This window comes from Cysteiniphilum marinum (assembly GCF_014857925.1).
GTDB lineage: Bacteria > Pseudomonadota > Gammaproteobacteria > Francisellales > Francisellaceae > Caedibacter > Caedibacter marinus.
This window is the reverse complement of record NZ_JACYVZ010000001.1, coordinates 115,343-230,685: the sequence shown is the minus strand read 5'-3', so window position 1 is coordinate 230,685 and position 115,343 is coordinate 115,343. Positions and strand designations below refer to the sequence as shown.

Annotated in this window: 103 protein-coding genes and 1 CRISPR repeat array (2 of these 104 running past the window's edge); of the genes, 28 read left to right on the top strand and 75 right to left on the bottom strand. The window is 38.7% G+C overall.

Features of this window, described 5'->3' with window-relative positions; genetic code table 11:
• From IE867_RS14865 to IE867_RS01010, 3 genes are all read right to left on the bottom strand, one after another.
• A protein-coding gene (locus tag IE867_RS14865) for a sugar ABC transporter ATP-binding protein (RefSeq protein ID WP_192482911.1) crosses the window boundary here: on the bottom strand, positions 1-1,255 show its 5' portion. The gene continues 254 nt to the left of window position 1, outside the view; the window shows 1,255 of its 1,509 coding nt (coding positions 1-1,255); its start codon is at positions 1,253-1,255; the stop codon falls past the left edge of the window.
• A 27-nt stretch (positions 1,256-1,282) separates the two neighbouring features.
• Entirely contained in the window at positions 1,283-1,903 is a 621-nt protein-coding gene (gene yihA, locus IE867_RS01015; protein ID WP_192482972.1) for a ribosome biogenesis GTP-binding protein YihA/YsxC, read from the bottom strand.
• A gap of 187 nt (positions 1,904-2,090) precedes the next feature.
• Positions 2,091-2,576, bottom strand: a complete 486-nt coding sequence (locus IE867_RS01010; protein ID WP_192482910.1) for a low molecular weight protein-tyrosine-phosphatase — start codon at positions 2,574-2,576, stop codon at positions 2,091-2,093.
• Positions 2,577-2,808: 232 nt separating this feature from the next.
• On the opposite strand from IE867_RS01010, the gene IE867_RS01005 reads away from it, so the two are divergent.
• Positions 2,809-2,964, top strand: coding sequence for a hypothetical protein (locus tag IE867_RS01005; protein WP_192482909.1), 156 nt, complete (start codon positions 2,809-2,811; stop codon positions 2,962-2,964).
• Between the two features lie 50 nt (positions 2,965-3,014).
• A CRISPR array of direct repeats spans positions 3,015-3,283; the repeat unit is 29 nt; unit sequence ATTTCTAAGCTGCCTATGCGGCAGTGAAC.
• Between the two features lie 145 nt (positions 3,284-3,428).
• Here IE867_RS01005 and cas6f read toward each other — a convergent pair.
• The 10 genes from cas6f to IE867_RS00955 form a co-directional block, all read right to left on the bottom strand.
• Positions 3,429-3,986, bottom strand: coding sequence for a type I-F CRISPR-associated endoribonuclease Cas6/Csy4 (gene cas6f / locus IE867_RS01000; protein ID WP_192482908.1), 558 nt, complete (start codon positions 3,984-3,986; stop codon positions 3,429-3,431).
• A gap of 9 nt (positions 3,987-3,995) precedes the next feature.
• A complete protein-coding gene (csy3, locus tag IE867_RS00995) occupies positions 3,996-5,021 on the bottom strand; it encodes a type I-F CRISPR-associated protein Csy3 (protein ID WP_192482907.1) in 1,026 nt (341 codons plus the stop codon).
• Between the two features lie 164 nt (positions 5,022-5,185).
• Positions 5,186-6,109 (bottom strand): type I-F CRISPR-associated protein Csy2, encoded by a 924-nt coding sequence (gene csy2, locus IE867_RS00990; protein WP_192482906.1) that lies wholly within the window; start codon positions 6,107-6,109, stop codon positions 5,186-5,188.
• Positions 6,106-7,371, bottom strand: coding sequence for a type I-F CRISPR-associated protein Csy1 (csy1, locus tag IE867_RS00985; protein WP_192482905.1), 1,266 nt, complete (start codon positions 7,369-7,371; stop codon positions 6,106-6,108). Before csy1 ends, csy2 begins: the two co-directional genes overlap by 4 nt.
• 4 nt (positions 7,372-7,375) lie before the next feature.
• The gene (gene cas3f / locus IE867_RS00980; protein WP_192482904.1) at positions 7,376-10,810 is read right to left on the bottom strand and encodes a type I-F CRISPR-associated helicase Cas3f; all 3,435 of its coding nucleotides are present in this window, start codon (positions 10,808-10,810) and stop codon (positions 7,376-7,378) included.
• Between the two features lie 131 nt (positions 10,811-10,941).
• The gene (gene cas1f / locus IE867_RS00975) at positions 10,942-11,892 is read right to left on the bottom strand and encodes a type I-F CRISPR-associated endonuclease Cas1f (RefSeq protein WP_192482903.1); all 951 of its coding nucleotides are present in this window, start codon (positions 11,890-11,892) and stop codon (positions 10,942-10,944) included.
• A gap of 146 nt (positions 11,893-12,038) precedes the next feature.
• Positions 12,039-13,460, bottom strand: coding sequence for a cryptochrome/photolyase family protein (locus IE867_RS00970; RefSeq protein ID WP_203249597.1), 1,422 nt, complete (start codon positions 13,458-13,460; stop codon positions 12,039-12,041).
• A 5-nt stretch (positions 13,461-13,465) separates the two neighbouring features.
• Complete coding sequence (gene hemH / locus IE867_RS00965; protein ID WP_404826245.1) at positions 13,466-14,464, bottom strand: ferrochelatase; 999 nt, start codon at positions 14,462-14,464, stop codon at positions 13,466-13,468.
• A gap of 91 nt (positions 14,465-14,555) precedes the next feature.
• Positions 14,556-16,016 carry a metalloprotease TldD gene (gene tldD, locus IE867_RS00960; RefSeq protein ID WP_192482902.1) on the bottom strand — a complete coding sequence of 487 codons (1,461 nt, stop codon included), beginning with the start codon at positions 16,014-16,016 and terminating at the stop codon, positions 14,556-14,558.
• 12 nt (positions 16,017-16,028) lie between these two features.
• Positions 16,029-16,652 carry an L-threonylcarbamoyladenylate synthase gene (locus IE867_RS00955; protein WP_192482901.1) on the bottom strand — a complete coding sequence of 208 codons (624 nt, stop codon included), beginning with the start codon at positions 16,650-16,652 and terminating at the stop codon, positions 16,029-16,031.
• 71 nt (positions 16,653-16,723) lie between these two features.
• Here IE867_RS00955 and IE867_RS00950 point away from each other — a divergent pair, with 71 nt between their 5' ends.
• A complete protein-coding gene (locus IE867_RS00950) occupies positions 16,724-17,260 on the top strand; it encodes a septation protein A (RefSeq protein ID WP_192482900.1) in 537 nt (178 codons plus the stop codon).
• An 11-nt stretch (positions 17,261-17,271) separates the two neighbouring features.
• Here the strand turns inward: IE867_RS00950 and IE867_RS00945 are convergent, their stop codons facing one another.
• The 3 genes from IE867_RS00945 to IE867_RS00935 are packed head-to-tail and all read right to left on the bottom strand — an operon-like array spanning position 17,272 to position 19,830.
• On the bottom strand, positions 17,272-18,192 hold the full coding sequence (locus IE867_RS00945; protein ID WP_192482899.1) for a DNA polymerase III subunit delta' C-terminal domain-containing protein: 921 nt from the start codon (positions 18,190-18,192) through the stop codon (positions 17,272-17,274).
• A gap of 10 nt (positions 18,193-18,202) precedes the next feature.
• Positions 18,203-19,207, bottom strand: coding sequence for a protease SohB (gene sohB / locus IE867_RS00940; RefSeq protein WP_192482898.1), 1,005 nt, complete (start codon positions 19,205-19,207; stop codon positions 18,203-18,205).
• 11 nt (positions 19,208-19,218) lie between these two features.
• The gene (locus tag IE867_RS00935; protein WP_192482897.1) at positions 19,219-19,830 is read right to left on the bottom strand and encodes a glutathione S-transferase N-terminal domain-containing protein; all 612 of its coding nucleotides are present in this window, start codon (positions 19,828-19,830) and stop codon (positions 19,219-19,221) included.
• A gap of 186 nt (positions 19,831-20,016) precedes the next feature.
• Here IE867_RS00935 and IE867_RS00930 point away from each other — a divergent pair, with 186 nt between their 5' ends.
• Positions 20,017-21,204 (top strand): NupC/NupG family nucleoside CNT transporter, encoded by a 1,188-nt coding sequence (locus IE867_RS00930; RefSeq protein ID WP_192482896.1) that lies wholly within the window; start codon positions 20,017-20,019, stop codon positions 21,202-21,204.
• A gap of 123 nt (positions 21,205-21,327) precedes the next feature.
• Complete coding sequence (locus IE867_RS00925) at positions 21,328-21,873, top strand: NAD(P)H-dependent oxidoreductase (RefSeq protein WP_192482895.1); 546 nt, start codon at positions 21,328-21,330, stop codon at positions 21,871-21,873.
• A gap of 46 nt (positions 21,874-21,919) precedes the next feature.
• On the opposite strand, the gene IE867_RS00920 is transcribed toward IE867_RS00925, so the two are convergent.
• The 7 genes from IE867_RS00920 to cgtA form a co-directional block, all read right to left on the bottom strand.
• Positions 21,920-22,657, bottom strand: a complete 738-nt coding sequence (locus IE867_RS00920) for an MIP/aquaporin family protein (protein ID WP_192482894.1) — start codon at positions 22,655-22,657, stop codon at positions 21,920-21,922.
• Between the two features lie 163 nt (positions 22,658-22,820).
• Positions 22,821-23,699: an ABC transporter substrate-binding protein gene (locus IE867_RS00915; protein ID WP_192482893.1), complete on the bottom strand. Its 879-nt coding sequence runs from the start codon at positions 23,697-23,699 to the stop codon at positions 22,821-22,823.
• 10 nt (positions 23,700-23,709) lie between these two features.
• Positions 23,710-24,042, bottom strand: coding sequence for an endoribonuclease MazF (mazF, locus tag IE867_RS00910; protein ID WP_192482892.1), 333 nt, complete (start codon positions 24,040-24,042; stop codon positions 23,710-23,712).
• Positions 24,036-24,278: an AbrB/MazE/SpoVT family DNA-binding domain-containing protein gene (locus IE867_RS00905; protein WP_192482891.1), complete on the bottom strand. Its 243-nt coding sequence runs from the start codon at positions 24,276-24,278 to the stop codon at positions 24,036-24,038. The genes mazF and IE867_RS00905 overlap by 7 nt, the downstream gene beginning before the upstream one ends.
• Before the next feature lie 64 nt (positions 24,279-24,342).
• The gene (gene fumC, locus IE867_RS00900) at positions 24,343-25,722 is read right to left on the bottom strand and encodes a class II fumarate hydratase (protein ID WP_192482890.1); all 1,380 of its coding nucleotides are present in this window, start codon (positions 25,720-25,722) and stop codon (positions 24,343-24,345) included.
• Between the two features lie 157 nt (positions 25,723-25,879).
• A complete protein-coding gene (locus IE867_RS00895; protein ID WP_192482889.1) occupies positions 25,880-27,253 on the bottom strand; it encodes a LysM peptidoglycan-binding domain-containing protein in 1,374 nt (457 codons plus the stop codon).
• 20 nt (positions 27,254-27,273) lie between these two features.
• Entirely contained in the window at positions 27,274-28,299 is a 1,026-nt protein-coding gene (gene cgtA / locus IE867_RS00890) for an Obg family GTPase CgtA (RefSeq protein WP_192482888.1), read from the bottom strand.
• A 149-nt stretch (positions 28,300-28,448) separates the two neighbouring features.
• Between cgtA and dnaX the strand changes: the two genes are divergently transcribed.
• The gene (dnaX, locus tag IE867_RS00885; protein ID WP_192482887.1) at positions 28,449-30,461 is read left to right on the top strand and encodes a DNA polymerase III subunit gamma/tau; all 2,013 of its coding nucleotides are present in this window, start codon (positions 28,449-28,451) and stop codon (positions 30,459-30,461) included.
• 50 nt (positions 30,462-30,511) lie between these two features.
• On the opposite strand, the gene tsaB is transcribed toward dnaX, so the two are convergent.
• From tsaB to lipA, 6 genes are all read right to left on the bottom strand, one after another.
• On the bottom strand, positions 30,512-31,177 hold the full coding sequence (tsaB, locus tag IE867_RS00880) for a tRNA (adenosine(37)-N6)-threonylcarbamoyltransferase complex dimerization subunit type 1 TsaB (RefSeq protein ID WP_192482886.1): 666 nt from the start codon (positions 31,175-31,177) through the stop codon (positions 30,512-30,514).
• A complete protein-coding gene (glmS, locus tag IE867_RS00875) occupies positions 31,177-33,024 on the bottom strand; it encodes a glutamine--fructose-6-phosphate transaminase (isomerizing) (RefSeq protein WP_192482885.1) in 1,848 nt (615 codons plus the stop codon). Before glmS ends, tsaB begins: the two co-directional genes overlap by 1 nt.
• A gap of 170 nt (positions 33,025-33,194) precedes the next feature.
• A complete protein-coding gene (glmU, locus tag IE867_RS00870) occupies positions 33,195-34,559 on the bottom strand; it encodes a bifunctional UDP-N-acetylglucosamine diphosphorylase/glucosamine-1-phosphate N-acetyltransferase GlmU (protein ID WP_192482884.1) in 1,365 nt (454 codons plus the stop codon).
• Positions 34,560-34,679: 120 nt separating this feature from the next.
• Entirely contained in the window at positions 34,680-35,069 is a 390-nt protein-coding gene (locus IE867_RS00865) for a type II toxin-antitoxin system VapC family toxin (protein ID WP_192482883.1), read from the bottom strand.
• Positions 35,066-35,311 carry a type II toxin-antitoxin system Phd/YefM family antitoxin gene (locus IE867_RS00860; RefSeq protein WP_192482882.1) on the bottom strand — a complete coding sequence of 82 codons (246 nt, stop codon included), beginning with the start codon at positions 35,309-35,311 and terminating at the stop codon, positions 35,066-35,068. Before IE867_RS00860 ends, IE867_RS00865 begins: the two co-directional genes overlap by 4 nt.
• A 250-nt stretch (positions 35,312-35,561) precedes the next feature.
• Positions 35,562-36,548: a lipoyl synthase gene (lipA, locus tag IE867_RS00855; RefSeq protein ID WP_192482881.1), complete on the bottom strand. Its 987-nt coding sequence runs from the start codon at positions 36,546-36,548 to the stop codon at positions 35,562-35,564.
• A gap of 144 nt (positions 36,549-36,692) precedes the next feature.
• Between lipA and recN the strand changes: the two genes are divergently transcribed.
• Positions 36,693-38,351 (top strand): DNA repair protein RecN, encoded by a 1,659-nt coding sequence (gene recN, locus IE867_RS00850; RefSeq protein ID WP_192482880.1) that lies wholly within the window; start codon positions 36,693-36,695, stop codon positions 38,349-38,351.
• A gap of 97 nt (positions 38,352-38,448) precedes the next feature.
• On the opposite strand, the gene nudE is transcribed toward recN, so the two are convergent.
• The 3 genes from nudE to trhA form a co-directional block, all read right to left on the bottom strand.
• Positions 38,449-39,000, bottom strand: a complete 552-nt coding sequence (nudE, locus tag IE867_RS00845) for an ADP compounds hydrolase NudE (RefSeq protein WP_192482879.1) — start codon at positions 38,998-39,000, stop codon at positions 38,449-38,451.
• Positions 38,990-39,694 carry a nucleotidyltransferase family protein gene (locus tag IE867_RS00840; RefSeq protein ID WP_192482878.1) on the bottom strand — a complete coding sequence of 235 codons (705 nt, stop codon included), beginning with the start codon at positions 39,692-39,694 and terminating at the stop codon, positions 38,990-38,992. Before IE867_RS00840 ends, nudE begins: the two co-directional genes overlap by 11 nt.
• A gap of 80 nt (positions 39,695-39,774) precedes the next feature.
• A complete protein-coding gene (gene trhA / locus IE867_RS00835; RefSeq protein WP_192482877.1) occupies positions 39,775-40,470 on the bottom strand; it encodes a PAQR family membrane homeostasis protein TrhA in 696 nt (231 codons plus the stop codon).
• A gap of 115 nt (positions 40,471-40,585) precedes the next feature.
• On the opposite strand from trhA, the gene IE867_RS00830 reads away from it, so the two are divergent.
• The 7 genes from IE867_RS00830 (at position 40,586) to IE867_RS00800 (ending at position 47,526) form a co-directional block, all read left to right on the top strand.
• Positions 40,586-41,185 (top strand): Maf family protein, encoded by a 600-nt coding sequence (locus IE867_RS00830; protein WP_192482876.1) that lies wholly within the window; start codon positions 40,586-40,588, stop codon positions 41,183-41,185.
• Positions 41,186-41,250: 65 nt separating this feature from the next.
• A complete protein-coding gene (locus IE867_RS00825; RefSeq protein WP_192482875.1) occupies positions 41,251-42,381 on the top strand; it encodes an MlaE family ABC transporter permease in 1,131 nt (376 codons plus the stop codon).
• 3 nt (positions 42,382-42,384) lie between these two features.
• Positions 42,385-43,188, top strand: a complete 804-nt coding sequence (locus IE867_RS00820) for an ABC transporter ATP-binding protein (protein ID WP_225629904.1) — start codon at positions 42,385-42,387, stop codon at positions 43,186-43,188.
• 2 nt (positions 43,189-43,190) lie between these two features.
• A complete protein-coding gene (locus IE867_RS00815) occupies positions 43,191-44,099 on the top strand; it encodes an MlaD family protein (RefSeq protein ID WP_192482874.1) in 909 nt (302 codons plus the stop codon).
• Positions 44,099-44,767 carry an ABC-type transport auxiliary lipoprotein family protein gene (locus IE867_RS00810; RefSeq protein WP_192482873.1) on the top strand — a complete coding sequence of 223 codons (669 nt, stop codon included), beginning with the start codon at positions 44,099-44,101 and terminating at the stop codon, positions 44,765-44,767. Before IE867_RS00815 ends, IE867_RS00810 begins: the two co-directional genes overlap by 1 nt.
• A 601-nt stretch (positions 44,768-45,368) precedes the next feature.
• Entirely contained in the window at positions 45,369-46,433 is a 1,065-nt protein-coding gene (locus IE867_RS00805; protein WP_192482872.1) for a YcaO-like family protein, read from the top strand.
• Entirely contained in the window at positions 46,426-47,526 is a 1,101-nt protein-coding gene (locus tag IE867_RS00800) for a TfuA-like protein (protein WP_192482871.1), read from the top strand. Before IE867_RS00805 ends, IE867_RS00800 begins: the two co-directional genes overlap by 8 nt.
• Positions 47,527-47,541: 15 nt before the next feature.
• On the opposite strand, the gene IE867_RS00795 is transcribed toward IE867_RS00800, so the two are convergent.
• The 8 genes from IE867_RS00795 to IE867_RS00760 form a co-directional block, all read right to left on the bottom strand.
• Positions 47,542-48,849: a Glu/Leu/Phe/Val dehydrogenase dimerization domain-containing protein gene (locus IE867_RS00795; RefSeq protein ID WP_192482870.1), complete on the bottom strand. Its 1,308-nt coding sequence runs from the start codon at positions 48,847-48,849 to the stop codon at positions 47,542-47,544.
• Positions 48,850-49,103: 254 nt separating this feature from the next.
• A complete protein-coding gene (locus tag IE867_RS00790) occupies positions 49,104-49,442 on the bottom strand; it encodes a 4a-hydroxytetrahydrobiopterin dehydratase (protein WP_225629903.1) in 339 nt (112 codons plus the stop codon).
• A gap of 83 nt (positions 49,443-49,525) precedes the next feature.
• A complete protein-coding gene (gene phhA, locus IE867_RS00785) occupies positions 49,526-50,350 on the bottom strand; it encodes a phenylalanine 4-monooxygenase (protein ID WP_192482869.1) in 825 nt (274 codons plus the stop codon).
• A complete protein-coding gene (gene fahA, locus IE867_RS00780; RefSeq protein ID WP_192482868.1) occupies positions 50,322-51,671 on the bottom strand; it encodes a fumarylacetoacetase in 1,350 nt (449 codons plus the stop codon). Before fahA ends, phhA begins: the two co-directional genes overlap by 29 nt.
• On the bottom strand, positions 51,671-52,954 hold the full coding sequence (gene hmgA, locus IE867_RS00775; RefSeq protein ID WP_225629902.1) for a homogentisate 1,2-dioxygenase: 1,284 nt from the start codon (positions 52,952-52,954) through the stop codon (positions 51,671-51,673). The genes fahA and hmgA overlap by 1 nt, the downstream gene beginning before the upstream one ends.
• Position 52,955: 1 nt before the next feature.
• The gene (gene maiA, locus IE867_RS00770; RefSeq protein ID WP_192482866.1) at positions 52,956-53,600 is read right to left on the bottom strand and encodes a maleylacetoacetate isomerase; all 645 of its coding nucleotides are present in this window, start codon (positions 53,598-53,600) and stop codon (positions 52,956-52,958) included.
• A gap of 13 nt (positions 53,601-53,613) precedes the next feature.
• Entirely contained in the window at positions 53,614-54,696 is a 1,083-nt protein-coding gene (gene hppD / locus IE867_RS00765) for a 4-hydroxyphenylpyruvate dioxygenase (protein ID WP_192482865.1), read from the bottom strand.
• 419 nt (positions 54,697-55,115) lie between these two features.
• Positions 55,116-56,843 (bottom strand): DEAD/DEAH box helicase, encoded by a 1,728-nt coding sequence (locus IE867_RS00760; RefSeq protein WP_192482864.1) that lies wholly within the window; start codon positions 56,841-56,843, stop codon positions 55,116-55,118.
• Positions 56,844-57,123: 280 nt separating this feature from the next.
• Here IE867_RS00760 and IE867_RS00755 point away from each other — a divergent pair, with 280 nt between their 5' ends.
• From IE867_RS00755 to IE867_RS00745, 3 genes are all read left to right on the top strand, one after another.
• Positions 57,124-57,648: a chorismate--pyruvate lyase family protein gene (locus tag IE867_RS00755; RefSeq protein ID WP_192482863.1), complete on the top strand. Its 525-nt coding sequence runs from the start codon at positions 57,124-57,126 to the stop codon at positions 57,646-57,648.
• A 228-nt stretch (positions 57,649-57,876) separates the two neighbouring features.
• Positions 57,877-58,710, top strand: coding sequence for a 4-hydroxybenzoate octaprenyltransferase (gene ubiA / locus IE867_RS00750; protein WP_192482862.1), 834 nt, complete (start codon positions 57,877-57,879; stop codon positions 58,708-58,710).
• Between the two features lie 38 nt (positions 58,711-58,748).
• Positions 58,749-60,002, top strand: coding sequence for a linear amide C-N hydrolase (locus IE867_RS00745; protein ID WP_192482861.1), 1,254 nt, complete (start codon positions 58,749-58,751; stop codon positions 60,000-60,002).
• Here the strand turns inward: IE867_RS00745 and IE867_RS00740 are convergent.
• The 6 genes from IE867_RS00740 to ppk2 form a co-directional block, all read right to left on the bottom strand.
• Positions 59,999-62,035, bottom strand: coding sequence for an NADPH-dependent 2,4-dienoyl-CoA reductase (locus IE867_RS00740; protein ID WP_192482860.1), 2,037 nt, complete (start codon positions 62,033-62,035; stop codon positions 59,999-60,001). The two genes, IE867_RS00745 and IE867_RS00740, sit on opposite strands and share 4 nt — an antisense overlap.
• A gap of 300 nt (positions 62,036-62,335) precedes the next feature.
• Positions 62,336-62,878 (bottom strand): transposase, encoded by a 543-nt coding sequence (locus IE867_RS00735; RefSeq protein ID WP_192482859.1) that lies wholly within the window; start codon positions 62,876-62,878, stop codon positions 62,336-62,338.
• A 23-nt stretch (positions 62,879-62,901) separates the two neighbouring features.
• Complete coding sequence (ispG, locus tag IE867_RS00730) at positions 62,902-64,104, bottom strand: flavodoxin-dependent (E)-4-hydroxy-3-methylbut-2-enyl-diphosphate synthase (protein WP_192482858.1); 1,203 nt, start codon at positions 64,102-64,104, stop codon at positions 62,902-62,904.
• Positions 64,105-64,111: 7 nt separating this feature from the next.
• Positions 64,112-65,065 carry a transaldolase gene (tal, locus tag IE867_RS00725; RefSeq protein WP_192482857.1) on the bottom strand — a complete coding sequence of 318 codons (954 nt, stop codon included), beginning with the start codon at positions 65,063-65,065 and terminating at the stop codon, positions 64,112-64,114.
• 246 nt (positions 65,066-65,311) lie between these two features.
• Positions 65,312-66,235 carry an EF-P lysine aminoacylase EpmA gene (gene epmA / locus IE867_RS00720; protein ID WP_192482856.1) on the bottom strand — a complete coding sequence of 308 codons (924 nt, stop codon included), beginning with the start codon at positions 66,233-66,235 and terminating at the stop codon, positions 65,312-65,314.
• An 83-nt stretch (positions 66,236-66,318) separates the two neighbouring features.
• A complete protein-coding gene (gene ppk2, locus IE867_RS00715) occupies positions 66,319-67,137 on the bottom strand; it encodes a polyphosphate kinase 2 (RefSeq protein WP_192482855.1) in 819 nt (272 codons plus the stop codon).
• 217 nt (positions 67,138-67,354) lie between these two features.
• Here ppk2 and IE867_RS00710 point away from each other — a divergent pair, with 217 nt between their 5' ends.
• The 3 genes from IE867_RS00710 to IE867_RS00700 all read left to right on the top strand — a co-directional run bounded on the left by IE867_RS00710 (position 67,355) and on the right by IE867_RS00700 (position 70,882).
• The gene (locus tag IE867_RS00710) at positions 67,355-68,899 is read left to right on the top strand and encodes a thaumatin family protein (protein WP_192482854.1); all 1,545 of its coding nucleotides are present in this window, start codon (positions 67,355-67,357) and stop codon (positions 68,897-68,899) included.
• Between the two features lie 37 nt (positions 68,900-68,936).
• Complete coding sequence (locus IE867_RS00705) at positions 68,937-69,473, top strand: DUF6622 family protein (RefSeq protein WP_192482853.1); 537 nt, start codon at positions 68,937-68,939, stop codon at positions 69,471-69,473.
• 137 nt (positions 69,474-69,610) lie between these two features.
• Complete coding sequence (locus IE867_RS00700; protein ID WP_192482852.1) at positions 69,611-70,882, top strand: cation:dicarboxylate symporter family transporter; 1,272 nt, start codon at positions 69,611-69,613, stop codon at positions 70,880-70,882.
• Between the two features lie 41 nt (positions 70,883-70,923).
• On the opposite strand, the gene IE867_RS00695 is transcribed toward IE867_RS00700, so the two are convergent.
• The 8 genes from IE867_RS00695 to IE867_RS00660 form a co-directional block, all read right to left on the bottom strand.
• Positions 70,924-72,621: a peptide ABC transporter substrate-binding protein gene (locus IE867_RS00695; protein WP_192482851.1), complete on the bottom strand. Its 1,698-nt coding sequence runs from the start codon at positions 72,619-72,621 to the stop codon at positions 70,924-70,926.
• Between the two features lie 96 nt (positions 72,622-72,717).
• Positions 72,718-74,376 (bottom strand): peptide ABC transporter substrate-binding protein, encoded by a 1,659-nt coding sequence (locus tag IE867_RS00690; RefSeq protein ID WP_192482850.1) that lies wholly within the window; start codon positions 74,374-74,376, stop codon positions 72,718-72,720.
• A 42-nt stretch (positions 74,377-74,418) separates the two neighbouring features.
• Positions 74,419-75,414, bottom strand: coding sequence for an ABC transporter ATP-binding protein (locus IE867_RS00685; RefSeq protein WP_192482849.1), 996 nt, complete (start codon positions 75,412-75,414; stop codon positions 74,419-74,421).
• Complete coding sequence (locus IE867_RS00680; RefSeq protein ID WP_192482848.1) at positions 75,407-76,405, bottom strand: ABC transporter ATP-binding protein; 999 nt, start codon at positions 76,403-76,405, stop codon at positions 75,407-75,409. The genes IE867_RS00685 and IE867_RS00680 overlap by 8 nt, the downstream gene beginning before the upstream one ends.
• Before the next feature lie 8 nt (positions 76,406-76,413).
• Positions 76,414-77,349, bottom strand: coding sequence for an ABC transporter permease (locus IE867_RS00675; protein WP_203249595.1), 936 nt, complete (start codon positions 77,347-77,349; stop codon positions 76,414-76,416).
• A 13-nt stretch (positions 77,350-77,362) separates the two neighbouring features.
• Positions 77,363-78,304 (bottom strand): ABC transporter permease, encoded by a 942-nt coding sequence (locus IE867_RS00670; protein ID WP_225629900.1) that lies wholly within the window; start codon positions 78,302-78,304, stop codon positions 77,363-77,365.
• Between the two features lie 113 nt (positions 78,305-78,417).
• A complete protein-coding gene (locus IE867_RS00665; protein ID WP_192482847.1) occupies positions 78,418-80,067 on the bottom strand; it encodes a peptide ABC transporter substrate-binding protein in 1,650 nt (549 codons plus the stop codon).
• A gap of 153 nt (positions 80,068-80,220) precedes the next feature.
• Positions 80,221-81,492 carry an MFS transporter gene (locus IE867_RS00660; RefSeq protein ID WP_192482846.1) on the bottom strand — a complete coding sequence of 424 codons (1,272 nt, stop codon included), beginning with the start codon at positions 81,490-81,492 and terminating at the stop codon, positions 80,221-80,223.
• 230 nt (positions 81,493-81,722) lie between these two features.
• Between IE867_RS00660 and trmB the strand changes: the two genes are divergently transcribed.
• Positions 81,723-82,409: a tRNA (guanosine(46)-N7)-methyltransferase TrmB gene (gene trmB, locus IE867_RS00655; protein WP_192482845.1), complete on the top strand. Its 687-nt coding sequence runs from the start codon at positions 81,723-81,725 to the stop codon at positions 82,407-82,409.
• 107 nt (positions 82,410-82,516) lie between these two features.
• Entirely contained in the window at positions 82,517-82,756 is a 240-nt protein-coding gene (locus IE867_RS00650) for a hypothetical protein (protein ID WP_192482844.1), read from the top strand.
• 5 nt (positions 82,757-82,761) lie between these two features.
• Here the strand turns inward: IE867_RS00650 and IE867_RS00645 are convergent, their stop codons facing one another.
• Positions 82,762-83,073, bottom strand: coding sequence for a helix-turn-helix domain-containing protein (locus IE867_RS00645; RefSeq protein ID WP_192482843.1), 312 nt, complete (start codon positions 83,071-83,073; stop codon positions 82,762-82,764).
• Between the two features lie 396 nt (positions 83,074-83,469).
• Positions 83,470-86,184 (bottom strand): preprotein translocase subunit SecA, encoded by a 2,715-nt coding sequence (gene secA / locus IE867_RS00640; RefSeq protein WP_225629899.1) that lies wholly within the window; start codon positions 86,182-86,184, stop codon positions 83,470-83,472.
• Between the two features lie 84 nt (positions 86,185-86,268).
• On the opposite strand from secA, the gene IE867_RS00635 reads away from it, so the two are divergent.
• The gene (locus IE867_RS00635; RefSeq protein ID WP_192482842.1) at positions 86,269-86,724 is read left to right on the top strand and encodes a hypothetical protein; all 456 of its coding nucleotides are present in this window, start codon (positions 86,269-86,271) and stop codon (positions 86,722-86,724) included.
• Entirely contained in the window at positions 86,717-87,391 is a 675-nt protein-coding gene (locus tag IE867_RS00630; protein ID WP_192482841.1) for an HAD-IA family hydrolase, read from the top strand. Before IE867_RS00635 ends, IE867_RS00630 begins: the two co-directional genes overlap by 8 nt.
• Before the next feature lie 229 nt (positions 87,392-87,620).
• Here the strand turns inward: IE867_RS00630 and IE867_RS00625 are convergent, their stop codons facing one another.
• The gene (locus IE867_RS00625; RefSeq protein ID WP_117003692.1) at positions 87,621-87,908 is read right to left on the bottom strand and encodes a helix-turn-helix domain-containing protein; all 288 of its coding nucleotides are present in this window, start codon (positions 87,906-87,908) and stop codon (positions 87,621-87,623) included.
• A gap of 217 nt (positions 87,909-88,125) precedes the next feature.
• On the opposite strand from IE867_RS00625, the gene IE867_RS00620 reads away from it, so the two are divergent.
• Complete coding sequence (locus tag IE867_RS00620) at positions 88,126-88,575, top strand: hypothetical protein (RefSeq protein WP_192482840.1); 450 nt, start codon at positions 88,126-88,128, stop codon at positions 88,573-88,575.
• A gap of 98 nt (positions 88,576-88,673) precedes the next feature.
• Here the strand turns inward: IE867_RS00620 and IE867_RS00615 are convergent, their stop codons facing one another.
• The 6 genes from IE867_RS00615 to IE867_RS00590 all read right to left on the bottom strand — a co-directional run bounded on the left by IE867_RS00615 (position 88,674) and on the right by IE867_RS00590 (position 94,483).
• A complete protein-coding gene (locus IE867_RS00615; protein WP_192482839.1) occupies positions 88,674-89,681 on the bottom strand; it encodes an FUSC family protein in 1,008 nt (335 codons plus the stop codon).
• A complete protein-coding gene (locus IE867_RS00610) occupies positions 89,674-90,693 on the bottom strand; it encodes a hypothetical protein (protein WP_192482838.1) in 1,020 nt (339 codons plus the stop codon). Before IE867_RS00610 ends, IE867_RS00615 begins: the two co-directional genes overlap by 8 nt.
• Positions 90,668-91,540, bottom strand: a complete 873-nt coding sequence (locus IE867_RS00605; RefSeq protein WP_192482837.1) for an HlyD family secretion protein — start codon at positions 91,538-91,540, stop codon at positions 90,668-90,670. The genes IE867_RS00610 and IE867_RS00605 overlap by 26 nt, the downstream gene beginning before the upstream one ends.
• Positions 91,541-91,608: 68 nt before the next feature.
• Complete coding sequence (locus IE867_RS00600; RefSeq protein WP_192482836.1) at positions 91,609-92,553, bottom strand: DMT family transporter; 945 nt, start codon at positions 92,551-92,553, stop codon at positions 91,609-91,611.
• A gap of 219 nt (positions 92,554-92,772) precedes the next feature.
• A complete protein-coding gene (ruvB, locus tag IE867_RS00595; protein WP_192482835.1) occupies positions 92,773-93,819 on the bottom strand; it encodes a Holliday junction branch migration DNA helicase RuvB in 1,047 nt (348 codons plus the stop codon).
• 115 nt (positions 93,820-93,934) lie between these two features.
• Entirely contained in the window at positions 93,935-94,483 is a 549-nt protein-coding gene (locus IE867_RS00590) for a PadR family transcriptional regulator (RefSeq protein WP_192482834.1), read from the bottom strand.
• A 246-nt stretch (positions 94,484-94,729) separates the two neighbouring features.
• Here IE867_RS00590 and IE867_RS00585 point away from each other — a divergent pair, with 246 nt between their 5' ends.
• On the top strand, positions 94,730-95,914 hold the full coding sequence (locus IE867_RS00585) for a multidrug effflux MFS transporter (RefSeq protein ID WP_192482833.1): 1,185 nt from the start codon (positions 94,730-94,732) through the stop codon (positions 95,912-95,914).
• Positions 95,915-95,925: 11 nt separating this feature from the next.
• Here IE867_RS00585 and IE867_RS00580 read toward each other — a convergent pair whose 3' ends face one another.
• Positions 95,926-96,522: a hypothetical protein gene (locus IE867_RS00580; RefSeq protein ID WP_192482832.1), complete on the bottom strand. Its 597-nt coding sequence runs from the start codon at positions 96,520-96,522 to the stop codon at positions 95,926-95,928.
• 358 nt (positions 96,523-96,880) lie between these two features.
• Between IE867_RS00580 and IE867_RS00575 the strand changes: the two genes are divergently transcribed.
• The gene (locus IE867_RS00575) at positions 96,881-97,432 is read left to right on the top strand and encodes a hypothetical protein (RefSeq protein WP_192482831.1); all 552 of its coding nucleotides are present in this window, start codon (positions 96,881-96,883) and stop codon (positions 97,430-97,432) included.
• Positions 97,433-97,498: 66 nt separating this feature from the next.
• Here the strand turns inward: IE867_RS00575 and pdxT are convergent, their stop codons facing one another.
• The 3 genes from pdxT to guaB form a co-directional block, all read right to left on the bottom strand.
• Positions 97,499-98,044 (bottom strand): pyridoxal 5'-phosphate synthase glutaminase subunit PdxT, encoded by a 546-nt coding sequence (pdxT, locus tag IE867_RS00570; RefSeq protein WP_192482830.1) that lies wholly within the window; start codon positions 98,042-98,044, stop codon positions 97,499-97,501.
• A 2-nt stretch (positions 98,045-98,046) separates the two neighbouring features.
• On the bottom strand, positions 98,047-98,922 hold the full coding sequence (pdxS, locus tag IE867_RS00565; protein ID WP_192482829.1) for a pyridoxal 5'-phosphate synthase lyase subunit PdxS: 876 nt from the start codon (positions 98,920-98,922) through the stop codon (positions 98,047-98,049).
• A gap of 328 nt (positions 98,923-99,250) precedes the next feature.
• On the bottom strand, positions 99,251-100,711 hold the full coding sequence (guaB, locus tag IE867_RS00560) for an IMP dehydrogenase (RefSeq protein WP_192482828.1): 1,461 nt from the start codon (positions 100,709-100,711) through the stop codon (positions 99,251-99,253).
• A gap of 405 nt (positions 100,712-101,116) precedes the next feature.
• On the opposite strand from guaB, the gene IE867_RS00555 reads away from it, so the two are divergent.
• A complete protein-coding gene (locus IE867_RS00555) occupies positions 101,117-101,761 on the top strand; it encodes a helix-turn-helix domain-containing protein (RefSeq protein WP_192482827.1) in 645 nt (214 codons plus the stop codon).
• Here IE867_RS00555 and IE867_RS00550 read toward each other — a convergent pair.
• The 6 genes from IE867_RS00550 to IE867_RS00525 form a co-directional block, all read right to left on the bottom strand.
• Positions 101,745-102,737 carry a VUT family protein gene (locus IE867_RS00550; protein WP_192482826.1) on the bottom strand — a complete coding sequence of 331 codons (993 nt, stop codon included), beginning with the start codon at positions 102,735-102,737 and terminating at the stop codon, positions 101,745-101,747. The two genes, IE867_RS00555 and IE867_RS00550, sit on opposite strands and share 17 nt — an antisense overlap.
• 14 nt (positions 102,738-102,751) lie before the next feature.
• The gene (locus IE867_RS00545) at positions 102,752-103,738 is read right to left on the bottom strand and encodes a VUT family protein (protein ID WP_192482825.1); all 987 of its coding nucleotides are present in this window, start codon (positions 103,736-103,738) and stop codon (positions 102,752-102,754) included.
• A gap of 77 nt (positions 103,739-103,815) precedes the next feature.
• Positions 103,816-104,649: an NADPH-dependent 7-cyano-7-deazaguanine reductase QueF gene (gene queF, locus IE867_RS00540; RefSeq protein ID WP_192482824.1), complete on the bottom strand. Its 834-nt coding sequence runs from the start codon at positions 104,647-104,649 to the stop codon at positions 103,816-103,818.
• 59 nt (positions 104,650-104,708) lie between these two features.
• Positions 104,709-105,479, bottom strand: coding sequence for a phosphodiester glycosidase family protein (locus tag IE867_RS00535; RefSeq protein ID WP_192482823.1), 771 nt, complete (start codon positions 105,477-105,479; stop codon positions 104,709-104,711).
• 257 nt (positions 105,480-105,736) lie between these two features.
• The gene (clpB, locus tag IE867_RS00530; protein WP_192482822.1) at positions 105,737-108,337 is read right to left on the bottom strand and encodes an ATP-dependent chaperone ClpB; all 2,601 of its coding nucleotides are present in this window, start codon (positions 108,335-108,337) and stop codon (positions 105,737-105,739) included.
• Positions 108,338-108,768: 431 nt separating this feature from the next.
• Positions 108,769-111,531: a valine--tRNA ligase gene (locus IE867_RS00525; RefSeq protein ID WP_225629911.1), complete on the bottom strand. Its 2,763-nt coding sequence runs from the start codon at positions 111,529-111,531 to the stop codon at positions 108,769-108,771.
• Positions 111,532-111,967: 436 nt separating this feature from the next.
• Between IE867_RS00525 and IE867_RS00520 the strand changes: the two genes are divergently transcribed.
• Positions 111,968-112,963 (top strand): hypothetical protein, encoded by a 996-nt coding sequence (locus tag IE867_RS00520; RefSeq protein ID WP_192482821.1) that lies wholly within the window; start codon positions 111,968-111,970, stop codon positions 112,961-112,963.
• A 156-nt stretch (positions 112,964-113,119) separates the two neighbouring features.
• Here the strand turns inward: IE867_RS00520 and IE867_RS00515 are convergent, their stop codons facing one another.
• Together IE867_RS00515 and IE867_RS00510 are read right to left on the bottom strand one after the other, a co-directional pair.
• Complete coding sequence (locus IE867_RS00515) at positions 113,120-114,592, bottom strand: sodium-dependent transporter (RefSeq protein ID WP_192482820.1); 1,473 nt, start codon at positions 114,590-114,592, stop codon at positions 113,120-113,122.
• Positions 114,593-114,745: 153 nt separating this feature from the next.
• A protein-coding gene (locus tag IE867_RS00510; protein WP_192482819.1) for an efflux RND transporter permease subunit crosses the window boundary here: on the bottom strand, positions 114,746-115,343 show its final stretch. The gene runs 2,483 nt beyond the window's last position; 598 of the gene's 3,081 nt are visible here — the last part of the coding sequence; its start codon lies beyond the right edge, outside the window — the gene reads right to left on this strand; its stop codon occupies positions 114,746-114,748.

Sequence of the window (115,343 nt, the reverse complement as noted above, 5' to 3'; positions counted from 1 at the left end):
AGCCTTTGGCAATCGCAATTTTTTGCTGATTACCACCGCTTAGATTACTGACTAGTTGCTCTTGATTAGGTGTTTTAATTTTCAGTTGATCTATATACTTAGAAACCATCTCTTTTTCTTGTGACCGATCAATATGTCCAAATGCATTTGAAAGTTTTTTAAGTGATGCTAGCGTCATATTCTCTTTAACACTGGCACCCAAAACAAGCCCATCAACCTTACGATCTTCTGAGATATAGACAATACCATGAGCTAAGGCTTGTGTTGGATTGTTTATGCGAATCATCTCACCTGCCAACGTCATTTGCCCCTTTTTAAGCGGGTGACAACCATAGATACTGCGCGCAAGCTCAGTTCTTCCAGCACCAATTAGCCCATACACGCCAAGCACTTCACCTTGATGAATAACGAAACTTGCGGGCTTGATTTTATCATTGCTGATGTTTTCTGCTTTAAATAATTGTTGCATCGACTGCTCTGAGATATGAGTATGCTCTGTAGATGATAATGCCGTCATCTTACGACCAACCATCTTCTCAATAATTTGTTCATGCGTTAATGCATTTGTTTTACTTTCAATAATAAACTGACCATCACGCATAATCGTAATATCATCACAGATCTCAAATATTTCTTCCATGCGATGCGAGATATAAATAATGCACTTGCCTTCAGAACACAGTTTTTTGATGATCTCAAACAAACGTCTGACTTCTTTTTCAGTAAGCGCATCGGTAGGTTCATCCATCACAATAATTTGTGCATCTAATGATAAGGCTTTGGCAAGCTCCAGAAGCTTTTGATCACCAATACTTAAGTTATTCGCCAAGCTTGCTGCTTTTTGCTGCATATGCAATTGATCAAGTATTTTATCGACTTTGTGATAGGTTGCTCTCCAGTCGATACTTAAGCGATTACGCATAACCTCACGACCCAACAGAACATTCTCCGCAATCGTCAAATCCGGCAATATATGCGGCTCTTGATGCACCATAGCAATGCCCGCTGCTTGCGCTTTAGCAATACCATCAAACTCAATTTTTTTACCAAAACAATAAATCTCCCCTTCATCTTTTTGGTAAATACCATTTAACACTTTCATCAACGTTGACTTGCCGGCACCGTTCTCGCCCAAAAGCCCCATCACTTTGCCGCGATACGCTGCTAAGCTCACACCATCTAATGCTTTAGTCCCTGGAAAACTTTTATGAATATTCTCTAAGCGTAATACACATTGATCTTCATGCCTTTGCACAATCTTCCCCCTCTTAAGATTTAGCCGCTAGATATTTTCCAAATCAACAAATGGTGGATTATACCATTGATCTAGCTTATGTTTTAATTTATCTAATCCCATTTTGCTTTGCGCTGAAAACAATTGAAAACTAATATTCTCAGGTGCACGCACTTGCTTTAAATAGTCACGTAATAAGCGCTCAGCTTTTGCTTTTTCTGAATTATTAAGCTTATCTGCCTTGGTTAATAAAACATGTAAGTTTAAATCATTCTGTACTGCCGCTTCGATCATCATGCAATCAAAACTTTTAATCGGATGACGCGAATCCACAAGCAACACTATCCCCTTTAAGCACGCTCTCGTTGTTAGATACATCTCTAGCGTTTTCTGCCAACTTGCTTTGACCTTTTCCGACACTTTAGCATAACCATAACCAGGTAAATCAACCAAGCGCTTATGCTCTTCCAACTCGAATAAATTGATCAGTTGCGTCCGCCCAGGTGTTTTACTGACACGTGCTAATTTCGTCTGTTCAGTTAATGCATTTAAGGCACTGGATTTACCTGCATTAGAGCGTCCCGCAAATGCTACTTCAATCCCGTAGTCGTAAGGCAACTGCTCAACTAATGCGGCCCCCATCACATAGGTTGCCTGCCGGTAATTCATTGGCTTAAACGGTAGTGATTCACCTGTTTCATCAACGATTGCCTGTGGCTCTTTAATGTTTGCCAAACATTTCACTTTATCTATTTTGTCTACTTTTTTTGTTTCTTTTACTTTTTTATCACTCATAAAAACATCTTCTATTTTTTATTCACTATATACCCAATAATTAAGACATATACCATTTACCTTAGCTTTGTTTTAATTCGGTTTTTAATGCTTCCAGTAAATTTCTGCATGCCGTATCAATCATCAAATACACTTGATCAAACCCATCATTATAATACGGATCTGGCACATTATTTATTGCCAAAGTCGGCGCATATTGTAGTAATTTCGTTACCTTTTGCATGTCGCTATTTGGTGCAATCATCTGCATATCTTTAAGGTTTTTATCATCCATGGCAATCAGATAATCATAATACTCAAAATCTTCTGCCATTAATTGACTTGAACGTAAATCACGAATATCACAATCATACTTTAATGCCGTCGCTATTGTTCTTGGATCAGAGGCATCACCTTTGTGCCACTGACTAGAGTGTGTGCCCGATGACTCAATTTCAAAATAAGGTTCTAAATGCGCCTCAGCAACAAGTTTACGCAAGATACCATGCGCCGTTGGTGAGCGACAAATATTGCCCATACAGACAAACATAACTTTAATCTTTTTCATATGCTTGATGACAACCATAAGGAGTAATCATTATTCCTGAGGCTAGTGTATTACATTTGACTAGAGGATTAACAGCACTATTTATCCTCATTATGTCGCATTGGGTATTATTCCAACTACATTTCCGTAGCATTTATATCGCCCACAGAATGATTCACGAGCAATATATGGCAAAAAAATAAATCTTGATCTACTTTAAACAATGACCCAATCAACTTTTAGAGGTGACACCATGATGAAAATAAAGAAACTTGAAAAGGAAATCGCTGAAAGCATCGATAACCCAAAAGATAAAACCATCAATGCCAAGTCAGCTAACTTATTTATCAGTAAATTCAAACCGATTGCTTACGGGTTTGTGCTACCGATGAAAACGCTTAAACAGTAGTTTAATATTCACAATATACTTTCCTCGTAGGAGCGTATTACATACGCCCAAATGGTTAGCTGCCTATGCGGCAGTGAACGGTGCTGTCGTTATTCACTCTGTTAACGATGATTTCTAAGCTGCCTATGCGGCAGTGAACGTAATACTAACTATAAAAGATGCTCAAGGCTATTTCTAAGCTGCCTATGCGGCAGTGAACCTTGGTTCTTATCTTATGAGTAATTTTTTCTATTTCTAAGCTGCCTATGCGGCAGTGAACACTTACTAGAGCAATTCAGCAGTAATCTATGATTTCTAAGCTGCCTATGCGGCAGTGAACTGCAATTTTAACGCGTGAAACGCTGTTAGCAAAAGGATTGTAATTCGATTAATCCATTTTCACCAATATTTTTTGGCTATTATGCAAAGCCTTGATTTTACTAGATTGTTAAAGAGCGATAAAAATTTTGGTTAAAAACCTGCAATTATTCAAACCATGGAATTGTGGCGGTTTTACTTAAACCAAAAAAATCAAACTCACCACTAACAGGATTATCTGTTATCTCACCAAATACAAGATAGCGGCGATGTTTATGCCCATTTGATGTGCTCACCAGTTCAAGATAAGGATTATCTAAACCTTGACTAAACATTTTTGCTTTATACTGTTTTACCTCATCTGTTGAGATTGAGCCACGCTTTTGCAACCGCTTCAACTTTGCGTTACTCATGGTACTTTGCACCCTTGAAATTGTGCGAAAACTAACACCGTTTGCAGGGATATTTTTAACTTGAGATGTCATACAATAAGTATGCATTGCACCTAACCACTCACCTGCCTGCAAGTTTTGTAAATTGGACATATCTCCATGCACACGTAAAAGATTTCCCAATGTTAATTTATAACGCGGGAAGCTAACGCCAATATTATGCGATTTCATCTCAAATAATTTTTTATGCAATTTACTATATATTGCATTCATTAAAATAGATGTTGGAAATTCGGCATCTGGCAGTAAAACAATATCTATGTACTTATCCATTAATATCACCTATTTATCACTTTCACCAAAGACGCCACCTCGAATAAGCATTGCTACGACATAATGCTCATCTTCAGACTTTAATTTAGCTCCACGCGCCCAGCTATCAAAAAAAGTATAAAAATCTTGCTTATCCTTTGGTGTGCGAAACGCTTTTCCTAAATTAGTTACTGCGCCATATGGTTCAATGGCAATGGGACCGGCAGAGGTTAAAGGATCATTGAAATCAGAATACCATGTGTCAATTGTTCTTAAGGCATTGCCAATTTTTTGTGAATGCATTGCAGCGACATCACTTACTGCATATAACACTTTGCTTTTAGCACCCTTCCCCTTGTCCAACACAAGCTCTTCACTTGGATAAACATCCTGAGATTTACCAACCTTAGCATAACAATCTATTTCTAGCATGAGAAAGTCACCTTCACTTGCAAGCGCGCATGCAATCTCGGTTGCCAATTCATTTATCCCAGTATCACTATAAGACATATCGCGTATATTATATTTATGCGCATCGAAACACCAATTTCTTTGCCCCTCTTTGGTTAATGCTTTTACTTGAACTTCTATAGATTCTGCTCCAAACCTATTTCTCCATAAAAATCGCCCATTGGCAATATTCAGCACATATCGCTTTGCCACTTCATTGCACCCTTCACGCTCAATATAAGACCTTATAGCTTGCTCATAGGTTTGTTTAAAATTTGCATTATTACAAGCTGAAGGCTGATGAAGCCCTCCTAACACTTTTAGTGTGAAATGAATTTTCAATGTATCGTGATATGGCGCTAATGCACAAGCATCAACTGTTTGTAAATTAGGCTTTTCCACTTCACTATTAAGCTTAGCCGGATCCTTTTGTATCGCTGGCTTTAACCGGTTTGAAATGGTCCCTCTTACCGACTTCTCTTTTAGTTTAAGAGGTTCTGCTGTAGATTGCTTATTGCTCCAAGTAGCCCCATATAAATACCCATCAGATGGTACTAACTTTTTCTCAAATGCTAAGACTGATACCACATCTTTTTCTTTAGCCATAATTATGCTCCTTTTTGTTTTCTGTACTAATTTATTGTAATGAATCAAAAATAAGTTAAGCATTAATCACCCCTTCACCCATGCAGCTTAAGCCGTACAAGCGATCCCACAAGGACAAAGCTATTAGCTGATGCAACTTATTTATACATCATTACGTTACTTACCTAAAATTCATCTTCATCAAACTCTGAATAACCATCAGCTTGAATACTCAAATTTTGCTGCTGACATAAATATAAAGAGTTATCCTCTTGATAATGATAATGCCAAAACAATTGCTCAGCAGTTTCTATTCGATATGCCATTTTAAACTCACCAAGAGTCACAATAGACTCAGCAAATCGATGTTCTACCATCGTATCGCGTTGATTCTTCGCTTGACCCAAATCACTTAAACCCTGAAAACCTACTGAAATGGGTACAATCCAACCAGAACGCATATCATTGTCCAACGCTTTTCTCTTACTCTGCCATGCTATATTCCCATCTTGATCCTTAACACTCTGGTGATGAATTGCTACATAATCAATAATTGCCTCAATAGCGTCTTGAGAATTTTCCATCGCATGACACATCAAATCACGCCTTTCAATTAAAACATAGCCTGGCATTAAATGACGCTTCAGTTGTGCGAGATTACGATGGATAACCAACTGCTCAAATGCAAGAATGTCGCCAGAAGCACACTTAATACCACTGTTAAGAACATTCTTTACTGTTGTGATGAACTCTTGCTCTTGTAACTTTGACACACCCTCATATTGGATTGCCAAGCTTACTTCTAAATGACAACGCGGCTCTTCAATAAATGCAGGCCTTGAACCGTCCTTATCTAATGGATTAGCCGTGCCTATAACAGAATATTCATAATCTCCTACACCTTTGTGGACTTGCAAATTAAACTCGTGTGAAACAATAGAGATACCTCCCAACACTGGATTAAAATTTTCATGCTGCAACTTACGCTGCAAAGCATGCATAAATCCAAGCCATGCCGTCATTGCAGGAAATCCAATGGTAAAGGGGCTTGAAAATGCGTTAGCATTCTGGATTTTTAATCGTGGAATCAATAATGCAGGCTGATTCATCTAAAGTTCTCCTTATTATAAGATACATATTCCAATAAGTGCTGCCACTCAGCATTCCCTAGAGTTATGGGATTTTTAATTTCTTTTCTATAAGCAGCATAAATCCATCGAGTAATCTCTTGGCATAACTCATCAAGCCATTCTTCCTCAATACGCCTTTCCTTATAGGATTCACATAACCAGATCTTTTGATATAGTGGCAATTGAGTTGATTCTTCTTTGAATTGTGAATTTGATACTCTTCTTAACCCTAAAGAACATTGCAAGATATAATCCAAAATATCACTAATCGCATTATCGCGAGCAACTCTTAAATTTTTAAGGGGGATACTACTGTTTGCATGTGTCGTAAAAATATTATGCAGCTTACGCAATGGTTCACGGATATACCAATGACGAATTACACTGCCGAAACAATCACCTCGAGGAAACTGTAGATTTCTTTTTTCAAGCTTAGGTGGAGCTGATACCAACACACGTGCCTTCCCACCAAATTGATTATTAAGAACACTAATATTTTGAGGTTTCGTTCCACCATATGCGATCGTTGCGACATCATAAATTTCAGTCAAAACCTCAGTAGTATGCTTATTTTGACGCTTCAGCTCTCTTAATTCTTTTTGCTTTTCTGAAAATCGCAATGCATCAATGCGGGCTCTTAGCTCATATACCAATGATGAATTAGTTAGTATGGATAGTAAATGGTAATTATCTCCGACAGGAAAATAAACCTGTTTTATTTTTGAACTAGTAACGACTTCATGTGGGCTATTGATAATGGATAGAAAACCATTACGCAATTCATCATAATCCCCATTACTTTGAGTCAAAAGAAATTTACTGATTGCTGAGTCATCTTGTAAATGTTGCAAAAGCGTATTCCCATCTGACATTTTCAACATCAAAAACTTATAAACATCAAGTGCTGCCGCATTACCAAGGGCATCTTGTGCTAGCTCTTTAACATTCCCTGTTCGCAAATAACCATCTGCTTTAAACGTTGCATTTGCAACAATTGAAGATACATAACCATTTTTATTCTTGCGTGCACTAGGGTGACTAAATGTACATGGATGTGTTGAAACATTTATTTGCCCTGCTCTCTTAGCGGCATCAGGAATCCAATTTTCTAATGCGAATTTTTGGACACACTCCAGTTCCAGCGCTTGTTTTTGATCTTCTGCTAATGACTCCTTAATGTTTTTTTTACGCCAATCATTTTTACGATCCTCAAAAAATGCGATTATTGCTGGGTCTAACATTAAACTATCTCCTTTGATCTTTAAATAAACCGAGTTGGTCGTTATATAAATATTTGCATTTATTACTACTTTCGTTTTGCTCTTTTTGCTCTGGAATAACAATTTCACCATAGCGCAATGCTGCAGTATTTAAACTGATATCATCGTATTGTGCTTGCGCTTTCAGTAATTGACCATAGTCACGGACTAACCATAGTCTTTCTTGCTGTTTATTTGTTAAGGAAAAATTATCGATATTATACAAGCGATCAACTTTACTCAACTTATTAGTGTCTTCCAAATACTTTGCTTTTCCTTTCTCTTTCTCAGTAAAGTAAAACTTATTACCATCAAGGCAACGGTATAATAAAAGATTGGGTGCTCCGGCACGAAATCGATTAAATGCTTGGGGTAATGCCGTTAAATACCATGCCTGAGTCAAATATCCTTGTAGAGTTTCAGCCCCTCTTTGATCATAACGTTTTAGCCAATGTGAAGTTACCGCATGCTCTAATTTAGCCAAACCAAAACCGCTAGGTCCTCTTTCATCAATACGTGGAATGGCATCTAGGTTTGTTGCAACAACATCTTGATTGATCAATTTAAATACATCATGCGTTTTGCAAATGGCTTTTCTTTCCTTATTATTAAACATAATCTCGCCATTAAACTCATACCCTGGATTTATAAAATAACAAGTATCTTTTTTATCCCCATCTTTGATTGCCTTCCAGTTATACTGCAAAATACCAATATTTTCATATTCAACTTTTTCATAGCGATGTCTGCGCACTCTTCCTGCTAGTTGTATAATTGAACGATAGGATGATGGCTCAATCACAGCCCAATCAAAATCATGATCCCTTCCGACTTCCTCTACAGGCGTTGCCACCAAAATAAACAGCACATGCTTAATCAGCTTATTTTTAGCAGATAAATAATCTAAATGATTTCTTATAATTTGATTAGCAAAAGCCTCAGGTATATCACCCTTTTTTTCTTTGCGCTTAAGTACTATATCTAGGTGTTTTTCTTGTTCATTCCTCAACAATAACACTTGTCGACTATGATAGGGCATTACCCTAATTTCAACATCATTCATGAATTCATAATCGAGCAAGAACTTTGCTAAATCAACACAGGGTTCAATATTAGCAACACGTACTACACCAAATGAAACATTTAAACCTGAGCTAATATCTGTCTTATGGTTATATCCATGTTTTTTAAGCATATCTTGTACAATAATATTAAAATATTCTTTTCTTTTATCAATCCCACCATTTTTACTAGGAATTACGTCTGATCTTATTAATAAACTTCTACAATCGACGATATTTGCTTTTCGCTTTGGTATTGCCTGAGCTAATTTCTCACCGCGATTATTAATAAACTTTTGGTGATAAAGCGCATATTGCTCATTTGATTTTTTAGATAATAGATCATCAACTTCATCAACTATTGTTTTATATTCATCAATCCATGCGCAACCTATTGCAGAACTTGCGCTGCGCGTTTTTGCAAATAAATTCCACCCTTCACGATAACAATTAAAATAACTTTCTGCCAATGATGGCGGTATTGTTGCTGAAGATAACATAACTTTTCGCCCTAACATACCTGTCAGATGAATTAAGCGCCCAATGGCAATAGCATCTTGTCCTGTGAAGTCATCAACTTCATCGATAACTAAATCTGATGACATCAATCGTAAACTTGGCAAAATATAACGACCACCTTTTACTACTTCTGTGGCAGAGATAATGTGGTCAATGGTACAAGTTAATATTGGAGCATATAAAAACTTTCGATCCTTCTCTTTCTGTAAAACAGTCTTGAGTTGATCTTCTTCAATCGTTATGTCATAGATAATTTTATCATCTGCAGATAGCAAGCTTTCCTGTGATGATGATCCAGTGTGAGATTTGATGTCATCCATCTTTTGATTGGTATCGTTATTTGCCTGTTGGTACAAGCTCATAATAGCTTTAGAGCCAATTAAAACAGCTAAATCACTATCATCTCCTTTGTGAAAAATACGCTTTTTATATTCATCACCTGTTTGTAAAGTTAACGTTCTTAACCCTAATGCCAAAATATAACGAAGCATGTCATTATTTTTTGACAAGGCCAACATAACCTTAGCATTAGCAAGCGTTTTACCACAACCTGTGCTTGCCATATTAATCGCAAAAAAACCTTTCTTTTTGTCATTATTGCCAACAACCCAATTACGCACACCTACTACTGCTTTATCCTGCCATGCATACCTATCTGGGCTTTTCTTTCTTAGCTCATTAACATTATCAGTGAAGGGCAGTTCACGCTCAAATCTGGGCAATGAGGACACATTTTTTTTCGTTTGCTCATAGACACCCAATAAATGTTGATCTAACGCTTGCTTTGGTGTTCGATCATCTTGAGTATTTGCAATTAACTCTCTGCTACCATGCCAATTTCCTGACTCAGTGAGCGTTAAAGATGAATAATAATGATCACCTAGCATTAAGCACAAGCGTGCATGATATAACACAACCCTTTCACTGCCTTCTTTAAAGACTTGCTCAACAGTATTTAATTGCCCTATTAGTTTTTTAGCCCAACGTTGCAATGCAGCTTGCCATTTTTTTGATGTAAGCATTAGCCCTTTTGGAAAACTTAAACAATCCCCTAAAGTATCAAGTGCACTGAGATTCTCATACCCCCACTCTTTCTCAATATAAGATAAGACGTCATCTATAGTAGTTTCTTGTATTAATGCCCAATCTTGATCAAGCTTTTTTTTGCTTAAAGAAGGCAACGGCAGTTTATGATGCGTTAGTACCAGCCAAAGTATCAGCTTGGCAGTCACAGGCAAGTTACTTAATGGTCTACTGATATCCTTAAGGTCAGTACTTAATATATTTCTCTCATCAAGTTCACCATTAGCAAAAATACTTAGCCACCTCTTATCATTCTTCCCATCAACAGAATTAATCACTGCCCTTAACAATAGACAAGATAACCATTCATGCCGAAGCGCATCACCCGGCTTCCCACTATAATCTTGAGCTATTTTCTTTTGAAATCGCGCATTAGCTTTTCCCCAATCATGCAATAATGCCGCAAAACTAGCTAATGATTGTATTAATGGCAAAAAATGCCAATCCTGCAAATCATCTCTATAATTTAATTTTTTTGCCGTACTATTAACCGCAACCATCCCCTGATGATTAAATTTATCGGTATTGCCCACTGTCCATAACAATTCAACTCTTGAGCGCGAAACAATTCGATGACAACTGATTGAAGTATTTTTAGTTGCTGTTTTACGTAACAGCTTCTTAACCGCCAACAATCCCTCTTCTGTGATTGGCGTCTGCCAAGTTCTTGCGCCAATGCGATTAGCAAAAGCATCAAGCACTCGCGCTGTTCGTGCAATGGCTTTTTTCTGACATTCACTAATAAAGGTGACTATCACAGTTCCTCCAATGATTCATTCATTTAACTTAGTGTATTTTTTACTCAACCACTTACTAGTAATAACACCTTCATCTTTTATGTTTAGATTACATAACCTATGCGACAAATAATGTATCATGCTGTGTTTTTTTATAAAATTTTGCTGTGATCATATAATGCAACCTCTTTAACGCATTCAAACATATAATCAAGCGCCTTATGATCTGTAAATTTATTGATGCAGATTCCCCTAAACTCTTGCTCAGTCATCCCTTCTTTAGCACTGATAAATGCCATTGGCAATACAATTGCGTCTTTAACCAAATCAGCCACATCAAAAACCAAAGCACCTCTTCTTGTCTTACCGTGCATCACTGCAAAACCATGAGGAATACCTAACACCCACAGAGTAGTTGCTGCCAATCCATAAGCTAAATAATTCCCATGATTTAAAAAGCTATTAGCTAAGTCACCGGCGATATTACGATCACGTTTAAAAGACTCAATATCGGCTAAGCCTGCGGCCTGTTTATACAATAGCTTAGTGAAATGTGCTTTGATGCTAAATAAACTTTGAATGTCTTTAGCTGCTTGAATTTGCTCCTCAACTTTGCCAACTTCAGCTAATAGCACCTTTGACGAAAAACCAAATCCAGAGATCTCAACATCATCTTGCCATATTCTTCTTATAAACTCACAGCGCATTTTTTGAAAAGTGATTGCTGCTTGTAAACGCTTTTTATCATCAAACCAAAATCCCAACCAACTTTGTACATATTCTGTGGGGCGATATTCACTTTGTGGCGTTAACCACTCTACTTCATTTGCCATTAATAATGGCGTCCCTCCACCACCACAAAAACCAACTAAAACACCAGCCGAAGCAAGCATACGTATTGCAGCCTGAGTAATTGAAGTCCCTGTCCCTAAAAGAATTACAGTGGTATTAGCAATTGGAATATTCCAATATTGATTCTCTTTTGCCGCTTCCGTCAAATACAAAACTCGACCATCTTTTTGCATCACTCGGCAATGTTCTAAATAATATAAATTAGCACGCTTTGACGTTAATATTGCTTTAAGATCGGTTAATGCTTCCATTATGCTCCTTGGTTTAAATTTCCCTATACCCAAAAGCCTTTATATTTGCCCCAAGCATTTATGTCAATAAACAAATCGACCTTAAATTTAAAAAAATTGATGATGAACTTTTTTACCTTACAAATAGACTTTTAAACACGCTAAAACTACAAATTTTTATAGTAAGCCAACGCTTCCTCTCTTGAGGCTTTAAGATCAACAACCGGATAAGGATAATCTTCACCAAGAGTGATACCCGCTTGTTTTAAAACATCCTCAGGTGCCAACCACGGTGAGAACAAATACTTATTCGGCAGTTGACTTAATTCAGATAAATAGCGACGAATATACTCACCATCGCCATCAAACTTTTGCCCTTGAGTAACTGGATTAAAGATGCGAAAAAAAGGTGCAGCATCAGCACCACTTCCTGCCACCCATTGCCAATTGGCACTGTTATTGGCTAAATCGGCATCAACTAAGCAATCCCAAAACCATTTAGCACCATGGCGCCAGTGAATATGACAGTTTTTTGTTAGAAATGACGCAACAATCATTCTGACACGATTATGCATAAACCCCGTTTGCCATAGCTCACGCATTCCCGCATCGACAATTGGAATACCTGTTTGACCCTGTTGCCATGCGATTAATAATCTCTGATTATCTTGCCATGGGTAATGATCAAACTTTTGCTGCCAATTGTGATCACTTAATTGTGGATAATGATAGAGCAATGCATAATTAAACTCACGCCATATAATCTCTGATAAATAGGTCTGTTTATTATCGTTATCGCATTTTCTCTGACGCACTTTATCCCAGATAACATGTGGCGATATTTGCCCAAAATGTAAAAACGGTGCAAGCTTAGATGTTGCGTTTAAGCTTGGGATATTACGATTATGCTGATAATCATGTAAATGATGCTCAACAAAGGTTGCTAAATAATCATACGCTGCCTTCTCACTGATTTGCCAATGTGATAATACCTTCTCTGACCATTCATGCTGAGGTAATAAACTCAAATCAGCTAAACTGCTATTACTTGCTTGAACTTCAGTTAAGCAGTTTTGTATATCTTTAATCTCATCTAATGGTGCTCTTGGTGGCATGACTTGCAGTGCTTGGCGCTTAAATGCACTAAAGACTTTGTAAGGCTCACCATCACTCTTTAATACCTCCCACGGCTCCCATAATAAACTACCATTAAAACTATGCACATCTATCGCATCTGCTTTCAATTGCGCTTTAATATGTTTATCTCGCGTGACTTGCCATGGTGTATACAAGCGATTCCAAAATACCTGCTTAATATCATAGCGTTTGATAAGCTCGATAATAATCTGACAAGGGTCACCTATAAAAAATTGTAATCTATGATGAAGTGTCTGGTTTAAGGATTGCAATGCATAATGAAGCCATGCTTTAGTCGCTGCACCCATTTGCCAATCTTGTGCAGCATTATCATCAAGAATATAAATCGGCAGAACCACACCACTTTTGAGTGCTGCATTAAGCGCTGGATTGTCGATAATTCTTAAATCTTGGCGAAACCAAAGAAGAACTTCTGGTTTTTGCAGCATCATCGATATTACTCACCAATAATGCTTTTCAACATCTCAATATGCTCATCACAATCATTCAAGCACGGAATAACGGCATAATGCTGACCACCGGCATTTAAGAATGTCTCACATTCCGTCTCTTTTAACTCCTCCAACGTTTCCAAGCAATCAGAGGCAAAACCTGGCGCCATTACTAGCACATTTTTTTTGCCCGCTTTGGCGAGATTTGCCAACACATCTGTTGTATATGGTTTAAGCCATTCTTTCGGTCCAAAGCGAGATTGGAAAGATAGTTGAATATCTAGCTTTGTTTCACTCAGTGCACTTTTAAGGAGCTCAAAGGTTTGTAAGCAATGCGCTTGATACGGATCACCCTTTTGCACACACTCCAGTGGAATACCATGAAATGATAGTAACAGCACATCTGGCGTGAAATCGGTTGTCTCCAGATAACTTAAAACACTGTGTTTTAATGCCTCAACATAAGCAGGATGCTGATAGTAAGGAGCAATACCGACAATATTAGGTTGATAACGCATTGTTTGCAGCACACGAAAAACCTCATCATATACAGACGCCGTTGTTGTGGCTGAGTACTGCGGATAAAGTGGCACAATAGTAATTTCAGTAACACCTTGAATACTCAACGCCTCAATCTTTGCTTTAATCGATGGCTCACCATAGCGCATTGCAAAATCAACGATCACCTCATTATCTAGCTTATCGGCGAGTTTACGTGCTTGAGCTTGTGTGTAATACATCAAAGGTGATAATTGTTTATCTTCAAACCAGATACTTTGATAAAGCTTAGCGGTTTTAGGAGAACGAAATGGCAAAATAAACAAACGCAAAATGGGTTGCCAAATGAATGAAGATGCTTCAATCACACGCCGATCAGACAAAAATTCTTTAAGATATTTACGCACATCTTTGACTTGATATGAGTCAGGCGTTCCTAAATTAACCAATAGTATTGCTTTTTTAGCGTTACTTATTGTCTTTCCTTTATTGCTCATCTTCTTTATCTCATCCATTTTATCTGCATTATGAATTGCTCAACCAACACAAGGCTAATTAGCCATTTACAAGGTGTTTATTTACTAAGGTTATACACTTCTATTCACAGCCACCAACTGTTATTTCATCAATCTTTAAACTGGCTTGCCCAACACCGACAGGTACAGACTGTCCATCCTTGCCGCAAACGCCAATGCCTTTATCCAAAGCAAAGTCACTACCCACCATCGAGATTTTTTGCATCACTTCCGGACCGTGGCCAATCAAAGATGCACCCTTGACTGGATGCATAATTTTACCATTTTTGATCAAATATGCCTGATCCATTACAAATACAAATTGCCCTGAAGTAATATCCACTTGTCCACCATTAAAGTGAGTCGCATAGATACCATAGTCAATACTTTGGATCATATCCTCAAGCGTATCCTCACCTGGCAACATATAGGTATTGGTCATTCTAGGCAATGGTAAATGCGCATAAGATTGTCTTCTGCCATTACCTGTTGCTGATACGCCAAAGGCTTTCGCTGAAATTCGATCATGCATATAACCTTTTAAAATACCGTTTTCAATCAACACCGTTTTCTGAGTTGGAGTGCCTTCATCATCAAAATTAAGTGAGCCTCGACGATTGGCAATACAGCCTTCATCAATTACCGTGCATTTCTCGGAGGCAACTTTCTGCCCAATTTTTCCTGAGAAATGCGAGCTTTTTTTGCGATTGAAATCGCCTTCCAAACCATGCCCTACCGCTTCATGTAAAAGTACTGCCGGCCAACCTGATCCAAGCACCACTGGCATTTTACCACTAGGGGCGGGCTTTGCCTGAAGATTAGTTTTAGCGCCCTTATACGCTTCATCAACATAAGACTTCCATAAGTTATGCTCAGTGAAGTAATGATAGTCATAGCGTCCACCGCCACCGGCTGAAAAGCTTTCACGTTTTTGACTGTTTTGGCTTTTACCATCAACCATAATCAAGCTAACATTCATACGCACCAACGGTCTTACATCCATCACACACAAATCATCGGTATTTAAGATCAATACCATCTCCATGTTTGAGGCAATGGAAACGGTGACTTGCTCGATATTACTATCTAATGATTTAGCATAAGCATCAATTTGATGAAGCAGTGCAATTTTATCTTCCGCAGGCATGCTATCCAATGGGGACAATGCTGGATAATGGCGAATGATGTGTGGTGTGTTAAGTTTTTCAACCTTATAGGGATTAGTACTGTCTTTTAATAAATAAAGTGCGGTTTTAATGAGTTTCTCAATGGTGTTCAGATGCAAATCATCGGCATAAGCAAAGCCTGTCTCGCCATCAAATACGGCTCTCACACCAATGCCTTGCTCAATACCAAAACTGCCATGTTTAACAACGCCATCATCGAGCATCCAGCTCTCAGAAATAATCTTTTGCAAATACAAATCACCAAAATCAATTCGCTTTTGGCTTAATAAGTTCAATAAGCCTTTTAATTTTTCCAAACTTAAATCAAACGGCTGTAATAACTGTTCATTAATAATATTGTAATATTGATCCTGCATTTTCTTCCTAAATTATTCAAATATACTGATATCACCACTGCCAACACGCAATATTTCGACAGGGACTTCGGTCATATCAATAACCGTTGTTGGTTCATAACCACAATAATCCGACTCAAGAATATAATCAATCATCTGCGCACAGGACTCATTGGCAAAGTCTTCACTATACACAAGTGCATTATCCTGATCTGGCAAGATAAAGGTGGTACTTAATAGCGGTTCGCCTAAAGCCTCGCTTAGCATCAAAGGCACTGGATGATCTGGCACACGAATACCAACGGTTTTTTTGCTTTTGTTTAACATTAACCCCGGCACTTTACTCGTTGCCTGCAAGATAAAGGTGTATCCTCCAGGCGTTGCTCTTTTGAGCAAACGATAAGCACTATTATCGACCTTGGCATATTGCGAAATCTCAGATAAATCACGACAAATAATCGTGAAATTATGTTTATCATTCAAATCACGAATCTTTTTTATTTGCTGCAACGGTTTTTTCAAGCCCATCTTGCATCCTAATGCATAGCCTGAGTCTGTCGGATAAGCAATCACCTTGCCATCTTTTAAGGCATTAACAATTTCTGCTAAGACTGCCTTATTCGATGAGTAAGGATTTATTTCAATGTATTGGCTCATAGCAGCTTCTTACTTTATACTGGTCGCGAAAATTTGTGCTAAGTGTACCACTAACCCTCTCTGGAGAGAATATGAAGAAACTGCTTTTTGACTTTTTCCCTATTATCATCTTTTTTGTCGTCTATAAAATGTATAACATCTATACTGCAACGGTGGCACTCATCATCGCCACGGCAATTCAGCTAACCTATGAAATTATCCGCTATCGCAAAGTGTCGATGATGCATGTTGTGACTTTTGTCTTGGTGCTAATCTTGGGAGGTGCTACTGTTTACTTCCATGATGAAGCATTGATCAAATGGAAAGTCACCATTGTCAATTGGCTATTTGGTGTGATTTTTATCTTCTCAACCTATTTAATGAAAAAGCCTATCATTCAACGCCTGATGGAAGAAAGCATTGAATTGCCACAAAAAATCTGGAAACGCCTTAATAATATCTGGGGTATATTTTTCTTGTTTTTAGGCGCGATTAATCTCGTTGTTGTTTATAATTTCTCAACAGATATCTGGGTCGACTTCAAACTCTTTGGTATGCTTGGGATTACTTTTGTCTTTGTTATTGGTCAAGGTATTTTTCTTGCCAAGCATATTGATCATAAAAAATAATCGCTCTTAAATTACGCACATAGCTCTATCAAAAAACTCTCAATAGCTAGCTGCTTGTTGACATTATAATGCTTACCCTCATAGGCTTTAAGCTTTAGTAGCCGCTGATAAAAACCATATAACGCAATATGATCATAGCGTTTAATCAATCCCTCTAATAACGCCTTTTGCTCTTGTGTTGGCATGGTTTGTGATAAACCCAAACGATAATAATAAGCATCGATCAGTAAACTGGTTAACCAATAAATCGCATCTTGATAATAGGCATTGATATCAATGCTTAATGCTAAGGGCGATAACTGTCCTTGAATGACTTGTATTAGCTCTTTGCGTAATTGCCAGAAACTCTTATCTGTCTTAATGCGATCAATCACCCGAAGATCCGCCTTACTAATCGCTAATGCTTTGGCAATATCCTCATCCTTCATTTGATACTTTTGTGTCAGATAAGCTTTCTTTTGTTCCAATGTTAACGCCAGATCAAACACTTGAACACGCGATCGCAATGTAGGCATGATCCACTGCAATTGATTGGTTGTCATCAGAAAATAAGTATTCTCTGGCGGCTCTTCCAAGCTCTTTAATAATGCATTGGCAGCAGATGTATTTAAGGCTTCCAATGGGCATAGGACAATCACCTTAGCTTTAGCACCATGGCTTGTTAGATAGATACCTTCTAATAGATTTTTGATCTGATCAATCTTGATTTGTCCATCATCTGCTTTGAGATAAAAAACATCCGCAGCTGTCGCCAGATCATCTACAATATCATGCCCTAATAAAACCGCCGTGAGTTTAGTCAGTAACGACTCAAGTGGCAAATGATCAATATTATTCAGCAAAATTCCGTGTGCTAAACGATTTTGCGCTAATGATGCTTTGATTTGCTCAATAAAATCAGCATGAAAAACACTTATATCAATATCAGACATCTATTGGCACTCATGGTCCAACGCGTTGAAAGACTTTCAATACACTGTGACACATACTCGAGAGTTTTGATTTTTTTGTTTTGTATTCGATATGGAACAACTTTAATGATCCTGATCGGTATTTATCCAATAGATAAGCATCACTTGTTTTAAGCACATCAACTAGATTAAGTTCCAAAGCAGACTGTCCAAACCAGTACTCACCTGTTGCCACTTTCTCAATATCCAAGTTCGGTCTAAAGTGAGCAATATGCTCTTTAAAAAGCTTATGTACCACCTCAAGCTCTTCTTTAAATTTCTCACGCCCCTCGTCGGTATTCTCACCCAACATTGTCAAAGTACGTTTGTATTTACCCGCAGTATGGAGCTCAACATCAACTCCCTTATCTGTTAGCAACCGATGGATATTTGGCAATTGTGCCACGACACCAATCGAGCCCACAATGGCAAAAGGTGAAGCAATAATCGTATCAGCAACTGATGCCATCATATAGCCACCACTGGCGGCAACCTGGTCAATCACTGCGGTTAGCTTCAGATTAGCCGCTTTGATGCGTGCTAATTGCGCGGCAGCCAAACCGTAACCATTAACTGCCCCTCCTGGACTTTCTAAGCGGATAACCACTTCATCATTTTTATTGGCAATCTGTAAAATAGCATTGACTTCTTCTGCCAAAGCTTCACTTTGCGAGGCTTTGATATCACCCTTAAAATCAATGACAAAAACATTACTCAAATCATCATGCTGCGCTTTGTGTGCAAGCTTTAGCTTTTCTTGATTTGCCTTATGCATTTTTTTAAATGCTGATTTATTCAGCACTTCATGCGCTAACTGCTCTTGGCGTTGTTGATAGGCTTCATTTAATGACTTAACAACGAGCTGCCCTTTTTTGTTACCTGCCTTACCCTTTAGTGACAAAGCCAAGATAAACCCAAAGGCAATCACAATAGCAATAACAATCGTTGCTGCCTCAAGCACGAAAAACAAATAATTAATGGCATGGTCTGCCCACATACGATGAACTCCTAGTGACGACGGTAAACTTTCTTAACCTGTTTTGGCAAGGTGCGTTGAAATGACTCACGCGCGAAAATACGCTCGGCATATTTGGTGATATCCCCTAATGACTCATCCAAAGGAATGCCTTGCGCTGGTAATGCATGCAACAATGCCGCCAATGAGCAATCTGCTAAAGTCATTGAATCTGACATAAAAAATTCATTCTCTGAAAAGATCGGTTCAATAGCTCTAAAGCTATCAACCAATGCTACTTTAGCTTCTTCAACTTTTTTCTGATCCGTGCCACACAAAATAAAGTTAAGCAATGAATACCACTCGCGATCAATTCGTGTCATCGCTAGACGTGTACGTGCACGCTCAACCGGATAGTTTGGCAACAGTGAAGGTGCCGGATAACGCTCATCAATATAAAGCATCACCACCTCAGGATCATAAATGACATAGTCACGCTCTTTTAAAATCGGTAACGTTCCTTCAGGGTTTAATTCTAAAATCATTTCTTTATCAATGACCTCATCTAACTCAACCACCTTGAAACTCATACGTTTTTCTTCCAAGGCAATGCGTGCGCTATGCGAATACGGGCAATCTTTTTTTATAAAAAGTGTGATATACATGAAACAGTTATTATCTATAAAACAAAATGATAGACAATGGTAAATGGTTTGCCCTAGTTGGTCAATTGCTTCAATTTGAAATTCCTAAATTACATGACATTTTAATCCAAAAGTATTAAGATGCGCCCGTTTGTCTAAATTCAACCACAAGAAATTAAAAGAAACTAAAGAGGGAGTCTGCACACGATGCTAAAAATTTTACACTTTTTACTCGCATTGATCATTCTTGCTGTGATCCTATATCTCACAAGCATGAATCGTAAAAACATTAAAGCACGATTTATTATTCAACTGATTATTATTGAAATTATTGTCGCTTATTTCTTATTAAAATCGGCTGTTGGCGCTGACATTATCAGCGTCATTTCAAGTGGGTTTGATCATGTTATGCAATACGCGATGGAAGGAACCAAGTTTGTCTTTGGTTCGGTCGTACCTAAAAATTTCGTCTTTTTCTTTAATGTATTAATGCCAATTGTTTTGGTGTCAGCTTTAATTGGTATCTTGCAATACCTTAAAATCTTACCACTTATTATCCGTGGTGGCGGTTGGCTTTTATCCAAAATCAACGGCATGGGCAAACTTGAATCTTTCAATGCCTTAAGCTCACTGATCTTGGGACAGTCTGAAAACTTTATTGCTTATAAGAATATTCTATCTGAGATTTCAGAGCGCAGAATGTACACGATGGCAGCCACGGCAATGTCAACCGTGTCTCTAGGTATAGTTGGCTCATATATGCAAATCCTAGATTCTAAATACATCATTGCTGCTTTGATTTTAAATATGCTGAGCACCTTTATTGTTTTGCATATCATCAACCCATATGACTATTCAAAAGAGCAGAGCTTTGAAGATATGAGCTTGCATGCTGATAAAAAGCAAGCTTTCTTTGAGATGCTTAGCGAGTATATTCTTGATGGTTTCAAAGTCGCTATTATTGTTGGTGCGATGCTTATCGGCTTTATCGCATTATTGGCAATGTTAAATGGTATCTTTAACGGCATCTTTGGTATTAGTTTCCAAACCCTTTTAGGCTATGTGTTCTCGCCAATTGCATGGCTTCTTGGCATTCCAGGCAATGAGATCGTTCAAGCCGGTGGCATTATGGCAACTAAGCTTGTTTCTAATGAGTTTGTTGCGATGTTGTCATTAAAAGATCAATTGACACACTTCTCAACACATAGCGTTGCAATTATCTCGATCTTCTTAGTGTCCTTTGCGAACTTTGGCTCGATTGGTATTATCGTCGGCTCCGTTGCTGCCTTAAATGGCGAGCGTGCTAAATTTGTCTCACGCCACGGCTGGCGCTTAGTCTTTGGCGCTACTATGGTGAGTTTCTTGTCAGCGTTGATTGCTGGGTTGGTTATCTAAGTTTAGAGTATTTAAAAAATCAAAAGTCTTTATTGTCACATCCAACTCTATGGTTGCTTTCCAAGCCACTGGTTATTATTCTAATCTAGAAATAACAGTACGCAGAGTGGAGAACATGGCGTCATGAAAACTATTTTAATTATATCTGGAAGCAGTAGCAAAAATTCAATAAATAAACAACTAGCACTTATTGCAGAAAAGCATTTATCTAATGTTTGCCATACTGACTTTGTTGACCTCAGAAATTATTGCCTCCCGCTGTATAGCATCGATATAGAAAATGATATTGGTATTCCAAATGATGCAAAACTACTCAAAAGCAAGATAAACACATGTGATGCCATTCTCATAGCCTGTCCAGAACATAATGGCTTACCGCCTACAATCTTTAAAAATGCCATTGATTGGATCTCCAGAATTGAGGGAAAAATACTTAGCGACAAACCCATTACATTATTTAGCACATCTCCAGGTAAAAATGGCGGAAAGACCTCCTTATCAACCTTATTAAGTCTTATTCCTTGGTGGGGTGGCAAATTAGTTAGCTCTTTTAGTTTAGAATCTTTCTATGACAACTTCAGTAAAGATGAAAACAAAATTATGGATAATAAAAAGCATCTTGATTTAATCAACTCCATTAATTTGCTTCATAAAGCAGTAGCCAACTAAAGGTATTAAATAAACATTTTAGATTTCCAAACGCTATTAGCACATCCTAAAACATAAATAAACGAATCAACACAAATCCAAGAACGGCTCCTGCTAGGGGTGCCAATATCGGTACCCATGCATAGCTCCAGTCACTTGAGCCTTTGCCTTTAATGGGTAATAAAGCATGTGCAATTCTGGGACCTAAGTCACGTGCCGGATTAATCGCATAACCTGTAGGACCGCCCAAAGATAAACCAATGCCCCAAATGGCAAAACCAAAGACATAAGGCAAAGAGCCATTGGCAAAGGGTAATTGATTACCATAGCTAATTAAGGCACCGACAAATACAATTAACAAGGTTGTTGCAATCAATTCAGTGACAAAATTGCTGCCCTTATGACGCATTGCCGGATAAGTTGAAAACACCATCAACTTAAAATGCGCATTATCGGTATATTGCCAATGCGGATAATAGGCAAGCCACACAAGGACTGCTCCTAAAAAGCAACCAATCACTTGTGCAATCCATAATAATAAAACTTCACCAAAGGAAGGATAAACGCCTCCTAATAGATACTTGGCTAAAGTGACCGCAGGATTAATATCGGCTTGTGGTGAGCCTGCAGCTTGAGCGACAAACACGCCCATCATAACCGCAAAACCCCAACCTGCAGTAATCACAATCCAACCACTGTTTTCTGCTTTGGATTGTTTTAATAAAACGCCTGCAACAACACCTCCACCTAAGAGTATCAATACAAGGCAGCCAAGCAATTCTCCAAAAAAAGCACTATGTAACATAAATCATCCTCCTGTTATTTTCTTGCAGAATAATAGTAAAGTAACGAATCAAAAATAAGTTGAGTGTCTATTACCCCCTCACCTGTGCAGCTTTAGCCGCACGAGCAATCCCACAAGGGGAGAGGTATTAGCTGTTGCAACTTATTTATACATCACCACAAAACTAATCTGCGGCGCCTAATATATCACAGATATTTTTGACACCCGTTAATATTTGTGGAGAAAACTGTGAGATTCCGTTAGATGACAACTGAAAAACGTGTTTATTTTTTACAGCGAATAAATCTTGCCAACGCTGCCACATCAATGTTTGGTCAATATGCCATTTAGTGATATTCGATAACATGATGATTACATTAGGATTGCGCTCGATAATCGCATTGATATTTGTTTGGAAACTTACGTTATCGATATCTTTAAATACATTCACACCGCCACATTGCGTGACAATATCATTTAAAATCCCGCTACCTCCGGCAACAAAAATCGGTTGTGTTGCTAATTGCAACAACACGCTTGGTTTATGATGATTAATAATTGATGCTGTAGCCTTGTGTTTAATGATTGCCTCAAGTTGTGTTAAAAAACTTTTTTGTAATGCAATCCCTGCTGTTTTTAATTGGATACTTGCACCAATATCGGCAAATGACGTTGCTAATGATTTAAGGTCTTCGGCATTAAAAACAGTCACTTTAATGCCAAAGCGTTTGAGCAAAGCAATCACTTGCGGTTGCGTTTGCCCCGCCCACGTAATCACTAAATCAGGTGATAAGCTAATAATCTTCTCAACATTAAGCGCTTGAAAGGATCCAATATTCTGGTAGTTTTCATAATATTTAGGCTGTCCGGCATAATAAATGCTACCGATAAGTTTGGTATTAACCTGATCCTTGGCACTTTCTTTTGCTGCTAGTTCAATAACATCATGAATAATTGCTGTGGTATTGGGTGACAGTGAGATAACTGTAAAGACTTTAGTTGTATTGGCATATAGTGATTGCAATGGTAATAAAACAAAAATAGCAAATAATAAAAAAAGCAAACAACTATCATTAAAACGGTAAAATTGCTTTAATCTTATCGCAAACATCCTCCAACTCAACAACGGAAATTCTCCCCTTAAATTTTGCATTGCGCTGTTGCCAATCTAAACTTTTGATTTGATCTGACAATATCACACTTTCCTTTTCACTGGCAACAGCGACTTCAAATGGATATCCCTTAATTTTGGTTGTCATTGGGCAGCAGAGCATTAACCTAGTTTTAGCATTGTATACTTTCGGACTAATCACCAATGCAGGTCGATGTCCTTTCTGCTCACGTCCCGCTTGTGGATCAAAGTCAAGCCAAACAATATCACCGGCATCTGGGACATATCTCACCATTTTTCATTACCTATCTCACGCCCAAAGTCAATTTCAGATTGTAGATTTTCTTCTGTAATTTCAGCAAGCAAATCACTTAATATATACTTCTGCTTTTTCACTGGTTCAATGATAATACGCCCTTTATCTTCAGTAATATTGACCTCAGAATCAACATCTATCGAAATTGATTTCATTAAACTAACAGGTAGCCTAATTGCCGCGCTATTACCCCACTTTTTCACATAAACCTGCATTATCTATCCCCAAGTTATTTAAGGTATCTACATTGTAGATCACAAAAGCAAATAACGCAATAAATCAAATCATCTTATACGGATCAACCACCTGATTAAACTCTTGTTGTGACAAAAATTTCAATGCCTTATTTGCTTCACTTAATGACGTGTCATGCTCATCGGCATAATGCGCTAATTGTGATGCCTTATCATAGCCAATGACAGGACTTAATGCGGTTACTAGCATTAAGGAATTGCGCAAATACTCATCAATCTTTTTCTTATTTGGCTTAGTCCTTTCAAGTAAATAACGACTAAAGTTGAGCATGCTATCAGATAAAATATTGATTGATTGCAAAATATTATAAATCATCATTGGTTTATAAACATTCATCTCTAAATAGCCGGCACTACCACCAATGGTCACAGCAACATCTAGTCCAAAAACTTGCGCGCATGCCATCGTCATTGCCTCACACTGTGTTGGATTGACTTTGCCTGGCATAATGGATGATCCTGGTTCGTTGGATGGAATCAATAACTCATGAAATCCGGCGCGTGGTCCACAGCTTAAAAGACGAATATCATTAGCTATTTTAAATAATGAATTTGCCAACACTTTGATCTGCCCCATTAGTGCAACTAATGCATCATGTGAACCTTGTACGGCAAATTTATTAGGTGCTGATACAAAGGGAAGTCCCGTGATTTTAGCAATATATTTACACGCTTTTTCAGCAAAGCCTTTGGGCGCATTTAAGCCCGTACCCACGGCAGTGCCACCAATCGCCAATTGATAAACATCGATAAGCGAATACTCTAAACGAGCAATATTTTGTGCCAACATCTCAGCATAGCCTGAAAATTCTTGACCCAAGGTTAATGGCACGGCATCTTGCATATGGGTGCGTCCAATCTTAACAACCTTATCCCATTTCTTAACTTTTTTGCTAAGCTCTTTATGCATAAGTTTAGCAGCAGGAATCAATGTCTTCTTAACAGCTACTGCTGCTGAGATATACATCGCCGTTGGAAATGTATCATTCGAGGACTGAGACATATTGACATGATCATTAGGATGAATAGGTGTTTTGCTGCCAAGCTTACCACCTGAGATTTCAATCGCACGATTAGAAATTACTTCATTAACATTCATATTTGATTGCGTGCCACTACCTGTCATCCATACATGTAGCGGAAATTGATCCTCATGTTTACCGTCAATAATCTCATCAGCGACTTGGGTAATGAGTGCTTTTTTATCCTCTGGCAAAATACCCAAATCACAATTTGCCATGGCGGCAGACTTCTTTAAAATAGCAATCGCCTTAATGACTTCATGTGGGATACGTTCCTGCCCAATCGAGAAGTGAACTAAAGAACGCTCGGTTTGCGCACCCCAATATTTACTATTATCAACCTCAATCTCGCCTATACTATCGGTTTCTTTACGTGTATTCATTCACTTGGCTCCTTGTGTTTATTAATTGTTGGGCGTATGCAATACGCCCCTACCTAATGTCTATCATTAAATGTATGCAATATGCCCTGCATATTGACTATTACCTCTCCCCTTGTGGGATCGCTCGTGCAGCTTATGCTGCACGGGTGAGGGGTAATTAAAACGCATAAAATTGAGATAGCTTCTCAACATTTCCATTCTGACGAATCTCAAATCCTAATGCACTGACACCATTAAATTTACCAACCGCACCCAAAAGCTCACCTTGTGTCACATCTTGCGACTCTTTCACATTAATGCTACTTAAATTATTATATGCTGAGATATAGCCATCTTTGTGACTGACAATCACCATCTGCCCATAGCCACCCATGCCAACACCGGCATATAGCACACTGCCTGTGGCTGCGGCATAAGCTTTTGTACCTTGCGGGACATCAATCTCTCGCTGTTGATCAATACCATCCTTATCAAATTTACCCACCTCTTTCAATGGCCATTGCCATGAAATACCAGCAACCGTTTTACCACTTGGTAGTGACGCTTTAGAAGTAGTTGGTTTGGCCTTGGTTTTTTCAGCTAGCGCAGGTGTTGCCATAGTGGCTACTGGCGCTTTAGCTGCCTTGGTTTCAGTTGTTTTATTCGTTTTACTTGCATCAACTGTTGCAGCCTTAACTGATTTGGCTTTTGTTACTGACTCATGTGTTACACTTTTGGCTATCTCAGCGTTTGGTTTAGCTGATGAATGTTGCTCAGGTGCAACAACACGCAATTTCTCACCAACATAAATCATACTCGGCTCTTTAATATCATTCCATGCTTGAATATCAGATAAGCTCACATCATTGGCAACCGCAATCTCAAGCAAGGAGTCACCTGATTGCACGATATAAAACCCAGTTTTACTTTTAGCAATATGATGTGTGACAACACGCACATTATCATCGTTTTGCGCTAAATCATGCATATCTAGCTCTTTATCTTGATTAATCACTTTATCTTGCGCTGTTGCTACCACAGCTGCTGATTGTGCACTTTGGCTTTCTGCTACAGGTGCTGCGTTGGGGTCAATAACGGGGATATTACTTGCGTGTTGATTAGGAACATTGGTCGACTCCGATACGGCTGAAACTTTAGAGCCTGTGCTAATTGAACTAGCAGTCACTGCTGGGCTATTGCCTACTGGCACTAACACTCCACCTTGATAAGTATACATTTGCCCATCACGCCGAATCTTCTCACCTGGTAAAGGGCCAACACGAATCGTTGACCCAGGCGTTAATACATAAGGCGATTTAAGCTTATTCCATAAGATAAGTGTTCTTTCAGTAACATTAAAACGACGTGATATATCATATAATGAATCACTAACTTGCACCGTGTAATAGGTTTGCTGTGTTGGAATATTGGTTACTGGCGCGCTTTGCTGTTGACCATTAAAGAATTGATTAATTGCACTGCAGCCTGATAATACGAGAACTGCCGTGCTTAATGCGACTATTTTTTTTATTTTTGTTATTTTTTTTATCACATAAGCTCCTTTGATAGGATCTATTTCCAAGAGTCCTCTGACGTTAGCATTGTCATAATTTTTTGCAACATTTTTTCGGTATTCTGCCCACTCATTCCGGAAATAAAAAAGTAAGGCTCATTTTTATTCCAACCAATGCCTTGCAAAATATGTTCACAAATTTCATCAACTTCATTCTGAGGCAACTGATCAATTTTATTCAGCACTAACCAACGTGGTTTTTGGTACAATGCCTCACTGTATTTTTTAAGCTCATTCTCAACTTTGTGATAATTTTCAATTGGATCTGAGCCATCAACCGGCAACACATCGACCATATGCAACACACACTTGGTACGTGTTAAATGCTTCAAAAACTTCAAACCCAATCCAGCGCCTTCTGCAGCTCCCTCGATAACTCCAGGAATATCTGCAATAACAAAGCTTTCATATTGCCCAACACGAACAACGCCCAAATTAGGATACATTGTGGTAAATGGATAATCCGCCACCTTTGGCGTTGCCGCAGAGACTGCGCGAATTAACGTTGATTTACCCGCATTGGGCAAACCTAATAAACCAACATCAGCTAATAGCTTAAGTTCTAAACGAATCTCAAAAGATTCACCTTCTTCACCATAGGTAAATTGTCTTGGTGCTTGATTGGTACTACTTTTGAAATGAACATTACCAATACCACGTCGTCCACCTTGCGCAAGCTTTAACACATCGCCATCTTTAAGTACTTCACCGACTTTTTGATTGGTGGTTGCCTCATAAGCAATCGTGCCAACGGGAACGATAAGGTATAAATCCTCACCCTTTTTACCGGCACACTTCTTGCCTTCACCAGGTTTGCCACTTTGTGCTTGGTAATTACGCTGATAACGATAGTCAATCAATGTGTTAACATTCTCATCTGCCAACATAAACACACTGCCGCCATGCCCACCATCACCGCCATCAGGCCCACCTTTAGGAACATATTTCTCACGACGAAAACTCACACAACCATTGCCACCCTTACCCGCATGCACGGTAATTACGGCCTCATCTACGAACTTCACAGTAACCCTTTATATTATCTTTACTATTTACGCCGTCTATGATCCAAGAATTTTATAAAAATGTACAGTATAAAAACCAATAAACGCACTGTGCATTAGGCAAGGTTGTCGTTATACTAGTTGGCAATTTGAGTTAGCAAAGTGCATATATGTCTTATCAAGTTTTAGCCCGCAAATATCGCCCTAAAAACTTCTCCGAAGTCGTTGGTCAACAACACGTTTTAAATAGCTTAATCCATGCTTTAGATCAAAATCGCTTACATCACGCCTATCTTTTTACCGGAACGCGTGGTGTTGGTAAAACCTCATTGGCACGCCTTCTGGCAAAATCGGTGAATTGCTTAAATGGTGTATCCTCTCACCCGTGTGGTCAATGTGAGCACTGTGTTGCTATTGAACAAGGCCGCTTTGTTGATTTGATTGAGATTGATGCTGCTTCACGCACTAAGGTTGAAGATACACGCGATATTCTTGATAATGTTCAGTATATGCCAAGCCAAGGTAAATATAAGATTTATCTCATTGATGAAGTGCATATGTTATCGCAACACAGCTTTAATGCACTTCTTAAGACCCTTGAAGAGCCGCCAGAACATGTTAAATTTCTGTTAGCAACCACTGATCCACATAAACTACCCATCACGATTTTATCGCGCTGTTTGCAGTTTAACTTAAAGCACTTAAGTGAAACACAAATTGAGCAAAAACTCGTTGAAATCCTTGGGCTTGAGGCAATTACTTTTGAGCAAAACGCATTAAAAATCATTGCTCACGCTGCTGATGGCAGTATGCGTGATGCACTGAGTTTAACCGATCAATCGATTGCTTATAGCAAAGGCGAGATTCTAACACATGCCGTGCAAACGATGCTTGGCATTGTTGATAAGAAAATGATTGATAAATTGGTGATTGCATTATTAGAAGAAGATACTAACGCCATTATTAACTTTTCAGATGACATTATTCTGGCGGGTAAATCACCACAATCGGTATTAAACGCGCTGGCAGAATGCTTTTATTACGCAAGCCTTATTGGCTTTAATGCTCAACATTTATCAAGCATTCCATGCTCAGATGAAATTCTTAAAACCATATCAGAACATTATACTAAAGATACATTGCAGCTTTATTACCAGCTAACAATAAAAGCCAAAGAAGATCTTCATCTGGCACCAAATGCCCAATGCGGATTAGGCATGGCATTATTACGCTTGTGTGCTTTTTCACTGGATTTGCTGCCTGCATTACAAGCGGCAAACAAAACAGCACCGCAGACAAATACAAAAACAACACCAAGCTTAAGCAAAAAGCCTGATCTAAGTGCACTTAAAAAAGCACTTGCAACGCCAAGTGAATCTCATGCTGTTAGCCAAGCGCATAAACCTGCTATTATTCCACCTGCTGCGGATAAAGCTGTAACACCAAGCCTTGTGACAGAAGACAAAACGCTTAATGAACCAATCAAGCCAATGATTGCCGAAGAGCCTAAATCTGACAGCAAGCATATGACGATCGAAAAAGCCGAAAAAGCTAAAACAATAGCAGAGAATAATATAATCACCGCACCAAAGGCTGATGCGACTGTTAATGATACTAATTCAGCAATCAACAATAGTAAAAATAGTAAAATTGACTGGTACCATCTAAGCCAGAGCCTTGGACTTAAAGGCACAACATTACAAATTGTCTTAAACTCAAGCTTGCTTGATAATAGTGGTAACATCTATACGCTACAAACTTCTGATTCAGTTAAAGCGCTCATTACGACGAATGCGATTAAGAAAATTGAAGATGCCTTGAGTCTTAAACAAGGGTGCAATATTAAGGTTGCTTTTAGCCATTTAAACCAAGAACAAGCATCGGCTAAAAAAAATACTAACGTCACATTAGCACCAGCTGCTAAGCAAATGACCAAGCAATCAACAGTAAATACTACTTCAGCAGCTACCGCTATATCACCAATTAATAATCATACTGGTGAAGCACCAACGCCTCCTGTGGCGACAAAAGTAACACAAGTGACCCCTGCTCAAGTAATTCAACAACAAAAGGCACAAAAAATCGATGAAATTTATACCTCATTAAAGACTGACTCTGAGATTCAAAACCTTGAACAATTAGGTTTTGAACTCAATAAAAGCAATATCAAACTTAAAGGTTAATTATCTAACAAAGCATCTAACTGTGTCTGATTTAATTGCCCTTCCTGAGGTTACAGCTTTTTCCATTGAGAAGTGCCCTGCAAATATATGGGCTGAACAATAATTTGAGATTGGTAATCGACTTTAGACTGTTGATAATTGTATAGAATTACTTCTTGCAACAAACTAACATCTGGACAGTAATCAATGGCATTAAGCTCAATATCCACATCATTAATCACATCACCAATAACAAATCCTAAATTTTGATTTTCAACCTCATCATTAAATGCGGCAACTTTAAGGCATTTTTCTTGAGTGATTTTCATAATCTGCGAATCCTTATCCCAGATATATTGTCCAAAATAAACATCTGACATTCGCGCATCAAGCATGACAGTTATATGCTCTGCCTTATAGCGATGATAAGCACTCATTGCAATTGCTTGCATTGATGAGAAACCAATCACTGGGCAATCTAGTGTTAATGCCATTGCCTGAATAGCCGCTGCAGCTAAACGTACACCAACAAAACTGCCAGGTCCCACGCCATAGGCAAGTAAATTAATCTCTCTTTTGTGTATCCCTGATTGCATGACCAGCTCATCAATCATTGGTAAAAGTTGCTCATTATGCTTACGCGGAATATGACGTGTGATGCTAAAGCACTGTTTATCTTCTGTGAAAAGCGCTATCGAACAATAAGCACTTGAGGTATCAATTGCCAGAATATTCATTACTCAACCGTTACCGATTTTGCTAAATTGCGCGGCTGATCAACATCCGTGCCTTTTTGCACTGCCACGTGATAAGAAAAAAGCTGCAATGGAATGGTGAAAATAATCGGCGAGATAACCTCTGGCACACTCTCAATAATAAAGGTGTGCTTAGAGTCAATATGTAGTGATTGACTAATCGCATGATCAACAAACACATAGAGCTTGCCACCACGTGCTTGAACTTCTTGCAAATTACTCTCAAGTTTCTCAAGCAACGTGTCATTAGGGGCAACCGCGACAATTGGCATATCTTTATCAACCAAAGCTAACGGACCATGCTTAAGCTCACCTGCAGGATAAGCTTCAGCATGAATATAAGAGATCTCCTTGAGTTTAAGTGCGCCTTCTAATGCCACTGGGTATTGCACACCACGACCTAAAAACAATGTATGATGTTTCTCGACAAAGTCATAAGAAAGCTGCTCAATCTCAGCATCTAAAGCCAAGACATTTTTGGCAATTTCAGGTGCTTTTTTGAGTGATGACAATATATTTCTTTCAAGCTCCAAGCTTAATACTTTTCGTGACTTACCCAAGGCAACTGCAAGCAGCAGGAAACCAACTAACTGTGTGGTAAATGCTTTGGTTGAAGCCACCCCCATCTCAAGACCCGCTTGCGTCATAAACACCAAATCAGCTTCACGTACCATTGAACTATTAGGCATATTACAGATACTTAATGTTTTCATAAACCCAAGTACTTTAGCTTGACGCAATGCCGCTAAGGTATCTGCAGTTTCCCCTGATTGCGACACGGTGATAAATAAGCTATTTTTGGGCACGACACTCTGGCGATAACGAAACTCGCTGGCAATCTCAACATCAACAGGAAGTTGTGCATATTCCTCTATCCAGTATTTAGCAACTAATCCGGCGTGGAAGCTCGTGCCACAAGCTACGATTTTAACATGCTCAACATCAGCAAAAAGTGATTTGGCTTCCAAACCAAACTTCTCAATAATAACCTCATTATCAACACTAATACAATTAGCAAATGTATCGGCAATCACTTGCGGCTGCTCAAAGATTTCTTTTTGCATATAGTGCTTATACTTACCTTTAGCAGCAGCGTCTTGGGCTTGATCCAGCTCTTTAATATCTAAGACTTTTTTAATCCCTGCTTGATCGTACGCTTCTACTTTGTCACGTGTGACAAGTGCCATATCACCCTCATCAAGATAAGCAAAACGATTGGTAACAGGCAATAATGACAAGGTATCAGAAGAAATAAAATGCTCACCAATGCCAAAACCTATCACAATGGGGGATCCTGAACGCACAACAACGATATTGTGCGGATGATCTTCATGCATAACCGCCAGACCATACGCACCTTTAAGCTTTTTAATGACTGCTTGCACATTACTAACAAAGTCATGTTTAGTATTCCAATCGTGTTCCAGCAAATGCGCGATCACTTCAGTATCTGTTTGTGATTGAAATGAAACACCCTCTGCAATGAGTTGCTCTTTGAGTGACATATAGTTCTCAATAATACCATTATGCACAATCGCAATTTTTCCTGACTGGCTGACATGGGGATGCGCGTTTTGCTCTGATGGCTCACCATGCGTTGCCCAGCGAGTATGCGCAATACCAGTAGATCCTTTAAAGCCACTGTCTTTAGCTACTTCCTCTGCAAGCATCTGCACCTTACCTAAAGCACGCAAACGCTCAATTTTGCCTTTATCATCTAACAACGCCACACCCGCTGAATCATACCCACGATATTCAAGGCGCTTTAGCCCCTCAAGTAAAATCGCCAATACATTGCGCTCAGAAACCGCACCAACAATACCACACATAATTTTCTCGCTTTTTGTTTATTGGGCGTATGCAATATGCCCCTACTTTCTTAACTTTCTTGGGCGTATGCAATACACCCCTACAGTTCTTTGTTTGTTGGGTGTATGCAATACAACCCTACTCTCTTGATTTTCTTGGGCATATACAATATGCCCCTACGTCATATTTGCTACTTTTTAACAGGGCGCTGCCAACCAGGGACAACTGTCTGCTTATTCGTTCTATTAATCGTAAGTTTCCCTTCTGGCACATCTTTGGTAATCGTTGAACCTGCAGCAATATTGGCACCATCGCCAATACTCACAGGGGCAATCAACTGACAATCAGAGCCAACAAATACATCGTTACCAATCATCGTTTGATGTTTGTTAGCTCCATCATAATTGCAAGTAATCACACCCGCACCAATATTGCAGTTAGAACCTACCGTGCTATCACCAATATATGTTAAATGATTGGCTTTACTGCCCTTGCCAATCGTTGATTTTTTAATCTCAACAAAATTACCAATATGCGCACCCTCATCCAATATACTTCCAGGACGAATACGCGCAAAAGGTCCAACAACAGCATTGCTTTTAATATCAGCACCATCGACAATAGTGTTGGGTTTTATTTTAACGTTATCACCGATCACACAGTCTTTTAAGATACAATTAGCACCGATCACACAGTCTTCACCAATAACAACATTACCTTTGATCAATACATTAATATCCACCCATGTATCCGCCCCAATCTCAACGGAGCCTCTCACATCAAAGCGGCTAGGATCGGCTAAAGAAACACCTTTTGCCATCACACGCTCAGCCACTGCTTTTTGCCACATTCTTTCAAGATCTGCCAATTGCGCACGGGTATTAACGCCTAAAATCTCGAAGTTATGCGCTGGATGTGCAGCACGAATATTAACTTTATCGCGACAAGCAAAGGCAACAATATCGGTTAGATAATACTCTTTCTGTTTATTGTTATTTTCAATGGCAGGCAACCACTGATGTAGGTGATTACCACTAACACAATAAATACCCGTATTAATTTCTTTAATCTGGCGTTGAATATCTGAGGCATCTTTCTCTTCAACAATAGATTCAATTTCACCGAAGCGATTACGTAAAATCCGTCCAAGTCCTTGGGGATTATCAAGCTCGGCGGTCAAAATACCTAAGTCATCGGCACGTGTTACCTCAATTAAATGATTCAAGGTATCAAAAGACACTAAAGGCACATCACCATAAAGGATCAAGACTTTATCTTCTTTATCAATATAAGGTAACGCTTGTAAAACAGCATGTCCTGTACCTAAGCGGTCAGTTTGCTCAATCCATGTGATTGTTTTATCTTCCAAAGAGGATTGCACCTGCTGACCAAGATGTCCTTGTACCACAATAATATTATCTGCTTGCAGTGATTCCACTGTTTCAACAACATGTCGTATTAAGGTTTTTCCCGCTAATGTTTGTAACACTTTGGATTTTTTAGAACACATGCGAGAGCCTTGACCTGCGGCCAAGATCACTACTGATAATGCCATTTTTCCTCCTTATAAATATCTTTTTTGCTTTTTTACTATTTGCAAAACTGCTGCGCATTATATAACAGCATTAACAGGTTTTATAGGCTTCTTACATGATATTCTAAAACTCTTTTCACCTTATACTTTCTTGATCATTGCTCGGTTGTACTGACAAACGGACTCATCGGCAGTCATTAGTATAATTCCTTCTACCATTGATTGAGCAATTAGAATACGATCAAATGGATCTTTATGAATCATTGGCAGCGTATTCACTTCAACGACATGTTCACTCAAAATAGGTAGCTCACTATAACCATTGTCTATTAATGCACGTCTTAACAAACGAGCATCAACTTGGAAATCATCACGCGCCAGACCCTGCTTTATAGCAACCTCCCAGATACTTGCCACACTAAAAAACAGTTGATTATTTGTGTTATTAATAATCTTCTTAGCCGCTAGAGATAGTTTTTTAGAGCCGCTTGCCGCCCATAATAAGATATGCGTATCGAGAATATACTTCATAACGGATCATTAAACAATTTCTGAATCTCATCTGCAGCAATCTGATCGAAGTTATCTGGAACATTTATTTGTCCTTTCAAAAAACCAATACGTTGTTGCTGTGTCTCATTAGGCGCATCAAGTGGAATAACTTTAACCATCGGCTTTCCCGATTTAGCAATAATAAATGACTCACCAGATGACGCCTTATCTACAAGTCTTGATAAATGGGTTTTAGCTTCATGAATATTAACTGTTTGCATAATCACTCCTACCAAACTTAGTTCACATGACTTAGTCTAGTAGAGCAATGCTAAAATTACAAATCCAAATTAGGCTAAGACTAAATATTCACCTACAAGTGCTCACCGTACCCTGAGCATAAGTCGAAGGGTAAACTTAGGAAGATTACACTTTACAGAGGCGTCGAAGGGTAAACTTAGGAAGATTACACTTTACAGAGGCTTCGACTTACGCTCAGCCAACGTACGCAATCAAAATGGGGGAATATGGTCATAGCCCTAAATTATTACGTTTAAAGACACGATCAGCGCGATAACTTGAACGCACCATAGGCCCTGATGCAACTTCAAGAAAGCCTTTTTCCAACCCAATTTGACGATAATCGTCAAACTCTTTGGGTGTAACAAAACGATCAATCGCTAAATGATGTTTTGTTGGCTGCATATATTGCCCTAGAGTCAAAACATCAACCTTGGCAGCACGCAAATCATCCATTGTTTTGAGCACTTCGTCATGCGTCTCCCCCAAGCCTAACATTAAACTTGTTTTGGTTAAAACCTGAGGCTTTTGTGATTTGACATATTCAAGCACGTTAATCGTTTGCCAATAGCCAGCACGCGGATCACGTACCTTAGTTGTTAAGCGCTCAATCGTTTCAACATTTTGAGCAAAGACATCCACCTCTGTCGCGATAAGTTTATCGATTGCCTTTGTATCTCCTTGAAAATCTGGTGTTAAGGCTTCGACTTTAATCTCAGGAATAAGTGCTTTTATTTCATTGATGGTTTGTGCGTAATGCGCCGCCCCCCCATCTGATAGATCATCGCGATCCACCGAGGTTAACACCACATATTGAAGCCCCATCAACTTCACACTTTCAGCGGCATTCTTGGGTTCATTAACATCTAGCCAACCTTTCGGATTCCCCGTATCTACCGAGCAGAACTTACATGCTCTCGTGCAGACACTTCCCATCAACATAATTGTTGCTGTACCATGTGACCAACACTCATTGATGTTAGGACATTTGGCCTCTTCGCACACCGTAGATAGTTTATGCTTTTTAGTTAGTGACTTCACCTGTAAATATGTCTTTGTTGAGTCTTGCTTTGCTACCTTTAGCCAATCAGGCTTTTGAATGCGGATCTCATTAATTTTCTTATCTTTAATACCATCTTTGACTGCTGAAAACCCCTGATCCGTTTGGTATTTTTTACCACTTTCAACTTTTACTGGAATATCGATTAACTTGCTCATATGAGTTATTTTGAATACTTTAAGCGCTTAAAACTTAAGACGCATCATGACAAAAAAAGACGCTTAAGACAATGTTATTTTAAAAGCTTTTTACAGCTAGATATGCTACATTTTCACTATACTTTGTCTTAAGACCATTAAACAATGCTTAACTTTCTTGGAATCAAAAACTTTGCCATTATCAAAAACTCTGAAATCCATTTCAAATCGGGTATGACCACAATCACAGGCGAAACAGGTGCCGGAAAGTCTATTTTATTAGATGCCCTTAATATCGCTCTTGGTGCACGTGTTGATAAGTCAGCATTAACTAATGATCAGCCGTGTGAAATCTCTGCTATTTTTGATATCAGTAAGATTCCTAATGCCAAAACGTTATTAAAAAGCTTCGAGCTAACCGACGACAATGAATGCTTATTACGTCGCGTGATTCAAAAAGATGGCAAAACACGCGCATTTATCAACGGTAGTTTAGTGACCTTGACACAGCTTAAACAATTAAGTGAGCAGTTAATTAGCATCTATGGTCAGAACGCTCATCACAGTTTATTAGATCCTACCAATCAATTAATGCGTCTTGATACTTATGCTGGTTTAAGTGCAGACGTAGATGAAATTAGCACAATTTTTAAAAAGTTATCTGAGGTCAATTCACTCATTAGCGAAGAGCAAGAACGTATTGAAAAAGATAAAACAGCTTTAGCATTAATGCAATATCAATATGATGAGCTGGTTCAATTAAACCTTGGCGCAGATGAACTAAATGATCTAGATCAAGAACACAAGTCACTTGCTAATGCCGAGGCGCAAATTCAGACCATCGCCCAAATTGTTGAATGCATCAATGATAATGAGCAAAGCCTATTAGGCACACTCGATAACCTAATACATCAATTAAGTGCATATAGCGACAACCCCGCATTTAAAAACATTTACAACCTACTAACAGAGTCTACAGTCTACTTAAAAGAAGCTGAACATGAAGCAAGACAGCTTTTAGATCACGTAGAGATTAACCCTGAAAAATTACAACAGATTGATCAGAGACTTAATGAGATTTATCAGCTAGCGCGTAAACACAAGGTTGACCCCAAACAGCTTTATCTGCATATTACTGAGCTTGAGCAAAAGATTAATGCCCATGCGCAAAATGAGCAAAAACTTCTGCAACTAACTAAAGACAAATCACTTTTAGAAGAAACGTATCTAAGCAAAGCCAAGACGTTAAGCAATAAACGTCAAGCGGCAAGCAAAGTATTCGCCAGTGAAATTGAACAATATATTCGTCAACTAAATATTCCAAAGGGTGAGTTTTACGCACGTATTACTCAAGATCAAACAAAGCATGCCAATGGCATTGATCACTGCGACTTTTTAATTAACTTTAACCCAGGACAACAACCCGCCCCCATTGATAAGGTTGCCTCAGGCGGTGAGCTAAGTCGAATTGGACTTGCGATACATGTTGTTTCATCGAAAAAAATCGCCCCGCCAACCATTATCTTTGATGAGGTTGATGTCGGCATTAGTGGCGGCACGGCTGAGATTGTGGGTAAGCTCCTTAAGCAAGTCGCTAAAAACGCGCAAATACTTTGTATTACTCATCAAGCGCAAGTTTCTATTCAAGGTGATCAACAATTACATATCAGCAAAAAGCATCTTGAACATGATACGATTTCAGAGGTGCTAGAGCTTAATAAAGAAGAGCGTATCAATGAAACAGCACGCATCATTGGTGGTGTTGATATTACCAACAAGACACTACAACACGCCAAAGAGATGTATGAACTCTATCACAAGTAGTTAAACTTCAATCACCCACGCAGCTTACGCTACATGACCTCTCCCACGAGCGGCAAGGTAAGCATTAGGTAACTTATTGCTTCATTGTTATTAGCAACTATTTTTCTAGCCACTTTTTCCAGACAAATAACAACGCGGCAAAGCTGCGACATTCGATAAACTGCGGATGCGTGATGAGTTCATCAATATCTGATAATTTCCATGGCACAACTTCTAAATCTTCTGGTTCATCGCCTTGAGCCGTTTTGACTGAAAGGTCTTCAGCGACGACTAATGAGATATGCTGCTTCATATAATTAGGCGACAAATAAACATCTTTAAGATACGTATAATGCTTTGCAGTAAACCCTGCTTCTTCCATCAACTCTCTATCTGCTGCTTGATAGAGATCCTCCCCTTGATCAATCGCACCTTTTGGAAAACCTAAAGTGTAATCCTCAACACCCGATGAATACTCTTTAATAAGCAAAATGGTATCATCATCAAGCATCGGCACAATGAGTACAGCAGTATGTCCATCACTTTTTGGTGCAATACGTTCATAAGTACGTGTATTACCATTACTAAACGTTAAATCAAGTGCTTCAACTTTGAATAAGCGTGATGCAAATAACTCTTTTTTACTATTAATAACCGGTTTAGTAGCCATTACTGACCTCCTGCCAACGCTCAGGCGTGCCAACATCACACCAATTGGCATGAAATACTTCGCCACTTATTGTTTTTTGTTCAATGAAAGACTGCCAAATGTTTGGTAGAGAAACCTTTTCTCCAACATAAACATTGGCAAACAATGACTGCCGACATACACTAATGCCTGTATAGGTATAGCTTTGCCCTATTTTATCAGTTTTATCAATAATATTGCTTTGACCATCCAAACAAAAATCACCCTTTAGATTATGTTTAGGGTTAGGCACTAGGATTAAATGTGCTAATGATTTCATGGTTTGGCTATAGTGAAGAATATGTGAGAAATCATAATCGGTCATTACATCGGCATTAACCACAATAAAGGGGTCGCTAAGCCATGGTAAAGCTCGCACAATGCCGCCACCGGTATCATAGGCATCTAAAGGCTCATATAGATAGCAAATAGTTATCCCCCAAGGCTCGCCAAAACCAACTTCATCGACAATTAACTCGGCTAAATAGGCAACATTAATCACAATATTGGTTATCCCTGCATTAACAAGTCGCTCTATTTGCCATTCAATCAGTGACTTGCCATTGACTTTAATCAGTGGCTTTGGTGTATGATTAGTCATATCACCCATTCTGCGTCCACGTCCTGCTGCCAGTATCATTGCACTAACATCTTGCTTCATCTTGTGTGATCTCATTCCATTTATCATTTTTATCATTGATAACTTTTTCTCATTCTCATTATTAACAAATTATATAATTGAGCATTCGTCTACGTTTATTTCATCCCTGCAATATAAAGATAGATTGCAAAGAAATGCGCAATACTGCCAGCTAGTACGAATAAATGCCATAGAAAATGACAAAACTCAATTTTCTCATCCAGCATATAAAAAACTACACCACTGGTATAAAGTACACCACCTAAGATAATCCACATCAAGCACCCACCAGGCAATGCCTCAACGATTTGTACAATAAAACCAATCGCTGTCCAGCCCATAATGACGTAAAGTGCTGTTGATAACCAACCGTCCCCAAAAAACAGTACTTTATAGACAAATCCGGCAATTGCCGTACCCCATAAAAGCGCAAAAATAATCCAACCATATACACCTGATAACGCAATCAATGCAATCGGTGTATAGGTGCCGGCAATTAAGAAATAAATGTTTAAATGATCCACTTTGCGCAATATTTTTTTAAGTTTTGGCTTAGATACGCCATGGTAAATACTTGAAGCACCATACATTGAGATCAAGCTCACCCCAAATATTGTGACGGCAACCACATTAATGCTATGCCCCGTTGTTACGGCTTTAACAATCATGACGATAAGTGCCACAATACTAAATAATGCACCGATAAAATGCGTCAGGGTATTTAAAAACTCCTCACGCCTTGAATAAAGTACCTTAGGTGCTGCATATACACCAACTTCATTGTTTAAACTGTCAGCTTCTTTCAATAACATATTTTTGATCTTCTTGGTCTTTTTAGTTTTTTTGGTCTTTGGGGTCGATTTTTATTTTAAACGCTGCTATTTTGCGCTATATGTAGCGATTAATCAAAAACTAATACTAAATTTTATGTCTAAAAGATTGATTCTCGCCTCCTCTTCACCTTATCGCTTAAAATTAATCAAACCACTTTTACCCAATATTGAATCCTACGCTCCTGATATTGATGAGTCGAGACTGCAAGGCGAGTCACCGCAAGCGCTTGTTAAACGCTTAGCTCAAGCCAAAGCACAAGCGATTATAGAAAGGATTAAACCAAATAACACGATCATTATTGCCAGCGATCAGGTTGGGATATTCAATGATGAGATCATCACCAAAGCACATACAAAAGATCGTGCCTTTAGCCAACTTCAATCTTTTTCCGGACAATGTGTTAAGTTTATAACTAGCCTTTATCTTGTGGACACAGAAAGCTATCATGAGTTTATTGATCATGTACAGTTTAACGTTCATTTTAGAGACCTCAGTGATCAGGAAATTCTTAATTATTTAGCACAAGAAGATGTTTTAAACTGTGCTGGAAGCTTTAAAGTTGAGGGCTTGGGCATCAGTTTATTTGAACGCCTTGAAGGTGATGATTTCAACAGTCTCATTGGTTTGCCACTTATTATGCTTAATAACGCATTGATTAATCACTTTGATATTAATCCTCTTAATTCCTTTTAATCTTTCCAATATTAGCGATAACCCTCTATACTTTGGAACAGTTGTTCGTTATGTTGGCGCCAAGGATGAAAAAAGAAAGTAAGTCAAAAACTACTCAGATGAGCAAAGACGAAGCAAAGTTCTATGTAAGTGCTGAAACACTGATATTAACCGGACAATGGCACTGGCAATCACTTGATCAAAATATCTTGGCAAAAATTAAAAATCTTAAAGAGCAGATTATGTACATTGATGCACAACAAATTGAAAAGCTAGATATCTCTGGTGCTTACTTTATCTATAAAATTCAACAACTTTTTTTAAAAGCTGCCATTAGGGTCACTCATACGCAAAGAAGTTTAATTGATCTAGTTCATAAGAACTACACTAACTATGACAGTCGTTTACAACCTTTAAACACCTATGAAAAGGTTTATCAAATCGGTGAACAAACAACAAGCTATATTAAAGACAGTAAAAATCTCATCGCTTTTATTGGTGCCACCGTAATGAGCTATTTACAGGTAATTCGCACACCTTTTGCTACCCAATGGCGCCTATTATTAGATATCGTTATCCAAACAGGCGTCAAAGCCATTCCCATTGTGTCATTACTGTGCTTTTTGATCGGAATTGTACTGTGTTATCAAATCGGCTCACAGCTTAAAATTTATGGTGCCAATATTTTTGTCGTCGATCTTCTGGGTATTTCACTATTGCGTGAGTTTGCACCTTTAATTACAGCCATTATTGTCGCCGGCAGATCTGCTTCCTCATATACCGCAGAGCTTGGTTCAATGAAAGTTCAACAAGAAATTGATGCACTAAAAACCTTTGGTATTAGTCCGATTAAGCGCCTGATATTGCCTCGGATTATTGGCATGATGATTTCCCTCCCCTTACTCATCGTTATTGCGGATATTATCAGTTGTATTGGCGGCATGATTATGGCTAAAGTATCACTTGGTATTAGCTTTTATGACTTTTTGCAGCGCTTTTCTACAGCAGTTTCATTTAATAACTATCTGACAGGACTAATCAAAGCACCGTTTTTTGCGATTATCATTGCCACAGTTGGCTGTTATCGCGGCACTGTTGTCAAAAATAATTCATTAAGCATCGGCCAAGAGACTACTAAAAGTGTGGTTTATGCGATCTTTTTGATTATTGTAACCGATGCACTCTTCTCCATTTTATTTAGTGCGATAGGAGTATAGGTGATGCAAGAAATGCAAGAAAAGAAAGAGCAGCCCATTATTGAAATAAAAAGCTTAGGCACTTGCTTTGATGATGTTTGGGTGCACAAAAATTTAGATCTTAAAATTCACCCTCATCGTATTACCTCAATTATTGGAGGCAGTGGCTCAGGTAAAACGACATTGATCCGTGAAATATTGATGCTGCAACCGGTGACTGAAGGTGAAATATTCTTATTAGGGCAAAAAATTTCTGACCTGTGTGATGATGAGATAAAACGTCGCCAGTTCGCAAGTCATATGGGCATGATGTTTCAAGGTGGTGCGCTCTTTAGCGCCCTAACCGCACTTGAAAACGTCATGTTTCCTTTGCAGGAATACACTAACTTTAGCCGTGATATTGTCATTGATCTGGCACGCTTAAAGCTTAAAATGGTTGGTTTATCCGAAGATGCTTATGCTAAATACCCCTCACAATTAAGTGGCGGAATGCTAAAACGCGTAGCACTTGCACGCACTTTAGCACTTGATCCTGAGATTATATTTCTCGATGAGCCTTCAGCAGGACTTGACCCACACTCTACTTATGAACTAGATCAATTGATTTTAAAGTTAAAACAAGATTTGGATCTATCTATTATTATGATTACCCATGATTTAGAAAGTATCTGGCGCATTGTTGATGAAGTCGTCTATATTGATCAAAAACGTATCCTTATTCATGATAGCGTTGAGAATGCTGCTAAAATGACACAATATGAAAACCTTAATAATTTCTTTAATGGCGCTAAAACCACTAAAGAAGAAAAAACAATACTAGGATCGTAACCATGAAAAACAATCGTTACTTTGTTGCAGGTTTGTTTATTATCATTACCACCATTGTAATGATCTTTATTGGATTTTGGCTTGCTTTTGGCTTAAAAGATATCAAATATGATACTTACATCGCACGCTTTAATGAATCCGTGACTGGATTAAATGTCAATGCCGCAATCAACTATAATGGTGTTAATGTCGGCAAGGTTGAAAGCATTAATATCGACAAGCAAAACCCCAGCATTGTGATTGTCGTTATGCAAATTCAACAAGGAATCCCCATTTACAATACAACCTATGCAAGCTTGGTGCCACAAGGGATTACTGGTCAAGTTTTTATTACTTTGTCTATATCAAATGCTTCCAACCAATACATCATTAAACCTAAAGATGCGCCACCGTTTCCAGTGGTTAAAACCAAACCTTCGTTTTTAACAAATATTGTTAACCAAATGAGCACGGTTGCTGAGCAAGTTACTTTAATCTCAACACGTGTCGCTAAAATCATCAGTGATAACAATGTTCAAAAAATTAATCATATCGTTAGCAATGTTGAAGATATTTCTAACTCGCTTGCCACTAGTAGCCAAAATATTCATCAAAGTATTGAGTCATTAAACATCATATTAAAAAATGCAGCCAAAAGCTCTACCGAGCTTGATCAGATTGCTCACAACATTAACCATGGTTCAAAAGCAGTTGCCCGCGCCTCTGAAGATGTCAGTAAAGCAATTACTAGCTTTAACAATCAAACTCTACAAGGAGTTAATAATATTTTATTACCTCAGCTTGCGCAAACGCTTAACAATATGAATGAAACATCAGTCCAGCTATCTGACCTATTAAAGAAAATAAATCAAAATCCATCAATCCTTGTGCGTGGTGAACTGCCAAGGAAGCCTGGTCCAGGAGAACAATAATGTATAGACCTACTCAACTTCTTAAAATATTAAGCATTGCAGCAAGTGTTAGCATCATCACAAGTTGTGGTATTTTATCTCCAGTAAAAAGTCCTGAAGTTAAACAATACCAAATTATTGCACCCAATTTACAAATGACACGTCATACCACCGACAATAGCTCAGCAATTCAAAAAACTGCAAAACGATTTGATTTAACGCTGTTTATCGCGCCTTTAACAGCAGATCAGCCATATAATTCAACCCAAATGTATTATCGTGAAAACAATTATGAATTAGCAAGTTACACACATAACTTGTGGGCAGCGAATCCTGAGCAGATGCTTAGCAAAAACCTACTGCAAAGCCTACAAGGCTATCATAGCTTTAAGAATATCGTTTCAAGTAACTTTATCGGTTATGCTGATTATCGATTAACAGGTAACCTAAACCAACTCACTCAGGTTATCAACGGCAATGAAAGCAATGTCATTCTATCTGTAAGCTTTACATTAACGAATGCCAATAGCGGACAAGCTGTTGCCATTAAGACATTTACTTTAAATAAATCAGCTAGAGCAGATGCTAAGCGCTTTGCTAATGCCACTAACGAGCTTGCTGCAGATTTATCTAAAGCATTGAATAATTGGCTTATCACTCAACCACTGGCAAATAATACGAGTAACTAAAGCATAAGAACACTAAGCAGCCGATTGAATTAAAATTAAATGGAATTTATCAGATAACTTTATTGCCATAAATGGAATTACATGCTACCATCCATCTATCCTTGTTTCTTAACCAAGAAACTTGCTTGCTAGATTTTAAAAAATTAGCGTGGGGGCAATAGCACTGGGGGCAGTGTTCGCGAATGACTATCAACATAGGAATGCTGATAGTCGTTTGTAGTTTTATTTTGCAATGCAGCATAATGCAGATTATAACTCGATCAACTATCAATACGAAAAAGATTAAGTTATGATCATATTCAATTTTTTTACTGAAATTCGGGGTCTTTCTACAACTTTTCACTTGTTTAGGCATTAATGATCGTTATACTCGAGATATGAGTTCAGCGAATGAGGATTGACCCCCAATCAATCCGCCGCGAAACTGCCCCTCCCCCAGTTAGCAAGCAATGGAATATTCGGCAAGGATCAGCGTTGAACTCCAATCATTTTCAAATTCCCAAAGCCTAACACCACTTATAGGGAAACTAACTTTAAGCTTTTGCCAGTTTAGGTATAAAGGTTGTTTATAACTCATGTATAATGATCATTTCTTAACATAGTGAAAGACACGCATAATATGTCGACTTTAGATAGCGCTCTACGCATTAAAACACCTAACGAGACCCTTGAGGTCATTAAAGCTTATTTACCACAAGCTAAGATTACCCGTCTGGCTAATTTAACGGATCTTGACGATAGCAAAATCCCTGTATACACCTCCATTCGCCCCTTAGGCAAATCGTTATCAACCAGTCAAGGCAAGTCATTTTCACATGACGCTGCAAAAGTCAGCGCTTATATGGAAGCACTGGAGCTATACTTTGCTGAAGAAGTTAAGGCTAAGTTATATGACAAGCGATTTGAGCAAAACAATCACTTTATCTCACCCAACCAACTCTCTAGCAATATTGTTTACCAAGACAATAAAGAGCATAACTGGTGCCAAAGTAAAAGCTTTCTAACCAATCAAAGCTATTATGTTCCCTTTCAATTTATATCCATTGACTCAGGTCACCCCGATGTTGTGATCCAAGCCACGGACACCACAGGCATTGCATCAGGGAATAATTATGATGAGGCTCTAGTGCATAGCTTACTCGAGTGTATTGAACGCAAAAGTACTGCTTTAAAGAGTCAACAGTTTAAACTTGATATTGAACATATTTTTTATGACAAAATTGCCTTACTTCATCATGTCGAGTTAAAGTATTATCCGAACCCTTATGGCATCCCCGTTATTGGTTGCTTAATCCAAAGCAAAGATCAAACAGCTAATCAAATGGTTTTCTCAGGCTATGGCGCACATCTTAACAAAGAAATTGCCCTTAATCGCGCTCTAACTGAAGCCATCCAATCCAAAGTCACCACCATTGCCGGATCTCGTGATGATTTATTTAAACATGCTTATGAAAAATCAAATCTTAGACTTAATCCAGAGGCTTATGAAATGAGCTTCAGTGAAATTTCTGAGCACAAAACCGACAGCATAACTGAGGCACTAGCGCTACTTAAGGATGCGCTTTATAAAGCCCAACAAGACGCGCTTATTCATGTTTACCACAGTGATAAACTCACCTTTTTAAAATCTATTTTGGTCAAACAGGAGGTGTTTGATAATGCTTGATCTAACCAAACTTCAGATCGATATTTTTGCCGAGACAAGCATCACGCATGCTGAGATTAAAACACACCTTCCTCATGCACGTCTGCACACTTCGGCAAAAACAGGCGATATATTGCGCGTCATTCCAGAGAGTAATATTATCATTCTTATTGATGGCAATTTTGATTTCACAAATTCGATTTGGCATAAAGAAATCCTTTGTGCACTTGAAAAAGGGATTACCGTTATTGGTGCCTCATCAATGGGTGCTTTGCGTGCTGCTGAGCTTGATGTGTTTGGCATGATTGGCTTTGGCTTTGCCTATGAATGTTATAAAAATAATATCACCGATGATGATAGTGAAGTCGCAATAAACTACTATCGTTTGGGTGATGAGATGATACAAACGATTCCCAGCATTAATATTCGCGCAACCTGCGATACACTTATAGACAACAAGCTATGCACACAACAAGCTGCTCATGAGCTTTTTAATAGTGCACATAATATCTTTTATAAACGTCGCACTTGGCAGGCTCTGCAAAGCACGTTAACCGCTGATGCCTTTAATCTGCTTAAAACGTATTATGTTAATGCAAAATATAACGATGCCTATCAGTGTATTACGCAATTAGCTGACATGATCAATAAGGCAAAAGCACAAGAGATTACATCGTTTACAACGCCATCGACCATTCCACTTAACAAACTAAAACAAGACACCTTTTGCAGTGATGAATTTGCTGCTCTTTTATTTATTTTGCAAAAAATGCAGAAAATGCAGAATAAAGATCATCTTAAAGATTCCAGTTTAAATGTTTCTCATGAAGCACAAGAGCTTAGCAAGCTTACGCAATGGTCAATCAACATCTGTGAGTTTGCGCTATGTCAATTAAAGCATACAGGCATCGCATTAACCGATCTTGGCTTTATGCGTTCACTTAATATCATTCGTTTAAACCTTGAACTGAATGATGGTGAGGTCTTTAAACAATGGTGTATTGATAAAAAGCTCGATATGAGCCTTGTTGAAACCACCTTTAGAAACCTGTTACTCATCAAGCGTCTTGCCAATGCCTATGCTTGTGAGCATCAGCTTAATTATGGGTTTTAGGGATGAATTAGAAAACTAAAGGATTGCAATGCCAGGTGTGTGATTGTCTTGATTTTTCTTAGCTGATTGCTTTAGAAAGTTGGCTGTTTTATCTGGTAAATCAATATTGGTTAACGCAAGATCATATAAACTTGCGGTGAGTAAACGCCCACCGGTCATCGTAAATGCTTTATCTATCGCATTATGCATAATGGCTTTTATATCTTCAAAAATATAATCAACTGATATTTTATCTTCAGGTGTTGACATCATCGTATAAAAAGTTCGCGCCATGCCCATATTGGCAAGGAAATCAGGCACCACCGCAAGCTTACCATCAACATATTGTGAGCACAGGCCATAACAATATGCACTTTCAACAAACGGATGGTTTGCACCACATGCAATAAGCTCAAGCCCAGATTTTTGCATTTGATCAATGAAATTTTTATCAATAATATTAGACCCCGCTGCAGGGATTAATACGTCAATATTCGCTGATATGATTTGTTGGTTAAACTGTTGATGCGTCAGATTATCAGTTAATACATTAAGTACTCTACGGCTTTTAACAACTTGATTGATTTCATACTCACTTAACCCTTTATCACGGATGACGCCTGCATCTCGGTCAGTCATTGCGACAATTACAGCACCTGCCTGATGCAAGTAAAAGGCCGCGGCTGCACCCACATTGCCCGCACCTTGAATATAAATACGTTTATTTTGCATACTTTCATTGCGCGCATGATAATAAGCAACAGCCGTTTGCGCCACACCGAAACCTGTGACCATTTCAGCAAGTTTAATATCCGCCTGCCCCACTTTAACACTGGCATTTAACAAATGCATATTATGGTAAGCTGCTTGCGTTCTAAAGTGATCCCCCTGACAAAAGGCATGAATAATCCCTTGTTGTGAGTTGTCGATCCCCAAACCACGCAATAAATGGTTGATCTTATGAATATCAGTATTTAAATCACTACCTGTGCCATAATACTCCGTTAATAAGGGGCGAATAGCTTCATACCAACGCTCAAGAATCGCATATTTATCAGGATGATCTGGGTCGATACGAATACCTGTTTTAGCCCCGCCAATTGCAGGTCCTGATAGCGCAAATTTAATCTCCATAATTTTAGCTAATGTGGTGACTTCTTCTAAAGTAATATGCTCATGCACACGTGTGCCGCCACCTGCAGCATTGCCACGCAATGAGTTAATCACTAAAAAGCCACGCGCAGTAGATCGCTTGTCTTTCCACTGAAAGGTGATCTCCGGCTCTTGTTGCGAAAAATGCTGTAAACGATCAACCACACTATTTTGAAAATCCGTTAAATTCATTTTTACTCCTTATATTTCTCTTTATCCCTTTCCAATCGTAGGGGCGTATTGCATACGCCCTTGTATATTTACTAATTACTGGAGTTATGCACTTTTTCTATCTCAACACCCCACCTCGCAAGCTCGGCCCCCTCTTGCAAAGAGGGGAATATAAAATCATCGTTGCCTAATTCCCCTCTTTTTAAGAGGGGTGGCAGCCGAAGGCTGACGGGGTGTTTGTACAATCATAGTTTTTATATAATGCACAACTGCAATTAATTTAGCAGAGCATCAACTTTAGCGGCACAAATAAAATCATTTTCCGTCAAGCCATCAACGGCATGTGTTGTAAAATGCACCACACAACGATTGAAGCTTACCTCTAGATCTGGGTGATGCCCTTCACTATTGGCAACCCATGCCACGGCATTGACAAACGCCATGGTTTTATAAAAGCCTTTAAATTCAAATATGCGTGTTATTTTCTTGCCACATACACTTAACTGCCACAATGGCAATTTCTGTAAGTAGCTTTGTGCTTCAACTTTTGTAAATGGTGTAAAGTCACCATACTCACAAACCTGGCATTTCTTATCTAGTAAATTTTCCACCATTTCTCCTTAAATTTCTCAGAAACTGTAGGGGCGTATTGCATACGCCCTCACATCAACTACCTAGCGCCTTTTACGCACTGGAGTTATTCAATCAACTCAAGCCCTTCATTTTCCAAAGGCTTTTCCTTTTTGGGAAACAACGCTCTAAACTCAGGCAAGCCCTGCGATTTTTTAATCAAATCAATAAAGTCGTCTTTTAATACGTTATAAATACTTTCATAAGAATGGACGATATAATAAACCGGTTGATAAATATCAATGCGATATGGCGTTCTTAATATATTTAAAGCATCAAACCGCTCATAACGCACCTTGGGGTCTTCCAACGCATAAACCGTCTCACCCATTGATGATAAAATCCCACCGCCATAACAACGCAATCCCTGAGGGGTATTAATTAAGCCAAACTCAACAGTAAACCAATAAAAGCGCGCTAACAATCTTTGAACATCCGGTGTTTGCCCAACGCCTAGCTCTCCGTAACGCTGCATAAAATCAGCATAAACCGGATGAGACAACATTGGGCAATGACCAAATAGCTCATGAAATATATCCGGCTCCTGTAAATATTTAAGCTCTTCTGGCGCGCGAATAAAGGTTGCACAAGGAAATTTACGCTCAGATAATAATTTAAAAAAGCGATCAAAACCAATCAATGCGGGTACTGGCTCCACCGTCCAACCTGTAACTTTCTGCAGTTTTTCATTAACATCAGGGATCTGTGGAATACGATTAACTGGAAAATCAAGAAATTCCAAGCCCTTTAAATACTCATCACAAGCACGCCCTTGAATAATCTTAAGTTGCGCTTCCATGAGTGTTTGCCAAGTATTGTTCTCTATTTCATCATAGATAACAAACCCACGATAATCTGGCTTTTTAGAAACATACTTGCTGTTTGTTTTCATGCTCATTCTCCCTTTGAGCGTTGTTGTTTGTAAGTGTAGCTGAAAATGGCACAATTTCGCCAGTCAGCTCGCCAAAACCAACTTTATACCCTTGTCCTTGGCAAAATCCCACTATACGTGCAGCATCACCATCTTGTAAAAACACGCGCTTATCACCATTTTTCAAGACAACTGGGTGCTTACCACCTTCGGTAATTTCTAAGAAACAGCCCAAGCTATCTTTTGTTTTGCCACTTATGGTTCCGGATGCCAAGATATCTCCTGTCATCATCGGGCAGCCGTTAACACTATGATGTGCTAGCTGCTGCATCATATCCCAATACATGTGTTTATAATTGGTGGTTGAGATGACTTCATAATCTAACTCTTTAGCGGGTTTAATCGATAATTGCAGCTCAACATCCACCGCCCAATCTTCTTTACGTTTAAGATAATTTAAGACGTCAGTTTCTTGTTTTGGTGATGACACTCGAAATGGCTCTAGCGCATCTAAGGTCACAACCCAAGGTGAGATAGAGGTGGTAAAGTTTTTTGATAAAAAAGGCCCCAATGGCTGATATTCCCATTTTTGAATATCACGCGCACTCCAGTCATTGACCAATACCATACCGATCACATGCTCAGGTGCTTGATCAATTGTAACCGGTTGTCCATGTTGCGAAGGCATACCAATAATCGCGCCCATTTCCACCTCAACATCTAAGGCTTTAGATGGACTAAAGATCGGTGCTTCATCAGGATTTGGTTTAATTTGACCATTTGGGCGCACAACTTTAGTGCCACTGACAACAACGCTTCCTGCTCGTCCATCATAAGCAACGGGGAGGTGCAACCAGTTGGGTAATAACGGATTATCTTTATCACGAAACATCTTACCGACATTCTCAGCATGCTCACGTGAGGAATAAAAATCAGTAAAGCCTTTAACCTCAATCGGTAAGTAAACTGTGCAATCGCTTTGCTTTATTAGCACTTTATCTTTTAATGATTTGTTATCACGTAAAGTTGCTGTCTCACTATTAAGTAAATCGCTAATGATTTGTCTTAATTCACGCACCTTTTCACGCCCATGTTGAAATAGATCATTTAAAGCGTTCATTTGCGCCAAGTCCACATTAAATTCATGTAATAAGCCCTCGCTAAATGCTGCTTTAACATCCAAAATATATTGGCCAATCGCAACGCCAATACGCTTTTTAGTTTTATCTTCGCTAGCTTTAGTGAAAATGCCAAAAGGTAAATTTTGAATGGGGAAATGACAGTCTTTATCGATTGCAATAAATGATTTTAAGTTAGGGTTATTTGCTTTAATTGTTAACATTATTCGATGACCTCTTGTGTAAATTGTGCTTTTAATGATGACCAACAACTCAGATAATTCTGCTGACGCAGCTCACTCATTAGCGCAAACTCGGTTAATTGCCATGGTAGCCGTGATTCAAACATAAATGCCATGGTGTTTTGATAGCGTACAGGATTAAGCGTCATCTCTGATGCATGAGTAAATGTATCATAATCTGGACCATGTGCTGACATCGGATTATGTACACTGATACCTCCTGGCTGAAATCCCTTACCTTTAGCATCATAGACGCCGGTTAATAGTCCCATGCATTCGCTCATGATATTGCGATGATAGTAAGGTGGTCTAAAGGTGTCCTCGCCAACTACCCAGCGCGGTGGGAAAATGACAAAATCAACATTTGCCGTACCTGTATTTAATGATGGCGCAGTAAGTACCGTAAAGATACTTGGATCGGCATGATCTTTGAGCACGGTATTCACAGGACAAAATAAATCAAGATCATATTTATACGGATATAAATTGCCATGCCATGCAACCACATCTAAAGGTGAGTGGTTAATCTGACCTTGCCACAGGCGCCCTTGATATTGGCAATATAATAAAGCGCTTTGTATCTTATCCTCAAATGAGGCAACAGGTGCTAAGAAATGACGCTCTTCTGCTAAGCCATTCGCACCAATGGGCCCTCGCTCTGGTAAATAAAACGTACTTGAATTAGATTCACAAATATAACCACGTGCATGCTCATCAAGTAACTCAACCACATAGCGTACACCGCGTGGAATAACGACCACTTCATGTGGTCTTGCTTCAATCACTCCATATTCTGTTCTAAAACGCAAACGCCCTTGTTGTAATACATACAGCCAATCACCATCCGCACTGTAAAAATAACGATTCTCCATCGATTGATTGATCGCATATAGATGCACTGCTGCTGACTCATTATACATCATGGTCACAAGCCCTTGTATGAGATCTGTCTTCTCATGTGGCGTAGCTAAAGCATGCCAACGCATCTGCTCAGGAGGTGTCAATACATCATCTTGATGGTAGTGATTACGCAATAAGCTCTCTTTAATCAATGTGAATTTCGGACTATGTAACACCGATGGGCGAATGCGATATTGCCATGCTTTAAAATTTTGCGCGCGTGGCGCAGTAAAAGCGCTGTTATTGACTTGCTCCGCATATAAACCGAAAGGGGCTACTTGCGGTGAGTTACGATCTTGAGGCAATGCGCCTTTTAATGCCTCACTTGCAAAATAACTATGAAATCCTAGCTGATAATCCACCATTTTATTCATGCTCCTTTAGCATAACTTGCTCGGGTGATGCATCAAAAAATGCCGGATGTTTCATTGCATGCTCATAAATTTTCTGAATCGTTGGAAAGCTGCTGATATCGACATTAAAGCGCTTAGCATTAAACACTTGTGGAATTAGGCAGATATCTGCCAAGCTAATCTCATCACCAAAACAATACATACCTGCCGTTTGCTGTAAGGTTTGCTCTAAGGCTGAAAAGCCTAATTGCACCCAATGTGCGTACCATTTATTAATATGCGTCTCATTTGCAGCAAACTCAGATTTCAAAAAATTAAGTGTGCCTGAGTTGTTCAAAGGGTGAATATCACAAGCTATCGTCAAAGCAAAGGCTTTAACCTTAGCCTTTAATACGGGATCAATTGGGTAGATTGAATGTTTAGGATACTTATCTTCTAAGTAATCAATCATTGCCAAAGATTGCGTGATAATAACATTACCATCTTGTAACGCAGGCACGCGTGATTGCGGATTAATCATTTTATAGGCACTTGAGAATTGCTCGCCACCATGATTAATTAAATGAATCTCTTTTGATTCATAACTTATTTTTTTAAGTTGCAAGGCAATGCGTACGCGAAAGCTTGCGGATGAACGAAAATAATCATATAAAATCATCTTATGTCCTTAATTATTTATGCTCTTGCGTACTTAACACACCACGCTCGATTTGATCAAGCTCAATTGAGTCAAACAGGGCTTGGAAGTTGCCCTCACCAAAGCCATCATCACCTTTGCGTTGAATGATTTCAAAAAATACCGGACCAATCACAGTATTGGTGAAAATCTGCAATAAATAGCCGCCTTCTTTAGTTGGCGCACCATCGATTAAAATACGATTTTTGTGCATGCGCTCAACGGACTCAGGGTGATATGGTAGACGCTCATGCGTCTTGGTATAATAGCTATCAGGTGTATGCATAAACTCAACACCTGAATCTTTGAGCTTTTCGACCGTTGCAAAGATATCCTGACTTTCCAAGGCAATGTGCTGGATTCCTTCGCCATTAAACTCACGCAAAAACTCTTCAATTTGCGAATGATCATCGGCAGATTCATTAATTGGAATCTTGATTTTTAAGCATGGACTTGTCATCGCCCGACTCAATAATCCTGTGAGTTTACCCTCGATATCAAAGTAACGAATTTGGCGAAAGTTAAATAGATCAATATAGTAATTTGCCCATTTATCCATATTGCCACGAAAAACATTATGCGTCAGATGATCTATATATAACAAACCACACTCATTGTTTTGCATCTGAGCTTTCGCATCAGGAATCATTTCAAATAATCCACTGTCGATAATTGATGAATAATCTGTTAAATAAAGCTTTGTGTCAGCAATGCCATGGATGACTTCAATACTTTGGCCATGCCAGTCATCCGTATTATGCGTTTTCAATTTAGCACCCTTTTTAATGCAGTGTGCTAAGGCATGCTCAACATTTTCAACCACAAAACCCATACCACATGCGCCTGATTGATGCGCCTCTTTAAATGCTTTAGCAAAACCTTGTGATTCATTATTCAACAAAAAGAAAATATCATTTTGTTGCCATAATTCAATGGTTTTAGTTTTATGCTGCCCAACTAAGGTAAAACCCAAAAGGCTAAACAAATTACGCATTTTCTGCGGTGTTGTGCTGACAAATTCCAAGAAACTAAATCCGCGTGTTCCTGCTGGATTTGTCGTCATATCCATTTTATCCATTCCAATCTCCTTGTTGCTGTAACACCCATCATCAAATGATTGAAGGTGGGCATAGACATAATGAAAAATCGATACAAAACGGAATGCTACAGATAATAACCTACTAAATTATGTTAAGTATATACAGGAAGCACCCCGTTTAAGTGGCGTTAACATAGCATAGCTTGGCTGGGTTTGCATCCAGATCACAACGGAAAAGGTGAAAATATATTGAAATTATTTTAAAGAGGAAATTATTCTACAATCTAAAGAGTTACTTTGCGTACTCTGGCTTCGACTTACGCCGAGCCAACGCCAACTATAAACGTACCCTGAGCAGAGTCGAAGGGTGAGTTTAAGATCAATTGCACTGTGGCTTCGACTAATGCTTAACCAACACTCCCGTAGGGGCGTATGGCATACGCCCTATGTCTTAATAATTATCTTTTATCTTCTTTAATTTCAAGCTTCTTACCCGCTACCCACACTTTCTTTAAATGCTCGATAACATTCTTTGGTGTATCACTCGGTAAATCCACTGTGCTGAACTGATCAAATAATTTGATATGCCCGATATTACGACTATTAATACCCGCTTCATTGGCAATGGCACCGACGATATTGCGCGGCTCAACACCATCACTACGGCCTACCTCGATGCGATAGGTTGTCATATTCATATCTGGCGAGCGACGCGCCCCTCTATCACGACCGCCACGATCATCACGACGACTGCTAAAGCGATCATTTCTATCACTTCTACGACCGTCACGTCCGCCACGCTCTGAGCGATCAAAACGATCAGATCTTCTTGACTCTTGGACCTGAATTTCTTTAACGAAAAGCTTCTTGTCGCCTTGCGCTAAAAAGGCAAGTGCTGCCACCATATCATCGGCTTCAGCACCATACTCAGTCGCAAATTCTTGCATTAATTCTTTAAACTTACTTAAGTCTTTATGACGAATAATCTCAGCTATTTCATGTTTAAAGCGTGCAACACGTTTTTCAGTAATTTCTTTAGCACTTGGTAATTGCATCTCCTCCATTGTATGGCGAATAACACGCTCAAGCATACGTAGTTGACGTAAATCTCTGGTATAAATCAATGAAATTGCATCACCTTCACGTCCAGCGCGCCCCGTGCGCCCAATACGATGTACATACGCTTCATTATCTTGTGGTAAATCATAGTTGATTACGTGACTAATACGTTCAACGTCCAAACCACGTGCTACCACATCTGTTGCTACAAGAATATTAATTTTAGACGCTTTTAACTGGTCAATTATATACTCACGTTGGTTTTGTTGCATATCACCATTAATCGCTGCAGCTAAGTGACCGCGCGCTTTTAAGCCATCTGCTACTTCAATGGTTGAGGTTTTGGTTTTGACAAACACCATTACACCATCGGTATCTTCAACTTCTAATACGCGATCAAGTGCATCTAATTTCGACAAACCTTTTACGACCAAAAAGCGTTGTTTAATTGTTTTAGCAGTTGCTGCTTTTGTTTTGATCTGTACTTTACACGGCTCACGCAAATATTCATTGACGATATTTAATACATCACGTGGCATGGTTGCTGAGAATAGCAAACGCTGACATGCTTCAGGCGTGTGCGATAGCACCCATTTGACATCATCAATAAAGCCCATACGTAGCATTTCATCGGCTTCGTCTAATACTAATGCTTTTAATGCATCTAACTTTAATGTGCCTTTACGCATATGATCCATTACACGTCCTGCAGTCCCAACGACAACTTGTACGCCACGACGTAATGCCTGAATTTGACGACCATACTCTTGACCGCCATAAATAGAAGCGACTTCAAGCTTAGCAATATTCTTAGAAAAAGATTCAAACGCTTCAGCAACTTGGATCGCAAGTTCACGTGTTGGTGTTAAGACCAATACTTGTGGCATACGTTCTTTGCCAGATAAATCCATGTTATTTAAAAGTGGTAGTGCAAATGCTGCGGTTTTCCCCGTTCCAGTTTGCGCTTGCCCTAATACGTCACGGCCTTGCAATACAAAAGGAATAGTATTTGCTTGAATTGGAGTTGGTGTTTGGTAACCCATTGCTTCAATGGCTGACATTATTTTTTCATTTAAGCCCAAATTATGAAAGCTTAATTCTTGAGATTCATTGTTCTCGGTACTCATAGTGATTTAAAACCCAAAAGTTATGATACCCATCACTGCCCCTTCTGCGTTTTAAACGACTACAAACGATACGCGACGAGTATGTTGTTGATAAATTCAAGGCGACATTGTACCTGAATAAACAAAAAGGTACAGAACTATTTAAAGTTAATTTGTTCAAAATAACATCAGATCTTTAAAGAAGCTTACGTAACTCAAAAATGTATGCCACAACTATTGGTTACACTCAATATTCTATGATACCCTTAGCCAAATTTTTTTGGCAACTTAATTTTGCTCTATGACAAGTCACTGGAATACGAAAGAAACAATTACATTACCTGCCGAGCTTGAGCACTGGCTATTTGATGTCAAACGCTTAGGTGTCACTTTGGCACAGTCCATACCTAACATCGACTTAAAGTGCATTGATGAATACCATGCGCCCATGGATGATGATGAAGCTGAGCTTTTGAACTTAAATGAGCGCGCAAGTCGTATTCGTCTGATTAAACACCATCATCAGAATAACACTTATGTGTTTGGACGGACAATTATCCCTCAAAGCACGTATAAACGTTATCAAGATTGTTTTGACTCATTAGGTAATAATTCCATCGGCGAGCACTTTTTATTTAAAAACACACATATCACACGCAGTGAGTTCTATGTCAAACTTTGTCCATTTGATCTTTTAAAGCATAAACTTAACTTAAATGACAACTTTTCTACCAGCTCACTATGGGTGCGTGCATCTATTTTCACACTGGATGCTGAGCATCAGTTGTTAATTGAAGAATTTTTTGTGCATATGCCCCCTATTTAAACTTAAGCAATACCCATCGTAAATCATTTTGCGGTGTTTACTTGTAAAGTAGTTTGTGAAGGTTTTGGCAAGTCGGATTGCAGGTAATAGCTAGGACTATTATCAAAATTCAACTTGCCAAAAGCACGCAAAATACAAAGCAAAAAATTCTGTAAAATGGTTTATGATGGGTATAAAACAAGTATACTTAGCCCCTTACTATAAATAATACTAACACCACCATATTATATGAAAGCTTATTTTTACTTGATGCGCCTGCATCGCCCAATTCCTATCTTAATCATTCTTTACCCCACTTTATGGGGACTTTTTGCGGCCACTCCTGCACTACCTAGCTTCAAGATTTTTATTATCTTTGTCCTTGGTGTGATTATTATGCGTACCGCTGGATGTATTTTTAACGACATTGCTGATCGCGATTTTGACGGGCAAGTCAAGCGCACTGCCACGCGCCCCATAGCAACAGGAGAGATCTCTGTTAAACAAGCTGCTTTCGTTGGTGTGTTATTACTTGTTATCGCTTTTATTCTGGTATTACAGCTTAATCTTATGACTATTTTACTGTCACTTATTGCTGTCATATTAGCGCTTAGCTATCCGCTTTTTAAACGCTTCTTTGCCGTCCCACAACTGGCCTTAGGCTTCGCCTTTAATTTTGGCATTATCATGGCTTATGCAGCCCAGATTAATCACATTCCTTTATCTGCTTGGGTGTTATATCTTGCCACTATTTTTTGGACAATTTCTTATGACACGATGTATGCGTTAGCTGATAAAGACTATGACTTAACACTTAACTTACACTCCTCTGCGATTACCTTTGGCAAACATAATCTGTTGATCATGAGCATTTTCCAGATACTAACCATTATTTGTCTCGCAACCTTTGGCATGTTACAACATTATAATACTATCTTTTTCTTATCGTTAGTCATCATTGCCGTGTTATTTTTTTATCAGCATAAGACGTGGCAAAAAGGCGGCATTGCCCAGTGTATTAAGGCATTTTCAGATAATCACTGGGTTGGTCTTGTTATTCTATTGGCAATTTTGATGCAATAGCTATACTTTATACACTCAATGCACAAAAAGGATTTTACATGCGCTATTTAAGCATTCTACTTTTAGGGTATATTCAGTTTGGTTTTAGCTGTACTGATATTTTTATCAACAAATCCCCATTTCATATCACAGCACGCACACTTGATTTTCCATTAAAGCTATATACTCAAAGCTTTGAAACTTATAGTTGGTATCAAAAGATATTTCAAACGGATATTAATATCACCCACATCACTTCTCGTGCTTTTAGCTTTTACACAGGATATCTTGATGTTGAGAATACAACTAATCTCATTGCCAATCGCGATAAAGTCCCTAAAGATAAACTTGCTCATTGGCAAAACAAATATGGTTTTTTCGGACGCTTAGGTTTTATTGGTTATACCTTAACCGACGGCATAAATACACAAGGTCTAAGTATTGCAGCGCTTTATTTACCAGACAGCGTTTATCCCAAATACAACGCTCATGATCCGCGTCCTGCACTTGGCATTTATGATTTATCCAATTTTATCTTAGGCATGGCCAACACAACCGCTAATGCATTAAAGCTTATTATGCAATATCAATTAGTGGAATCAGCAATGTATGCTACCAGTGGCTTGTACATCAAAGATATCCCCTTACACATTGTCATTCGTGATAAAACAGGACATAGTGCAGTCATTGAGTTTATCGATGGCAAAACCATTATTTATAACCATGCCACGAATGTACTCACCAATGCACCTGATTATGAATGGCAGATTAAAAACCTGACACACTATAAAACCTTAAATGATAAAGATGCGAAAGCAAGTCTGCCATTTGCTCCTTTTATCCCGAACTATAAAACGGTCATTAAATATGCACAACCTGAAGACGCTGGCCTTCTTGGTATGCCTGGAGATTATACATCCGTCTCACGCTTTGTACGCGCTAGCATTTTGACACGTGAATCACCAACACCACAAAACACCGAGCAAGCGCTATATCAAGCCAAAACAATTCTCTCGAGTGTCACCGTGCCCTATTATGAGGCAACGGCAACCTTATGGCAGTCTATTAAAGATCTGGATAATAAACGTATCTATTATCGTGATTTACTGTATTACGATCGTGATCGCATTAAACAAAATACCTTAAACAACGGCTTTGTTGAATATGATCTAACGAAGATGGATTTTATTGCACATACACCAGAGCAATTAAATTCAGGACTAAAGATCACCCCAGAGGATCAAATTTCGGGGGTATTATCCATTAATGATATTCCTGGGTTAAATGATGCCAAAAATTTAGGGTTTAACTAAAGCATTAATGCCAACTCAGTTGCTTCTTTAATCGCGCGCTTAGCATCAACCTCTGCAGCCACATGCGCACCACCAATAATATGTACGTTTTTAACACTTTGGTCTATTAAGTCATTGTATAACGATCTATCGGATTCTTGTCCGGCACAAATCACCACTTGATCAACATCAAGTAGCTTCTTCTCACCTTTAAGTGTGATATGCAACCCAGCATCATCAATTTTGTCATAACTCACACCACTTAACATCTTAACCTTTTGATGCTTCAAGGTAGTGCGGTGAATCCAACCAGTTGTTTTACCTAGGCGTTTTCCTAGTCTTTCATCTTTGCGTTGCAATAGATAGACTTCTGCTTTTGGCACGGACTCATGTGGCTTGGTCAAACCACCGCGATGCGCCAAAGTAACATCAACCCCCCATTCGTGATAATAATCTTCAGCATTTTCACCGATTTTTTTACCGGCAAACACCAGAAAAACAGAGACATCAAAACCAATGCCACCGGCACCAATAACTGCGACCTTTTTGCCAGCTGCCACTTCACCATTTAACAGTTGCATATAGTTAATAACCATAGCATGATCAATCCCATCAATCTTAGGAATCCGAGGCATAACACCTGACGCAATCACAATCTCATCATAATTGAGCGATTTTAAATCCCCTATATTAACCTTGGTATTAAGCCTAACATTGATCTTGTTCACATTTAACTGATACTCAAAATAACGCAATGCTTCGGAGAACTCTTCTTTACCCGGTGTTTTTGCACTTAATTTAAATTGACCTCCGACCTTATCAGATGATTCATAAAGATCAATCTGATGCCCACGTTTGGCAAGCTCAATTGCCGCCGTGCATCCAGCGGGTCCCGCGCCAATCACAGCAATACGCTTTTTATCCTTTGCAGGCTTTGATTGCATTAGACTTTCATTACAAGCATAAGGATTAACCAAGCAAGAAGCCTGTTTGCCAACAAAGACGTGATCTAAACAGGCTTGATTACACGCGATACAGGTATTAATTGCTTGGGATTGGCTACTTTGTGCTTTTTTGACAAAATCAGGATCAGCTAATAATGGGCGCGCCATCGAAACTAGATCTGCCTTTTGCTTTTGTAAAATATCTTCAGCTATTTCTGGTGTGTTAATACGGTTAACACAAACTACAGGAATATTAATATGCTTACGGATTTCCTCGGTAATTGGCACAAAAGCCGCACGTGGTACTTGCGTGCTAATCGTTGGGATACGCGCTTCATGCCAGCCAATGCCTGAATTAATAATCGTCACACCCGCTTTTTCTAAGGCTTTAGCTAAAGTAACGACCTCATCAAAACTGCTGCCCTTATCAACCAGATCAAGCATAGATAAACGAAACATAATAATAAAATCATCACCGACTTTTTGGCGTGTTGCTTTGATGATCTCAAGCGGTAGACGCATCCGATTTTCAAAGCTGCCACCCCACTTGTCTTGACGTTTATTAGTATGCTCAACAAGAAACTGATTAATTAAATATCCCTCAGATCCCATGATCTCAACGCCATCATAACCTGCCTCTTTGGCAAGTTTAGCCGCACGTGCGAAGTGTTTAATCGTGCGCTTAATGCCACAATTACTTAATGCTCTGGGTTTGAATTTATTCATCGGTGCTTTAAGCTTTGAAGCACTGACACACAAAGGATGATAACCATAGCGCCCAGCATGTAAAATCTGCATCAAAATCTTGCCATCTGCTTTGTGTACCGCCTCAGTCACTAAACGGTGTTTTTTAACTTCCTTTTGATTGGTCAACTTAATAGCAAAGGGGTAAAGCCATCCTGAGATATTAGGTGCCACACCTCCTGTGACAATCAAACCCACACCTCCTTCAGCGCGCTTTTGATAGAAATAAGCCAAACGCTCAAATCCACCTTTTTGCTCCTCAAGACCCGTGTGCATCGACCCCATTACCACTCGATTTTTTAACGTCGTGAAGCCTAAATCCAAAGGTTCTGATAATAATGGGTAAGGATTTTTTTGATCCGTCATAATAATACTCCTCTTTTACTTTTTTCTAATGGGCGTATGCAATACGCCCCTACGGTACATATTTTGGTTCAATGCCTAATCCTATGTTTTTGGGCGTACGCAATACGCCGCTACAATGCATTTGGGTTTAATGCCTAATCATATGTTATGTGGGCGTATGCAATACACCCCTACGATACATATTTTGGTTCAACGCCCTCTCCTATGTTTTTGGTCGTATGCAATACGCCCCTACAGCACATTGGGATTCAATGAGTCTAATGCCCACTTTTGGGGATTGTTCTCAATATACTCATAAACTCAGCTGTAATCATTCTCATCGCGAATAACATGCTCATAATAATTGCGCTGCCAAATCGTTTCACCACGTGTTTGCTTTAATGCATTTATTTGCTTGGTTACAGCAGCTTTAAATCCACGCACAATGGCACCCACTGTCTGCGAAGGTGATTGAAACTTTGCCTGAAACATGTCACTCGTATGGGCGTATTGCACAAGTTCTTCAGGCTCCACATATACATCTGATTTTACATGACCATCATCCGTAGGGGCGTATTGCATACACCCATGAGATTGCGCACTCTCATTGATAACAATAATTCCATGAATATGATTTGGCATGACAACAAATACATCACAATGAATATTATTTCGTAATACGGATGTATTTAACCATTCGTTATACACAATTTCACCCATTTCATTTAACATCATTTTGTCATCAACAATCTCACCAAATAGACATGCTTTATCATGTGTGCAAACAGTTACAAAATACGCACCCTTTTGCGCATAGTCATACCCTTTAAGCCGAACAGTATGTCGATAATGCTTTTCTGACATAGCATTTCCTATTCAGGTTTCAACTATTGCTGGTACTTAGCTTTAACATACTGATCAACAATCACCATAAACTCTTTAGCAATATGCTCGCCTCTTAATGTATGTTTTTTCTGCCCATCGATAAACACTGGTGCAACAGGTGCCTCACCTGTGCCTGGCAGGCTAATACCGATATTGGCATGTTTACTTTCACCTGGACCATTTACCACACAGCCCATTACCGCAACTTTCATGTTTTCAACACCGATATATTGATGTTTCCACAGCGGCATTTGTTCACTGAGATAGTTTTGAATATCATTGGCAAGCTCACGGAAAAAACTACTGGTTGTCCGTCCGCATCCTGGGCATGAGGAAACTGTTGGCGTGAACGCTCTTAAGCCCATCGTTTGCAAGATCTCACGACAAACTTTTACTTCATTGGTGCGTGGCGCACCTGGCTCTGGTGTTAAGGATACACGAATGGTGTCACCTATACCTTGCTGTAATAAATAGCCAAGGCTCACACTACTGGCAACAATGCCTTTAATCCCCATCCCTGCTTCAGTTAATCCTAAATGCAAAGGATACGGGCATTCACGTGCGAGCTTTTGGTAAACTTCAATTAAATCCTGAACATCACTGACCTTACATGATACGATAATTTTGTCAGCCTTAAGTCCCAAACGCTCAGCATATTCTGCACTTGATAGCGCTGACTCAATCAACGCTTTGTGCATAATTTCACGTGAAGATAACGGCACCGTTAGTTGACTATTCTCATCCATCAACTTTGCTAATAGGGCTTGATCTAAGCTTCCCCAATTGACACCAATACGCACCGGTTTATCGTATTCAACCGCCTTTTGTACAATCTCAGCAAATTGTGTGTCTTTCTTGCGGCCAAAGCCAACATTGCCAGGATTAATACGATACTTGTCCAGTGCTTTGGCACATTCTGGAAAGTCTGCTAATAATCTGTGACCATTGTAGTGAAAATCCCCAATCAATGGCACATCACAGTCCTTTTGTAATAAGCGCTTTTTAATCTCAGGAACGGCTTTAGCTGCCTCTTCATCATTAACCGTAATGCGCACAAGCTCGCTACCCGCGCGATGAAGTGCTAAAATTTGTGACACTGTTTTCTCAATATCGGCAGTTGCTGTATCTGTCATCGATTGCACGACAACTGGAGCACCGCCACCAATTGTAATATTCCCTACTTTTACCGCAATAGACTGATGCATAGTATGGTTATAGTCCTAATTTGTGTTCGATTAATTTCTCAAGTTTCACCGTATCAATGGCAAACTTACGAATACCTTCAGCTAATTTCTCCGTTGCCATTGGGCTTTCATTCATTGCCCATCTAAAATCACCTTCTGTTAATTTGCGATCTGGTTGATTGGTTTTTTCAGTCTCAACTAACTGTCTATTTAACGTATTACCATCCTGCTGTAACTGTTGTAATAAGTTTGGCGCAATCGTCAGTGCATCACATCCTGCTAAGGCTTCTACTTGTCCAACATGGCGAAAACTTGCTCCCATTACAATCGTTTGATAACCATAATGCTTGTAATGCTGATAAATTTCTTTAACCGATAACACGCCATTATCTTCACTGACATCAGGGAAGCTTGTCGCACCTTGCTCTTTCATATACCAGTCAGTAATACGTCCAACAAATGGTGAAATCAAAAAGACTTTAGCCTGCGCGCAGGCTATGGCTTGGGCAATACTAAACATCAAGGTTAAGTTACAATTCACACCCTCTTTTTCAAGCACTTCAGCAGCTTTAATTCCTTCCCAAGTTGATGCAATCTTGATAAGCACACGCGATTTATCAACACCGGCTTCTTGGTATTTATGAATTAAGCGACGCGCATAATCAATCGTCGCCTCTGTATCAAATGATAAACGCGCATCAACTTCAGTGGAAACACGTCCGGGAATCACCTTTAAAATCTCAACACCAAAACTTACTGCCATATCAAGCATTGCCTCATCAACGCGTGATTTACCACCTAAGTGTGCACTTTTTGATAACGCTTGATCAATCACATAATTGTATGCAGGCATTTTAGCTGCATTTAATAACAGACTTGGGTTAGTTGTCGCATCAACGGGTTGATATGCTTCAATTTGCGCAAAGTCGCCGGTATCAGCAACCACTTTGGTCATTTGTTTTAACTGTTCTAATTTATTCATCTTAAATTTTCCATTTTTATTTTATCTATTTAACTGTGCCATAGCATATAGCTGATTAGCTTCACGCTCAAGCTTTTCGCTTAGCAATATAGTGGCTAAGAGTAAATATCCCCCCATAAGCACTCACCGTACCCTGAGCGTAAGTCGAAGGGTAGATCACACACTTCATAGAGGCTTCGACTTACGCTCAGCCAGCGCTTACACAATCAAAGGCGGTCGAAATAAAGCCATATTCAATCTCATAATCTAGCAATATAGTACTTCTTGTATATCTTCATAGCCGTCAAGACACATTACAAGACGATCCAAGCCTAAAGCAACACCTGAGCACTCAGGTATTTGATCAAGACAGGCTAATAAACCTTGATCAATAGGGATATCTGCTTTGCCAAGGCTTTGGCGCAAATGTAAATCATGCTGAAAACGCTTGGCTTGTTCAGTCGCACTGGTTAACTCATAATAGCCATTGGCTAATTCAACGCCTTGATAAAAAAGCTCGAAACGCTTGGCAACCATTTGCCCACTACTATCGGGCATCACGCGCGCCAAGGCAGCTTGCACTTCAGGGTAATCATAGACAAACACAAATTGCTGCGCCTTAAGTTTAGGCTCAATAACATGGGTGAATAATACATCTAAGCACTCGATACTATTTGGACTGGCTAAACCTTGAATATCCCCCACATGCCGAGAAAGCGCTTTTTGCAAAGAGCTTGAGTCTGCCGTATGTGGATTTATGCCAATCAACTGTTGAAATAATGCTTTATAGCTAAAATACTTAATGGATGCTTGCGGCTTAAGCGTAAGCAACATTTGTGCGATTTCCTCACGCAATGCCGTATCATCCAATCCCACACGATACCATTCAAGCATCGTAAATTCATGATGATGATATTGTGCTTTAGGATCATCGCGCAATGCTTTACAAATCTGATAAATACATCCTGAGCCTTGTGCTAATAATCGCTTCATTGCATATTCCGGTGAAGTTTGCAAAAAGCGTGTGCCTGATTGAGTGTTAATGGCAAAGGCATCGATATAGGGATCACTCACTGGGTATGGATAAGATAAAGGGGTATCAACTTCTAATACACCTCTTTGGGTAAAAAAATTGCGAATTTTTGTAATGTATTCAGCACGCCGAATCAGTGCACTATTTGATGGTAGCATAATCTAGATCACCTATATAAAGTACCAACATTCTAACAAACAAGTAAGATGAAAATAACTGTTATTAACGATTACAATTAAACTTATTCCGGATAAATCTCACTCGCCAAACCGACAATGAGTGGATCAGGTTTAATCGCAATATTCATATCTTTATTTTTGTAATCCAGACGTGATAAGACAAAGCGCATGGCATTAATACGTGCACGCTTTTTATCATCTGATTTAATCACCGTCCAAGGAGCCAACTCAGTATCGGTATGCAAAAACATGCTCTCTTTGGCTTCGGTGTAATCATCCCATTTATCCAGACTCGCTTTATCAATCGGGCTTAGTTTCCATTGCTTTAGTGGATGCACAGCACGCGATTGGAAGCGTCTCTTTTGCTCTTTTTGACTAACTGAAAACCAAAATTTAAACAGCTTAATACCACTTTGCACAAGCATCTTCTCAAGATCTGGCGCTTGCGTTAGAAATAGTTGATATTGCTCAGGTGTACAAAATCCCATCACCTTTTCAACACCTGCACGGTTATACCAAGATCTATCAAAAAGAACGATCTCACCAGAGGTTGGTAAGTGACGGATATAACGCTGAAAATACCATTGCCCCTGCTCACGTTCAGATGGTTTCTCTAATGCCACAACGCGTGCGCCCCGCGGGTTAAGATGCTCCATCATCCGCTTAATCGTCCCTCCTTTACCAGCAGCATCACGTCCTTCGAAGATAATCAGTACCTTCTGACCTGTTGATCTTACCCACTGCTGCATTTTCAAAAGCTCAATTTGTAATTGTGTTTTCTGCTGCTCATAAACCTTTCTTGGCATTTTCTCCTGATAAGGGTAAATATTCTCAGTAAAGAGTTTACGACGATTTAATAAATCAAGTGATGTATCGGTCATATCCATGTGCTTTGTTATCTGTGCATAGCTTTATTGTAGCGCTACAAGGAATAACTACAAGTCAACATCTAGCGGATATGCCTACCGTAAATCATTTAGAAATGCTAAATAACTGAATAACTGTGTGCAATGAGTATGTTCTTCTCGTAAATATCGAAAACGATGCTAAGCTTATACCTGCCTATGTAAACAACGTCATCGCACAAGGAGTTTTTTGATGATTAGAAATACACGAATAATTTTCTTATCCGCAATTAGTGTATTTTCACTAACCCTCTTTGGGTGTGGCGGCAGTGGCTCTCCATCAACCACTACACTCTCACTTGCAGGCACGACCAATCAATATTACAACCAAAGCTACACTTATACAGCAACCTTTTCCAATCTTGGGAGCACTCAGGGTACTGGCATCACGAACTGCACATTGAATATTTCAGGAGATGCTAGCGCCTATTTGCAAATTGTTAGTACACAAACCACTGCCAACCAGTGCATCTTTACGGTAAAAGATAGTAATACAACAAACACCAATTTATTAGCCTCACTATCGGCAACCGCCACCTATAATAATCAAAGTTATCAATCTGGTAATAGCCTTCAAGTGGAAGCATATAGCATCCAAGTCAACCCACCACAGCCAGGAACCACCAACTACTGGCGCCTAAACTTTCCTTCGGGCACGCCTTTGCCAAGCTATGTTTATCAAGGTCAGAAGCTAATTGCTTATGCTGAAAGCTTGGCACAACCAGTTTTTTTAATGCCGACAAATACAAATGGTACTTTCCAAATCATCACCCCTAATGGCAATGGAACTTACCGAGGTTGCCAGTTGACGATGTCTCAATCAAATAATGTCTCTGGCAGCTGTCCTGGAATTAGCACACCTCAACTCAGTGGTAATGAACTTAATGTTTCCTATGCCGCAGGCACGTTACCAAGTATCACACCACAAGTAACGCCAACGCCTCCAATATACCCTCCACGACAAATTGTTTTTATGAACAATCTTACTTTAGCCGTTACCATAAAAGTTACCGGTGCAGGTCAAACAAGTTCATTCACAGTAAGTGGGCAATCAAGTTACAACTATGCTATTCCTGATGCTGGCTTAACATCCTATAACTTTCAAATTTCTAGTATTAACACACGCAATGTGAGTGATGGCACTTACGGTGAGTATGCAACCCTTTTAGAGGTCACTTATCCAGCACTTACGGATATTCATAATCAAGCCAACATTGATGTATCAATGGTCAATGGTTATAACACACGTTATAACTTCTACCCTCAAGCGGGGACTTACTTTACCTATGATTTCGCACTAGGTAATACCACACAAGCAGTATCTTATTTTGATGAACAAATTCCCGCATCTACTTTGAATCCATTAAATATTTCACTTGAGCAATTATGCCAAACTATTGATAGTGGCATGAAAGCCCAACAATCACAATTCAACAGTACCAATTTTGTTGCGACATCATCATCAAGCTTTGCAGGTTGCTATAGTCCACGATCTGTTGCTAGTGTCGCCTTTGGCCCAACATCCGATATTTTCAACCAATATGGTTGCGTTGGTGCTTATGGTACACCAGCAACATGTACAACTGGCGCCAACTCCAGTTATGTTAGTAATCTTCATGCCAATGCTTTTCGCGGCTATGCTTACCCCTATGATGATTGGTTTGCTGACTATTCTGCTGATCGCCACACCTCTTTAGTATTCGAAATATTGAGCGCACCCAATGGCTTAGCAAACTAACTAGAATTAAGTGAAATAAGTTAAAGGAGAAATATTAATGAATACAGTAACAATCAGTCTTTGGGACATGCTTATTTATACCCCATGGTGGGTTTATCTGATTTTTATTTACTGTCTTGTGATTGGCATCAAAGCCACTAAGCCGCGCACGGTATCACTGACAAAACTTTTTATTATTCCAATCATTTTCACGCTACTATCACTTGATACCTTGGTTAGCGTATTTCCATTAACGTTGGTTAATATTCTCATCTGGATTATTGCTATATTAATTGGCATTGGCGTTGGGTTCATTATTGCTTTAAACGGTAAATACGATGTGATGGTCAACAACAAATCTATCCATTTTCACGGTGGTTGGTTTACTTTTGTATTATTGATCATCATCTTTATCAGTAAATACGATGTAAATTATAAGCTTGCATTAGAACCAACCCTTGCTTATCAATTTAATTTTAGTCTTATTAGTCTCGGTGTTTCAGGAATATGTAGCGGTCTATTTGTTGGCCGGTTAATTGGTTATATCAAACGCTATCGTCAAGCCAAACAAGCGATCGATACCACATATAACTAACTCATCTCATTAATCAGTTTTTCTTATACAGTTAATAAATAATATATCGACTGTTTGTTTTGCTATCGTCCAGCAACTCGCCTATTATTATCTAATAATTATCTTTATCATTTTACAAAAAATACGGAGCCCACTACGTGATCACAACCATATCCCTGCTGATATTAATCCTATTAGCATTGGCACAATTTTATAAAATCAGTTTTAACATTCGTGCAGTCGCCTCTTTAATCATTGGTGTTGTCTTTGGTATTGTTTTGAGACTATTAAATCAAAGCAGTGGTTATGACACCCTGCATAGCCTGCTAAATCTAATCAGTGATACTTATATTAGCTTACTTAAGATGTTAATTATCCCACTGGTGTTAACGGCAATTATCCATGCAATTGTTAATCTGCGTCATCATCAAGGATCTTATCTGATTAAAATGGTGACAAAAGCGGTTGTTATTATTCTGATTCTTACTGGTGTTAGTGCAGTTATTGGCGGACTGGTTGGCTCATGGATGCATATTGGCTTTGGCATGTCATTCTCTGGTGCTTTAAACACCCCTGAATCGCATAATCTTGTGGATACGATTACCGGCATGTTACCGAGCAATCCAGTGACTGCAATGGCAGATAACAATGTCATTGCCGTGGTTATTTTTGCCGCTTTGATTGGCTTTGCTACATTAAAGCTGCATCAACAGGAAAAAGAAATCGCTGCTCCTTTTATTAGCTTTATTCACTCAGCATTCTTTGTTGCTAAAAAGCTTGCCAATATGATTATCGCTCTGACACCTTATGGTGTGTTTGCATTGATGACACAAATGACACTTGATCATGGATTAACAACTTTGATGCAGATGATCAACTTTATTGCTGCAATGTATATTGCCATGCTTATTGTTATTATTATGCATACTATATTGATTACCTTAAGTGGTGTTAATCCCATTCATTATTATAAAAATGTTTGGCGTGCATTACTGGTTGCCTTTACCACACGTTCAAGCTTTGGCACATTACCGGTAACCATGGATGCCTTAGGCAATCGCTTAAAGCTCTCTGAAAGTGTTTCAAACTTCACACCAAGCATAGGTGCCACAATCGGTATGAATGCTTGCGCGGGTATTTATCCAGCAATGCTTGTTGTCATGACCTTAACGATTATGGGTGAGCCAATTACTTGGCAAATCATTCTATTAGTCGGTGCGATTAATATGATTGCTTCATTGGGTGTCTCTGGCATCCCAGGAACCGCCTTTATTGCAGCAGGTGTTACCTTTGCAACGCTTGGGTTACCATTTAATATTATCGCGCTTGTGCAAGGCGTTGACCCGATTATTGATATGGGACGCACTGCCACTAATGTCAATGGCGTGATGACAACAGCAGTGATTACTGATAGAACAACTAAAATATAATAATGCAGGGCATATGCAATATGCCCCTACGGATGTCTTTATTAACTTTTGTTATCTTCTTTAAAATACAACCACTTTGATTGAATCATATTCATATGATCATTTTTCGCAGTGAACCCAGCGATACGTTTGCTCATTAAGTGATTATACGAGTAATTATAAAGTGGCAGAATAATATAATCATTCATTGCCGCTTTTATCGCTTTGGTCATATAAGGTATCTCAGCTTGCTCATCTTTTTGACTAACTGCCTTTCTGAAGTTTTGTGTTACCTCCTGATTGCACGATTGACCATAGTTGTTACCACTGCCACAGGTAATCAATTCAACCCAGTCGCTAGCATCATTATAGTCAGCCTTCCAATCCAAAAGACCAATATCAAATTGATGCTTATCCATGGTTTGTAAAAAGACTTTCCATTCTTGATTTTCCAATGATATATCGATGAGATTACCAAACGCTTGTTGCCACATGCCAACCACAGCAAGCACAAATGATTTTTTCCACGGCGATGTGTCATATGTCAATGTAAACTTAAGTGGATGCTCTGCTGAGTAACCTGCTTTTTCAAGCAATGCTCTGGCCTCTTTTTGGCGTGTTTGCATATCTTGACTTACCCAGTTATAACTTGGCATGGTTTTATAAAGGTCTTTGTATAAACCACCTTGAACACCGTCTGGTAATACACTATACGATGGTGTTTCACCTTTTTTCGTGACATTCTCAACCAACGCCTTACGATCAACAACAATGGTTAACGCTTTACGTACATCGACTTTAGCAAAATCAGGATTCTTAAAGTTAAACCAGAAGTACTCATTGCCAAGCATTGTATTATGCTGTAATTGATCGCCATATTTCTTGGCATAATATTCAATATTTTGACCATTTGGCACATCCCAGGTCATGTCTAGATTACCGGATTGGAATTGTGCATATTCAGTTGATAAATCAACGATTGGTAAATATTTGACTGTTTTAATAGCCACATCTTTTTTATCCCAATAATGCGGATTTTTAACCGCAAGCAAGTGACCATTTGGAATCCACTCTTTAAGCATATAAGCGCCATTGGTGACCATTTTACCTGGTTGCGCCCAGCCTTTACCATATTTTTTAATTTCTGCTTGATGTAATGGATAACTTGACGTTAACAGCATTAACTGCAAGAAATAAGGCTGTGGATGTGACAAACTAATTTGCAAAGTATAGTTATCTAAAGCTTTTACACCGAGCGTCGTAAAGTCTTTTGACTTGCCATTAATAATAGCTGGTGCACCCACAATTGCCTTAAACATCGTATTAAAGACATTAGGTACTTCTGGGTTTAAGTTTCGTCTAAATGCATAGACAAAATTCTCAGCAGTCACTGGATCACCATTTGACCACTTAGCATCATGACGCAAATGAAATGTATAGGTTTTGCCATCTGCTGAGATATCCCAAGATTTAGCGACACCAGGCACAATTTCATCCTTTTGGTTAAGCATCACCAAGCCTTCATATAAGTCATTCACAACACGCATTGAACTGACATCAGATAAAATCCCTGGATCAAGTGTTGGTACAGCAGCACCGACACCAACCGTTAAGACTTGGTCTTTTTGTGATGCTTGCTGCTGTGTTGTCGTTGCTGCTTGTCCACTGTCGTCTTTTGCTTTCTGTGATTTTGAGCATGCACTCATTGTCACAGCCATAGCACCTAGCGACATGCATAGCAGTAGTTTTTTGATTTTCATATCTTCCTCCCTCATGATTGGTTGTTGTTTACTCTATATAAACCTCTTTTTTATTTATCTTTGCTATTTCACTCATTACAAATCCTAATATAAATTTTACTTTTTAAAATACATCCACTTTGAGTACACATGATCCATATGGTTATTTTCTGGATCATAGCCACCAATATATGGTTTTACCAAACGATAATATGTGTAATTATACAATGGCAAAGAGTAATACCCCGCCATCGCAATCTCAATCGCTTTTTTCATATGCGAATCAAATTGTGCTTGTGTTGGTGCATACATACCCAGCTGATATTCTTTATCTAATGCTTTGTTACAGAATCCTGCATTATTATTCGGGCTATTACATAAAAACATATCAACAAAATTACTTGCTGCATTAAAATCAGCAATCCATGCAAAACGTCCAATTTGGTAGTTTTGTTGTTGTAAGGTTTGCAGATAAACCTTCCACTCTTCATTTTGCACTTTAACACTCACCATACCACCAAAAGCCTGCTTCCACATTTGCGTAATCGCTTCAGCAATTTTCTGATGTGTTGGCAATGTGTTATAGCTAATTGTCAAATTCAATGGATTTGTATCAGAATACCCTGCTTTCTCTAATAAACCTTTGGCAATTTGATCGCGTTCTGCCATCGGTTTATTGACCCAGCTATAGCTTGGCACATCTTTATAGACATTATCATAAATACCACCTTGGATACCTTGCGGCACAATGCTATATAAAGGCGTTTGCCCCATTTTCAAAATCGCATCAATAATTGCCTTGCGATTGACTGTCATTGTTAGTGCTTTGCGCACTTCCAGTTTATCAACGCCCTTGGCATTGGTATTAAACCAATAGTAATATGCACCTAATTGTGTGACATCAACAAATTGTGAGCCAAACTGTTGGCGATACTGATCAGCACTTAATCCATCGGGCAATGTCCAAGTAATATCCATCTGTCCTGCCTTATAACGATTAAGCTCATCCGTTGGGTTATTAATTGGTAGATAGCGAACTTTATCGATTTTAACATTTGACGCATCCCAATAGTTCGGATTTTTGAGTGCTAAAATATGTCCATTTGGAATCCACTCTTTAAGCTCATAAGCGCCATTGCTAATCATCTTACCCGCTTGTGCCCAACCTTTTGGATCCTCTTTAACTAATGGAGGATAGACAGGATAAGCCACTGGATTTGCTAAAATTGCTGGAAAGTATGCCAAAGGGTGCGCTAGGGTAATTTGAAGTGTAGAATCATCTAATGCTTTAACGCCCAAAGTATCGGCTTTTGCCTTATTATCCATAATTGCTTGTGCGCCTTTGATCACATTAAGCATGGTGTTATTAGGTGCAGCTGTTTCAGGTGTTACAGCACGTCTTAATGAGAAAACGAAATCCTCAGCAGTGACTGGTTTACCATTTGACCATTTAGCATTATCGCGTAAGTGAAAGGTATATACGGTACCATCTTTAGATATATCCCACGATTTGGCCACACCTGGAACCGCTTTATTTGACTGATTTTCAGTAGTTAAGCCTTCAAATAAATCATCGACAACACGCCCTGAAGTTGTATCATTAACAAGTTGTGGATCTAAGGTTGGCACGCCAGTACCCACCCCAACAATCAAGGTATCTTTACCTTTTGGCGCCCTATCTGAATCTGTCGTTTGCGTGCTATTCCCTCCACAACCAGACAATGCAGCCAATGCCAATGTTAAACCCAATACTAATATCTTTTTTGATCCCTTCATATTAACTATTGCACTCCTTATTTTGTTTTAGCTTCTTAAGTTTCACTGTTTAACGTGTAATTTTATACATGCTGCTTTGCGCTCATCTGACAACGTATATAACTGCGGTTTGTCTTTGGAACATGTTTCATCCGCCTGTGGGCAACGCGTACGAAACACGCACCCTGACGGTGGATTAATCGGTGAAGGTAAGTCTCCCTCCAAAATCTGAATTTTTTTCTCACGCTCAAGTACTGGATCAGGCAACGGCACCGCTGATAATAACGCTTTGGTGTAAGGGTGTGTCGGATAATCACATAACGCTTTTGATTCACCAACTTCCATTAAATTGCCTAAATACATCACCATAATGCGATCTGAAATATGCTTAACCACACTTAAGTTGTGTGCAATAAATAAAATCGTCAAGCCTAGTGTCTGTTGTAATTCTTTTAATAAATTCACTACTTGCGCTTGAATCGATACATCCAATGCGCTGACAGGTTCGTCACATACCAAAATTGATGGCTTCAAAATTAACGCACGCGCAATACCTACGCGCTGACACTGTCCACCAGAGAATTGATGGGGATAGCGATTGATATGTTTTGGCGATAAGCCAACCATACGCATCATCTCTTCAACACGCTTGCGCCGCTCTTCTTTTGATAGCTTAGGTTCATGCACTTTTAATGGTTCAGCAATGATATTACCAATGGTAATGCGTGGATTAAGGGAAGCAAATGGATCCTGAAATATCATTTGAATCTCTTTTCTAACAGGCTGCCATGATTTTTTATGTTTCAATGCGGTTAAGTCTTTACCTGCCCATACCACTTTACCCTCTGTTGCATTGACTAAGCCAACCACCGCGCGAATCAATGTTGATTTACCACAGCCTGATTCTCCCACGATACCTAAGGTTTCACCTTTCTTAACATCAAATGATACACCATCCACCGCTTTAACAAAGCGCGTTTCTTGCCAAGGCCATGATTTCTTCAGTGGAAAATGAACTTTCAGATTTTCTATATTTAAAACAGTCTCATTACTAAGCATGGTTCATTGCCTCCATTTGTTGTTTGGCATAAAAGCACGCGACTAAATGGCTATTATCTTTTGCATTTTTCACATAATTCTCAAGCTTTGGTTTATGCGTCAAACAATTTTGCAATGCAAAATCACAACGTGGTTGAAAAGCGCAACCCTGTGGCAAATTAGATAAATCAGGTGGCTCTCCAGGAATAGCTTGCAAACGTGCACTTGGGATATCAACGCGTGGTGTAGCTGCCATTAAGCCTTTGGTATACGGATGATGATTGCGCTTAAATAAATCATCAATATTCGCCGACTCCACAGGCGATCCACCATACATCACCATTACACGATCACAAGCTCCAGCAACAACACCAATATCATGCGTAATTAAGATCGTTGCCATATGAAACTCATTTTGCAGCTCTTTTAATAGCTTTAGAATCTGTGCTTGCACCGTTACATCTAATGCCGTTGTCGGCTCATCAGCGATCAAAAGTTTTGGACGGCACATCAGCGCCATCGCAATCATCACCCGTTGACGCATGCCACCTGAAAACTCATGTGGGTAGAGCTTTACACGATTCTTAGCATCTGGAATATGTACTGCGTCAAGCATCTCTATGGCTTTTTTAGCTGCATCAGATTTTGAGCAATTGCGATGAATCATCAATGTCTCTGATAGTTGTTTTTCAACCGTAATATACGGATTCAGTGAGGTCATAGGATCTTGGAAAATCATTGATATTTGATCACCACGAATCTTATTTAATTCATTTGTTGGCATACCTACCAACTCTTTGCCATTAAATTTAGCAGAACCTGAAATCACGGCATTAGATGCCGATAGTCCCATCAATGCCAATACCGTTTGGCTTTTGCCAGAGCCTGATTCACCAACAATTCCTAAAGTTTCGCCTTGATCTAAACTAAAGTTAATTTTATTAACCGCACTAACCAATCCATCATTGGTTTTAAATTTTACTTCTAAGTCTTTTACTTCTAATAGTGACATATTTCCTCCTAGCGATGCTCGCGCGGATCAAGCGCATCTCGTAAACCATTACCGACGAAATTAAAGCATAATAAGGTAACCGTTAAGAAAATTGATGGAATTACCAATACCCACCAATAATTAAAGGCAATCACTTGTACACCATCGCTAATGAGTCCACCCCAGTCAGTCATTGGTGGTTGAACACCCAGACCTAAGAAGCTTAAGAATGCCGCCGTCATAATGACAACTGGTACCGTTAGCGTAATATAAACAGCAATGATACCAATAAGGTTTCTAACAATGTGACGTGTGATAATCACTCTTTCACTGACACCACAAACATAAGCCGCTTCGATAAATTCTTTGCTTTTTAAACCTAACGTCTGTCCACGCACGACACGCGCCATATCCAACCAACTGACCGCACCAATGGCAATAAATACCAATACAAAGTTTCTACCAAATAAAGTCACCAACAAAATGGCAAAAAACATAAAAGGTAAACCATAAAGCACATCGACAATACGCATTAAGATATTATCGATTTTCCCACCAAAAAACCCAGCAGTAGCACCAACTAATGTACCAATAATCACACTAACCAGTGTCGCTACCAAGCCAATCTCAAGGGTCACGCGCCCACCAACCATCACTCGTGTAAAGACATCACGTCCTAAACTATCCGTGCCAAACCAATGAGTGGCACTAGGTGCTTGATAGACTTCAAGCAAGTTTTGATAGGCATAGGTATATGGTGAAACCCACGGTAATATCACTACTGCCAAAACAATCAACAGTAATATGACGAGACTGATCATCGCAATTTTATTTTTCTTAAAACGCATCCACGCATCATAGTATAAACTGCGACCTTTAAAGGCTTGTTCATGCGAGGTATTGGCAACCTCTTCCAGAAAGTTTGCATTCTTCTTTTTTTGTTCAATTGTGAAACTCTTTGCCATTTTTCACCTCTCTCTAATAACGAATTTTTGGATCTAAAAAGGCATAAACAATATCAACGACCAAGTTAAATAAGATCACTAATAAGCTATAGATAATCGTTAATGCTAATACTAGATTGTAATCGCGGTTTGTTGCCCCTTGCACCACTTGCACGCCAATACCAGGAATGGTAAATACCGTTTCAACGACCACTGATCCTGTTAAGATCCCAGCCACTGCAGGACCTAAGAATGATACCACAGGCATTAATGATGGCTTTAAAGCATGCTTCCAAACAATGCGCGGCATTGAAAGCCCTTTGGCTTTTGCCGTACGAATAAATGGCGAGCTTAATATCTCAATCAAACTACTTCTTGTGATTTGCGTGATAATCGCAATATAAGGAATTGCCAAGACAATAACCGGTAAAACCAAGTCATTCCAACTTCCCCAGCCACCTGCTGGAAATAAGCCTAAAATCACTGCAAAAATAAGTACGGCTAAGGGAGCTGTCACCACAATCGGTGTTGAGATGAAAAGCATCGCAATAACACCAATAATATGATCGACAAAGCTCAACTTTGTGTTACGTGTTAGCGCGGAAAAAATGCCAAAAATAATGCCAAAAATACTTGCCAAAATAATACTAAAGATACCCAACTGCACTGACACCCAAAAACCACCTTGCCCACCATCAGGGAAAACCAATTGATTGATAGACTGTCCTTGGTATTTATAGGAATAACCCAAATTACCATGTAGTAAATCATTAATATAGTAAAAAAACTGCTTCCACAAAGGCAAATCTAAATGATATTGATGGTGCAACTGCTTCAAGACTTCAGGTGGCAAAGCACGCTCTGTTGCAAATGGATCACCTGGTGTCATATGCACCATCAAAAAGCTAATAAGCACCACCACAAATAGTGTGGGGATGGCACCACCTAAGCGTCGAATAATATAACCAAACATCATTTCTCCCTTGTTGTTTTAACGCACCTTATAAACAAATAAACGCGTATTTCCTACACGGCTATCGTATGTATTTAGAATAATAAACACAATAGCGTCATAGTCTATTTATATGCTTATGCTCGATATTTAAATGATAACCATTTGTCATACAAATGATCCAAGTGATTATTTTGAATGTTATAGCCAGCTATATAAGGCTTCACAAGGTGAGTTACTGGCTGTACGATGAGTGGTGTACTTGGATAATCATTCTGCATCATCTGCAACGCTTTTGTATAATATGGGACAGCGGCATCTGCTGTTAATTGCTTTTGCCCTTGTGTAATCAACTTGTCATATTCTGTATTGCAGTATCCGGCATTATTTTGTGGGTTAGTACACATCCACATATTGGCAAAGTTATCTATTGCATTAAAATCAGCGACCCAACCATCACGAGCAACACCTTCATAGCTATGCGATTGGCGTAGCTTCAAAAATACTTTGAACTCTGAGTTTGCTAAATTAACTTTAACTCCTAGATTCTGCGCCCACATTTGACTAATCGCTTCCATTAATTTCTTTAAGCGACCATCTGTATTATAATCCAAAGAAACGACTAATGGATTATCTACTGAGTAACCCGCCTTTTTGTATAATTCTTTTGCCAAAGCTAAGCGCTTTTCTTTGGACCAATCATGCCAAGCATAGGTAACATCTTTATAACGCCCACCATCAATATCTGCTGGGAATAAGCTATAGGCTGCCACACTACCATCATTAACCACATTTTTGGCTAAAGCCACGCGATCAATAGCCAAAGATAAAGCCTCACGTAAATCTTTATTACCCTTAAAAGGGGGCTTTGTCATATTGAAGTCGAGATAATCCAACGTGAGCCATGGTGTGCTTTGTAGCTCTGCACCATAGCGATTTTTAAGTATATCTAAACTTACCGTTGGCACATACTGTACATAATCCACCTGACCTGATGCATAGGCATTTAATGCAGAACTTCGATCAACAATAGGTAGAAACTTCACATTTTGAATTTTAACGCCCTTTGCATCCCAGTAATATGGATTTTTCGTCACAAGAACATAGCCATTAGGCACCCATTCTTTTAACTCATAAGGGCCATTGCTTATAAGCTTGCCTGCTCGGAAAAATCCTTTACCATATTGCTCAACACCTGCTTTATAAACTGGATAAGTTACAGGATCCGCCATAATACTTAGGAAATAATAAACAGGATAATCCAGTGTTATTTGTATTTCATGCGCATTAATTACCTTAACACCTAAGCTAGATACTGGCTTTTTACCATCCATAATTGCTTGAGCATTTTGAATCGGTGCAAGCTTGTATGCCATTTCTGATGCGGTTTGTGGATTAACTGCACGTTTCAATGCATAGGCAAAGTCTTCCGCCGTAACCGGTTTGCCATTGGACCATTTGGCATTATCTCGCAAATAAAAGGTATAGCTTAAGCCATCTTTTGATACCTTGTAAGACTTAGCAACACCAGGAACTGGTTCATTTTTTTGATTCTCGGACATCAAACCTTCACCAATATCGTACATGATATTTGCTGAGTAAACATCTTGAGCATGTGCCGGATCTAATGAATCAGGCTCAGCCGCATTTGCACGAACGAAAGTATCTTTACCTTTGGGCGCAAACTGATCTGATGATTTACTTGACGTTTGTGAGTTACTGCCGCCACATCCTGCAATAAAAAGCGCTGACAATAATAATGAGGGTATTAATTTGACCTGTTTCATATTTCCTCCCCAGGAATAAAATTCACTACCTACGAAATTAAGTTATAACTTTTAAAAGAAGATGTCACGAAAAATATATGATATTTTGTAAAATTATTACCCAAGCCTTAAGCAAGATCAAAACACAGTCAATTATTTGTTTAAGCATCTACTTCAATAATTATCGTCATTACTAATAACCTGATGATTCTTGACAAAAACAATTAAAAGCCCGAGCAGACATAAACTCGCACACCCCATCGACCAAGCTGTATTAATTGTCATAAAGACACCACCTAAAACACCTGATACGCCCCAGCCAAATCCTTTGGCAAGCGTGTATAAAAAGCCTGAAATAAATCCCTGATAGCGAATCTCAACTGCATTGCTAAATCCAACAACTAATAATGAAAAAACCACCATATCGCCAAATGCCATAAAAAAACTCACAACATAAATCATCAGCTGATGATCGGTTGGATATAATGCTAACAACATTGCTCCTAAGGCACCAACAAGCATTGCCGAAATAGCGATAATAAACAACTTCTGATAGCTTAAAAAGCGTTGCAAAATCGGCAACAGAATTAAGGCAGATAACATTAAAGATAAACCGATAAAACTAACCAATAATCCAATTTGAGCAACATTAAAGCCAAGTTTGAGTTTAGCAATCGGTTGAATAAACTGAAAATACATCCCCCAGGCTAACTGATCTAATAATAAAAGCACGATCAAAATAGCAACTTTCTTCTGCTTTAGTAATCGCCATATCGTCTGCATAAGGGGTATATTTCTCTGTACTTTTTGTTGCTGATAATACCTCTGTGGTTTATAACACCACCAAATAATAAATATCAAAGTAATCGATATCATTGCAATAACATAATACGGTGAAACGAAGCTGCCACTTTGCGCCATAATCACACTACCAACAAATGGACCGATAACAAAAGCAAGTCCCGTAAAAAACTGTAACAATCCCACCCATAGCAGTTTACGTTTATCGTTATGTGCCGCACTTGAAATACTGGCAATCACAACAGGAAACATACCGTAAAGAAGATGACCAAGCACATAGCCAATAATAAATAGTACAATCATATGTAAGTATGCTGAAAATATGGTACTGACTCCAGTAGCTGTCACTGCCAACATTGATATCACCGCAACCTTTTTGCGTCCAATATAATCTGAGACCACACCCCATAGAACATTGGCAATAATCCCTGCTATTTGTCCGGCTAACAAAAACACACCATAGTAAATTCCAGCTTGTTGCTGTGAGCCAATGCTTAACCAAAAAGGTGATTTTTCATCAAAAAATAACTGCACATAACTAGGATTAATCAGTGCAAATAACACCTCTGTTGAGAATATCAATAAATAAGCTTGTAAGAAAAAGTGATAGGAAATGTTCTGAGATGATTGAGATACCTGTCGCATTGGATCAAGTTCCTTGGCCTTCATAATAAAGAGGTGCTATTTAACCTTAGCAATCATTGATAGTCAACCTCCATCTATTTTAATTACTCCAATTACCATATGCTTGAAGCATAGTGTGTATGCATAGATCGAATTTCATATCAAATTTTCATCTATCTGAAGCTTGTACTTTCTGAAGCCTCACTTTACTATAGCTACTCTATATAAAGTATTAATTAAAATCATCTAAAATGGATAACAAAAGCATACCCACTATGCGCACCGTCAAAAGCTTTGTTAAGCGTGCCGGCAGAACCACCGTGCGCCAACAACGTGCGTTAGATAATTACACTCATCTTTATCAAATTCCTTACACAGTTGAGGAAACCAATTTTGATATATACTATAAAACGCCTCAACCACTCGTTGTTGAGATTGGTTTTGGGATGGGAAATAGCTTAGTCACCATGGCAAAAGAGGCGCCTCAAACAAACTTCCTAGGCATCGAAGTTCATGAACCCGGTATTGGTAATATCTTAGATCATATCCATGAGAACGCATTAGAAAACCTACGCGTAATGCAACATGATGCCGTTGAAGTTTTTAAACACATGATTAAAGATAACACTTTAAAAGGTGTGCAAATATTTTTCCCTGATCCATGGCATAAAAAGCGTCATCACAAACGCCGTTTGATTAATCCTAAGTTTATTGATTTAATTCTACAGAAGCTTGAACCCACAGGATTTATTCATTTTGCCACGGATTGGCAGAATTATGCTGATGAAGTACTCGAGCTATTTACCAAGCATACTCAACTTAAAAACCCGCACAACGGTTTTGCACCACGCCCAGAGCATCGACCATTAACCAAATTTGAAGCACGCGGTCAGCGCCTAGAGCATGGCGTATGGGATATTATCGTTTACAAACGATAACGCTAAAAAGTATTTGTGAAATAGCTATATTTCGCTATAAACCCTAGTATTCACCACTCTTTTTGCATATAGTTTGATCTATTGAAAAAATAGAGCTTATTGAAACTATGAAAAAACTACACCCTTTACAGCTGATATTCTTAATTGCTGTGGCAATACTGTTATTACCGCTTTTTCTTTTCTTGGGCGTATGCTTTGTTATTTATGGCTTAATAGTTAAAAAACGTATCAAAGATATACTTAATAAAGCAAGTCAAAATACAAATGAAGAGTTAAATAACAACGCTAATAGTTATAGAAAAACAACCACTGGACGTGTTATCGATCATGAGGAAATGAATAAATGAAGAAATTATTTTAGCGGTGATTCTTCTTCATCTTCAAGCATGCTGTATTGCTCAAGCTTCTTACGGAAAGTGCCTCGATTAAGCCCAAGAATGCGTGCAGAACGGCTTTGATTACCGCCCGTGAAGTCCATTGTTGCTTCAATCATTGGGCACTCGGTTTCTTCCATAATTAAATCATAAACATCATCAGGATTCAAGCCTTCTTGTGAGACCATTTTGTAGTAATGCTGCACGCGTTTGCGCACAACCTCACGTAATGGAAATGTTTCTGCAGATTGTTCATCCGGTTTCAATTTATAATGCATTGTTGCAGCCATAATCGTTTCCCCCTATATTGAAACTTTGTTCATTAGCTGTTGGTTAATATCCAACAAGAGATTAATTGATTTAGCATCCAATAACAATAGCGTCACAGCCAAAAAAATATTATTTTACCGCGAAAAAATGTTTTGGTTACAAAGAGGATTAAAAAGCACACATATTACAAGTTGCTTTTAGCATAATAAACAAACCGGAGTTATGCACTTTTCCTATTTCAACACCCCGCCTCGCAAGCTCGGCACCCCTCTTGCAAAGAGGGGAATATAAAATCAACACTACCTAATTCCCCTCTTTGCAAGAGGGGTGGCAGCCGTAGGCTGACGGGGTGTTTATAAAATCATAGTTTTTCTATAGTGCATCACTTCAGTAACAAAAATAAAGAAAGATTTAGATTAATCTAATGCACCATGACATTGTTTATATTTTTTGCCTGAACCACAAGGGCATGGGTCGTTGCGCTTTACTTTAGGCATATCGCGCACAAACGGTTGTTGTGCTTTTTCTTGTGCACTTTGTGCATTTTCCTCATTAGGTAGTGATGAAGAGCCACCTGCTAAAACATCCTCATGTTGAGCTTCAATATTTTTAATTGAGTTTTTCCACTCTTCTTCCATACGCTGTGCTTCTTCTGGTGCTTGGATTCTGATCTTAGCAAGATTAGAAATCACTTCATATTTGAAGTTATCAAGCATACTGGAGAAAAGTTCAAAAGATTCTTTTTTGTATTCATTCTTAGGATCTTTTTGCGCATAACCTCTTAGATTAATACTATTACGTAAGTGATCCATCGCATTTAAGTGCTCACGCCAATGGGTATCCAAGGCTTGCATTAGACTGATTTTTTCAAATTGACGAATGGACTGCGCCTCAAGGTTTTCTGTCTTTTGTTGATATTCTTCAACAATGGCTTTGATCACTAGCTCTTTTAATGTTTCATCATGCAAATGGTCATCTTCAGCAACCAGCTTACGTAAGCTCAGCGAAATAGAAAAATCACCTAGTAATGCTTTTTCCAAACCTTCTAAATCCCACTGTTCTTCCATTGAACCAGCTGGCACATGGTCATGGAATAGTTTTTCAGCAACGTCATAACGCATATTAGCAATGATTTCAGAAACATCATCTTTGCCTAATAACTCTTCACGCTGCTTATAAATAACCAAACGCTGTTCATTAGCAACATTATCATATTCCAATAAGTTCTTACGAATATCAAAGTGGTATTGCTCAACTTTAGATTGCGCTTTAGCAATAAAACGCGTCATCATGCCAAACTGGATAGACTCACCACCAGAAAGCGCTTTTTTCATGCGATTAGCTAAACTCTCAGAAGCAAATATACGCAATAGATTATCATCCATCGACAAATAGAAACGACTCTCACCTGGATCACCTTGGCGTCCAGCACGACCACGCAACTGATTATCAACGCGACGTGAGTCATGACGCTCTGAGCCTAAAATACACAAACCACCCGCTTCAATGACTTGTTTATTACGTTCTTTCCATGCAGTTTTGATTTCATTAATTTGTGCTTCGCTTGGTTCTTCGATCTCAGCAATTTCTGCTTCCCAGTTACCACCTAATATAATATCCGTACCACGACCTGCCATGTTCGTTGCGATTGTAACATTTCCAGGGTAGCCTGCTTGTGCGATAATTGCTGCTTCTCTGGCATGTTGTTTAGCATTTAACACATCATGCTTGATCTTTTTCTTGCGCAGAAGTGTTGATAGGATCTCAGAAGTTTCAATGGACGCTGTACCAACGAGTATCGGCTGCCCCTTTTCAACTCGTTCTTTGATATCATCAACAATCGCCATAAACTTATCTTTTTGATCACCAAAAATGCGATCATGATGATCTTGACGTTGCGGTGGACGATTCGTTGGAATAACCACTACTTCTAAACCATAAATTTCATGAAACTCAAAAGCTTCCGTATCTGCTGTTCCCGTCATTCCCGACATCTTATTATAGAGTTTGAAGAAATTCTGGAACGTAATTGATGCGAGTGTTTGGTTTTCACCTTGAATTTTAACGCCTTCTTTAGCCTCAATCGCTTGATGTAAACCATCTGACCAACGACGCCCTTCCATCGCACGCCCCGTATTTTCATCAATAATAATGACTTCTTGATCACGAATAATATAATCAACATTTTTCTGATATAAACTATATGCACGTAAACAGGCATTTAAATAATGCATTTTCGTTACATGTTGTGGTGAGTAGAGATTATCCCCTTCATTTAACACACCTTCTTTAATCAAAGCCGTTTCAATCTTTGTGTGACCCTGATCAGTTAAATAAGCTTGTTTTGATTTTTCATCTAAATAGTAATCGCCATCAGTTGCTTCTTCGTTTTCTTGTTTAACTAAGGTTGGTACCAATCGATTAAACAACAAATACATATCTGAGCTATCTTCTGAAGCACCTGAAATAATCAATGGCGTTCGCGCTTCATCGATCAAGATCGAATCAACCTCATCGATTACCACAAAGTTACGACTGCGTTGAACCTGCTCTTCCTTGCTAAACGCCATGTTATCGCGCAAATAATCAAAGCCAAATTCATTATTTGTACCATAGGTGATATCGCAAGCATAGGCAGCACGACGTTGATCAGGTGATAAATTGGCAACAATCACACCCGTCGTAAGCCCTAAGAAGCCATAGATTTGACCCATCAATTCAGCATCACGTGACGCTAAATAATCATTGACCGTGATCACATGCACACCTTTACCAGTTAATGCATTTAAATATACGGGCAATGTTGCAACAAGGGTTTTACCTTCACCAGTACGCATCTCAGCAATTTTTCCTGAATGCAACACCATTCCACCAATAAGCTGGACATCATAATGGCGCATACCTTTCACGCGTTTTGCCGCTTCTCTTACAACCGCAAAGGCTTCTGGCAACAATTGCTCAAGGCTATCGCCTTTGGCTAACCTTTCTTTAAACTCAAGGGTTTTGTCTTTAAGCTCAGCATCAGATAGCTTCTCAATTTCTGGCTCTAAAGCGTTGACTTTATTAACTGTCTTTTGCATTTTTTTAATCAAGCGGTCATTTCGACTGCCAAATAATTTTTTAATAATCATTGATATCCTAGATAAGGCTTTTCCACATAACTGGTTTTGGATTATACTGCAACTTATACCATAACAAAAGCCAAGTGCATCAAAATGATCCGTAAGAATAATACATCTGTCACTGAGCTTTTAAGCAGCAGAAAAAACAAAAAAGGCTCACTGTTGCATACCATTAAACAACAACACGAACTAGTGAAAACAACCGAGCAAAAATTACTGCATTTTGATATCCCCTATTTCAACCATACTAAAGTGTGTTTTTACAATGGCAAAAAATTGGTGTTAAAAACAGAAATCCCTGAATTGATTGCTAAATTTCGAGAACTTAAAAAAGATCTTATTGCACTATTAAATACCAGTGAGTACTTTAAAGACCTAAGCACTTTAGAATTAGTCCTTGTATTTGAGCCAAAGCAAAAGACAAGCTCATCTGAAGCACATATGCCTAATAGTGCACAAACTGCATTTAAAAACTTGGCAAAGACACTAGAAGATGGTCAAATCAAACATGCGATAAACAACCTTCTTAAAAAGCATCACCATGAATAAAACCCACTATAATAGCCTTTTTTTTGATCTTGATGGCACACTCATCAATAGTGTCAATGACATCACCTATGCATTGAATAAAATGCGTGCACACTTCTCATTGGATCCAATTTGCGATCAAACAACAGCAAGTATTATTGGTAGAGGCTTTCCAACAACAACTCAAAAAGTATTAGCACTTGATTTAGCACCTGACAAAGTCGCCACTTATGCCAATGATGCACTAAAGCTTACATTAGATTATTATGAAGAAGCAATGGGGCAACACACACATATATACCCTGGCGTTATCAACGCATTAACTCATTTTAAAGAGCTTAAGATTAAAATGGCGGTTGTGACAAATAAGGAAGAAGCACATGCCATTAAAACACTAGAGCATTTAGGCCTAAGTCAATACTTTGATTGCGTTATTGGCGGTGATACCACACCATTTTATAAGCCAAACCCTGCACCTTTAGAATATGCCGCTAGAATGCTAAATGCGGATATAACCGCAAGTCTTATGATTGGTGATTCTGCCAATGATGCTTATTGTGCTGAAGCCTATAACATGCCCTATATTTTGATTAGTCACGGCTATGCCAATGGTGTCGATTTACACAGCCTAAATGCTCTTGCAGTGATTGAGCATTTTGATGAATTAAAAGATTACATTATCGGCTAAGACTAAATGCTCACCCACAAGTGCTCACCGTACCCTGAGCGTAAGTCGAAGCGGTGCATTGAGCATCAGTCGAAGTGGGTAGCTTGGGAAAATCATACTTCATAAAGGCTTCGACTTACGCTCAGCCAACGCTTACACAATCAAAGTGGGCAGGAATATGGTCATAGCCACATTATCTGAAACAAAAAAGGCTGCACATGGCAGCCTTTAGATATTTAGATTGTTGAAATTACAACATACCGTAATGTGCTAATTTCTTACGGAAAGTACCACGATTAATACCTAGAATTTTTGCAGCACGGCTTTGATTACCACCAGTGTATTCCATTGTTGCTTCAATCAAAGGCAGCTCAACTTCAGCCATCACCAACTCATAAACGTTTTGCGGCTTAGTACCTTGTGAAACCATATTTTTATAATAGGTTGCAATCACTTCTTTGATATGATCACGCAATGGTAAATCTTGTTGATGAGCATCTTGTTTATGCGCATCGCCGTAGTGCATAGTTGCAGGCATAATATTTTCCTCTTTAGCTTGATTATCTTATATTTTTGTTACTTGTTATTCAACAGAAACTCCCCACCAAATCATGTTTTGAGCACTGTTTTTTATTGATCTTATCAATCAACTGTGTATTATAAGGACAGGCTAATTTAAAAGCAAGCATAATACTTGCTCAATAACTTGGTTAAACTTTCAAAATAGTAATTAATAACCTTAAAGAACGATATTCATGACAGATACACCATTTAGAAAAACGCTCTCGCTAAAACGCAAAAAGCCAACTGAAGCTAAATCTCAACAGGAACAAAATAGCAAACCAAATAATAAGTACAAAAACACGAGTACTAACAATACTCATGGCAGAAGCAATAATACGTCACAACACAATCAGCGTCCACACAGACCAAAACGCCATTTCCAAGAGCACGAAGTAAGTTTTAGTACACAAAAGCAACATCAAGACAATACACCAGATCACATAGCAGTCCTTGCTAAAAACGATCCATTATTACAAGGTTTACAAAAAAAGCGCGAAGGTTTACTTGAGCAAATTAAAGTACTTGAGCAGCGTTTGGTGTTCATCTCTAGCGAGCCACTTCAGGCAGCTTGTAATGAACTAAAAAAAGAAGATACTGCCATTTTGTGCCAGATCAACGATCACCTGATCAGCAAGCAATAATACTAATTCATCTATAAATAAACCACTATCAGCTAGCACCTCTCCCTTGAGAGAGGTCGTTCAGTGTGAGTCTAAACGGGTGAGGGGGATATTAAAACTCAACTTCTTTTTGACTTATTACTTTGTTTAAACTGAATCAATGCACTTTGCGCTTGATACGCCAAATGATTAAAAGCGTGTAGATTATTTATAATTTCCTTTTCAACATCTGTGGTGAAATGCTTATTCTCACATACTTGGTCTAAAGCGTGTTGACGCGTGTCATCATAATCTAGCAACTGGCTCAAATCATCACAGATTATCTCAAAGACCGTCTTATTTTGAGCGATAAACGCATGCATTTCTTTTTCATTATATTCTGCTAGATAATGCAAACTCAGCAAATGCACTCGCATTTTAAAAACAGGCTCAAGACAAGCATCCATTAAGTGTTGTTGGTTCAATCTTAACTTTGATTTGTTGAGCTCTGCCGCCTGCTTTAGACTCAACAAACTATTGTTAAAGTTTGTTGCATATTCAATTGATATATTCTTAAACTGGTGTTTTGCAAATGATTGATACATCAGGGAAAAATGCTTGGCATACGCCTCTAAGATATCCTCTAAGTCCTTTAAAATAGCGTGTGCGATCATCTTTCTTGGTCTGAAAAAAACCTCTGCAATAAAACAAATAGCACATGCAGCAAAGGTATCCATTAATCGCGCTAACATAAAAGTTGCCGGTGACATGCCTTTGGTGTACATCACGGAATAAAGCAACATAACTGCAATGGTCACAAACATAGCCGAATAGGTGTAATTGATCATTGAAAAATAAAGCACAAAAAGTACCAGCAATGGCAAAAAGACAATCCAAGTGACATGTGCCATAATTATTTCAACTAAAATAAAGCCAAACAAAAGCCCAACAATCGTACCAATTAAGCGCATTTTGATACGGTTATTAACAAGCCCAGGTTCAAAAGGCATATAAATAATCATCAAAGTCATTGCGATCCAATAACCACGTTCTATATCAAAAATCAACCACACAGCAACAGCAATGGTAAGCATAACACTGATTCTAACCGCACGATAAATACTTAGACGATCCATAATACTAAGCATATTTTTTCCTTAATGCTTTGACTTTTGTATAAAGCGTATCTAACAATTCTAAACGTATATCCGCACGTTCAATCGCTTGCTTTAATTGCATATTTTCTTCAAGTAATTGCAAACGAGACGCTCGATTTTCAAGTGCTTTGGCTTTGATTGCTAGATCATCCTGACCCAATAAGGCATCAATTTTAAGACATGCTTCATAAAATGGTAGGCTCACCGCATGGTTATTAATAATGTAAACATAAATCATTACAATCTGGTATACCACATCAATATATTCATCAATAATTTGATTAAACTCAGCATTAAAATGCTTGTGGCATTTAGCTCTTTGTTGACGTAGATAATACAAATGTCGATACATGCAATATAAGTTATCGCGATAACCCTTTTCATCTGTGCTACTTAACATCCGTCTTAATGCATAGATGTATTCAGTCATCGCAATCAATAGCTTTGCTTCGTAACGTCGTGGTTGAGTCATAGCAACTGCTATAGAGAACAACATACAAATAATAATCGCCATACTATAATTAACAAACATCTGAACATTCTCAATTGGCGCCATCATTGTTGGATCATCAATTAAATGAATGAATATTGGCAAAAAAAGCACACTCATGCCAAGATATAAGCGCAAATTCATATCTTTAAGTGTCAGCAAATAATAGCTTAAAGAAAATATAAGCACCAAAAAAATAGTCCAACCCTTTGAGCTTGCGACAGCAAAAACACATGTAAAACAAAGCCAAACTCCGACGCTCATAATTATAGAAGCTTTCACCTGCCCCCAACGCGACTGACCAAGTGGAAAAGCACTCAGAAAAATAAGCATCACTGAGACTAATAAGAAAATAAGAAAGTCTGGCCATTGAAAAATCATATAAAAAATCAGTAACGCGCAGAATGCGACTAAAGTAACAATAACATGATAAGCAATATCTAAATAAGGATCCTGTGGCAGTGTATAACTATCGCGATATTTACGTTTATTTCGTCGGTTCAATCGTAACATACGCACTTGCCCCGACATGCAATGGAAAGTTTGGATCTGGATTATCTATTTTAATCATTACTGGAAAACGCTGCGGCAACAGTAACCATTGATTCTCTTGTGGCACCGATTGTAAAAGATCGGCTGAATCAGAAGCTCGTCTGCCCACCGCCCAATTCGTATCGGCAACTCTTCCTTGATAGACTTTATTACCCATATACATCCGCAAACGGATAGTAGCCTTATCTCCCTTTTTAACATTAGCCAAATCGGTTTCTTTGAAATTAGCCTGCACCCACCATTGATTGGTATCAATAAATGAAAATAAGCTCTGATAGGCATGCACCAATGTTCCTTTTGCTAAGAACAAATTGCTAACAATGCCATTTTCAACAGCATAAACTTTCGTTGCTGCCAGCTGGGATTTTGCGGCATCAACTGCTAATTGTGCTTGCTGTACTTTAATTTTTGTGGCGTTAACCTTTGTTTTTAATAACTGAAGCTCACTGGCATTTTGTTGCAACAAATCTTTTTGTGCGTAGTTTGCTAATAACTCCTTTGCTGCCTGATAATCAACTTGTGTAGCCTTTAGGTTCAAATTAGCCTCTTGTAGTTTTATCTCATAAGGCTTGGGATCTAAGGAAAATAATAGTGTACCCTTTTTCACCATTTGATTATTATTTACATAGACATCCTGCACTTTGCCTGAAACTTCCGCTGCAATCGGTTGAACATTCGCAACAACATAAGCATTATCGGTTGATGTCGAGCGTGTCGCCCAAAAATAACCTGCATAAGCAATCATCAGTAAAACAACGATACTAACAACTACTTTGCTGCGTTTGAGTAAATTAAATAATGCTGGCATTTCTTACACTAAACTCCTTTTATATAGACAAATCAAGTGTAGAACATTCGCACTTTTTCGCAACTTTTTTAACAAGCAACCTGAGCATATTTTTTGTTACCTTTTGAGGCAAAATAAATCCCTATAATTAACACGACACTCCACAAGATAAACGACTCCTGCACGTGCGTGATATTAAACAACACGCTAAAAATGCCTGCCCAAAAAATAAAGCTTGCATTAAATGTCGTCCCAAGACTCGCTCCTATGCATTTAATCGCATGATAGTAAGCAAGATATGAGCTTGAGGCAGATAATACACAACCGACAATCAATAGTGGTAAAAATAAATGACTTATCACTGCCCACGTTTGCTGATAATCAAAAATAAGCAATACCACAAGAATCAGCAAATAACTCAATGCTGAAACACTTTGACGAACCGCTAAAAGCCACGAAACATCTTGTGTTGATGATTTTTGCGCGATCGAGAATAAAATCGACTCAGCCCCCCAACCTAACATTGCGCAACTGGCGAAAATCAAGCCGATTAAAATATGTGGTGCACCTGATCTGACCCCTGCAATGGAGATAAACATCACTGCAATCACTGATAAGATAATACCAACAATCTTTATCTTCATTGGCTTCTCTCGCAATAAAGTCATTGCTAATAACAGTGCAATAACCGGATAACATGAGGTGACCACACCAGCGTAAACAGGTCCCGCGTAAGCAATACCCATAATACCGGCGACCATTCCTAGAGGTCCTGCACAAATAGCAGCAATGATTAAGGGCCAAAAATTCTTATGTCTGGTTTTAATCATATTTGTTTTAAAACTGCCGCGCATCGTGTGATAACTATAAATCCCAATACAAGAAAAACTGTCTTGCATCAAAGATAATATTAACGCAAATACTAATACCGCAAAAGTTGCTGCACTAAACAAGGCTTGCTCAGAGTAAACGTTCGTCAATACATCGTTTAAGCCCCATAACATACCTGAAATAATTCCAATAATAATACCCAAAACTTCCCCTCTTATACTTGCTTTATTGACAATAACTCATATTGGCTATAACCATATTCCCGCCCACCTTGATTGTGTAAGCGTTGGTTTGGCGTAAGTTAAAGCCTCTATGAAGTGTGATTTTCCCAAGCTTACCCTCTTCGGCTGATGCTCAGTACATCGCTTTGACTTACGCTTAAGGTACGGTGAGCACTTGTAGATGAACATTTAGTCTTAGCCCTAATACTCATCATCTAACGATAACTGCTGCAAATCATTTAATTTCTCGGGCATAACCACATCAAAATGCCGATAAGCATGTTGAGTGGCCACGCGCCCTCGTGCTGTACGCATAATATAACCCTGTTGTATCAAATAAGGTTCAATCATATCCTCTATCGTGCCACGTTCCTCTGAAATCGATGCGGCAATGGTATCTAAGCCAACAGGACCACCCGAGAATTTATCAATCAACGCCAATAAATAACGTCTATCCATATGATCAAAGCCGACTGGGTCAACATTAATTAGTGACAAGGCTTTATCGGCAACCTTATGATCAACAACGCCTTTGGCTTTAACATCAGCGTAATCACGCACACGTCTTAACAGGCGATTAGCAATACGAGGCGTGCCACGCGCGCGTTTTGCAATTTCCTTGGCACCAGATGCTTCAATTGTTACATTTAATAGCTTAGCTGAGCGCATTACAATATCTGCCAAATCATTAACTGAATAAAACTCTAAACGCTGCACAATGCCAAAACGATCTCGAAGTGGCGAGGTCAAAAGCCCTGCTCTGGTCGTCGCGCCGACTAAAGTAAAAGGGGGCAAGTCAATTTTAATTGATCTTGCCGCAGGTCCTTCACCAATCATAATATCAAGCTGATAATCCTCCATTGCCGGATAAAGAACCTCTTCAACTACAGGACTCAAACGATGAATTTCATCAATAAATAACACATCATTGGCTTCAAGATTAGTTAATAATGCGGCCAAATCACCTGCCTTTTCTAATACGGGACCTGAGGTTTGTTTTAATGAGACATTCATCTCATTGGCAATAATATGTGAAAGTGTCGTCTTACCCAAACCAGGAGGACCAAAAATAAGCACATGATCTAAAGCTTCAGAGCGCTTTCTGGCTGCTTCAATAAAGATCTCCATCTGCTCTTTGACAACTGGTTGACCATGATAATCTTTGAGCATTTTAGGACGAATCGCACGATCAATCTGCTGATCTTCTTTTTGTTTATTACCCGAGATAATACGGTCTGTCTCTATCATAGAATGCAAGTCATCAAGGCTTTTTACAACTAAAGTAAAAGCCTATCATGTTTTCACTTTAAAAACGATTAAAACGATATGATTTTTAGTGTCTTACTATGATGCGTTATGTAATTTACATCGCCTGTAACGATTGAACCGTCTCTTTTGCCCATTCCAATTCAGCTTTTAAACGCTTTTCATTATAGCGATATACTAATAACAGATAATCTTGATCCTCTCTGCCACTATGATCGACATTGATGTGATTAACCACTTCCGTGAGCTTAATCTCCATCATTTGTAAGTGGGTAATGTAGTTATTCACATGTTGTAAAATCTCTACTTTATCGATCGCAAAACCATTGCTTAGCTTTAATAACAATTCATTACGTTCTTTGCCACCATAGCTAATTGGTTGCATTAACCACTGTATTAAATGCGTACGACCTGATTCTGTAATTGCATAAATACGCTTTTGACGTTTACCACTGGATTCATCTAAGCGTGATTCAACAAATCCTTGATCCTCTAGCTGCTTAAGCATCGGATAAATTTGCGCATTACTTTCTGACCAATAAAAGTGGGCTATCTTTTCAAAAAGCGCTTTTATACCATAGCCTGACAATTCTTTTTTATTGAGTAAACTCAAAATTGCATAACAGGAATTATTTTCTCTTGCCATATTTTTCCTCTGTTGTTTTTATTATATAAATGCTGGCTGAGCGTAAGTCGAAGCCTTTATACCACTCACAAACATTCTCTCATTTCGAAACATATCCTTAGAGGGTTGCTCAGGCCATGACCATCATTTCTTAGTAACTGGAGTAGATACTCAATCATAGTCAAAAATTTTTATTGCATTTTACGCACACCAAGAGTATAGTCAACCGGTATTTAATACCTATATTAAAAACCCAATGAGGATAAGATGAAAAATAAGATGATGTTTTTGGTTCTCAGTGTTTGCATTATTACCCCTTTTGCCAACGATGTTTTTATTGCTTCTTTTCCAGAAATGGGGCAAACGTTTAATACATCACATATTGGCTTAGTGATGACCGTTTTTATGATTGGCCTTGCTGCTGCCCAACTTTTTTACGGCCCACTACTTGATCGCTTTGGCAGAAAACCCATTTTAATCATTGGGCTTGTTATTTATACTTTAGCCAGTTTGATGATTGTCTTTTCAACAAGCTTTCACATGTTGCTTATTGGACGTTTTTTTCAAGCAATAGGCACATGCAGCAGTATTGTTGCAGCGATGGCAATTGCTCGTGATGTCTATAAAAAAGAAGACCTTGTTAAAGCAATGGCAATGATTATGGCAATTATTGGTATTTGTCCGGCGATTGCGCCACTTCTTGGTAGCGTATTGCAAGAACTATTTGGCTGGCATGGTGGCTTTATATTTTTGCTGTTGCTTGGCGTATTTTACTTATTGGTTATTAGCTTTCTATTTAAGGAAAGCATCCAACAAAAAAACATGCATGCGACAAAACCTAAACAGCTTTATGATAATTATCTATCATTACTTAAAATCAAAAGCTTTCAAGGTTATATTTTAACAAGCGCTTGCTCATATGGTGTTTTATTCTCATATGCTGCGGCAAGTAGCATGCTGATTATCGGGGTATTTCACTTTTCAGTACTTGCCTTTGGGATCATTTTTGCTGTTAACTCACTGGCAATTGTGATTATGTCTATTTTGGCACCGAAACTAAATAAACGCTTTAGCATCAGTCAACTGGTACTCACTGGTGCAATACTTCTGGTGATAGGTGCAGTGTTAACGATCCTATTAAATGTCATATTCACAAGCAATATCTATACCTTAGTATTGCCTATGTGGATCACAACCCTAGGCTACGCCATGATTCGCCCAACAGCAAGTGCCGGTGCTATTTCAAGCGCACCGCATCATATTACAGGATCGGCAGCGGCATTGTTTAACTTCATGTCTTTCTTAGGTGGCGCTATTGCAACTTTCTTATTGACACAGTTCTCAATGACAAGCATTCATTTTGCAACATTTGTACTTATTATTGGGTTGTTTGCTGTTATTTGTGCACGCCATGCGCACAAAGGACATTCATTTGAATTTGTTACTGCTTAACGTTAAAAACGTTAAAAACGTATAAAAAACTTCGCGGTAAATACCACGCCAATATAAGATAATTCTGCGCCAAAATTTTTATAAGCATAATCAATATAAAGCTCAGGAATCGGCAATACAGGTAAATATTTTGCAATATCCGACATACGTTGGTCATAACCTGAAATTAAGCCTAAGCGATAGCCCACATTCATTTGGTTATTTTGCGAAAACTGTTTGGTATAGAGATTGCGTTGCACCCCAACCACAAAAGCTCGATCGCTAAATGAATTAAGCAAAGTACCAACAAAAATACTATTATAAAGTCCACCAATCAAATTATTCGACCAACGATCATGCGCTCGACTTTCAGGGTTAAAATGCCAAGTAAACATCCCTAAGTAAACAGCATTATCCGGCTGTGTACCTTTCAAAAATGTCCAAAAGCTCTCATCCTTACCTGATTTATCTGAAGAATCCTGCCCTTCATTATCGGAGCTATTTGCTTTCTGTGCTGACTCGGGACCAATGGCTGCATTCGCTGATGATGTAGCATAATCAGTATTATTGGCAGCAAAACTCATACCTGCCAAAGCCAATAAGAGCCACCCGAATAAATAGTTTCTCACTCTAAACCTCATTTTAATAAGAAATCATTACAAAAGTAATTCATAAACAAATAAAAATAAGCGCGCATCATCGCAAAATATTGCTTTATAGTCAATGAACAAAAATAGGCAATAATCAAAGTAATACACCTAGAACCATGACACAAAATATCCCCTTGAATAAGTTGAAGCATGTTTTTCTATGTTAGCTTAGTAAATTTAGCTGCAAGCGTTGAAAGAAATGTTATAATCTCTATCCGATAATGTTGACGTATAGATTACTTAGCCCTATAAAAACAATTCAGGTGAGTATATATTAAACATAAATAACTATAAGCATTATCATTTCTGGGTATAACAAAATTAAGGATAGTAATATATGGGAAAATGTCCTGTCTGTAATCGCAAAGCAAAGCGACTTTGCTTATTAGAAAATATTACCTCTATATGCAGCGCCTGTTGCGGTAGCATTAGAAAAGAAAACACATGTTCAAAATGTTCTTATTACCAACCCCCTCGTAGAAACTACAAACAGATTACTGCGTATTCTCCTAATGAAATGGAGGCCTCTTTATATCTACAAAATATATCTGAGGTGATTGAATCAGCTATTTGTAATTATGACTATGAAGCCTCATGGAACCTTAAAGATCCGACTGCTATTCGCATTATTGAATTACTCTTAGACCAATATCATTTTCAAGACACTCAGCCAAAAGAAGAAAATGAGACCATACTATTAGGGTTTAAAGAAGTTGCTAAAAAAATGCAAAAAAATCTGAAAGAAATTCCTAATGAAGAGATAATCAAGACACTAGGCGCTATTTATTTTGTTGCTGTAAGGCGAACCAGAGGTAATAGAGAATATCTAAATATCATCAAGCAATATGTTGGACTCAATACTGGCATAGGAAGAATGAGAGTTATTTAATCATTCCCTTCACTAGAGACAACCATCTTCATTTATATCAACAAATGATTGGCAAAACCAATCTTCCTATTGACGTATTAAATCGACAAAATATTTATGCACTGGCGAGCTTTGACATAACTCAGGATGAAAAGTTGCTGCGAGTATTTTATTTTTTCTAATTAAAACTGGCTTACCTAAATGATAAGACATGACATCAATTTCTTTATCATTAATCGCATTAATAATCGGCGCACGAATAAAAAAGGCTTCGACCTCTTCCTCTGTTGTGTTAAATTTAACATTCAGAGGGAAAATACCACTTTCTAACTGTCGTCCATAACCATTGCGGATAACATCGACATCCAACACACCCATTTTTTGTAATAGAATCACACCAGCGCACGTTGCTAAAACTGGAATCTCTTGCATACGCTTAATCAATGGTTGCCACAGTTGATGTTTCTGCAACAAATACGTCATTGTTGTACTTTCACCACCTGGTAAAATCAACGCATCAACTTTAGCTAAAGCAGCTTCTGTTTTGACTAAAATACAGTTAACACCCAGTGATTCAATTTTTTTCTGGTGCGCATCATACGCACCTTGTAAGGCAAGTACCCCGATATTCATTACTAACCTCTAACTGAAAACATCTCGTGTGGCAACAAGTGATCACAGTTGATTCCAGTCATTGGCGCGCCTAGATCTTCTGAGACTTTAGCAATCACATCTGGATCATTAAAATGTGTTACAGCACTTACGATGGCTTCAGCACGTTTTTTAGGATTATTCGATTTGAAAATACCCGAACCCACAAAAACAGTTTCAGCACCTAATTGCATCATCATCGCTGCATCAGCAGGTGTTGCAATACCACCGGCTGAGAAATTAGGTACAGGCAATTTACCATGTTCATGTACATATCTTACTAACTCGTAAGGTGCGGCTAGTTTTTTAGCAATTGCCATTAGCTCACCACTATCCGCCATTTGTACTTCTTTGATCTGACGATTTAATGCACGCATTTGTTTTACCGCCTGAATCACATCACCTGTCCCTGCTTCACCCTTAGTACGGATCAAAGCAGCTCCCTCGCCAATTCGACGCAATGCCTCGCCTAAATTACTACAACCACATACAAAAGGGACTTTAAAAGCATGCTTATCAATATGGTTTTCATCATCAGCAGGTGTTAATACTTCACTCTCATCAACAAAGTCAACTCCTAACGACTCTAAAATTTGCGCTTCAACAAAGTGACCGATACGCACTTTTGCCATGACCGGAATACTCACTGCTGCCATAATCTCTTTGATCAGTTTTGGATCTGACATGCGTGCCACACCACCGTCTTTACGAATATCAGCAGGAACGCGTTCAAGCGCCATCACTGCAACAGCACCCGCCTCTTCAGCGATTTTTGCCTGTTCTGCAGTTACAACGTCCATAATCACGCCACCTTTAAGCATCTCAGCCAAGCCAACGTTAATCTTCAATCTATCGTTCATGAGCCAATACTCCACTTTTATTTTGAGTTTAAAATAAGATTTATAAATACTGTATCGCAGTAAATTATTTAACGATACATAAAATACCCGCATACAATAGAGCAATTTTAATGCTGATACAATCGCTTAGATTCCAAATCTGCTTTTTTTGTTATTTTTCATTCTTTTTTCTTGATATCAACCAAGTAATTACGCAGCAAGATTAGCCTGATCGCACCCTGAGCAAAGTCAAAGGGAAATACACAAATGACAAAGAAACAATCATTGGCTTCAACTAACGCTCAGCCAACTTTATAAAATAAGGATAGAAGTAATTGCCTTTATTTAGTTATTTCAATTGATAGTTTGGTGGCTCTTTGGTGATCATCACATTATGCACATGGCTTTCGTTAAAGCCCGCCCCTGTGATTTTGACAAAAGTTGGCTTGGTATTCATTTCAAGAATTGTAGCGCAACCGGTATACCCCATTCCAGCGCGCAAGCCACCGATTAATTGATGAATTACCGCAGCTAATGTACCCTTATATGGAACGCGACCTTCAATACCTTCAGGTACGAGCTTTTTGGCATCGACACTATCTTGGAAATAACGATCTGATGAGCCTTTTGCCATAGCACCTAATGACCCCATACCTCGATATGATTTATATGAACGCCCTTGGAATAATTCAACTTCACCAGGGGACTCTTCGGTTCCTGCAAACAATCCACCAACCATAATAACAGAAGCACCTGCGGCAATTGCTTTACAAATATCACCAGAGTAGCGAATACCACCATCAGCAATCACAGGTACACCCAATGGTGCCATCACAGCAACCACATTAGAAATAGCCGTTAATTGCGGCACACCAACACCAGCAACCACTCGAGTTGTACAGATTGATCCAGGACCAATACCCACTTTGACACCATCAGCTCCCGCCTCAACTAGAGCTTTCGCCGCTCCCACTGTCGCAATGTTGCCACCGATAATTTGTACTTTTGGGAAATGTGTTTTTACCCATTCCACGCGATCAAGTACACCTTGTGAGTGACCATGTGCCGTATCGACAACAATCACATCAACACCGGCTTCAACCAATGCCTTGACACGTGCTTCAGTGTCTCCTGCCGTACCAACAGCTGCACCAACCACCAAGCGCCCTAACTCATCTTTACAGGCATTGGGTTTATCAATCGATTTTTGAATGTCTTTTACTGTAATTAATCCAACAAGCTCATAGCTGTCATTAACAACCAATACTTTTTCAATACGATGCTGATGTAATAAGCGTTGGATCTCATCTTCTTGAGCACCTTCTTTAACTGTTACTAAACGCTCTTTTGGCGTCATAATACTTGAAATCGGTTGTGTTAGATCTTTGGCAAAACGAATATCACGCGAGGTTACTAAACCAACGAGTGCCTTACCCTCAACAACCGGCACACCCGAGAAATGATACTGCTCAGTAATTGCCAACAACTCACGTATCGTTGTTTCAGGTGAAGCAGTAATCGGATCAATCACCATACCATTTTCAAACTTCTTAACCTTGCGCACTTCAGCTGCTTGTGCTTTGATCGACATATTCTTATGAATAATACCCACGCCACCCTCTTGCGCCATAGCAATAGCTAAGCGTGATTCGGTTACGGTATCCATTGCAGCGGATACTAATGGCATTTTTAGTTTTATTTTACGCGTAAGATGCGTTTCTAATGAGACCTGATGTGGCAATACATTGGAATAACCAGGCGACAACAGCACATCATCAAAAGTGATGGCTTCTTCAGTGATACGTAACATAAGTGACCTCGTAATTAAGTTTGGATAAATTTGAACTCGTCTTAATTACAGCGGCATTCTAGCAATATTTATGATCCTTTACTAGCATTGACATTTAATTTTTTATCGAATTTTATGATCAGAAAAATATGTGAAAACAAAACACAAATGAAAAAGGCTTTAGCCCCAAGCTAAAGCCTTTTTCTAGGAACTTTACCCCAGAAGCTCCCTGCCCCTCATCTAAAGTTTCGTTAGCCCCCGCTACAAACTTGGACTCAATATTATCGCTCAAAATTTTTATTGTAAAGTAAATTTTAGCTATTTTTACTTATTCGAGTAATTTTTATTTGAATATACGCTTATCCTACTGACAAACGACGAGATTTATTGCTATACTTGATAACGAAATTTGGGAGTCTAGAAACCATGCCGAACATAGTACAACAACTAAGTCATAATATTTTTAACCTCATGCGCAAGCATGATATCAAGTCAGTGAGCGAGCTCGCCAGACGAGTTGGCTGTTCAGCAACGACAATTTATAACATCACTAGCCAAACCAATAAAAACCCATCCATTGAAACCATTAAGATGCTTGCCGATTTCTTTGAAGTCAGCATTGATGACTTTGTCCGTCACAACCTTGTCGACAACACAAGCACACTACAAAAATCAAGTCGCCTATGCCCTGTTATCAGCAAAGCAAATTTAACACAATTTATTACGAATCAATATCAAGACAATGCCAGCAAAGTCACTGAGATTGCCAATAATCAACTATCAACAAGAGCTTTTGCCATTGAGCTTGATCAGAATATCGCACCCTATCAAACTGGTAATGTCTTGATTTTTGATTACTTAAACCTGGAAGAGATCGCCTTTCCCAGTCTTTGTGTTATTCAAAGCAAAGGTAATTATACGATTCAAAACATTTATCAAATCGATGGCAGTTTATATCTAAAAATAAAGCAAGGTATTTTCAACAAAAAAGATATGCTGATACCGCTAGATGATGAATATGCAGATGCTGAAATTATTGCCGCTTTAGTTGAGGTTAAGCTTTATCACTAAACGCATTCACACAACGATCAGAATCGATCTTAAAGCCAACAATATTGGTGATTTTATTGCTTGGCAACTCGACAATGTCGGTTTTCTCTAGCCGCTTAATATACATAGCAATCTTACTTGAAATAGTACACACAATCACATCATAAGAAAGCTTAATAATGTATTGAGTCAGTATAATGATAAAAATCACTTTTAGCGGCACAACAAATAGAAAAACACCAAAAGCAAAAACAACACTATCGATGAAAGTACCAATAGCAGTCGCAATAATAAATCTAATGATAATTCGTCCTCGCTCTTTACCTTCTTGCAATCCATGCTTTTCACGTGAGTAGTACTTTAATCTTGCAATAATATTGGTGTTAACAAACTCAGCGATCACAAAACTAATAAATGAAAAAGCAAAAACCCTAATCACTCCGGCCTCAGAAAACACTAACTCCCGGACATAATTATGCCCATTAACGGTAGGTAGCATCGCCAAGACACTAAGAATTAATAATGCGATTAGCGAAGTTAATGCAACCGTTGTATAAATGCGCCTAACAATCGAAAAGCCATATACTTCAGTTAGAATTGAATCAAACAAAAATGTTAATGAATAAACAAATATAGCACCTGGTGCTGCCAGTGGAATACCTGCAATACTTCCTAAGCTAATAATTGTTGAGCCCGCTAAATTTGATGCAAAAAAGATTACGGTATAAAGTGAAACAAACAGCAAAAAAACATATTTCTTCTCTTCGAGTGCAGCTAACTTTATATTATTTCTTACCTTGCCAAACAGGCTTTCTTGTTTACCTGCATTAAATGCAATTAAACGCTGATCACTTTCAGAAAACAAATCAATAATGTCATTTTCATTAAGTTTATTAGCTAGCTGACTACTACTTCTCTTGGTTAAAGTGTCATAGTACTCAACCGTAAAATTATTTGGATTAATATTACTGATCTTATAATGTGAACTTTGCCCCATCTTCCTCTCCCTTTCTAATGATTAGTATATGAATTAACACAACGATCTGAGTCAATCTTAAAGCCAATAATATTGGTGATTTTACTGCTTGGCAGCTCGACAATGTCGGTTTTCTCTAGACGCTTAATATACATTGCCAACTTACTTGAAAAAGTACAAACAACTATATCATAAGATAATTTAATGACATATTGGGTCATTACAACAATTAAAATCGTCTGTATTGGTACGACAAATAAAAATACACCAAAGCAAAATATCAAGCTGTCTACCATTGTCCCTATTGAGGTTGCGATCAGAAATCTTGCAATAATACGCTTACGCTCTTTGGCTTCTTCAAATCCATATTTCTTGCGCGAATAATATTTTAGATGCGAGATAATACTGGTATTAATGTATTCAGCAACCAAAAAACTAACGAATGAAACAATAAATGTTCGTAAAATATCACCTTTAATAAAAAGCAGTTCAGAAATATAATTTCCACCATTATGTGCCGGTAGTTTGGACAGTCCATACAAACACAACAAGGCGAATAATGACATCAAAGCAACGGTTGTATAAACCCTTCTAACAATTGAAAAACCATATATTTCAGTTAGCAATGAGTCGACCAAAAAAGTCAGTGAATAAACAAAGATTGCCGCAGGAGCTATGATCAACACACCACCAATACTACCTAAATTAATCAATGTAGAGCCGGTTAGATTTGAGACAAAGAAAATCACAGCATATAACGCAACCAATATAATAAGACTACTCTGGCGTGTTGTTTTTGGCTTAAATTGCTCGACTAAGCGTTGTTTGCCAAACATTGTATCTTGACGTCCTGCATAAAAAGCAATAATTCGCTGATCTGCTTCTGAAAAAAGATCCATTCTGTCTTGCTGATACAACTCGCTAGCAAGCACAAAAGCACCTTTTTTAGTGAGCGTATCATAAAACTCAACTTTGCCGCTGTTTACGTCAATATTACTAATTTTATAATGGCTAACTTCCATTTAAATGCATTCAAACTTTGAAGTTTGGCAATTATACCTACTTATAAGGCAAATTAATACCTCACTTTATTGTTGCATTATTGACGTGCTAAACGTATCTGTTTTTGCTCACTTTGCTCAGCATCAAATATAAAGTTTGCGCGCATGGGGTTAATATCTAAGCCACCTCGACGTGTATAGCGCGCATAAACACATAATTTTTCAGGCTGACAGTAGCGCATAATATCAGTATAAATACGCTCAACACATTGCTCATGAAACTCATTATGATCACGGAAAGAAACAAGGTATTTCAGCAATCCTTCTCGATTAATTTTGCCTCCTTGGTATTCGATCAACACACTACCCCAATCCGGCTGAAAGGTCACTAAACAATTAGATTTCAATAGATCACTACTTAGGCGTTCATGCACTTGGCTCGTTTGATCTGCTGATAAAAACTGAGGGTTTGTCATATATTCATTGATTTCGATATCAAGCTCATCAATCGATTCTGCTGCAAATTGATTGGTCACATGACAAGGGTAATCTTTTAGTGCGTATAATGTTACAGATACTGCACCATTGGCAGCTTGCGAGAGGTCATGCTGCATAATTTTAGTGACTTCATCATCACTGGCAAAATGTGTGCTATTAAAAGAATTCAAATAAAGCTTAAAACTTTTGGACTCAATCAAACACTCAGAAAGCGCATCAATCTCAAATACGGCAATGCGCACTTGTGGCTTACCTTTCATATTCAACCATGAAACTTCAAAGCCCGTCCAAATATCAACGCCTTTAAACTCAGGGACTCCCTTTATCCCCAACTCATCACGCTTTATCGATCGCGGGATCGGAAATAATAAACTGGCATCATATTGTGTTTTATATTCAGATTTTTTACCTAACTCAGAAAATCCTAAATCCATTAGCTTAAACTTAAATGTAATTTTTAATAGCGAAACTGTATCACAATGTACACAAGCACTCAATTAGCATTTAACGTGAAATAAACAACACTTTTCACAGGACTATATTCTGGATAAATCACGGGTGTCACATATTTACGCAAGATAAAAGCACCTGCTTTACCACCGTCAAAATTTACCGCGCGTTTAATATTAATATCAAAATAATCAGCAAGTGCTTTAACAACATACGCTGCCTGCTGCAAGGTTGTGCTATCGATATAAATCACCATAAGCTTTGAGCTTGTTTGTGCATAAATAATGCGTTTGGCAATTTTATCATCATTGACTTTTTGTACGATATTATCTTTAAGCAAGATAGGACCTACTTGAAAAGCATAATAGGCATGCTGATATTTTTGATCTTTATCTAAAATATTGATTTGACCCTGTTGATCAATCGTAATAATTGATGATAACAACGTATTATTAACCAATGGTAAGCGCAGTTTACTTTGATCAATCAAAAGACCATTGACAAGAAACCCTTCTTGATAAAAGCCGCCATTAGTTGCCAGAAACGCATCCTCTTGAGTTGCCACATCAAGCACACTTTGGACATTATCTTGTGATTGAACCGTAAGTCCCGCTTTATATGCATCATTATCTAATAACACTACATCGACAATCAGCGGGAAATGCTTATCTTTAATCGCTTCAAAAGTATCAAACTGCACTTTATCTGGCGCAATATCGATGGATTTTTTTTGCTGAAGCTGCCACCCAGATGCAAACGAAGTAATAGCACTGCTTAACAACAGTCCCAAAGCGAATATACGTTGTAATGACATAGAGACATTAATTCAAACAAGTATGCTCAGCATTATATCAGAAAATATGCCGAGCACTTATACCACTGACAAATCATTTTACAGTATATTACCAAGGTATTGTTTTTCCATCATAAGCGAGAAACTCACCGGGGCTATCAAGAGTTGCTTTATCTATAAGATGTGTCATACCAACCTGCTTTTTGATAAAATCTCACAAACTCAAGACCAATACCTTTATTAGCCCCTGTAATAACAACCATTTTTTGTTGACTCATCTACTGGCCTGCCTTTTCCATCGTTGTGGAATCTTTTTTTGAGAAAACAAAATTATCATTCTCACTGGTCACCTGAATGACATCACCTGCCACATAGCGCCCTTCCAAGAGATAGGTGGCTAATGGGTTTTCAATGTATTGCTGAATTGCCCGTTTCAATGGTCTTGCGCCAAATATCGGATCAAAGCCGTGATCTGCCAGCTCATCCATTGCTACCGCTGAGATTGTTAATGTCAAATCACGCTCATGCAAGCGCTTACGCACGCGATTGATTTGAATCTCTGCGATTTGTTTAATCATCTCTTTATCTAATGGCTCAAAGACAACGGTTTCATCAATACGGTTGATAAACTCTGGTCTAAAGTGTTGCAATACAACCTGCAACACCTGCTCTTTCACCTGATCATAACCCTCACTATGCAGTTTTTCTTGAATTAATTGCGAGCCTAAGTTTGAGGTCATAATTAGCACGGTGTTTTTAAAATCAACTGTACGCCCTTGGCTATCAGTCAAACGGCCATCATCTAAGATTTGCAATAGAATATTAAAAACATCTGGATGTGCCTTCTCAACTTCATCAAGTAAAATTACCGAATAAGGCTTACGTCTGACATGCTCAGTTAAATAACCACCTTGCTCATAACCAACATAGCCTGGAGGTGCACCAATCAAGCGTGCTACCGAGTGCTTCTCCATATATTCTGACATATCCACTCTTAGCATCGCATCTTCACTATCAAACATAAATTCAGCTAATGCTTTGGTTAGCTCAGTCTTACCAACCCCTGTTGGACCCAAGAATAAAAACGATCCTGTTGGACGATTTGGATCAGACAATCCAGAGCGCGCACGACGAACAGCATTTGACACGGCGGTAATCGCTTCTTTTTGACCAATCACACGTTTGCCTAAGAAGTCCTCCATATGCAATAACTTCTCACGCTCACCTTCCATCATCTTATTGACGGGAATACCTGTTGATTTAGATACTACCTCAGCAATCTCATTCTCAGTGACTTGGGTGCGCACTAATTTGGTTTTGATCGGATCAGCACTGGCAAGCGCCTTAATCTGCTCTTCTAACTGCGGAATAAGCCCATATTGCAATTCTGCCATTTTCGATAAATCACCAGTTCGCTTAGCCGCATCAAGATCAATTTTAGCTTGATCTAATTGCTCTTTTAGTTTTTGTGAACCTTGCATTTGTGCTTTTTCTGCTTTCCAAATTTCTTCAAAGCCAGAGTATTCTTTTTCTAAAGCTTTGATTTCATCTTCTAAAACATCCAAGCGCTTTTTGGTGGCATCATCTTTTTCTTTTTTCAATTGCTCACGCTGCATTTTTAGCTGAATAATCCGGCGATATAACTTCTCCATTTCTTCAGGGCGCGAATCAATCTCCATACGGATTTGGCTTGCCGCTTCATCCATCAAATCAATGGCTTTATCCGGCAGTTGTCTGTCGGTAATATAGCGATGTGATAGTGTAGCTGCCGCAACAATCGCCGGATCAGTAATATCAACACCATGATGCACTTCATAGCGCTCCTTTAATCCACGCAAAATCGCAATGGTATCTTCAACTGTTGGTTCATCAACTAATACTTTTTGGAATCTACGCTCTAATGCGGGATCTTTTTCAACATTCTCGCGATATTCATCTAATGTCGTTGCCCCCACACATCGTAGCTCACCACGCGCCAAGGCGGGTTTTAACATATTGCCAGCATCCATCGAACCTTCAGCTTTACCTGCGCCAACCATAGTGTGTAATTCATCAATAAATAAAATCACACTGCCTTCTTGTTTAGATAATTCTTTAAGCACTGATTTTAAGCGCTCCTCAAAATCGCCACGGAATTTAGCTCCTGCCAATAACGCCCCCAAATCCAAAGATAAAATACGCTTATTGCGAATTCCTTCAGGCACCTCGTTGTTAACAATGCGTTGCGCTAAACCTTCAACAATTGCGGTTTTACCAACCCCTGGGCGACCAATTAATACGGGATTGTTTTTAGTACGACGTTGCAATACTTGAATCGTACGCCTGATCTCATCATCGCGCCCTATCACCGGATCAATTTTGCCTTGTCGCGCTCTTTCCGTGAGATCAATGGTATATTTCTTTAGCGCACCTTGCATATCTTCAGCATTTTGGCTTTCAACGCGTGCACCACCTCTGACTTTATCGACCGCTTGAGTTAAACTTTCTTTTGATAAGCCCGCCGCTTTTAAGATCTTGCTGATCGCACCATCAGCAAATCCGGCGATTAAGAATAAATCACTTGAAATAAATTCATCTTGCTTTTCAGTGGCAAGCTTTTCCATCTGTTGTAGTATTTTAATCAAATTGTTTGACGCGCTGATTTGGCTGGCTGCACTACTGGTGGCTAATGCATTCAAGGCATTACTTAACTCACTATTGAGACTTGATAAATCACCCCCAGCTTGGGTGATAATAGATGCAATCATGCCACCTTCTTGATCCAACAATGCTTTTAGCACATGGATAGGCTCTAGCATCGTGTGACTCTTGCTAATGGCTAAACTCTGCGCTTCAGTCAGCGCCTCTTGTAACTTATGGGTAAACTTCTCTGCTTTCATATATCCTTTATCCTCATTTCTTCAACACAATAAATTATCTAAACAATCACGGACTTGAGAACAACACAAAATTAATCGTTAAGCCTAGATCATTCATTTTAGCTTGTTATATTATTTATCTTTAACACCCTGCTGAATATCAGCGCATGATCAATATTCCATTATCTACTCGAGTTACGAACTTTTTCTATTTCAACACCCCGCCTCGCAAGCTTAAGCACCCCTCTTGCAAAGAGGGGAATATAAAACCATCATTGCCTAATTCCCCTCTTTGCAAGAGGGGTGGCAGCCGTAGGCTGACGGGGTGTTTAATAAAATTATAGTTTTTTCTAAAGTCTGTAATTCCAGTTATCTAATGCTTAACAACACATGGGGCTTTAAAAATTCAATGCCTAGAAAGTGAGGATAGGAAATTTTTTTTCAAGAAGTTTTTAATGCAACGCCGCTAATTTTTCAAACTGCTCGATTAATTTGCTTTGCGTTGCTTGATATTCAGTAAGTTTTGCCTTTTCCTTTGCTACGACATCATGAGGTGCATTGGCAACAAACTTTTGATTGCCAAGCTTTGCCATTAAGCGTGCGATTTCCTTATCGAGTTTTTCTTGTTCTTTTTTCAAGCGCGCCTGTTCAGCTGAAACATCTATGAGCCCTGCTAATGGAATATGTAACTCCAATGTATCAACAAGACTTGTTGCCGACATTGGCACATCATCACTCACAGTAATCTTTTCAATTTTGGCCATTGATTGAATAAGTGCTTTGGTTGCTGCAAGCTTATCTAATTCATCTGTTGATGCATTCTTGATAAAAAGTGGAATACTCAAGCTTGGCTTAATATTCATCTCAGCTCGCACGGTGCGAATGGCAACGATAACACGCTTAAGCCATTCTATCTCATGAGTTGCTTTATCGTTGATAAGCGCCTCATCAAATAGCGGGAAGCTACTAACCATAATCGATGTTGCATCCTCTTGAGTAAATACTTTAATCTGATTAAATATCTCCTCAGTAATAAATGGAATAATCGGATGTGCCAAACGTAACATCTTATCAAGCACTGTGATTAAAGTGTATTGCACAGCATGTTTGCGCGCAGCACTAATCGCTTCTTCATTAAGCGTTGCTTTAGCCAACTCAAGATACCAATCGCAATATTGATTCCAAACAAATTCATAAATCGTTTGCGCTAATAAATCAAAGCGGTAATTTGCGATATGCTTATGCACTTCTGCCACGGTTTTATTGAGCTCATGCCAGATCCACTCTTCCGCCACACCCATTTCATATTGATTATACGATGGATCATAACCCTCTAGATTCATCATCACAAAACGTGAAGCGTTCCATAGTTTATTGCAGAAATTACGATAACCTTCCATTCGTGAGACATCAAAACAGATATCGCGCGAAGTGGAGGCAAGCGCAGTAAAGGTAAAACGAAGCGCATCAGTACCATAAGCTTCAATGCCTTCTGGGAAGTGTTTACGCGTTTGTTTCTCAATCTTAGCTTTCATCTGTGGTTGCATCAAACCTTGGGTTCTTTTAACCAGCAAGTCTTCTAAAGAAATACCATCGATCAAATCCACAGGATCAAGTACATTGCCTTTTGATTTAGACATCTTTTGCCCTTCAGCATCACGAATAAGACCTGTGATATAAATATCTTTAAAAGGGATCTCATCCATAAAATAAAGTCCAAACATCACCATTCGTGCCACCCAGAAAAAGATAATATCAAAGCCTGTTACTAAGACACTGGTTGGATAATATTTCTTAAGTTCAGCGGTGTTATTTGGCCAGCCTAGCGTTGAAAACGGCCATAATGCTGATGAGAACCACGTATCAAAAACATCATCATCTTGATGCAATCTAAGCTCTGACGATAAGCCATATTTACTGCGAACATCTGTTTCCGATTCACCAACATAGACATTGCCCTGTTCATCGTACCAAGCAGGAATTCTATGCCCCCACCAAAGCTGACGTGAAATACACCAATCTTGCAAATCACGCATCCATGAGTAATAAGTATTTTTCCAGTTATCAGGCACAAAGCGAATATCACCATTTTCAACTGCCTCTAAAGCAGGCTTACCTAACTCACTGGCTTTAACAAACCATTGTTTAGTCAAATACGGCTCAAGGATAATACCAGTGCGATCACCGCGTGGCACTTTCAATGTATGAGGTTCAACCTTGACGAGCAAACCTTCTGCTTCCATATCAGCTACAATTTGTTTACGCGCATCAAAGCGATCTAAGCCACGATAGGCTTTTGGTGCATTATCATTGATCTTACCTTCTGCTGTTAGGATGTTGATCATTGGCAATTGATGACGTTTACCAATCTCGTTATCATTAAAATCATGTGCTGGAGTGATCTTCACACAGCCCGTACCAAAAGCAATATCAACATAATCATCTGCGATAACAGGAATCTCACGCTCAGTTAATGGCAGTTTAATCATCTTGCCAATCAAATGCTGATAGCGCTCATCATTTGGATTTACTGCCACAGCAACATCTCCTAACATCGTCTCAGGACGCGTGGTCGCGATCTCGATGTTACTACCATCTGCTAATGGGTAGGCAAAGTGCCATAATGAGCCTTTTTCCTCTTCTTGCACAACCTCCAGATCAGAAACTGCGGTTAAAAGTACTGGATCCCAATTGACCAAACGCTCACCACGATAAATCAAACCATCTTCATAAAGCTTAATAAAGCAAGTTTGCACCGCTTGTGACAAACCTTCATCCATCGTAAAACGCTCACGTGACCAATCAGCAGAGGCCCCTAAACGACGCATTTGTTTAGCAATTGAACCACCTGAGTATTCTTTCCACTGCCAGATCTTTTCGATAAATTTCTCACGCCCTAGATCATGACGCGTCAATCCTTCGGCATTTAAATTGCGCTCAACCACCATTTGTGTCGCGATACCCGCATGATCAGTGCCCGGTTGCCATAAGGCATCATCACCCATCATGCGATGATAGCGCGTTAACAAATCCATTAATGTCTGTTGAAAACCATGCCCCATATGTAGCGTTCCTGTGACATTTGGAGGTGGAAGCATAATCGTATAAGGCGCGCCATTAGTTTGCCCACATTTGAATAAACCTTTTTTCTCCCACTTATCATAGCATTGCTGCTCTAACGTTTTAGGATCATAATTTTTTTGCATTTCTTGCATTTCTTGTTGCTCTGTTCTCTCTTGCGTTTTTTGCATTTCTTGCATTTGCGACATTACTTAAGCCCTATTATTTATTATTCCATCACAGACCACTTTGCGATGGGTATTAATATTAAAAAATCAAAAATTTAGAGCCGCATTTTAGCACAACGCACCAAGATTGGTTCACACAATTTTGATTAAAAAGCCGAATAAAAAAACACAAGCCCTTTCTTTAATATTTCTGTAACAATTGCAGCTTACTTTCCTATTTACAACTTAATGACTTATGATAAAGCATGAGTAGCAAGATGATATGGAAATTAAACATGCAGCCAAGTGATATAGAAATAAAGCTAAATAATCTCTATTTCTCAATGACAACTGTTTTATTAGCATCGAGCAAACCTTATATAAGCCACATTTTACAACCCAACAATGCTTAAGGATCAATAGCATGAAACAATTTAAACAATACCGAAAACTTTTAGCTACTGCATTATTTGCCATGACGTGCCAGAGCGCTTTAGCACAAGCACCTGCAACAAAACCTGCAACGGTTGATTCATTGAAATTATATAGTGAAGTCACTTCACTGACGATGGCATTTAACGCCAAATACGGGAAACCGTTTAGCTTGCCGACCAATGCTAAAGCTGCGATAGATCAAATAGCTAACAATTCTGACACCAAGCGCTATATGGGTACTAAAGACTATAATGATTTTGCCAAAGACTCGCAATTCGCCAAGGATGCAAATGCAATGATGGGCGATTTAACCAAGCTTATTGCTAGCTTTAAAAAGATTGGCTTTATCCATGCAATTGAAGCTAAAGGCAAAACACCAGCGATCATGTTTGATATAGATAACACCATTGAATTAACCTCATTTGATGATGATTATTTCACTAAATCAGGCATTAATGATCCAGCCACTGCTAAGTTTATTGAGCAAAATTGTTTCAAAGATGGCATTGCCTGCTACTTTATCACCGCGAGATCTTGTAATCACAATGAGTCATCTGCCACCAGAAGCTGGCTTAAAGAGCATCTACATTTATCAGATAAAAAGCTTGATCAATATGTCTTTTTATCAGGATCAGTGCCTGCCAATGCCTGTACAAACAACGCAAATGAGCGCGTTGCTTACAAGGATGTTTTGCGCCGTGCATTAAGCGATCAACGTCATGTTTATTGGCTTATGTCAGTAGGAGATCAAATGACCGATTGGTTTGGTAAAGATACGGGTTTAAAGGTCTGGTATCCTAATGCGATGTTTGACAGTTCCATTGTTGAAAACAATCACAATAATGCTAAAGCTCATTTACACCTGCAAAGTGTAACTGCACCAAATGATCAGTGTTATGACAAATTAAAGAAAGATGTTTTAGCACAAAGCACACTTCAGTATTGTGTTGCTTTTAAGAATGATCATTTTGTTAAAAATGCTTAATACCATAATTTCCTAAGCTGATTTTTGGCTATAACCATATTCCCGCCCATTTTGATTGCGTAAACGTTGGCTGAGCGTAAGTCGAAGCCTCTGTAAAGTGTAATCTTCCTAAATTTACCCTTCGACTTTGCTCAGGGGATGATGACTGTATTAGTTTTAAAACTTGCGACTTAGGCGCTGAGAAATCACAATACTCAATATTAAAACCAACGCGCCTATTCCCCATAAGTAACTACTAGGATAATCACCATAGCCGCCTGAGATATCGGCATAGACCTGTTTGATAAACAATATACTTAAGACAATCGGAATAATATAAGCCGTTAATGCTTTAAAAGTAACATGCAATACATTGGCATTGTGATGTGGGAAAAGCTCGCGCATGAGCTTATTAATATCATAAACCCAAGCGATCACAAGTGCCTCGGCAACCATCACGATAAGCATTAAATAACCATTGATAAAATGATCCACCACATCAAGCAAATACAAGCCATTGTCCATGGTATAAAACAAATTACAAATCAGCAAAGCCGCACAAATAACAAATAAAATACTGGCGCGCTTAAGCTTGATCTTACTATCCATCAAAGCTGCCAAGACCGCTTCAAATAATGATATGATCGAGGTAAATGCCAAAAAGAAAACAGATGCATAAAAGATAAATGAGAAGAATTCTTGCGCTGCAGGCAATAAAGTAAGTGCATGCGGAATAACGACAAACGCCAGGCCAATACCACCAGAAACTACATCATGAATACTCTTGCCATCGACGTGTGCAACATGCCCAAGTACTGAAAAGACAATCATACTGCAGATGATCGATGCTAACGTATCACCAATCACCACAATCGTACATGTGCGCCCAATTTTAACATCCTTGCCTAACAAAGCACCATAAGCAAACATAACCCCAGTAGCCAGTGAGATCGAGAAAATTACTTGTGTTGCCGCAGCAAACCAGATTTTGGTTTCTAAAAGGGATGACCATATTGGCACAAATAACGCATGCAATCCTGTAAGACTTCCCGATAAAGAGACTGAGTTAGCGAGTAAAATAATTAACAATATAAAGGGAATCGGCGTGATCCATTTTGCAACAAACGCCAGACCACTGGTACCCTTGTACAATGAGATATACACTAATAGCAAAATGGCAATTACACCAAGCACAATCGCCAATTTAGGTGTGCCAAAGCTATCAATACCTGCACTTAATCCTAGAAATTGATTAAAGAAATAACTTTCACTACCTGTTTGCCACGGCATTTTAAATGAATCAACCGCAAAATTAAGCACCCACGAGGTAATCACGATGTAATAAGTCAACACACCAAAGGCAGCAAAAACTGCAAGCCAACCAATGATTTTAAAGCGTTTGGCATGACCGATAAGTGCTAATGATTCAGGTGCGCCTTTTTTTGATACTTTACCTAAGCCAACTTCAAGGATTAATAGTGGCAATCCAATACACAGTAAACAGACGATATATGCGATAAAAAACGCAGCCCCGCCATGCTCATACGCCAAGTAAGGAAAGCGCCATAAATTGCCAAGCCCAGCTGCAGATCCCACCGCTGCCAAAATGAATATCCAAACGGATGTAAAGTCTTTACGTGTTTGCCCCATATTTCCTCCTGTTTTCAACACAATAACTATTCAACATATTCCAAAAAGCATCTTATTTACTACTAAATTTATGTCAACATACGAAGTAATTCATATGGGTTCTGATCTACAATCCCTTATAAATAAATACATTCCATTGTTTACACATTCAAATTAACTTTGTAATAATCGCGCCTTATTCGCTTTAAGTATTTTCTTTTTCTTATGATCTAAAGGTGACAAGATCACATAAGCCACAGGCACGATCAATAATGAAAATATCGTACCAAAACAAAGTCCACCGACAATCACCCAACCAATCATATTATTAGCAACATTCCCAGGGCCCATCGCCAGTGCCAAGGGAATCGACCCCAACACCATTGCTGAGGTTGTCATCAAAATCGGGCGCAAACGTGTAATCGCACCTGTTTTAACGGCATCGACTAAGGACACACCCTCTTTGAAGTTTTCATTGGCAAATTGCGTGATCAAAATACCGTGCTTACTAATCAGACCAACGAGTGTAATCAAACCTATATTCGTAAATAAGTTCAAATCCCCTCCTGTCATAAGCATCGTAATCAAAGCCCCAACGGTAGATAAAGGAACGGTAAGTAAAATAATAAATGGATCAACAAAGCTCTCAAACTGAGCAGCGAGCACCAAATAAATAAAAATCAATGCCAAAGCGAATAAACCAAACATCGTACCACTAGAGGATATAAAAGCTGCCATACGCCCACCAAAATCAACACCAGCACCATCAAGC

Coding starts and splice junctions, on each gene's coding strand:
- yihA (WP_192482972.1), bottom strand. CDS start 1,903: ATGAATTACCGGCAGGCAACCTATGTGATGGGGGCCGCATTAGTTGAG.
- IE867_RS01010 (WP_192482910.1), bottom strand. CDS start 2,576: ATGAAAAAGATTAAAGTTATGTTTGTCTGTATGGGCAATATTTGTCGC.
- IE867_RS01005 (WP_192482909.1), top strand. CDS start 2,809: ATGATGAAAATAAAGAAACTTGAAAAGGAAATCGCTGAAAGCATCGAT.
- cas6f (WP_192482908.1), bottom strand. CDS start 3,986: ATGGATAAGTACATAGATATTGTTTTACTGCCAGATGCCGAATTTCCA.
- csy3 (WP_192482907.1), bottom strand. CDS start 5,021: ATGGCTAAAGAAAAAGATGTGGTATCAGTCTTAGCATTTGAGAAAAAG.
- csy2 (WP_192482906.1), bottom strand. CDS start 6,109: ATGAATCAGCCTGCATTATTGATTCCACGATTAAAAATCCAGAATGCT.
- csy1 (WP_192482905.1), bottom strand. CDS start 7,371: ATGTTAGACCCAGCAATAATCGCATTTTTTGAGGATCGTAAAAATGAT.
- cas1f (WP_192482903.1), bottom strand. CDS start 11,892: ATGGAAGCATTAACCGATCTTAAAGCAATATTAACGTCAAAGCGTGCT.
- IE867_RS00970 (WP_203249597.1), bottom strand. CDS start 13,460: ATGATGCTGCAAAAACCAGAAGTTCTTCTTTGGTTTCGCCAAGATTTA.
- tldD (WP_192482902.1), bottom strand. CDS start 16,016: ATGCAGGATCAATATTACAATATTATTAATGAACAGTTATTACAGCCG.
- IE867_RS00955 (WP_192482901.1), bottom strand. CDS start 16,652: ATGAGCCAATACATTGAAATAAATCCTTACTCATCGAATAAGGCAGTC.
- IE867_RS00950 (WP_192482900.1), top strand. CDS start 16,724: ATGAAGAAACTGCTTTTTGACTTTTTCCCTATTATCATCTTTTTTGTC.
- IE867_RS00945 (WP_192482899.1), bottom strand. CDS start 18,192: ATGTCTGATATTGATATAAGTGTTTTTCATGCTGATTTTATTGAGCAA.
- sohB (WP_192482898.1), bottom strand. CDS start 19,207: ATGTGGGCAGACCATGCCATTAATTATTTGTTTTTCGTGCTTGAGGCA.
- IE867_RS00935 (WP_192482897.1), bottom strand. CDS start 19,830: ATGTATATCACACTTTTTATAAAAAAAGATTGCCCGTATTCGCATAGC.
- IE867_RS00930 (WP_192482896.1), top strand. CDS start 20,017: ATGCTAAAAATTTTACACTTTTTACTCGCATTGATCATTCTTGCTGTG.
- IE867_RS00925 (WP_192482895.1), top strand. CDS start 21,328: ATGAAAACTATTTTAATTATATCTGGAAGCAGTAGCAAAAATTCAATA.
- IE867_RS00920 (WP_192482894.1), bottom strand. CDS start 22,657: ATGTTACATAGTGCTTTTTTTGGAGAATTGCTTGGCTGCCTTGTATTG.
- mazF (WP_192482892.1), bottom strand. CDS start 24,042: ATGGTGAGATATGTCCCAGATGCCGGTGATATTGTTTGGCTTGACTTT.
- IE867_RS00905 (WP_192482891.1), bottom strand. CDS start 24,278: ATGCAGGTTTATGTGAAAAAGTGGGGTAATAGCGCGGCAATTAGGCTA.
- fumC (WP_192482890.1), bottom strand. CDS start 25,722: ATGAATACACGTAAAGAAACCGATAGTATAGGCGAGATTGAGGTTGAT.
- dnaX (WP_192482887.1), top strand. CDS start 28,449: ATGTCTTATCAAGTTTTAGCCCGCAAATATCGCCCTAAAAACTTCTCC.
- tsaB (WP_192482886.1), bottom strand. CDS start 31,177: ATGAATATTCTGGCAATTGATACCTCAAGTGCTTATTGTTCGATAGCG.
- glmS (WP_192482885.1), bottom strand. CDS start 33,024: ATGTGTGGTATTGTTGGTGCGGTTTCTGAGCGCAATGTATTGGCGATT.
- glmU (WP_192482884.1), bottom strand. CDS start 34,559: ATGGCATTATCAGTAGTGATCTTGGCCGCAGGTCAAGGCTCTCGCATG.
- IE867_RS00865 (WP_192482883.1), bottom strand. CDS start 35,069: ATGAAGTATATTCTCGATACGCATATCTTATTATGGGCGGCAAGCGGC.
- IE867_RS00860 (WP_192482882.1), bottom strand. CDS start 35,311: ATGCAAACAGTTAATATTCATGAAGCTAAAACCCATTTATCAAGACTT.
- lipA (WP_192482881.1), bottom strand. CDS start 36,548: ATGAGCAAGTTAATCGATATTCCAGTAAAAGTTGAAAGTGGTAAAAAA.
- recN (WP_192482880.1), top strand. CDS start 36,693: ATGCTTAACTTTCTTGGAATCAAAAACTTTGCCATTATCAAAAACTCT.
- nudE (WP_192482879.1), bottom strand. CDS start 39,000: ATGGCTACTAAACCGGTTATTAATAGTAAAAAAGAGTTATTTGCATCA.
- IE867_RS00840 (WP_192482878.1), bottom strand. CDS start 39,694: ATGAGATCACACAAGATGAAGCAAGATGTTAGTGCAATGATACTGGCA.
- trhA (WP_192482877.1), bottom strand. CDS start 40,470: ATGTTATTGAAAGAAGCTGACAGTTTAAACAATGAAGTTGGTGTATAT.
- IE867_RS00830 (WP_192482876.1), top strand. CDS start 40,586: ATGTCTAAAAGATTGATTCTCGCCTCCTCTTCACCTTATCGCTTAAAA.
- IE867_RS00825 (WP_192482875.1), top strand. CDS start 41,251: ATGAAAAAAGAAAGTAAGTCAAAAACTACTCAGATGAGCAAAGACGAA.
- IE867_RS00820 (WP_225629904.1), top strand. CDS start 42,385: ATGCAAGAAATGCAAGAAAAGAAAGAGCAGCCCATTATTGAAATAAAA.
- IE867_RS00815 (WP_192482874.1), top strand. CDS start 43,191: ATGAAAAACAATCGTTACTTTGTTGCAGGTTTGTTTATTATCATTACC.
- IE867_RS00810 (WP_192482873.1), top strand. CDS start 44,099: ATGTATAGACCTACTCAACTTCTTAAAATATTAAGCATTGCAGCAAGT.
- IE867_RS00800 (WP_192482871.1), top strand. CDS start 46,426: ATGCTTGATCTAACCAAACTTCAGATCGATATTTTTGCCGAGACAAGC.
- IE867_RS00795 (WP_192482870.1), bottom strand. CDS start 48,849: ATGAATTTAACGGATTTTCAAAATAGTGTGGTTGATCGTTTACAGCAT.
- IE867_RS00790 (WP_225629903.1), bottom strand. CDS start 49,442: ATGGTGGAAAATTTACTAGATAAGAAATGCCAGGTTTGTGAGTATGGT.
- phhA (WP_192482869.1), bottom strand. CDS start 50,350: ATGAAAACAAACAGCAAGTATGTTTCTAAAAAGCCAGATTATCGTGGG.
- fahA (WP_192482868.1), bottom strand. CDS start 51,671: ATGTTAACAATTAAAGCAAATAACCCTAACTTAAAATCATTTATTGCA.
- hmgA (WP_225629902.1), bottom strand. CDS start 52,954: ATGGTGGATTATCAGCTAGGATTTCATAGTTATTTTGCAAGTGAGGCA.
- maiA (WP_192482866.1), bottom strand. CDS start 53,600: ATGATTTTATATGATTATTTTCGTTCATCCGCAAGCTTTCGCGTACGC.
- hppD (WP_192482865.1), bottom strand. CDS start 54,696: ATGGATAAAATGGATATGACGACAAATCCAGCAGGAACACGCGGATTT.
- IE867_RS00760 (WP_192482864.1), bottom strand. CDS start 56,843: ATGAGTACCGAGAACAATGAATCTCAAGAATTAAGCTTTCATAATTTG.
- IE867_RS00755 (WP_192482863.1), top strand. CDS start 57,124: ATGACAAGTCACTGGAATACGAAAGAAACAATTACATTACCTGCCGAG.
- ubiA (WP_192482862.1), top strand. CDS start 57,877: ATGAAAGCTTATTTTTACTTGATGCGCCTGCATCGCCCAATTCCTATC.
- IE867_RS00745 (WP_192482861.1), top strand. CDS start 58,749: ATGCGCTATTTAAGCATTCTACTTTTAGGGTATATTCAGTTTGGTTTT.
- IE867_RS00740 (WP_192482860.1), bottom strand. CDS start 62,035: ATGACGGATCAAAAAAATCCTTACCCATTATTATCAGAACCTTTGGAT.
- IE867_RS00735 (WP_192482859.1), bottom strand. CDS start 62,878: ATGTCAGAAAAGCATTATCGACATACTGTTCGGCTTAAAGGGTATGAC.
- ispG (WP_192482858.1), bottom strand. CDS start 64,104: ATGCATCAGTCTATTGCGGTAAAAGTAGGGAATATTACAATTGGTGGC.
- tal (WP_192482857.1), bottom strand. CDS start 65,065: ATGAATAAATTAGAACAGTTAAAACAAATGACCAAAGTGGTTGCTGAT.
- epmA (WP_192482856.1), bottom strand. CDS start 66,235: ATGCTACCATCAAATAGTGCACTGATTCGGCGTGCTGAATACATTACA.
- ppk2 (WP_192482855.1), bottom strand. CDS start 67,137: ATGACCGATACATCACTTGATTTATTAAATCGTCGTAAACTCTTTACT.
- IE867_RS00710 (WP_192482854.1), top strand. CDS start 67,355: ATGATTAGAAATACACGAATAATTTTCTTATCCGCAATTAGTGTATTT.
- IE867_RS00705 (WP_192482853.1), top strand. CDS start 68,937: ATGAATACAGTAACAATCAGTCTTTGGGACATGCTTATTTATACCCCA.
- IE867_RS00695 (WP_192482851.1), bottom strand. CDS start 72,621: ATGAAAATCAAAAAACTACTGCTATGCATGTCGCTAGGTGCTATGGCT.
- IE867_RS00690 (WP_192482850.1), bottom strand. CDS start 74,376: ATGAAGGGATCAAAAAAGATATTAGTATTGGGTTTAACATTGGCATTG.
- IE867_RS00685 (WP_192482849.1), bottom strand. CDS start 75,414: ATGCTTAGTAATGAGACTGTTTTAAATATAGAAAATCTGAAAGTTCAT.
- IE867_RS00680 (WP_192482848.1), bottom strand. CDS start 76,405: ATGTCACTATTAGAAGTAAAAGACTTAGAAGTAAAATTTAAAACCAAT.
- IE867_RS00675 (WP_203249595.1), bottom strand. CDS start 77,349: ATGGCAAAGAGTTTCACAATTGAACAAAAAAAGAAGAATGCAAACTTT.
- IE867_RS00670 (WP_225629900.1), bottom strand. CDS start 78,304: ATGATGTTTGGTTATATTATTCGACGCTTAGGTGGTGCCATCCCCACA.
- IE867_RS00665 (WP_192482847.1), bottom strand. CDS start 80,067: ATGAAACAGGTCAAATTAATACCCTCATTATTATTGTCAGCGCTTTTT.
- IE867_RS00660 (WP_192482846.1), bottom strand. CDS start 81,492: ATGCGACAGGTATCTCAATCATCTCAGAACATTTCCTATCACTTTTTC.
- trmB (WP_192482845.1), top strand. CDS start 81,723: ATGGATAACAAAAGCATACCCACTATGCGCACCGTCAAAAGCTTTGTT.
- IE867_RS00650 (WP_192482844.1), top strand. CDS start 82,517: ATGAAAAAACTACACCCTTTACAGCTGATATTCTTAATTGCTGTGGCA.
- IE867_RS00645 (WP_192482843.1), bottom strand. CDS start 83,073: ATGGCTGCAACAATGCATTATAAATTGAAACCGGATGAACAATCTGCA.
- secA (WP_225629899.1), bottom strand. CDS start 86,184: ATGATTATTAAAAAATTATTTGGCAGTCGAAATGACCGCTTGATTAAA.
- IE867_RS00635 (WP_192482842.1), top strand. CDS start 86,269: ATGATCCGTAAGAATAATACATCTGTCACTGAGCTTTTAAGCAGCAGA.
- IE867_RS00630 (WP_192482841.1), top strand. CDS start 86,717: ATGAATAAAACCCACTATAATAGCCTTTTTTTTGATCTTGATGGCACA.
- IE867_RS00625 (WP_117003692.1), bottom strand. CDS start 87,908: ATGCCTGCAACTATGCACTACGGCGATGCGCATAAACAAGATGCTCAT.
- IE867_RS00620 (WP_192482840.1), top strand. CDS start 88,126: ATGACAGATACACCATTTAGAAAAACGCTCTCGCTAAAACGCAAAAAG.
- IE867_RS00615 (WP_192482839.1), bottom strand. CDS start 89,681: ATGCTTAGTATTATGGATCGTCTAAGTATTTATCGTGCGGTTAGAATC.
- IE867_RS00610 (WP_192482838.1), bottom strand. CDS start 90,693: ATGTTACGATTGAACCGACGAAATAAACGTAAATATCGCGATAGTTAT.
- IE867_RS00605 (WP_192482837.1), bottom strand. CDS start 91,540: ATGCCAGCATTATTTAATTTACTCAAACGCAGCAAAGTAGTTGTTAGT.
- ruvB (WP_192482835.1), bottom strand. CDS start 93,819: ATGATAGAGACAGACCGTATTATCTCGGGTAATAAACAAAAAGAAGAT.
- IE867_RS00590 (WP_192482834.1), bottom strand. CDS start 94,483: ATGGCAAGAGAAAATAATTCCTGTTATGCAATTTTGAGTTTACTCAAT.
- IE867_RS00585 (WP_192482833.1), top strand. CDS start 94,730: ATGAAAAATAAGATGATGTTTTTGGTTCTCAGTGTTTGCATTATTACC.
- IE867_RS00575 (WP_192482831.1), top strand. CDS start 96,881: ATGGGAAAATGTCCTGTCTGTAATCGCAAAGCAAAGCGACTTTGCTTA.
- pdxT (WP_192482830.1), bottom strand. CDS start 98,044: ATGAATATCGGGGTACTTGCCTTACAAGGTGCGTATGATGCGCACCAG.
- pdxS (WP_192482829.1), bottom strand. CDS start 98,922: ATGAACGATAGATTGAAGATTAACGTTGGCTTGGCTGAGATGCTTAAA.
- guaB (WP_192482828.1), bottom strand. CDS start 100,711: ATGTTACGTATCACTGAAGAAGCCATCACTTTTGATGATGTGCTGTTG.
- IE867_RS00555 (WP_192482827.1), top strand. CDS start 101,117: ATGCCGAACATAGTACAACAACTAAGTCATAATATTTTTAACCTCATG.
- IE867_RS00550 (WP_192482826.1), bottom strand. CDS start 102,737: ATGGGGCAAAGTTCACATTATAAGATCAGTAATATTAATCCAAATAAT.
- IE867_RS00545 (WP_192482825.1), bottom strand. CDS start 103,738: ATGGAAGTTAGCCATTATAAAATTAGTAATATTGACGTAAACAGCGGC.
- queF (WP_192482824.1), bottom strand. CDS start 104,649: ATGGATTTAGGATTTTCTGAGTTAGGTAAAAAATCTGAATATAAAACA.
- IE867_RS00535 (WP_192482823.1), bottom strand. CDS start 105,479: ATGTCATTACAACGTATATTCGCTTTGGGACTGTTGTTAAGCAGTGCT.
- clpB (WP_192482822.1), bottom strand. CDS start 108,337: ATGAAAGCAGAGAAGTTTACCCATAAGTTACAAGAGGCGCTGACTGAA.
- IE867_RS00525 (WP_225629911.1), bottom strand. CDS start 111,531: ATGCAAGAAATGCAAAAAAATTATGATCCTAAAACGTTAGAGCAGCAA.
- IE867_RS00520 (WP_192482821.1), top strand. CDS start 111,968: ATGAAACAATTTAAACAATACCGAAAACTTTTAGCTACTGCATTATTT.
- IE867_RS00515 (WP_192482820.1), bottom strand. CDS start 114,592: ATGGGGCAAACACGTAAAGACTTTACATCCGTTTGGATATTCATTTTG.